Raw genomic sequence first — 98254 nt, forward strand, 5'->3', positions numbered from 1 at the left:
CATAGACAGTTCCTAGTGAAGGAGTTCTATTATGAACCACAGATGACACGGATTTTCACAGATGATGATGTATATATAGAAGGGGAAGCCATTTTTGATGGAAACGGGTTAAAGATTATCTGCATTAATTATTATAAGATTAACCGCAGATGACACAGAATTTCACAGATGATGATGTATATATAGAAGGGGAAACCATTTTTGATGGAAATGGGCTAAATACCGTTCCTACTGGATATAATGAGCCCGATATTTGTAATCTAAACCTCAGAACACGAAACCCGAAACCCGCAACGCCAACCTCGAATCCCACAACTCATAATTCATAACTTATAATCGTCTCCTCTCCTAGCCCTGATAGAAATGGTTACCCCGCAGCTTGTCTGGAAGAGCTGGTGGGTTTGAGCCAAGGAAAGCCGGGCGTGAGGAGTAGGAATGGATAGCAGGTAAAAGCTTCTAAGAAAGTATAAGGGTTTGAAGGTTTAAGAAAGCTTGAATTTTCTGTATAGAAAAAAGATGGGAATGAAATGGTGCTCTTACAAGGTATGGTTAAAAGAAACGTTTGATTAACACCTTATATATATAGTATCCTAATAGACATCCGATAGTATCTGCTACGATATCCAATGTTTCCATAGATCTACCGAGTCCCATTTCTTCCTGTAGAATTTCTGTAAGGAAGGCATAAAGAAGAATGATCTGAAAAAAGTATGAGAATTTTATTTTGGGGAAAGCCGCAATGAAAGCGAAACCTAAGGCTCCAAATATGCTTAAATGCAATACCTTGTCGATACCACTGAACATAAACCAATATTCATGGTTCTCTTCTCCGGGCTTGAGAAGCATATAAGTAAGAAATGCCCAATAAATGGGCAATATCTTACTAAATATTTTTGAAATCTTATCCAATGATAGCTTTGTAATCATCTGCAGAAAGCAATTCAGACTGATCTGCCCCATCAGCAATTTCCAATTTGATAATCCATCCGTCTCCATAAGGATCTGTATTTAACAGTTCAGGCTGAGCTTCCAATTCTGAATTGAACTCGATAACCTTTCCAGCAATAGGCAAGAATAGATCTGAAACAGTCTTCACCGCTTCTACACTTCCGAAAACATCTCCTCCATTAAGATCATCATCTACAGTATCTATGTCTACATAAACGATGTCTCCAAGTTCTCCCTGAGCGAAGTCTGTAATACCGATTGTAGCAACGTTACCTTCGATCTTGATCCATTCGTGATCTTTGGTGTACTTTAATTCTGATGGTGTGTTCATTTTTTAATTTTTATTTTGTACAAATGTATTCAAAAATATAGTAGCTTCAAATATTGGATATAAAAAAAGTCCTTCAAAACTGAAGGACTTTTAAGTTTGTATCATTTTTAGAATCCGCCTCCGGACTCTCCGAATGTAAATGTGGCAGAAATACCTGCTCTCACTGTAGACAGCGGAAATGCTGTGGAGATCTTATACTTTGAGGTCATCTGTTCATAGAATACTCTCAGATTCAGATTCTCGGAAACATTATAGTCTGCGGAAAGTTTGATATTCATCAGTCTTTGTCCTCCGGTAACCTGAGCATCATTCAACAAGATATTCATAATGGAGGTTTTACTATCTCTTAATGAAATATCTCCCCTGATGTTAAGGTCACTTCCTTTTCCTCTTGTTCCTCTACCTCTGATGTTGGCTGTTCCCAATCTGAAGTTTCTGATAATATATCCAAGTCTTACTACATATTCTGTGTTGGCATCTTCGGTAAGAGTTTGGTTGACCAATCCCAATACCATCATTCTTGTTTTATTGTACTGGATCCCAAACTGCATATTGTTTCTCATGGTAACATCTACCCCGATAAGTGGTGAGAAAGATTCTACATATCCTACCTGTGCAAATGTATATGGATTGATCTTGTCACCATCGTTTTTGATTACATTTCCTGCATCATCCACCGTCTGGTAGTATCCATTTGGGTTACCGTGATAATCCACATTGCTTTGAATACCTGTTGCTGTATATGTTGCTGTATAACCATGTAAAATATCAAATTTGGTGAACTGCCCACTGATTATAGGAATATTTTTTAATCCCGAATACGTAATTCTCCAGTTTGGTAGCGGGAATCCTGTTTTCTTAGGACTGCTCATAGGAGCCACAGATTTCCCTTCCATAGCTGCTCTAAAGGCAGGAATCAAAACATAAGCATTTCCGATACTGTAATGCTTGGCAAACCCATTATTATCCAATACCGCTCCCGGACCTCCCAACTGTTGTGAAAGTGCTCTTGCATTTTCTCTGATAGCTTGGTAAACCGCCTGCCCATCTTTAAATGATGTGCTAAGAAGTACTGCAGAGTTGGAATACGTTATCATTTCGCTGGCAAATGTAAAGTTAGGATCTGAAACTCCATTATTTGTATAATTAAATCCTGTGTGTGAAAAATTACTGTTGTAATTGTGCAACACATTAAGATCAACTCTTAAATCATTCATCGGCATCACCTGTAAGTCTGCCCTCAATTCTTTGGTAGACATTCTTACATACGGATCTGTCATATAGTTGGAACCACTCACCCATCCGTTTTCCATTACTGTTCTTCTGATGTCAGCCTGTGATCCAAAAAGGAATCCTAATGTTGGTCCTCCCAATGTCTGTCCGTATCCATAAAAGTTTGGAGCTGATATTAGACCTGGAAGTACTGTTCCATTCGTTTCGTTATAACTTACGTTCAACTGTTTGAAAGAAGTAAGGAAGAATGCTGCACTTTGAAGCGGAGTAAGTTTATTTTTAAACTTATACTTCTTGTATCTGTATCTGTTTTTCTCCCATTGCTTCGTATACACATTGTTTAGAGAATCCATCTCCTGTCTGCGTTTTTGCAGTTTTGCGTTGATGTTTTTAAAGTAATTAAACTGTCCAAAGAACTTAGGTAGATCCGCTGAAGCTGTTGCCTGGATAACATTGGTATTCTGCCCTACAGATCCCAAACTTGCAGTCTGGTTTGTATTAGGATCTACAAATCCAGTCAAAGAAGTAGATCTAGCCGCCCAATTATAGGTAAATCCGTATCCAACTTCTGCATCAATGAAATCCAGATAAGGCAGATACTGGAACGGCAGTTTATAATTCAACTGCGCTCTGTGGTTATACAATACCGGCCTTCCTGCTCTGAATACATTTCCGAAGATCGATTTATTATCCATTGAATTTACATCCAGATTATCATTAAGGGTTCTGGTTGCTGAATTGATTTCCAGTTTTAATGATTTCGTGAAATTGAATCCTAACCCGTACTGCCATCCAAAGAAGAAGTTTCTGTTTCTGATGGCATCAAAGTCACTATTCATATTTCCATTCAGGATCGCTTCCACATTTCTGAACTCAAGTTCATTGTAATTTCTGTCGATTTCAGTTCTGAAAGATATTCTTGTAGGAATCGGATTAAAATTGAATTCTTTAACCCATCTTAAATACTTCGTAGACTTCGCAGTATCACTGATCATTTTATTGAAAGGCTTGATCACCCACGGCTTAAACGTGTAGTTATAATCAACATATCCTCTCAGATACTGTCTGTAATTTCTCTTGGTATAAATATCTCTGAAGTAGTCATCGTTATAAACAGCCGTTACCGAAACATTTTCGATGTCATAAAACTTAGGCTTTTTATTCGGATTTACTCTCTCCTTATGCATATTCACAACTCCTATACTTCTCTGCTGAGTATACGTTCTCGCAACTTTTTTCAGTTGCTCCCTGTTGGGTGCTTTACTGAATTCTACGTCGGTATCCAGAGGATTGTATTTCGGATCTTCAATGGTTTGTGAGTAAGAATAATTTAAAGGAATCTTTACTCCTGTTTTTTCAGGAAGGAATTTATCTACATTGATCGCTGTATTAATACTAAATGCTGATTGAGTAGACTGAGTTCTTTCCGCAGGTTTTGAATCTATATTTCCGAAACCAACAGAGGTATAAGAAGCATTGGCATTCACTGTTGCCAAATCTCCCATATTAAAGTTTAGGCTGGCATTTCCTGCATATCCTCCATCATTCTCAATTTCAGAAAGACGGATTTCATTTACCCAAAGAACCCTTGTTATAGTGGATGCATCTCTTGGATCGGAATTCCTCACCCCAATCATAATTGTGGTAATATTTCCTAAACTAGGTCTCCCTTTGATATAAATATTCTTATAAGGTTCCTGATATGCTGGGTCAACTGTTCTATTGGTAATAACAACACCAGATTTGTCTCTTCTTATTTTAGCATCTACAAAATTCTGAACATCAAAATCTACCTCATTTTCCATTGGCCAGATCTCCATAGGAGCTGTCGCTGTAGTAGGAGTCAAGTTTAATGATGATTCATACTCGTAATAATTATCAGTAGCATCACTTCCGAAACGGATAAAGAATTTAGTTTTCTCATCCATTCCTATTACTCTGTTCAATGGATCGTGAGCGTGCACAAATAGCTTCAGCTTTTTGTATCTTCTCATATCCAAAGTCGTATTTTTGAAAACTCCTCTTGCCTCAGTTTTAAGGTCTTTTACTTTCATGTAAAGTGAAGCTTCATTCTGTCTTTGTGCCCCTGCATTTCCACTTAATACCTGTCTGTCAATTCCCGGAGGCAATACATATGGAGGCTGGTTCAATGCATTCTCTTCAATATTTACACTTCCTATTTCAAAATTAGGATCTGTCACAGTTCCCGTTCCTTCTTCTGTATTAGTAACATTTAAACTGGCAATTTTACTATTGTATTTTCTCCAGTCTGATCTTACAAGATCCATTGTTCCGAATCTTAAAGTAGAGGTCTGATCAAAACCTGCCAGCATCAATCTTGCAAATCTTACGTTATTTAATACTCCATCTTCGTGTGTTCCTTCAGCTGGATCATAATTCGCAACAGGAATTCTGAACAGGAACCATTTTACATCTGCAGTCTGCCCATTCTGGAAGCTTGCTTTTACTGTTTTTACATCTACAATATTGTTCCCTCCTAGCGCTAAACTTTGCTGATCCAGCTTGATCACATACTGATTATAGTTTTCAGTCTGATCAAGGTTGTAATCTTTATTGATATCTTCTGCATCCGGAGTTTGTGAAGCCACATTCAGAGAGTTCGCTTCTGAGTTTCCTTCCGGGTTTCTGAAATATTTATATCGCTCAACAACTGAAGCAGCCTGACTTCCTGTAAACTTATCAGAAAGATAGAATACGAAGTCATCCACAGCAGGGTCAGCAATATTGGTTACCGGGTTTACAAAAGTATTTCCGAACCTCATGGCTTCCTGATCAGAAGTAAGACCGTCATATCCGGCATCCTGTACTCTTCTGTCATCTCCTTCTGTAGAGAAAGCATAGAGAATTGGCGGTTGTTTTGGTTGTATTCCCCAGTTGGAATTCGTAGTAGAAGATGGAGTACCAGGCGTTGGAATTCCATTTTCATACTGCATTTTTCCATCCTTAAGAACATCTTCTGAAACGTTTCCTAAATGAAGTAAAAGTTTTGGATCAGTACCCAGTGTTTTACCATCTGCGTATGGATCCATCATCCAGAATTCCACATATTCAATGTTTGAAGTAACAAAGTTCGGAACGCTGATTGATCTCATGATCCCCGCCCATCTGCTTTGTGCCTGCTCTGTTACCGGGTTTACGTTGTATGGCCCTTTTTCTTTAGGAAAATAAGAGATATCGAAAGTATTGGTGAAAGTTTGTTCCCCTGCTACGAAATCTCTGTTGTTGTAAATCTCAGAATACTGTACTCTTCTGGAAGCATGGTTGGATACAGACTGCGGTGTAATTCCTGCAGGTGCTTTACCTCCAACACCCCAGAATCTAGGGTCAATATTATACCATGTTAATAGCCCTCTTCCATATCCACTTGTTATATCGTCATTTCCTGGTACTGTATTAAATGGCGGCAATTTATTTTTTTCCGGTTTTGAAGCTAAGCTCCATGCTGCCGGTTCTTTTAATGATATTTTGGAAGTTGTCTGTTCAAAATCATCAATATAAGACTGGTTATTTGTTCCTTTATTCAACCCAGGCATCAGATATGCAGCTTCCATCTTAAAGTTTAAATTGGATGGCGCTTCGGTTTTTACCATCGGAAGCTTATTGGTAAGCCTTGTCAGATAAGGAGCCTGATTGTTGTACATCAAGTTGATCCCTGCCATGGTATTGTTTACCGCTTCCTGTCCGAAGTTTACTTTCTGGGTAAGTGGAGACTCTGAATAATTGATCACAGTACCTCCCAAGACAAAGTTTTCGCTGAATCTTCTTTCTAAATTTAATCCTAAGAATCTTTTTCTTTGGGTATTAAATGTCAACTGGTTTTCAAGTGAAATATTGATAGCCTGTCCGGACTGTTTTACATTTTCGTTGATAATGGTAACGGTACCCAGCATATAATCTACGGTGTAGTCTACCCCTTCTGTAAGCTGTACTCCGTTTGCTGCAACTTTCACAGATCCCTGAGGCACGTTTACTGCACCTAACGAAATACCTTGTCCCTGAGTTCCTTTATAACGGCCTTCCATTGTATACCTTTGTGCAAGGTTACTGGAAAGAGCCTGTTGTTTTTGTTTGGTATAAAGATCCTGGAAAACGTATTGAGGATCAAATGTTCCTCCTAAAACCTTTTGCATATAGCTACCAAAAGGCTGTACTTTGGTAAAGATTATTCTTCCGGTTTCCGGTCTGATGGTAATCCCATTGACAAAGTCGAAAATACCATCTCCTTTGCTTCCGTCTTTATTATTCTGGATATCTCCGTTCATGTTAAGACGGTCCCAGTTGAATAATTTCAGTAAGTTCTGATCTTTTACAGGAGTATCCGGAAGATAGTTGACTTTACCTCCTGTTTTTGGGTCTCTGTAGTATGCGTTAAGTATAAATCCATCCTGTGCTACCTGTCCTGCATCTATCGAATAGATATTCTTCATCATCAGGTCCCACATTGGAGATTGAGTGTTTACTTTATTGTTCACTCTCAATACTTTAGTAACTAGTACAGGACTTTCTTCAGAAAATTCCCCTACTTTGTATACTTTGTTACTTCCGTTAACCGTATAAGAGTATGAAACAGCCAAAAGCTGTTGGTCATTCAATTTTTGATTTAATGAGATATATCCTAATTGCGGCTGAAATGTAAATTCGTTAGCATTCAGCTTTCTTGCTTTTGTATTGTAAATGAATTGTTCTCCATTATCATACGGAGTTGGGTCTGTACCAATTACTTGCCCCTGGAAAATAGTACCATAATTTTTTCCAGCTTCTCTGGTTCCCGCTACTGTAGACACAGCATCATATAGCCCGTTCAGAGAGTTGTCTGGTAAAGTAATTCCTCCTGCGGCTTCTCCCAAATCTCTTATCCCAATAATACTTTTCTGGTAAGCCAGATTACTGTTCCCTTGATCAAGTACCCATACTTCCATTCTGGTAATATTGATCGTTGAGTTGATCTGTGGATAATTAAGTAAGGCATCATCATATTTGTTCAGGAAATAGTGTCCTAAAAAGTAGTGCTGGTTTTCTTCATAGTCAATGGCGTTGACTTTAAAATTGTTCATAACACCACCACCCTGTACTACAATATTCCGGGCCTCACCCTGTTGTTGGGAAAGAACAACAGTTCCAAATGTTTTTCCAAGCTGGAACTCTGTTTTCACCCCAAACAGTGATTGTGAACCACGAATCAAACTGGTTGAAAGCGGCATATTTACGTTACCAAATTCAACTCTTTTAATGATTTTATCTTCTCCTCCTTCGTTGGGTTTATCAACATTTCCAAGGCCTTTGCTTTGGAGGTCTTTCCAGCTTCCTTTTGCCTGCCAAACGAGATTCATTCGGTTTTCAAAGGCAAAACCACTTTGAGTATCATAATTGGCTTTTAGCTGCAGGTTTTCTCCTACTTTCCCCAATAGTCCCAACTGAATTCTCTGATCAATATCAAAAGTAAAACTGGTCCTGTTTTGTGGCAGGATCAGTGGGTTGTCTATTTTCTGGTACAATCCGGCAAAATCCAGGGATGCATACCCTGAAGGAATGATTTCAATTTTATTACCTCCGAAAATCGTTTCGAAAAGCCTGTTATTAATCAACAATGAAGGGATAAGTCCCTTCTTCCTTGCATCTGATCTGTCCCTTCTGAAAAGAAGATTATATTTATCAGATTTCTCCTTGTAATAAGCTTTTGTCTGGGTAGCAAGCATATATTCTTTATACTCTTGCGGAGACATGGCTGTAGGAGGGCCTGTAATGGTATTTCCGATTTTAGGATATACATAGTACATCCCGGTTTTTATATCGTAATAGGCTTCGTACCTCGTAGGGTCGGCCACTTCATATTGTTTTCTTATGATCGCTGTATCTTTCTGCACCTGTGCAAAAGCACCGACAGACATACACAGGAACGACAGGAACAAAAATATGTTAAGATGCTTAATATTCGCCACCAAATGTTAAATGTTTTTTAAGATTTGTTTAACCAATTCTTCTACCGAGATGCTTGGATTTTGTTTTATAATTTTATCCGCAATCTTCTCGCTCGCTCGTTTAGGAATCCCTAAAACTTCTAATGCAGATAACGATTCTTCCTTAATTTTATTATCTACCATCACAGAAATATTCGCGTTTGGATCGCTGTATTTCTGTACTTTATCTTTAAGATCTACGATAATTCTTTCAGCAGTTTTTGCACCGATTCCTTTTGCTTTTTGAATCAGCGCACTGTTTCCGGAAAGTATTGCAGAAGCAATTTCATCAAGACTCAATGTGGACAACAGAATCAATGCTGAAACAGCACCCACTCCATTAACACTTATTAACAGATTGAACATTTCTTTTTCTGAACGTGTGTTAAATCCGAAGAGAAGATGGGCATCTTCACGGATGATCTGTTGGATAAATAAAAAAGTCTGCTGATTCAAAACCAGCGTCTGTGAGGTCATCAAACTGATTCCCACGTAGTAACCAACCCCTTGTACATTGATAACAGCGTAGGTAGGCGTAAGTTCTTGAACGTTGCCTTGTAAAGAAAATATCATTATTAATTTTTAAAACTCCCAAATATAGCAATTTAAACTAATTAATGTTTTCATTTAACGTGCGAATGATTTTTAACTTAAATTTCAAATAAGAATTCAATGAATTAACACAAAAGCAAAAGACTCCAAAATATGGAGTCTTTTATTATCTCAACACGGTTTAAAGTGTCATTTTTTAATAAGAAAATCTGATCAGAGGTTAGGATTACTAATCACGATCTTAATTTTTAGTTTGATTTCTTTTCTCTTCTCTGAGCATCAAGAACAGCAATCGTAGCAAGATTTACGATCTCATCTACACTTGAACGCATTTGAAGAACGTGTACCGGTTGTTTTAATCCCATTAGGATAGGTCCGATAACCTGTGCTACTTTCATTCCTCTTAGAATTTTGTAAGAAAGGTTGGCACTTTCCAGATTCGGGAAGATGAATGTGTTCGCGGGTGTTGTTCCTAATTTGGAGAATGGGTAATCGCTCAAATGATCTGCATTCATCGCAAAATCTGGCTGAATCTCCCCATCTACAATCATTTTAGGGTATTTCTCATGAAGGATACTTACAGCTTTAGCTACTTTCTTGGAAGTTTCAGAAATAGCAGCGAAGTTTTCAAATCCAAGCATTGCAATTCTTGGTTCTATAGCAAAAGATTTTACTGTAAATTCTGCCATTTTAGCAATATTCACCAGATCTTCTGAAGTAGGATTCTGGTTAATGGAAGTATCTGCGAAGAAAATAGGTTTCTTTTCAGACAGAATCATCATCATTGCAGCTACTTTATCTACTCCTTTATCTTTTTCAATAACTTCCAAAACAGGACGCAAAACTGAAGTATAGTTTTTAGAGAATCCTACGATAAGACCATCGGTATCACCATGTCTCAACATAAGAGGCCCGAAATAATCTCTCTGACGAACATATCTCTTCGCTTTGTACTCGTTCATCCCTTTTCTCTGACGAAGTTTCCAAAGAGTTTCTCTGTATTTTTTTCTGTTTTCTTTCTGATCATCATCACTTGGATCAATGATTGGAACATCCAGAGTAATTCCGTAACGCTCCATCTGCTCCTTGATGTATTTTTTATCTCCTAAAAGACTTGGAAAAGCAATTCCTTCCTCATAAAGGATTTGAGCTGCTTTCAATACGTTATATTCTTCAGCATTTCCAAGGGTAATTCTTTTCGGATTAGATTTAGCACGGCTCTGCATCATTCTTACCAATCTCTCATCTCGTCCCATTCTGTCTAAAAGCTGGTGCTCATATTCTTCAAAATCCGTAATGGTTTTTCTGGCAACACCACTTTCAATAGCTGCTTTTGCTACAGCGCTTGATACTTTTGTGATCAATCTGTTATCAAATGGCTTCGGAATGAAATAATCTCTTCCGAACTGCAGGTTCTGAACATTATATGCTAGAATTACAGCTTCCGGCACCGGTTCTTTTGCTAAATCAGCAATCGCGTGTACGGCAGCCAGTTTCATTTCTTCATTAATTCCTGTAGACTGTACATCTAATGCACCACGGAAGATATATGGGAAACCTAATACGTTGTTTACCTGGTTAGGATAATCACTTCTTCCTGTCGCTAAAATAACATCTTTACGAGTTTCAATAGCAAGATCGTAAGCAATTTCCGGATCAGGGTTCGCTAGAGCGAATACGATAGGATTTTCGTTCATGCTTAAAAGCATTTCCGGAGTCATTACGTTTCCTTTAGAGAGTCCAACGAAAACATCAGAGCCTTTTACAGCCTCTTCTAATGTTTCGATATCTGTCTGAGCAATGAAGTCTAATTTTTCAGGAGTAAGGTTTTCTCTTTTATGGTTGATCACCCCTTTACTGTCACACATCAGGACGTTTTCTTTTTTCAATCCCAATGAAATATAAAGCTTGGTACATGCAATAGCTGCAGCACCTGCTCCATTGACCACCATTTTCACTTTATCAATATCTTTATTGGCAATCTGCAAAGAGTTGATCAATGCTGCTGCTGAGATAATGGCTGTTCCGTGCTGATCGTCATGCATCAAAGGAATATTCAATTCCTCTTTCAGTTTTTGTTCTATATAGAAAGCTTCAGGAGCTTTAATATCTTCAAGATTGATTCCTCCAAAAGTAGGAGCAATTCCTTTTACGATTTCAATAAATTTATCCGGATCTTTTTCGTCAATCTCAATATCAAATACGTTGATATCTGCAAAGATTTTGAATAAAAGTCCTTTCCCCTCCATTACCGGTTTTGAAGCTTCAGCACCGATGTCTCCCAGTCCAAGTACGGCAGTACCGTTAGAAATTACTGCTACCAGGTTTCCTTTTCCTGTATAATCATAAACAGTTTCCGGTTTATCATGAATTTCCATACAAGGAACTGCTACTCCCGGAGAATACGCCAATGATAAGTCTCTTTGAGAAGAGTGTGGCTTTGATGGGATTACTTCAATTTTTCCCTTTGGTTCTGCTTTATGATAATCCAGCGCTGCCTGGCTAAAGTTCTTTTCGTCACGATTGTTGTTACTTGACATAAAATTTTGTTTTTTGTTAAAGTATATATTTAATGTGGTAATCTACTAAGCTTTCAATTGGTTTCTGAACAACATGTCCCACATTTAAATTAAGTTCTGTAGCTACAGAACGTAGTACGTTTTCATAATAATAAGCGATAGATCCGATAAAATTGATTTCAACGTCTTTAGCTTCTTCATAAGGGATTACCTGGTATTCAAAGAAGTTTTTCATTTCTTCAAAAACCATATCCCTGAAATAAGGATGATCTTTTCTTTCGATCACAAATTTGGTAAAGTCGGCCAAATAAGCATTTGGTCTTGTAGTATGATACATATTTTGCAATGCATCTTCTACGGTAAGCAGATAGTTTGCTTCAAATTCGGCGCGCAGGTCTGAAGGCAGTTTTTTCATGAAATATCTGCGCAGCAATTGTTTTCCTATAGCGCTGCCACTTCCTTCGTCTCCAATAATAAATCCTAATGAAGGTAATTCTATCTTTATATTTTCACCGTCGAAATAACAAGAATTTGATCCTGTGCCAAGAATGCACACGATAGCAGGTTTTCCGCTGTATGCTGCATAGGCTGCAGCCATCAGATCTTCCTTCACAATAAATTCTGCTTTTACAAAAACCTTCTTCAGCTCTTCCTCTATGGTTTCACAGTTTTTTTTCACTCCACATCCGGAACCATAAAAATAAACCTTGGTAATTGAATTTTTAAGGGACATCAGATTGCTATTTTTCTGCACCTCAGGAGCGATAAGTTCTCTGTTGATAAAATTCGGATTGAAACCGATTGTTTCTGTTTTCAGAAAAACTTTCTTAAAGTCATCAAGTATTACCCAATCCGATTTAGTAGAACCACTATCTACAATAGCAACCATATTTTAGATTTTAATTTAAGGGTGCTAAATTAGGAATTTATCTTCAATTAGCGTTTATAAACAACCTGGAAGCTGTCTAAAATCATTAATGTTTAATCTCTGTTTTTTTTTCGTTGAACTGTATTAGCCAATCTTCTATTTCATCTTCCAGATAAGAAGTCTGTAATACCATTGCATTGATAAAATCATCAGGCACTGGTTCTCCTTTGGAGTTTTCGAGATTCCATAATTCGTTTGACATATTTTCATATTCAGAATACACTCTTTTGAAGCGGGAATTTTCTTTCTCAAGAGCTTCAATATTTTTCTGTTGAAGCTGGAATTTTCTGTATTTGTTTTGACTTTTCATACAAATATTATTAATAATTGGGTCATAAAATGTTGGAGTATATGCGCTTAACCGCGCACTACAAGATAGAAAAAACCATCAACACAAGAAGTTGAAAATGAATTTATTATCAGGTCGTTATTACATCATTCTGAATATTAAAATTAGAAATAATTTTTATTAAAAAAAATATTTTAACAACTTTTTTCAGTGTTTAACATATAGTTATAAATTTGCATATTCATATTGTGAAGTTCTGACATTATTGGTATTTCAAAATGGTTATTAACAGCCGGAATACAGTAAAGTCTTTATTTTCTGAGATATAAATCATTTCAGCTCTTATACAATACGGACTTATATTTTAGTTTTATAATCATTAAATGAAAGAAATACTCATACGCCAGAAACAGGTTCTGTTCTTCATCATTGCAGGAGGACTGAGTGCCATTGTAGAAATAGGCAGCTTTAAGATTTTCAGCACCTATCTTCCGCATTTCTTTGCAAAGGAAATCAACTTCCATGGTATACATTATCCTTTAAGTAACATTTTTTCCACCAGCTGCGGGATCATTACCAATTATTTCCTGAGTATCTGGTTTGTATTTGAAAGAGGAAAACATTCGAAGAGAAAGGAGTTCGTTTATTTTATGGTGGTATCCTTCTTTTCAACATTACTCAGTCTTGGTTTTTTCCAGATATTTTATAGTTTCATATTTAAAGATAATATCAACTTATTTTTTTATACCTTGAGCCCGGAAATGATCAGCAAAATTGCAGCAATATTACTGGTTTCCATTCTGAATTATTCGGTAAAAAAGAAAGTAATTTTTAACGGTTAAACTGTGACAAAAATTTTAAATTATCTCTGGAGATTCTGGCTGCTGCTGTTAGCATTTTTTCTAACAGTTACTATTGGGATCCCTGTTTATATTTTATCTTTTAACAAAAAGCATTATAAGTACGGTTATAAACTTGTCAGGCTCTGGTGTTTCGGAATGTTTTACGGAATGGGTTTCAGGTATGATCTCATTAAACTTTCGGAGCAGGAGAAGGACAAAAACATCCCTTATGTTTTTATATCCAATCATACATCCATCATGGATATTATGCTTACCTGCATTGTGTTTCCGGATCACCCGATATGTTTTGTAGGAAAGAAAGAACTGGTAAAGATTCCTATTTTCGGAACCATTTATAAAAGGATATGTGTGATGGTAGACAGAACGAGCGCCAAAAGCCGTGCAGATGTATACCGAAGATGTGCCGAAAAGATGGAGGAAGGCAACAGTATTGCTATTTTTCCTGAAGGCGGTGTACCGGACGACACTTCTATCATCCTGGATAACTTTAAGGACGGAGCCTTCATGCTGTCCTCAAAACATAACTCTCCTATCGCTGTTTATACCTTTATCGGACTCAAGGAAATGTTCCCTTTTGAAAACTCAAAAGGCTATCCTGGAAGAGTAAAGGTGTATTTCAACGGAATCATTGAGCCTACCGATTCGCCAAAAGACTTAAAGGCAGAGGCTTACGAGAAAATAAAAAAAACCTTAATCAGCTATTCCGTTGAAAGGAAATAGTTATATTTGTTTGTGAAATCTATAATAAATATGTCAAATTATTCTAAACAAACCAATTGGGCCCAATTCATTCCATTGGTTACTGTATTCTTCTTTTGGGGATTTGTAGCAGCCAGTAATGATATTCTGATCCCCGTTTTTCAAAAAGCCTTCAATCTATCTCAAACTGAAAGTATGCTGGTACAGATATGCTTTTATGTAGCGTATACTGTAGGTTCTTTAATTTATATGATTGTATCAAAAAGCCTGAAACAGGATTTGATCAATAAAATAGGGTACAAAAACGGCCTTATTGTGGGGCTTCTTATTTCAGCAATGGGAACCCTGTTGTTTTACCCGGCTGCCAACATGCATTCTTTCCCTTTAATGATCTCAGGATTATTTATTGTAGGTTTAGGCTTCTCTCTCCAGCAGATTGTTGCCAATCCGCTTGCTATTGAGGTAGGTCCTACAGAAACAGGATCTCAGAGGTTAACAATGGCTGGTGGAATCAATAACTTAGGAACTACAATAGGACCGCTTATTGTTGCATTTGCTATTTTTGGTTCTGCAGGTGCAGGCAACACGGAAGCAAGTATAGAAAGTGTAAAAATACCTTATCTTATATTAGGAGCAGCCTTTGCTCTTGTAGCTTTAATGCTTAAATTCTCTTCCCTTCCTGCTATAACTCCAACCAATACTGAAGACACAGATGATTCAACTCCTGGAGAGCACAGAAAATCAGCATTTCAGTACCCTCAATTGGTGATGGGAATGATTGCGATCTTCGTGTATGTAGGGGTAGAAGTTTCCACGGCCAGTAACCTTCCGGCTTATATGGAAAAAAACTTAGGCTTTGAAACCAAAGATGTAGCTCCTTATATTTCTTTATACTGGGCATCATTGATGATTGGCCGTTGGACAGGTGCTGTAGAAGCATTTGATGTAAATGCAGGATTCAAAAAGATCTTAAGATTCTTAGCTCCTTATCTTGCATTCGGTGTATTTTTACTTGTGAATGCTATTGCAAAGCATGATCTGTCTCCGTTCTATGTATATGGATTTATCATTATTGCAATGATTATCTGTGATATCTTAAGTAAAGGAAACCCGGCAAGAATGCTTTTAATCTTTTCTTTAGCAGGGATTACAGCTTTACTTGTAGGTATGTTTACTACAGGAATGGTATCTGTATATGCATTTACCAGTGTAGGACTTTTCTGCTCAACTTTATGGCCATGTATTTTTGCACTTGCCATCAATGGGCTTGGAAAACACACCAATCAAGGTTCCGGATATCTTATTATGATGATTATGGGTGGAGGTATCGTAAGCTTTATACAAGGTTATATCGCAGATATTACAAATATTCATTTCAGTTATATCGTAGGGGTTATTTGTTTTGCTTATCTTGCATTCTATGCGATCCGTGTGAGTGGGATTCTAAAAGCCCAGGGCATTGATCTGGATAAAGTATCTAAAGGCAATGGTCATTAATATTACGAAAACAATATATGAAAAGAAAAGGTTTTGGGCAGGTGTATTACTTGCCCAATTTCTTTTGTTTTATATCTGCTCAAAATCCGGAGTGATGATCTCGTTTTTTGAACGTTTTTTTGAACTTCAAAAAGGAACGCATCAGGCGTTATTCAGCTGGATTCCATTTTCTATGGGAGACCTTATTTATATTGTACTGGGTACTTTCCTTTTGTATTATTTCATCATGCTATTCAGAAAGCAACGAAGACAGGATTCTATGCTCAGGATTCTGATTATCATCAATATTTTTTATTGTATTTATCAGATCTTTTGGGGAATGCTGTATTTCCAAACTCCTATTATCAAGAAACTTTCAAGCCAGAAAGAACCGGATGTGGAAAAAGCAAAAAAACTGGCTCTTGATTATCTTGAAAAATGTAAAATAACCAGGCAGTCTGTCCATGAAGACGGCAAAGGAATATTTATTATTACGAACCTTACTTCTATACAACAGGAGATCCTGCATCAACAAACAAAACTACCTTCTCAGATTTCGAATAAAAAAGCGCCTCAGATTCTGGATATTAAACCCAGTTTATTCAAAAATGTAATGAGTTTTACCGGCATTCTGGGATATTACAATCCTTTTACCGCTGAAGCTCAATATAACGCTGAATTACCTTCTACATTCATCCCTTTTACAACAGCCCATGAAAGTTCGCATCAGCTGGGTTTTGCCAGAGAACAGGAAGCTAATTTTGTGGGGTATTTAATAGGCATTCATTCCAGTAATACTGAGTTGAGATACAGCACTGAGTTTTTCACTTTAAAAAGCCTTTTAAGGTTCATTGTGGAGGAAGATCCGGAGTTCGTTAAGAATGTACTTCACCAATATTCTCCTGCTATGAAAAGAGACCGTGCCTATGAAAAGAATTTTGTAATGAGCCACCAGGGCTGGTTGGATGATTTTTTTGGATATACCAACAATCTGTTTCTGAAAAGCAACCAACAGGAAGGTTCTGTCACCTATTCTTACTTTATAGATCTACTCTTAAACTATGAAAAATAGATAAAAAAAAGAATCGTATCAGGCGATACGATTCTAAAAACACAAATGATGAAAAAAAATTTATTACCTTGACTTGTTCCCTCATTCAAGGCGATGTAAAAGTACGACATATTTTATAAATACAAAAACATTTACATCCTTTTTTAAAACTTTATGAAAACTTTATGATTTTTTAAGTTTTTTTGAGTTCAAACCACTTCCTTACAAATCGCAACCAACACTTGTATTTAATATGAAAAACACCATTTAACCCCGTATAGCCTATTAAATTACCATAGAATCAAACCATTGTTTAAATAAAAAACATTCCGTTTTTACCCTTTTTTCATCGTTTTAAAAATTGGAGTTATCCACCCTATTTTATGGTATATTTCTAACATTTGCTCTATAAAAATTTCAAGATATTTTGATCAAAAATATTAGACTTTATTATTCTATTTTGTTCGTTTTTTTTTAACAGGAATTTTTATAAAATTGTCATTATATCATTTCTCAAGTGATTTACGCTCCTTGTTTTATTCTTCTTTTCCCTAAATATTTTCTTCCTTTTCAAAATATAGAACCTTCCAGGTTATTTAATCTACTTTATTAAAACCATTCTTTTAAAAATTCGGCATTCCCAGTCAAAGCCCTTGTTTTATTGAATAATAAAAAGAACAAATTCTTCATTAAAAGGACAATAAAACCAACAAATTTTAATAGAATATCATATTCTAGGATTTACTTCGGAGCTTCAATTTTGTAAAATAAAATATTGAAAGTCAAATCTAATCTACCAATAGCCGTTTATATCTCACTAATAAAAGAAAAAAACTTTTGTATATTTAAAACATCTGTGTATTTTAGATAAAAATATTAATATGATTTTTGACAAACTAATTAACCACCTAAAACTCGATAAACAGGAATTCATTTTCCAGTTCAACTCACATCCCAATTACCCATCTGCACTAGCTTTCAGTGACACACTTAATTTTATGGGGGTAAAAAATGATGCTTATGAACTTGACAAAGAATATTGGGACGAACTTCCGGAAGAATTTATTGCCATTGTTGAAAATTCATTTTCTCTCGTAAAGAAGTCAGGAAGCAACTATTCAGTATATTCAGAAAAAGCAAAAACCCTCGGCAAAGAAGAACTTTATACCAAATCAACTGATTTTGTATTGTTGTTTGAAAAGGCTGAAAAGGCTGAAAATAAACTGGCATTCAATTTCAAGCCGGTTCTTTATTTAATTTTCGCAGCTGTTCTTGCCTATTCATTGATAAGCCAGACCATTTATGAAGCTATATTCAATCTTCTTTCTTTGGCTGGAGTATACATTTCACTGGAAATCTTCAATCAGAAATTCGGGAATACATCTACCGTAATCGGAAGTATATGTGGCGGCGGAGGTGCTGCTGCCAACCAGACAACTAACTCATGTGATAAAATTATAAAACAGGATAAAACCAGTATCTTAGGTTTAAAGTTTGCAGACTTTTCTCTAATCTATTTTGCAGGACTTGCAGTGCTGGGATTATTTTTACCCGCTACAGCCTATATTGTAAAAGGATTTACCTTCGTTTCTGTATTGGCAATAGGATATTCTCTATACATTCAAGCTTTTGTAGAAAAGACATTTTGTAGAGTATGCCTTTTGATTATTTCTATTCTTGTAGGACAAATAGTAGTAAGCAGTTTATTTTTTGAGAATCTGTCTTTCAGTGTGGGAACATTTTTATTGACGGTTATTCTATGGGCACTGGTATTTTCCGCTGTTATTTATTTCAATACTCTTCTTGAGCAAAAAGAATCTCTTCAAAAGTCGAATGCGAAAAACCTTAGATTCAAAAGAAATTATGAGCTTTTCAAAAACCAGATGGAACAGAATCAAAAAATCGAATTTCAGGATACAGAAACTTTTGCTGTTGGGAAAAGAGATGCTAAACTTCGTATTTCTATCGTTTCCAATCCATATTGTGGATTCTGTAAAGATGCTCATAAACTGGCAGAAGGTCTTTTGGAAAAATACCCTGATAATATCTCTTTACAGATGAGATTCAATTACAGTCCTGAAAGAGCTCCTGAAAAATACACACAGCTTATTTCAGATCTGACTCATATTTACCACAACAAACCTGAAAAGGAATTTTTACATGCTGTAGAAGAATGGTTTGAAACTAAGGACGAAAGCAAAATCAATATCCTTTCCGGAGGAAATGCTACATCGGAAAACCTGAACCCACTGGTAGAAATGTCTAATGAAAACAGTAACGCAGGATTAAACTTCACTCCAATCTTTATCATCAACGGATATCAGTTCCCTGATAAATACGATCGTGAAGACATTTTATTCTTTATTGATGAATTGATAGAAGATGATGAGATTTAGTAAATAAATATCATTCATTTGAAAATTTCACTATCTTAGGAAAAACAAAAACAACACCTGAAAAGGTGTGAAAGAGCAGAAAACAGTGACCAATGGAACTATTTCCGGTTTACCATTTCATTGAATTATAATTGAATTAAAGTAAAAATGTCGTCATCCGCTGACGGCATTTTATAATGAGTAGTAGTTTTGAAAAAAAAATTCCCCTTTTATAAGCAACCAGACACTAAAGACTGCGGCCCTACATGTCTTAGGATCGTAAGTAAGTACTACGGTAAAAGCATATCTCTACAGCAAATTCGTAACCTTTCCGAAACAACACGTGAAGGAAGCAGCCTTCTTGGGCTGAGTGATGCTTCAGAGAACCTGGGATTCCGGTCAATGGGAGTCCAAATCGATTTCAATACCCTCACAGAAGAAGTTTCTTTCCCGTGTATTGCACACTGGAATAAAAACCATTTTGTTGTTGTTTATAAAATTGACAAAAACAACAAAGTATATATTTCAGATCCCAGTTATGGACTGATTACCTATACCCGCGAGGAATTCATCAAATCCTGGATCGGAGAAAATGCCAACGAAAATACAGAAGAAGGAATTATTCTTATTCTTGAAACAACACCAGCATTTTTCCAGACCGAATTTGATTCTGAAGAAAGTAAAGCCAGCTTTTCTTTTCTTTCCAAATATCTCCTTAAGTATAAAACACTTGTTATCCAGCTGGCCATAGGACTTCTGGGAGGAAGTTTACTATCTCTTATATTCCCGTTTCTTACCCAGAGTATTGTAGACGTCGGCATCCAGAATCAGGATATAAATTTTATCTATGTGGTTTTGCTTGCACAGATTATGCTATTCCTTGGAAGAATGGGAATTGAAACCATACGAAGCTGGATTCTTCTTCACCTTTCTGCAAGAATTAATATTTCCATCATCTCAGATTTCTTTATCAAGCTCATGAGGCTTCCGATAAGTTTCTTTGATACGAGAATGACCGGAGATATCATGCAAAGAATAAATGACCACCACAGAATAGAGCAGCTTCTTACAAGTTCATCATTAAATACGCTGTTCTCACTGGTGAATCTTATCATATTCAGTATTGTTTTGCTGTTTTATGATTACAGATTATTCATTGTTTACCTTGTTGGAGCGATATTGTATATTGGCTGGATCAGTTTCTTCCTGAAAAAAAGAAAAGAGCTTGACTACAAAAGGTTCTCTCAGGTATCTCAGGAACAGAGTAAAGTAATTGAGCTTATCAACGGTATGCAGGAAATTAAAATGCATAACGCTGAAAAACAGAAACGATGGGATTGGGAATTTCTTCAGGTAAAACTGTTTAAAATCAGAATAAAATCGCTTTCATTAGAACAATGGCAGTCCGTTGGGGGTAACTTTATCAACCAGATGAAGGATATCCTGGTAAGTTTCCTTTCTGCAAAGCTGGTTCTAAGTGGAAACCTTACTTTAGGAATGATGCTTTCTGTACAGTATATCATTGGACAGCTAAACAGTCCTCTTCTTCAGCTTATCGACTTCATCAAGCAGACTCAGGATGCTAAGATTTCCCTTGAAAGATTAGGCGAAATTCATGATAAAGATGATGAGGAAGATAAAAATGAGCAGTATGTGACAGATGTTCCAAAGAAAGACATCGAGATCAAAGATATGTCATTCCGATATATCGGTTCCGATGTTCCGGTTTTTGAAAACTTAAGCCTTACGATCCCTTATCAGCAGACTACAGCTATTGTAGGTGCCAGCGGAAGTGGAAAAACGACTCTGTTGAAACTATTGATGAAATTTTATGATCCTGACCAGGGTGAAATCAGAATCGGGAGTACCAATATGAAAAATATTTCTCCAAGATACTGGAGAGATCATTGTGGAGTGGTAATGCAGGAAGGCTATGTATTCAACGATACTATTGCCAATAATATTGCTGTAGGTGAAGATCATATTGACAAACAAAAGCTGAGACGTGCTGTAGAAATAGCCAATATCAAAGAATTTATTGAAAGTCTTCCGTTAAGTTATAATACGAAAATCGGAAATGAAGGTGTGGGTGTCAGCGGCGGTCAGAAACAGAGACTCTTCATAGCAAGAGCTGTTTACAAATCTCCTGAATATATTTTGTTTGATGAAGCTACATCAGCATTGGATGCCAATAATGAGAAAGTGATCATGGAAAACCTGGAGCAGTTCTTCAAAGGAAAAACAGCTGTGGTTATTGCCCACAGGCTTTCCACGGTAAGACATGCGGATAAAATCATCGTACTGGATCAGGGGAAAGTAGTAGAAGAAGGCAGTCATGCTGACCTTGTAGATTTAAGAGGAGAATATTACAGACTTGTAAGAAATCAACTTGAATTAGGAAGCTAGCAAACCTATAGCGGAACCGAAAAGCTTATAGAGTAGGAAAAATAAAAACTATAATTAATCATGAAAAATCTCAAAAAACTATCGAGAAAAGATCTGACATTTGTCAGCGGAGGTGTAGTTATTCCGGACAACAACTGTTGTGGTTCTTGGTGTCTTGGCAGCTGGATGCCATGCCGTCTCCACCATATTGCATGTCCGCTGGATGCAGATACTTCACCACCATCGTGGTATGACGGGAATTGCCCATTTGGTTAAATTATATTCCCCCTGAAACATTGGGGGAAATTTTATCTTAGAAAAATGAAAGAAGACGTTTTAGACAATATTGAACTCCGCTCAGAAAGCGTACAGGATATTCTTACCCAGCCGCCTCATTGGATGATCCGCTGGGGAAATACCGTTATATTTATTATTCTCCTACTGATTCTCTTGATGAGTTACATTATAAAATATCCGGAATTTGTACCGGCTCCTATTATTGTGACTTCGCAGAATCCTCCGGAGAAAATTGAGGCAAGGACAAGTTCCAAAATTGAAAAAATATTTATAAAAGATCATCAGGAAGTTAAAAAGAATGATGTTCTGATGGTAATGCAGTCAGCAGCTAACTATAAGGATATTTTAGAGCTTAAAAAACTGATAGATTCTATTACTCCTGATAAGCTGTACGCCTTCCCTCTTGCCCAGGCTTCAAGATTTAAACTGGGTGAATTACAGGGTGAATATAACAGTTTTGCAAAGGCATTTCAGGATGAAGCCCTTTTCACAAGATTGCAGCCTTATGCTCCGGAAAACCTGGCAGCCAATCAGAGTATTTCTGAATACCGCGTAAGAATAGCTACCTTAAAACAACAGAAGAGCCTGGAATCAATAAAATATGATCTGACCAAGAAAAACTTCAACAGATCTCAGGAACTTTTTAATCAGGGAGTTATTTCGGCTATGGAACTTGAAAATGAAAAGATCAAATATCTTCAGGCCCAGCAAAATCTTGAAAATCTTAAAATTTCCATCTCACAAATGGATGAAGGTATTTCCAATCTTAATAAAACGAAAAGCGGAACTGCCATTAACACAGAAAAAGACAGAATTACCTATTCTTCACAAACTTTACAGCTTCTTGAACAACTGAGAAAATCTTTAAAACAGTGGGAACTGAATTATCTTGTTATATCATCTACAGATGGTCTCGCAAGTTTCCAGCAGTTTTTTGGTGAAAATCAGTTTGTAAAGGTTGGTGAACCCATCCTTTCTATTCTTCCTAAAAATAAAGAGCAGCTGGTAGGCAGAATGTCTGTTCCTACAATAAATTCAGGAAAAATAATTCCGGGTGAAAAAGTACTGATTAAACTTGACAACTACAGATTCCAGGAATATGGTATCATTGAAGGAAAAGTACAGAATATCTCTCTTATTCCTGATGATAAAGGAAATTATTATGTAGATGTTGTTTTGCCGAAAGGATTAAAAACAAGCTATAATAAAACGCTTACATTCGATAAAGAACTTAGGGGCAGCGCAGAGATCGTAACACAAGATCTTCGATTGATTGAAAGATTCTTCTATCAAATCAGAAAGCTTCTTGGATATCAGGTCTGATAAAGAACCCTTACAAAAAATAAAAGCCGTTTTGCACATTGTAAAACGGCTTTTTTTATAATGGTATTTTATACAGGCAGCTTATAATTCATTTTACATGAAACCTGACTAGTGTTATTCCTTTATTAAAAGCTCTATTCTGTGAAGAAAGGCTCATGATCACAAATAAACAGATCGGTCAAAAAAAGGCCATAAGAAAGCGAATTCAAGGGAAGTAATGTACATCTATCCTAATCATTTTGATAAGAGAATATAATAAGATCGAAATCGGGGTACTTCCCCTAATTTTCTACTGAAAGGTGATAATTTCTAAAAAAGAAAAGATTGAGAAGAAATGAAAAGATAAATTCACGATTATTATAAAATTAAAAACCACAATCATTAAATCAATGATTGCGGTTTTTTGTAGCGAAGACGGGAATTGAACCCGTGACCTCAGGGTTATGAATCCTGCGCTCTAACCAACTGAGCTACCTCGCCTTTTTGGTGGTGCAAATATAGAAAATATTTCTTTACCTCCAAAATTATTTTAGCTTAAAATATTCTAAAACATCTCCAACATGATCTGGTTTGTTGATAATCTTATTGTTAGCATCTAAAATAAAATACGTTGGTGTTGCATGAATATTGTACATATCCGTATAACTGCTGTTCCAGCCTCTCAATTCTGAGTCATTCACCCAAGGAAATGCAGCTATCTTTTTAGTATAAGAATTTTTATCCACATCTAAAGAGAATCCTACAACCTGAATATTCTTTGATTTCAGATCATTATATTTTTCCAAAAGTTTCGGAAGTTCACTTTCACAGTGCGAACATGTGGATGACCAGAACACAATAACTTTCTTATCAGCCTTTATATCGTATAATGACTTGGCAGTAGTATTTACAGGTGACTGAAACTTATAGTTAGGGAAAGCAGCTCCCATTTCAATATTCGCGTTCGATTTCAGTGTAGAAGCAAGTCTGTCATTAATGGTACACTTAAGATTTTTGGCAAGCGACAAATATTTGCTCTTGTACTCACTCATCTCATATACATCAAAAATATCAATCAATTCTGATAAAACAGTCTGTCCTCTTGGAGTTTCCACTTTTAATCGGTCTAACAGTTTATCAACAGAAGCAGTGACATTGGTATTTCCTCCGGAGTTCAGATAAGATACTAATACAGGTCTTAATAATGACGAGCTTTCAAGCATATCACTTGATTTGTCCAGAAAGTTGATTATTTCCTCCTGATCTACTTTTTTGGATGAATCCTGTGAAGTTGAAATAAACTTACTATAATTAGTGTTATAATAGGTAATAAAAGGATGTTGAGCCGCATCTATAGAACTGGAAGTACCGGAAAGTCTGTCAATCTCTGTTTTCAGAGCTTTTCCAAAGTCTGTGTTGTCTTTATAATATTCTTTGATCTGTGCCAAAGCCGGCAAAATAAGTTCTTTCTTTTGAGAACCTTCCTGCTGCTTACTCATCAGATTGTTCGCTTCATCCAGATAGATAACATCTTTAACTTTATTATTTTGGATATCCAGTTTAAAGTTGACGTTTTTATTTTCAGAAATAAAGCTTACGGTATTATTAGAACCCGGGAAATAGACTTTCATCATTCCCATATAGTGGCTCGGGTATTTAAAAGTCCATGTACTATTCTTACTTTGTTCTTTAGTAACAATAATATCTTTCGAACCGTTAAGTGTATATAGAATAGCGTCCTGATCTTTAAAATCTGCCGGAGTCTGAATGGTAACTGTAAACTGAGCCTGCAGAGCAAATGCGGCCAAAACCGCAGATAGCGTATAAATCTTTTTCATAAGGTAAAAATAAAAAAACTCTCTGACTAATCAGAGAGTTTAATATTATTTTAATAAAATTTTATGCTTTTACGCTCTTATACTTTTTTGTAAAGTAAACAATAAATCCAATTGCTACAATACCAAGTACATATACATACATATCAATGGGTGCAGGTGCTCCGGTACCATTCCCTCCATTTCCGCTTCCTGTTGGAGCTGGTTGTGGTGGGGCTGCATTTGCTAAAGTTATAGCAAAAAGAAAAAGAGCTAATACTAGTTTATTAATAGTTTTCATGTGGTTTATTTTAAGATTTTAGTGTTAACAGTTTCTCCCTTGTCAGAAACGATTTTTACAACGTATGAATTTTTAACTGAGCCATCAAGCTCGATTACAAAATCTCTGGATGCATCAACCGCTTTTTTAGAGATTACTAGTTTACCACTCATATCATAAACTTGAATATCTGCTTTTTTCCATTTTGGATCAAATCTTACAATGTAATTTGTAATAGATGGATCATACACTACAAGTGTTCTTGATGCAGTAGGTTTATTTTCTACTGCTAAAGTAATATTACTTGGTTCTCCATAATACAAATTAGCTTCCTCATTTGTTACCGCAACAACATCTCCTTGTTTAGCTTCTATTACATTTCCGTTTTCGGCTTTATAATAGAACCCAATTCCTGAAGATAACTGGTGTGCACCAGCCGGGATTAGTGCTGCATTTTCTCTGATCTCGAATTTATAAGATTTCACCTGATCCAGGTAATAGTTAACTAACTTAACATTTTTACCTTGGAAGTTATTCTCATTAGCTTCGTTAATATATAACCAATAGTTAGTATTATTATTGTCATACCCACCATTCAATGATTCTTCAAAAGTACCGATGATATTTTTACCAGCTGAAGACTGAACTGAAGTTGCTGCAGAAATCTGGTGTCCTGTTGTTAATCCTGGAGAAACAACGTAGTATGTTCTGGAAAGTTCTTTTCCATTAGCATCCAGACCGATTACACCAAGCTGTTTTACAGTATTGGTTGTCTTACCAGTAGACATTTTAGCTGCTGTTACATCATAGTTGATACCTGCTGTTCTTGCAGTTGATTTAAATCTTCTCAGTGTATTAAAATTTAAAGTCTGAGCTGTATTGTCTCTTAACTTTATTTTAAATGACTGCATAGGTTTGATTACAAGTAAGTCTACGTCACCAATAGCTGGAGCTACTCCGTCACCAGTTGGTAAGAAAGTAACTACCTTAGCAGCTGTAGCATAAGTAGAACCACTTGGAAGAGTAACAATGGTACCTGGATCATATTCAATTCCCCAGATATTTTTCACTGCATTTCCGTCAGATCCTGTAACACTTTCAGTATATCCAATGTTAGCTAAATCTAAATTGGTAAGGAAAGGGTTTCCGAATTGGTAGAAATTTTGACCGAATGAACCAGACCATGGGTTTGTCGTAAACTCAAAACTATCATCAAGATAAGTATTGTACTTCTCGTTGTATTGGTTCAGAGCATTACCATTCGTTCCAAATACAACATTAGAGGCACCCACATTAGATTTCCCTGCGTTCTGTAATGATACAGCACCCGCATATGGAGCATAGGGTTTCCCGTTAATATTGAATACGTTACCTGATGCAGGAGCACTTGGATTCCAGTCGTTATTTTTAACTTTTAGCATATAATAACCTGAAGCATCCCAAGTAGTCGAGGTAGGAGCTAGATTCAATGTGGTAATAGAAACAGCATTAGCATTATCCCACTTTAGAATTGGGTTATCATACCTTCCGGTATTGAAAGTTTTACCAACTTCAGTAGATAATGAATTATAAGCTTTACCAGAGAAAGGCAAAGCAACTTGTTGGAAATAATTACCAGTACCTTGGTTTGTAACTCTGTATTCTTTAGTTACAATACCAGAAATGTTGGATTGGGATAATCCATCAATGTACAGCTGACCATACGTGGAAGTAGCAAAAGAAGCAGGAGTATTAAGTCTTAAGATGATATTTCCACCGTCAGTTTTATCAGCACCGCCAGCATCAATTGTCTTAAAACCATCTGTAGCAGATCCTACAACCATAATATTTCCATGTACGTCCAAAAGACCATTACCTTTTGTCTGTACACCGCCACCACTATAAACTAGGGTGCCTTCGCTCACATACATATTAGCATTAGTGTCAACATGACATAGTATCTGCGCCTGAACAGAGTAACTAATTGCTAAAAGACCTATAGCAAATAAACTTTTTCTCATTGTATAAATTATTTGTGTGTTAATACAATCTTCACCCGCAAAGGTATTATTATTTTTCTTAAAAAAAAAATATTTTATCTATTAATCAAAACATTATCCTCCGTCAAGATGATCTCTTTGTCCTCTCCTATTGAAAACATATAGTCTTCTAGAACTTTTTCGGTAGTACCTCTCAACCCTCTTGCACCTAATCCTTTTTCAATAGTTTCCTCTACGATTCTTTCAATTGCACCATCTGTTATTACCAAATTTGTACCATCCATTTTGAAAAGTTCCACAAATTGATTCACAATTGAATTTTTGGGTTCTTTCATAATTCTTACCAGGGTCTCTTTCGTGAGTTTATCGAGGTAAGTGATGATTGGAAATCTTCCTAAAAGTTCAGGAATTAATCCGAAAGTACGAAGATCAATTGCATTAATATTTGTTAATATATATTCGTCTTCGTCTGTTTTATTGATTTTCTCAGAACTAAAACCTATCGCCTGCTTGTTCATTCTTCTTTCGATAATCTCTTTGATTCCGTCAAAAGCACCACCGGCAATAAACAAGATGTTCTGAGTATTGACCTGGATATATTTCTGATCCGGATGTTTTCTACCTCCTTGTGGCGGAACATTCACGATACTTCCTTCCAGCAGTTTCAGTAATCCCTGTTGTACTCCTTCTCCGGAAACGTCTCTTGTAATGCTTGGATTATCTGATTTTCTTGCAATCTTATCAATCTCATCAATAAAAACAATTCCTTTTTCAGCTTTTTCCACATCATAATCTGCAACCATCAGAAGTCTGGACAGGATGCTTTCTACATCTTCTCCTACATACCCTGCTTCTGTTAAAATAGTAGCATCTACGATACAGAAAGGAACGTTCAATTCTCTGGCAATCGTTTTTGCCAAAAGAGTTTTACCTGTTCCTGTCTCTCCTATCATAATGATATTTGATTTTTCAAGTTCCACTTCTCTGTTTTCGTCTTTAGCGTGGAGTAATCTCTTGTAATGATTATACACAGCAACAGAAAGCTGTTTTTTTGCCTGATCCTGACCAATCACATACTGATCAAGAAATTCTTTGATCTCTTTTGGCTTTTTAAGTTCGGCCATACTGTCGGCAGGTGAATATCCTGTTTGGGGTGCACCATCTTTTACAATAGCGTGCGCCTGCTCTATACAATTTTCACAAATAAAACCATTCTGGCCAGAAATCAGCATCTGCACTTCATTTCTTTTTCTGCCACAGAAAGAACATTGGTTTGAGTTCATATGATATAATATATATGTATATGTTAAAGAAAATCGTAAAAAATTACTTTTTTACGATTTTCTGTTTTTTAAGAATTAATAATTGAGTTTTGAATCTCTGTATATTCTTCGTTTGTTAATTTTAATCTTTCATTTCTGAAGTTCATGTCTTCCACCTTGTTTAAAGGAATCAGATGGATGTGTGCATGAGGAACTTCAAGTCCTACCACCGCTACTCCTACTCTTACACATGGAATTGCAGTTTTGATCTTCTTGGCTACCTCTTGGGTGAATCCCCAAAGGTTTTTGTATTCTTCACTTTCAAGATCAAAAATCAAATCCACTTCTTTTTTCGGAACTACTAAAGTATGTCCTTTCACCAAAGGCATTGCGTCTAAGAAAGCAATAAAGTCTTCATTTTCTGCAATCTTATAAGAGGGAATCTCACCATTGATGATCTTTGTGAATATAGTGCTCATTTTATCAGAAGTTGGGGTTAGATATTAGAAGTTTAGAAATAGAAACTGTATCAGACTATAAAGAAATGTCTAATACTTCAAAAGACAGTTTGTTTCCGTTCGGTAAAGTAATTTCAGCAGTTTCGCCAATAACTTTTCCTAACAAACCTTTTGCTATAGGAGTGTTCACAGAGATCTTCCCCGTCTTCAAGTCGCTTTCGTTATCCGGTACCAATGTAAATACCTGCTCTTGCTTGGTAGCATTATTTTTAAGTTTCACTGTTGTCAAGATGGAAACTTTTGAAGTATCTAATTGGCTTTCGTCTATAATTTTAGAAGTAGAGACAACATCTTTCAGCTTTGAAATTCTCATTTCAAGCATTCCCTGAGCCTCTTTAGCCGCATCGTATTCTGCATTTTCTGACAAATCTCCTTTGTCTCTTGCTTCTGCGATCTGCTGAGTAATTTTTGGTCTCTCCACAGTTTCCAACTGTTCCAGCTCAGCTTTCATTTTCTCTAGGCCCTCTTTAGTTACATAGCTTGCCATAATTTTCGAAATTTAGTTTTAGTATAAAAAAATAATCCGACATTTGCCGGACAATGTTTTCGTGTTGTAATCGTTTAATTTTTACAAATATATAAAAATTTAAATTGAAATGAAAAAAACTTTTTCAATCATACCCATTTTCAGTTTATTGATTTTCAGTAACTTAACTATAAACTCTTGTGGAAGCAGAGAAGATACCGTGAGCTGTTTCCCCAATAACCCTATTAATGTATCTCTTAATCTAAACCTGCCTGCCTACTATGCTTTGAACAATATTAACGGCTGGATTTATGTGAATGAGCAGCAGTCCGGAACAAGAGGACTGATCATCGTCCGAACGGCAAGCGGATTCAAGGTATATGACAGAAATGCTCCTCATATATGCCCTGATAATAATACAACCCTGGAGGTAAAGGACAATATTGCTATTATTTGCCCGCAGGACAACACAAGATGGATCTTAAGTACGGGACAGCCAGAGTCTGGAGCTAAAACTTCTCTGCCGCCCAAAACTTATCCTTACAATTATGATGCGCCAAGCAAAACTTTAAATGTTTACTATTAGAATATAAAATGAAGATCGTTATACAAAGAGTCTCTGAAGCCAGTGTGAAAGTAGACGGAAAAATTGTTGGTGAAATCGGAAAGGGATTAATGCTGCTGGCAGGTGTGGATGAAAATGATGAAAAAACAGATGCAGACTGGCTTGTACAGAAGGTTTTAAACCTAAGAATCTTTGGAGATGAAGAAGGTAAGCTTAATCTTTCTGTAAAGGATATTTCAGGAGAAATCCTTTGCATCAGCCAATTTACATTGATTGCTGATTACAAAAAAGGCAACCGACCGTCTTTCATAAAAGCAGCAAAACCTGATAAAGCAATCCCTCTTTTCGATTATTTTAAAGAAGAAATAGCTAAATCCGGGTTAAAGACAGAAAGCGGAATCTTCGGAGCGGATATGAAAGTATCCCTGATCAATGACGGACCTGTCACTATTGTAATGGACTCGGTTACTAAGGGCTAAATTACAGAAGATGAATAGCAAAAATATAGTCATTGCCTATCTGGCAGTGACTTTGATTTTCCTTTTCGGAATAGTACTAAGCCTGAACAACTATAGTTTTGCCGGATATTATATTGATAAGATAATTAACTGGCTCTGGCTGTTGATGACCATCTTTATCATCATCAGGTTTTGGAAGAAAAAAGTGATTAAAATATACTTTGGTCTTTTGATATCAGGAATCATTCTTAGTATTTTACCCTTGATGATCCCATTTTTTGGAATTATTTATTATTTTTCAACTATTGGCTGTGAGCAAAGAATTCAGCTGGATGATACTTACAGAATAGAAAGAGGTCGTCCGGGAGCACTTTACAGACCGCTTATTACGATTTACAAGAAAGAAGGAATCTTCGAAAAACAAATCTCAAGAATTCCTTATTCAGATATTACTGATAAGGTAACAGAGCCTTCTCCGGAAACATTATATGAAAAAACGCAGCCTATTCAGGATGCGAAACTTATGAGTATCAATAACGACAGCATTGGTATTGAATATCGGATCATGAATAAGCAGAAAGTAATCTACCACCAGAACAAATTAAACTGGTATGATGATTTTTAAAAATTAAAACCTATATACCTCAACAAAACCATTCAGTGATCCTGGATGGTTTTTTGTAATCATACAAAGCATATTTTCCAAACCTCACAGTCTTTTGAAACCTGTAAGGTTTATTGCAAAAATTGATGAAAGTCTTTATACATAAGGAAGGAATAAAAAAACAAAAAAATAAATTCACAAAAATGTGATTTGTTTTTATTTTATTATTATTTTTGGTGTAAATCAGTTTTGATTTACAACCATTTAACAAAATCGTATGAAAACAAAAATCAACCTTTTCGCATTGTTTGCGTTCTGCTCTTCCCTGTCTTTTGGTCAGGACAGCCAGCCCAAACTGAATCAGGATCAAAATTCCATCATCTATGTATGCTTTTCAAAAGGCATTAATTCTGAAAAAATGGCATTCAGCAGAAATACTGATCTGGAGAGATTTTCAAGAGAAAACAACATTTCATTCAAGTACGATCTGGATTTTACAGACGGTAAACTTGATGAAATGGCCAGAAGCAGTAAAGCAATCGGAAACTCCTCAGAATCTGTAGAAAAACTGAAAAGAATTTATAAGGCTGATCTGCCTCTTCAAAACGAGGAAGCCACTCAGAAAATCATTCACAGTCTTGAAAGATTTCCTGAAATAGAATATGTATCTGTAATGAGTGCTGCACCTATTGAACCTCCGTTGGTAAATGCTTTTGTAGCAACTCCTGATTTGGAAAGTCTGCAGACTTATCTGAATGACAATCCGGGAATTAATGCAAAATATGCATGGTCAAGAGGAATCACCGGACAGAATATTCGTGTAAGGGATGTTGAATATGGTTTTTATAAAACTCATGAGATGCTTACCAACCAAAACTCTATACAGCTTGAACCGGGATATACTCCGAATGCAGGGTTAGCCAATAATAACTACCGTGACCACGGAACTGCTGTGGTGAGTATTTTAGGGTCAATAAAAGATAATATCGGTCTTACAGGAGCCGCGTATAGTACTTCTGAAATAAAAGGATATATGGAATGGACCACTGTGGGATACAACAGAGCTTCTGCTGTGAGCAGATCTATCAATGCTTCGCAGGCGGGTGACATTATTCTGTATGAAATGCAGACTGGCGGAAAAGACGGCCAGTATTGTCCTGCGGAGTATGATAAAGTAATCTGGGATCTTACGAAAGCAGCTACTGATTCAGGAATTATAATCATTGCAGCGGCAGGTAACGGAAATCAGAATCTTGATGATCCGTTTTATGCCACTTATATTGCCAGAGGAAATAGCGGTGCCATTATTGTAGGAGCAGGATCTCCCAATACTACCCATTCAAAATTAAGTTTCAGTACTTATGGAAACAGAGTGGATGTTCAGGGCTGGGGAAGCAGCGTTATGGCGGCAGGTTACGGATCGTATGCTAAATATGACAATGATAACAACAGAACGTATAATTATTTCAGTGGTACAAGTTCTGCAACGCCTGTAGTATCTTCAGCAGCAATATTGATTCAGTCTTTCTATCGACAGACTACAGGCCAGTATTTAACACCAGCGGCTATGAAAAACCTTTTAATTTCTACGGGAATTCCTCAGGGAGGTACGGTAACCGGTCAGAAGATTGGCCCGCTTCCTAATGTAAAAAATGCAATCGTACAATTGGAAAGTAAATTTGCAACCCCTGTAAAAACATTATCTCCGCTGGAGGTTAAAATTTATCCTAATCCATCCAGCAGTACTATTGCCATTCAAAGCAATGAAAATAAAAAACTGGATTTTGAAATCATCAACCTTCAGGGACGTACTGTGATTAAAAGTTCTGTTTTGTCTGACGAAAAGATTGATATTTCACAACTGCCAATGGGTCAATATATCATCAACATCAATGAAGGCCAAAGAAGGGTTGTCGAAAAATTCACAAAACTTTAATAAGATTTTTATACATTTTACTTCACATCAAACCCTCTTTCAGAATACTGGAAGAGGGTTTTTATTATTAATTTTTATCCGGTTATTTCGCAGGAACGCTGCTGAAATTCAGGGCTACTTTAATGTTCATGTCTGAAGAGGTTTGATTCTTCAGTTCATAGACTGTTCTTACGGTCAATCCTGAGCTTTTTACAATTTCATCAAGAAATCCTGTATCGTTCAGGTCCAGATTTAAGCTGGAAGAGTTGGTAGATATATTGGAGCGTGATGCAATCAGTCTTTCTCCTGTTCCGTTGGATGACACATATATTTTAACGGTTTTGAATGCACTCAGATTTCCTCCTGAAGGGGATGCAACAGAAATTTTAGCATCTGAAATTCTCACGTCTTTAATCTTTGCATTGTTATTTCCTCCGAACCATGTCTGCACATTGGTAGCTGTTGCAGTGGAAGAAACTTCTTTATCTGCAGGAACACCTGTAGACACTAAAACATTCGTTGTGTAGGGAAATGTATTCTGAACCAGCGACTGTACGGTTCCGCAACTTACGAGTACAGCTGAAGCGGCCATTGCTGTTAGAACTATATTTTTCATAATTTTAAATTTTAAACTTAGAGTTTAGTTTGCAGAAATTGTACCAAATTGATTTGATCTTATTCTACCGTTATGGTAAAACTTCCTTTGGTATTTCCTGAAGCCATATTGCTTTTACCGATAATCAGCCATACTTCACCTTTCCCGGGAGTATCATAAGTAATTTCTCTTCCGAAAGGCCCGTCATAGTCTCCGTTGGGAAGTTTGATCTGATTGAAACGGATATTGAAATCTTTCTCCTTGGTTGAAATTTTTGCTTTGATATTCGGGCGGTCGTAATGCGTCAATTTTAAAACCAACTCCTGATCATCTTTTTTAAATTCTTCTCCCAAAGTAAAAGGAAGCTGGGTAGCATCGGCTGTTCTTATAATCTGTCCTTCTTTTTCAGTTCTCATTACGCCTTTACGCAAAACTTCTTTGGTAGCCGGAGCATTGTTAATGATTGAATCTCTTTTTCTCAATGCAGCAGAATCTGCTTTTACAACGGAATCCGGCATTTCTGTAACTACGGTAGAATCCTTATCCTGAACGCTAGTTACAGCAGGATCTTTCTTACATGAAATAATAATCAATGGAATCAACAATAAGCTTTTTTTCATAATAATTAAGTTTAAGAATGTACCAATATCATTCTGGTGAGCTCTATTAAATGCTAAAACTGTTCCAATCCTAATATAATGATTTATTTTTCCAGCTTCAATTCTCTATCATTATTTGTTTCAACCCATTTAAATGTGAAATACATAAAATTGAGCATAATTCCCATCAAAACAGTGACACTCCACGTCTTGGTATATTCCAGCGGATAGATAAACCGTACTACAATATCAGAGAACAGACCGAAAGGATTATTAAGTACATCCCAACTGTTCCATCTTAAAAATCTTCCCAGATACACTCCAAAACTGCTCATGAAAAGAAAGAATACAATTATTGCGTTGATACTGTTTCTTTTACCATATTCGGAAAGACTTTTTTCAATATCATTAAGGCTTATAAAACCACAGATCAATCCAGTCCAGGCATAGGAAAGAATGACAATGAGGTCATACCATATGGGCACAGAATTTCTCACTTTCAGATGAAAGAGATCTGTGAGAATATAGGGTGAATTGGGGAAGAACAAAATCCAGACGACAATAATGAAGATCAGTGAGATTTTACTTTTGATATTAAAAGCCAGAATAAGAGAACTCAATAGTAAAGGAATCCAAGCCAGAAACAGGTTCCAGTTGAGAAACAAAAACACTTTTGTATCACTAATATAGTATCTGAAGGCAGAGAGGCTGAAACAGAATACAGTCATCAATATCAGCAGCATATTGATTTTAAACCTTGAAGATGCAATGAGCTTTTTCATGACCTATTATTGAATGGTTTGATAGTAGATAATCTTTGAAAGGAATGTTTTGGAGGTTTCTTTTTTTACTTTTGCCTGCACTGTTTTTTTAAGCTTTTGGTCATTTTTTTCGTCCGCATATTTCAACAGGGCTTTTTCGCTGAAGTTGATGGAAGTTAAATGATAGTTGACCGCAAAATCTTTTCGTTTCATGTTCTGGGAGGTAATAAAGCCGCCCCAATTGAAGTAGCTGCATACTAAAATGGTTCCGTAAAAATACCAAACCATTGTATTGACAAGGAATATATTTCTTTTCTTCTGCTGAATTTTAAGATAGGTCAAAGCAAGACCCACTATTGATAAGATGAGGAAAGCAAAAACCCCTAATCTTTTATAAGTGAATGCATAATTCACGATATACTCATAATTTTTAACAGCAGCTGATATGACAAGGATAACATTGAGGAAAATCCAGATTTTGGCTAAGATTTTCAGTAATCCAGCTTTCGGATCAAAATTAAATCCTGATTTAAAGTAAAACATGATGACCAGAATAGCCATTATAATAGACATGATGACAGCATTCACTCTTTCATGGGTTTCTTCGGAAAGCTGAATGGGTGTTTTTACTGCTTCATAAAACTGTTCATAATTGTAAGTAATAATAAAGAAGATCAGCAAGATATTCAGCAAAACAAAAGAAATAACCCCACTCATTCTTTCGGCACTGAGATCAAGAAAAGAATAGGTAGCCTTTGGTATCCGGGAATCTTTTTGAAACTCATTATCCAGCACATGGTTGTTTTTGTAGATGAGTTTTTCCACAGCGTAGTTCCAGTAATTAAAAGCAATAAAAAAACCTAATACAAAGAGACAGAATACCTGCCACAGATTAATATCCAATTCATAATCTGTGAAAAGAGCGGCAAAATGGTCACTTCCAGTAGAATAAATCCCAAAGAAAACGGAAACCAACACCAGCGGAATCAAAATAAAAGCTAATGTCTTTTGCCATAATCCGGGAACATTCTTTTTAGGCAGCCATTCATCAAAACTGAAAAAACGGCAGAATGAAGTACAGCAGTTTATGATAAAAACCGGAATCAAAAATAGAATTTTCAATCTCCTGTTTTTCGACTTATAACCCAACAAAAGCAGTGAGCTTGCCACCGCAATAAAGGAAGGAAAATCTCCATACCATGCAAATGCCATACTGGATAAAATGCTTGTTGCAAAAAGAATATACAGGGTTTTGGTTTTATTTTTCTCAGGAGTTTTAAACAGGGTTAATACTGCATAAATGATTCCCAGAATTCCAAGGTTCAAGCCAATATCCTGATCGTAGAAGACAATGACAAACAGGATGGTGGTAAGAAATATATAGTGATGTGTTTTCATGAGATTTGAATATTTAAAAGATTAAAGGAATTAAATTTTGAGAACCTCAGCGATCCAGGTGAACTGTGTCATTATATAGAGGTATAAGATGGTTATCGGAATATTAACAAGCAGAAGGAGAACTGAATTGCCAGATGCCTTCTGGTCTGAAACGTCAGTAAGATAGATAATAAGCTCATGCAGAAGAATAAACATATTGATCACGGCGGTTACAAGTACATAATAAAAGCCAAGCTCAATAAAAAATTCTGTTCTTATCAACCAAAATGCAACCAACAGAAGCGTTCCCAACAGAAACGAAAGGATGAAGGACCTTTTCCCAAGCGGACTGAATTTTATTTTTCCCATCATATCCATATTTTAATGAAGAACAATAGTTTCTTTCTGCTGAATAAAATCCATTACATGTTCATACTTCTGGCTCAACAGTCCTTCAAAATCCCAATGATGGAAAGCTCTCATGTTCTGACCCTTTTTATAGGCTTTGATATAAATTTTCACATATTCAGGCAGAATAATTGTTCCTAAAACGATTGCCGCCAAAAGATGTGCATTGAGCTTACCGTTTCCTAAAAGAAGATACTGCATGGCAATTTCATCTTCGAAGTTGGTTCCACAACCGGTGATCAGATGGTGTACATCGTGGTTTTCCATTTTGGGAATCATTGAAAAACCATGTTTCCTGTAAAACTCTCCTAGTTTTCTTCCTAGGGAATCTTCCTGAAACTCCAACAGCTGTTTCTCATTAAACTGCCATTGTCTTTTTTTCTTTTTAAAGTATTTCCTGTATAATTTTTGAGTTTTATCGTATACAAAAAGTAAAAACTGAACGCGTATTTTTTTCATAATCGTATTGATTTTAATGTAGATTATTAAGTCCTATAGCTGTATAGAGAATGGCAATGGGTATATTGATCAAAAGGATACCAATAGCTTTCAGACATTCATTCAATCTTGATCTGTATACGCAACCATAGATCAACAACCCTAGTATCGCCAGTAAGTTCAAAAATGCTCCAAAAATCAGCAGCATATATCCTCCTATGGCAAATTCTTCCATCCTTGTTGTCAAATACCCAATAAGACAGATGCTCCCCAACACCAAACACACCGCAAACAGAGACTTTCCGAAGTATAGAATTTCCTGGCCTTTTACCATTCTTTGATTTATTATTTCTGAATCTTTCATCATTATTTAGATTTAGTTAGTAAGCAACGTAATTTTAGCTTCCAGCAAATGGACTTCCGGAAATCCCTACCGCAAGTTCGATCCAGATCAGTGCAAGAGCCAGCAATATGAAAATGCAGATCAAAACTTTCTGACTTTGCTTTTTGATATTGCTTCTAACCAGATTGATCAAAAAAGCTGTTGTAAAGAGTAAAGCTCCTGCTATCAGAAAATCGGAAGCTGACCAGTTTACTTCTTTAGAAATTAAATTTCCCAGCAATGGAATGCACAGTAAAGCCAATGGAAGGGCATAAATTGTGACTGTTTTTTGTTTTTGTGTTATCATTTTATTTAAGTTTTAAATTATAAAGTACTTTGTAATTCAAAGTCAATTTTCAAAAAAATATAGGACTATCGTCCCAATAGTTTTTCAAGAGCATCCAAATGTTCTGTAAACGCTTGTCGTCCATTTTGCGTAACACGGTAAGATGTCTTGGGCTTTTTTCCGACAAATTCTTTTTTCACTTCAATATATCCTGCTTTCTCCAAGGCATTGCTGTGACTGGCCAGATTTCCATCTGTAATTCCAAGCAAGCCTTTCATTTCTGAAAAATCAACCCAGTCGTTGACCATAAGAACGGACATGATGCCCAGTCTTACACGGCTTTCGAATTCTTTATTGAGTTGATTTATTTTAATCATAATTTTTAATTTTTATTGGGAAAACATTGATTTCCGATCGCTCCTCCTCCGTATTGAAAAGCTAAATATCTGTTTACCAATATATATTCACAACCGTCATTATATTTACTTCGGTCAGTATTTATTTCCTGAAAAACATTAAAAGAAAACATTCCCATGCCACTCCTTTTAAAACCTATTTTTAAAGGTTCTCCATCTTCTATAGAAATACAGTTTGCTTTATCTAATTTATTTTTTAAAACTACAATCTGTTTTTCGTTCCATCCTGCTATACCTTTAAGCTTTTCTGTAAATAAAACATTAGAATTTACATTCCAGTCTTGATAAACCACATTGGATGAATCTTTAGATGTTATTCTTAATCTTTCAAGTATTTTATCATTTTTAAATTCTATCTCTACAGAATAATTTTCAGGCTTGATTTTGTTATAATAATTTATTAAATCTTTGATTTCAGTTTCTTTTGAATAATATTCATCCTTTAATTCAGTTACCGAATAACTTTTATCAAAACTTCCAAAGGCACAACCAATCATTAAAACCGATACAATAGAACCAATCAAGAATACTCCTCCAATTACAGAAATGATTATCAGGAGATATTTGAAAAACCTATTCACTTTACTATTTATACTTCTTATGCATAATCAATCCATAGACAATATGCAAAACTCCGAAACCAATAGCCCAGAACACTAATCCCCAACCTAAAACGAATAAAGAAACAAGTCCTAAGACAATCTCAAAATATCCCAGATATTTTACATCCGGTAAGGTATATCGTTCTGCTGAAACTAGTGCGAGCCCATAAAAAATCAATGTTGCTGGAGCTATGAAAACAAAAAGATGATGATAAAGAAGTGCCAGGCAAAAAACTCCTCCCGCTATCAAAGGAACTGCAAAGGTAATCAAAAGCCGTTTTGTAATGGCATCCCAGATCTTCAACCCTTTCTTTTTACTTTTATGAGCGGTAAAAATGTAACCACTAAGAATAGCAACCACTAAAATAACTATTCCAATCACAACAAGTTCTTTAACCAAAGCCGGGCCGAGAATATTTCTATCTCCATCAAAATAACTGATTCCCTCCCTCTGAAAAACAAAATACACATATATAGCCCCAATAATTGCCGTTAATCCGGCAACAACACCGGATAATCCACTTAAAGAAATAAATCTGGAAGATCGCTCCATCATGGAACGGATATGGGATAAGTCTTCGTGATAGTTTTTTGTCTCCATAAAAAGAACTTTGAATTACAAAGTTATAATTTATTTTGAATCTGCCAATTATTTATTTTAAATTTTAATAATATTTTTTCATCTTCCATTCCAGCAATTCTTAACTTTAATAAAATATAAATTAATTGACTTTATATGTCAGACATTCAAACAGATTATCCGCAGTTACAATTGGAGGAGAATATTCCGCTAAGTGATGAGGAAATACAAAAAGTTGAAACAGATCAAAGAAAAATCACGCAGGTAGCACCTGCTATTCTTGGCGGTTGTACACTTTTTGTGATGGCTCTGTCTGCTTTCTTTATTAAAGACGATTTCAGCAAATTCAAATATTATGATTATATCCTGTTTGCAGGAGCGGGATTGGTCCTGCTTGGTTTTGCTTATTTAATGTATCTTCTAGTAACCAGATATGATCGTCGGAACTGGAAAAAAGATAAAATCAGTGGCAAGAACAAATTATCAAGCATTGTGATTGATTCAGATACAACAGAGTATGGCGAATACCTGACATTTGCAGGTCCGGCAAAAAATAAAAAGATAAGACTGCTGGTTACTCAGGAAGATTATTCCCGATATAAAACCGGAACAAAAGTCGTTGTCACGTATTTAAAGTACAGCAAATCGGTTATTTCTATCAGCGAGCTCTGATTTATTGTAACAAATAATTTCCTGTTTATGAAAAAGAAAACCCCGCTAAAAGCGAGGTTCTCAAAGATATATTAAAATTTGTTTTTTTATAACGGATTCTGAACAATCAATGGGTTGGCATTGATCTCAGTTCTTGGGATAAGGAATTCCCAACGTAAATCTGTGTTAGCAACTGTCATTACGTTATTGGTAACGACAGAAGAATGGTTAGCCCCTGTTCTGTCCAAGCCTTGGTTTAGTCTTTTCAGATCAAGGAATCTGAAACCTTCTCCCCAAAACTCTAACCTTCTGCTGTTAAGAATTTCTGTGATATAGGCAGCACCTGTTGTAGTAGCACCCGTATAAGAAGGATTTCTATTTTTCGCAAACACATCAAAAACGGTTTTTGATCCTGCTTCGTTTCCTAATCTGGCCAAAGCTTCCGCTTCAATAAGATACATTTCTGCAGATCGCATATAAGGAACATCAACCCTACTGTCACCCTGGCTTGCAGCAATGAACTTCTGGCTTGTATATGGGAATTTAGAATATGTTGAAGGTAAAGCAAGCGCTGTATGTGCTCCTGTTGGATCAAAATTCTTAGTTCTTATATCTGTAGATGGGAATGATAAAAACAATTTACTGTTAATCGCTTTAGGAGCCTGACGAATATTCGTAGAGTTAAAATTCCTTGACATATAAGCACCAAAATTTGAGAATGAATCTCCTTGATCTGCTATGATTATAGCGCCCCACATCCATTCACCATTGGCAGCTAAATTATTAAATCCAGCTGTATAAGCTGTATTATCCATTAAAGCAAATCCTGCACGGGCTGATTGAGCCGCAGCTACAGCCGCTGTATAATTACCTTGTGTTAATGCAATTCTGGCTCTCAATCCAAAAATCACCTTATCATTAAAATGTGATTTTGTAGCTCTGGCAATCCCCGCCAATCTGCTTGCAGCTTCATCAAGGTCTTTATTGATCTGGGTATATACTTCTTCTACAGTATTTCTTGCTAAAGGTATTTCATTCGCTACCAGTCTGATTGGAACTCCAAGCTGCGTATTGTTTGTACCCGGAACATATCGTTTACCATAAATTTGAACCAGCATGTAATAGCAGAAAGCTCTGAAGGCATATGCTTCACCAATTGCTGTTTTAATAGTAGCAGCATCAGCAGCAGTTGGCGCAGGAACTGAAGGACCATTAGCAATAACTAAGTTCGCATTTCTTATCAATGCATAGTAAAACTGGTAAGGATAAAAATCATTAGACCCACTTTCATTCACCTGATCCTGCCATCTTACTGTGGATACATACCAGCCATTTCCTGTGGATGGAAATACAAGATCATCAGCTAAGGCATCCATCATAATCATAATACCTCCCTGCCCATTCTGTCCCTGACTATCATTTTGTCTGTAATACATATCTCTATGCATCCCATTAACAATCGCCATAAGGTTAGAAGCACTTGAGTAAGCTGCTTCTTCAGAGGCTGCTGTAGTAGGATCCGCTTCAAGATAATCACTCTCACATGAAACCATTCCTGTAAAGACTGAAAGAACAACAGCCCATTTTATATATTGTTTTTTGATATTTTTCATTACTTAATTATTTAAAATGACACATTAAATCCTATTGTTACCACTCTTGCCGGAGTGTATCTGTTTGAGGCAGTACCATTGAATGCCTGCGCTGGTTCCAGTCCTTTTCTAGCTGTTTTGCTCCATAAATTTTCACCGGATACAAGAATTCTTAATCCTGATACTCCAAGTTGAGATAATGTTTCAGGACTAAAACTATAGCTTAGAGTAGCTTGTCTGAAAGTGATAAAATCTGAGCTCACCAGCCATCTTGATGAATTACCGGCATTTGAACTTGTATACGTTGATGAGTTCAATGCAGGAACATCCGTGATCTGTCCCGGAGTCGTCCATCTATCCAGAATATCCGTGCTCAAAGCTCCTCCCTGCGAGTAGCTGGACATTAATGCAGCATAATTGGAATCGTAGGTTTTTCCACCTAGCTGATACGTAAACATTGTAGATAATGACCATTGTTTATACGTAATTGTTGTTCCAAAGCTTCCGAATAAATCAGGAATTGCAGTGCCCGAATAATCATATTTAGCTTTATTGAAATTAGTGGTAACTTTTTCTCCATTCACAGTTCTGATATCAGCAGCTGTTGTATTGGCATAGGCATCAGCAGCCAGGAATAAAGGAGATCCATCTGCAGGATCTACCCCATACCATTGTCTTAACCAATAATCATATATTGAGTGTCCTACAGAAATTTTCTTAGTACCATTGATAATCTCCGTTATTCCATTGGAAAGTTCTGTAATCTGATTTTTAAGTGTAGATGCATTAGCATTAATATTCCATGTGAAATTTTGAGTGTTAATAACATCTGCATTAATACTGAATTCAAACCCACGGTTATACATTGTTCCCACGTTTCTACTGATTGTATTATCAGGAACTCCGGAAGAAACCGGAAGAGGCACCGGGAAGATCAAATCTTCTGTAACTCTTTTATAATATTCTACAGAACCTGTAATTCTGTTATTTAAAAATCCAAAATCAATACCTATATCAGTTTGTTTGTTAGCCTCCCATGTAATGGTAGGATCAGCCAAAAATCCAAATAAGATTCCGGGCTCCTGAGCATTATTATACCCTAAAGTATAGGTACTTTTATACATATAATAACTGTCTGTTCTGTCATTTCCAACTTCTCCGTAAGAACCTCTCAATTTCAATTCGCTGATAAGGTTAGAATTACTTAAAAATTCTTCTCCTTTCAATCTCCATCCTGCACCAACAGACCAGAATGAATCCCATCTTACATCTTTGGCAAATCTGGACGAACCATCCCAACGAATAGATCCTGAAAGTAAGTATTTTGATTTGTAATCATAATTCAATCTTGAAAACACTCCTTCTTTTCTATAATTGTCTGTACGGGAAGTAAGTGTTGCAGGTGTTACAAAGTTGATCAATTCATCATTATCATCTACAATCTGGCCTTTTTTATATCCATACAGGTATTCATACATGAATTTATAACTTTCATGCCCTAAAAGAAATTCAAAATTATGATCTCCAAATTTTCTTTTGTAATTCAGGAGCTGGTTCCAGGTAAAGGTTTGTTCAGTAAAGCTGTATTTTTCTGCTGAACCTAGCGGAGCTGCATCTCCGATAATTTTGTTACCATATGTACTCCTTCTGTTATTCCTGATATCATACCCAACGTTAGTAGATAAAGTAAGGTAAGGATCTACTTTGATTTCAGCATACGCTCTGGAAATAATATAATAATTTTTAGAAAGATCTTTATTTAAAAGGGTTTCCTGAATTACGTTTCTTCCTGCTGCTGCGTCTGCACCTCTGGCACTTCCTGCATCATAAATCACATTTCCTGCATTATCATAAAGGGTTGCAAATGTATTAGGATCATGAGCATACGGGCTGTAAATAGGCGCCATTGTTCTTGTCCATCTATATGGGTTGATATAAGCTGAATTGTTATCTACACCTTCTACTGAATTGTTTCCGTTAGAAGATACCCCACTGATACTTGTTCCTAATTTCAACCAGCTTTTAACCTGTGAATCTACTTTTAATCTTGCTGTAAATCTTTCAAAATCTGACTTGATAAGATATCCTGTTTCATTGGTATACCCTACAGAAGAAAAATAAGTTGTCGTATTGCTTCCTCCACTGTAATTCAATTCATAATTTTGTCTGAACCCCGTATTCATCAAAGGTTTTTGCCAGTCTAAATCTGTATATTTAAGTTTAGCATCCGGATTTAATACACCATTGACAACTAACTGATTATCGGGGACATTAAAAACATTGGTTTTCAAAACACCAGAAATCAATTGTGCTGTAGCATAAGCATTTGCATCAGCTATAGTTGTACCAGGTACTGAGGTCATTCTGCCATTTCTTATTGACTCCCAGATAAGGGGATAATACTGATGAACATTTACCCTGTCATACTCAGGAATTGATCTTCCTACCGCTCCGGTACTCATACTAAAGTTGAACGCATCTTTTCCTTTTCTACCGGATTTTGTAGTGATCAAAATAACACCATTGGCTGCAGCAGAACCATACAAAGAAGTGGAAGCAGCATCTTTCAGGATGTTGTATGACGCAATATCATTGGGATTAATAGCAGCAAGAGAACCGGTATATATAGTCCCATCTACTACGTATAAAGGATTTGTTGTAATACCATAAGAACCTATCCCACGGATCTGAATACTTGGTGAACTTCCCGGCTGTCCTGTTCCGGTACTTACTTTTACCCCAGCACTCGCTCCGTCTAAAGCCTGCCCGATACTCGTTATCGGTCGGTCTGCAAATTGTTTTGCTTTAACTTCTGTATTGGAGCCTACCATAGTCTCCCTTTTCTGACTTCCATAAGCCACTACAACGATTTCATCAATCTTAGTATCTTGTGGTATTGTGTCACGTTTTGTCTTTTGAGCTTCTACCATATGTCCTCCTACAAAGAACAGCACAGCAGTACTTAATATTAGCTTCATTTTCATATTTAACATATTTTAACAGTATGAATGCAAATATATGCAACAAAAAATGATAAAAACACAATAAAAAAGATATTTAATTAAATTAAATGCAATTAATTAATATTTTTAATCAATTATTCAATATTAATTAAAGAATTAAATCAAAATGATGTTAAATTAGTTTTAAAAAAATCAAACAATTATTTAAAATTTGTTAAAATAATATAAATACACAATCAAAACAATCATTTGATTGCCAGAAACAAACAATAACACGAAATAAAATAAAAATAACACAATTCTATATTGAAAAAAACTTTAAGGCATAAAAAAATCCGGCGAAACAAATGTTTCGCCGGATCATATATAGATTAAAATTCTATTGCTTTTTAAGAAGTGACGAAGAAAATTATTTTGCTCTCAACTTTTCTTTAATAGACTCAATATTTTTCTTTGCTGAGTCTTCCAGGATAAGACTTGCACTCATATGAATTCTTGCGGGCATCAATTCATTAAAGTGATCCGTACCTTCCCATGAAACTTTTTTAATTAACGCTAAAGCATCACTGCTTCTGGACGCCAAAGTCTGTAAAAACTTATCCAGTTTCTCATCCATCTCCTGAATAGAATCTGATACAGAATGGTAGACATTATGCTGCTCAGCCCATTCAGCAGATCTGAAGTCTGCATCAATTGCCATAGCAGAGAATTGTGACTTTCCTATTTTTCTTTCCACATAAGGTCCTATTACAAAAGGTCCTATTCCAAGATTGATTTCAGTAAGTGCCAAAGCTGAATCTTTTGTTGCAAAACAATAATCTGCTCCACAAGCAATTCCAACTCCTCCACCAGTTGTTTTTCCCTGAACTCTTACCACTACAATTTTCCCACAGTTTCTCATAGCATTCAAAACTTTTGCAAAACCACCAAAAAATTGTGTGGAAGCTGCCAGTTCTTCAATAGCTAAGAGCTCATCAAAACTAGCTCCCGCGCAGAAGGCTTTCTCACCTGCACTTTTAACTAAAATAGCCTTCACCTCATCTTTCGCCCCCTCTTCAAGGATGGTTTCTGCCAGCTTTTCTAAAATTGCTCCCGGAAGAGAGTTACTTTTGGGTGTTCCGAAACTGATCTCAGCAATATTATTTTTAATTTCTGATGCTACAAATTCGCTCATTTTTATTTTTATTGGGTTCTTACAAAAGTACGAAATACAGCTCTTTCAGAGAAACTTAAAGATAATAATTTCCATTAAGACGTCCTTTTATAAGATTTCCTTTACGTAGAAATACGCAATCTTCAATTTGGTATTTTCTACTCTAGTACTCCCTGCGTATTAGTTGTTCCTTTGGCTTAGAAATAATAACCAAAGGCGGAATCTGAAAAGCCCATAAAAAGAGTAAGAGAATTTAAAACTAAAAAATCATTACCATGGAAGAGTACATTGGAATTGTAAAATTATTTGCAGGAAATTTCGCACCTAGAGGTTGGATGTTTTGCGACGGAAGTTTAATAGCTATTTCAAGAAATTCAGCTTTATTCTCTATTTTAGGAACAACTTATGGTGGAGACGGTATTACTACCTTTGCTTTACCTAATTTAAAAGGGCGTATGGCTTTGGGAGCTGGAAATGTAAATACTAACCAGTTTTATCCTTTGGGAGTGGTATCCGGTACTACACAGAATACCCTTTTAACTTCAAATCTTCCAAGCATTGGAGGCGGGTTTCAACTGAAAGTAGCTAATAAAAATGCCAACTCATCAACTCCTACTGCTGCATCGTCTATTGCTATCTCAGGAACACAGGTAGGAAGAGATTTCAATGTGGTATCCAGCTTTGTAAATGATTCTAATCCTGATACCGTGATTAACGGGCAAAGTATTTCTTTTATAGGACAAAATTTACCAGTGAATAATATGCCTCCTTATCTGGGTTTAAATTATATCATCTGCGTTGAAGGTATTTATCCTCCTAGGGATTAATATTCACAATAACCTAATATTTAAAACAAAAAAACATCATGAAAAGCACTACTTTTTTAACAATTTGTAGTCTGCTCATTTCAATTATCTCATTCGGGCAGACCAGTACAGAACAATTTGAAACGGAATCGAACGGAAGTACAAGCTTCACTGACAATGGAGTTATTTTCAACATCATTTCACATGTAAGTGTTTTTGACATTCAGGGAAATTACCCGGGAACAGGCTGGAGCGGAACAGGAAATGATAACAGATATATTGATAATTCCAATGACACTCAGACTCCGCCATCATTCAGCATTAAAACTACTTCAAATTTATTTAAAGTAAACAGATTCTGGATGTATCTTTCAGCATTGAACCTCGATCTTAATGTATCAGGAACTCTGACTGTAACCGGAAAACTAAGTGGAGTAACAAAATTTACCCAAACAAAAACTACAGGCTTTGCAACAAGCTTAGGGACTACAAACGGATATACTCTGATTGATCTTACCAACTTAAACGGTCAAAATTATTCCAACATCGTGATTGACGAACTGCAGATCACTGCGAGCGGAGCGTTCCGATATGTAGGCTTAGATGCCTTCACCTGGGTAAAAGACAGTAACATTGTATTGGGTACTTCAGAAGCCAAAAGCACTCAAAAAAACCTGACTGTTTATCCTAACCCAACCAATGGACCTCTTTCTATTACTACAGAAAAAGCCACGGAAGCTAAAATCTACAGTGTAGATGGTAAAATGCTGAAAACTGTACAAACTCAAAGAGGAAATAATGAAATCAATATTTCAGAGCTTCCAAAAGGAGTTTATATTATCAGAACAGCAACAGAATCAACCAAGGTTATTAAAGATTAATTTCAGGAAATTTCGCATAAGTTCCACATTCTCATAAAGATTCTAATTCATGAATGACAAATCCCTTGATTATTTATCAAGGGATATGTTTTTTCAATGACAGAATGTATTTGTCTATATAAAGCTGCTTCTCTTTTGATTTGTACTGCTGAATATATCTGGGATGTTCCAGAACAGTCATCACATCAAACAGTTTTGCTTCTTTGTTTAGTTTTGAAATAAAGTCAGCATTTTTTTTACCCAGGACAAATACCTCCGAGATATCCAGATTGAGACTGATATGTTTCTTGAGAGATTCAATCATAAAGTTTTTTACAGCTTCGAACAGTTCTTTATCATCATAATAATTGGCGTTGAGCCATCCGTTTTTTGTTTTTCTTACGATAGCCAACGGAAACGGGGAGTTGATATAAACATCTTTATAGAAAAGATCAGCACCGCCGTATTCCTCGATCATATCATACATAAAAACGGAAGAAACTTCATGAGTACGGGCAGATTCCATTTTTATTCCACAAATACTTTCGAGTCTTTTAGTATCGGTAAACGGAACGCCTGTGACACCTGCCCCGTGGCGGCTTGGGTTAATTCCAATCATGAATTTTCTCTGAGAAGAATCATTATAATATTTATGATAAAACTTCTGCATAACTATCAATGTTTCGGGATTATCCAAATAGGGGTTCAGAACTTCAAAGCCATCGGGAAGATTTCCTGTATAGCTAAGATTTTTATTGAACTCAATGACATGGTCTGCAAAAGTTGTATTCATATTTAGTTTTTAAGGAAAACAAAATTTTCAGGTTGATCGTCATCACCATCCTCGTCTTCATCCTCATCTTCGTCACTTAAAGCCAATTCAATATCGATAAATTGAATGTACAAACCACAAATTTCTTCGTTAGCATCATACGCAAAGTAAACAGGATAAGTACCATCACCAAAACCACTTGCAAACATTGGAATCTGATAACTGGTACCAGGAATCGTCCAATTGATCCAGTCTCCTGCTTCTCTCTGATTGTTGGGGTGAGCTTTGTAGCTTTGTGAGAAAAGGTCAGCGAAATAATCATCATAAACATTGTCAACATCTATTTCACCTACAAATTTATCCACAAAAGGAAGTACTTCTTTATCAGTAATACATCCCAAACCTGCATCTACGGCGAAACCAAAATAATCATCTTCAGCTACGCCCTCCAATTCTTCAATTCCCACCAAAGCTTCTCTGTAAATAACCGGTTTTTCTTGGGTAAATTCAACTTTTACAACAGCGTATCTGTCTCCCCAATCTTCAGATTTCACTACGGCAATAGTCACAGGAAAATTTCCTTTTGGAGCCTGAATAAAATAAGGTGATTGGTTCGCATTCAGGGAAACCAGCGGATCTCTTACCACTACTTTTCCAGAAGGAAGAGAAACACTTCCGATTTCCATCGTCTCCATTTTCTGTCCCAGAATTTCATCCGAAGTAAAATAGGTCTCCAGATCCGTAGGGCAAACCATAATATTTTTCACTTCTTCCCATTTTTGCATCCAGCTTTGGTTCATAGTATTCTATTTTTTGAATTAATTTTAAGTTTGAAAATAATAAATAAATCCAAGGACATCAAACAGGACAGGGTTTTTAACAAAAGATTATAAAAATAAAGCCACAAATCACAGTGAATTGCAGCTTTATATATTGTTTTAAATTTAAAAAATTAATTATAAAATCTAAGAATCAGCACATATATAACATGCTCTTGCAATATCAGGCCATCTTCCAGGAAGACAACAGCTTCCGGGAGGACAAGGATTAAGGACACAAGACCAGTTTGGCCCGGCTCCTTTAAGAGATCTCAACTCGTGTCTTGAAAGTTTTTTTAAGTTTTTCATTGTAATCAGTTTTGATATTCTCTCCTACTCTATATGCTTTTCGGATTTCGCCTATTAAAGTTAATCATTTTTAAGCAAAAAGAATATAACTAACTGAAATAATGAGCATTCCAATTTATATAAAATTAACCTATTAATATTCTAAAGGTTTGTAATTTCTAAAAGTCTTATAAAAGTCTTCATCATTTCCTTTGAATAGTTTTTCTTCAATAATTTTAAACTTACCTGTAGAATCTTTTTCTTCCACCACTATTTTATCAGAAACATCTACTCTTGCAAATTCATATAAAGAATCTTTTTTAATTTTTAGAAATGCCGTTGTGGTAGAACCTGTTAAAATCAATGAATTGATACAGTTTAATTTTGAATTAAAACTTAGGTTTGGGTAATTATCTGAATTTTTGATGTGAATAAAATCTTTATTCTTTGGATTATATACAAACAAAGTCATCACTATATTTCCTCCTCTTCCAGCTACTCCGCTTTGATACGTCACATCATTGAAGCCATCATTATTGAAATCACTTATCTGAACATCCAAACCGGTTATTCCATCTTTATCAAATTTAAAACTATTTGTAAGAAACCAGAGATCAACATCTGTTTCCTGACCTTTCACCCATTTCTTTTTTGATTTATAAAAATTAATTGAAACAAATACATCTCCATTGCCTGTGTGTCTATACTTTTCAAATTCTACTTTGGTTTTTCCTTTTGTTCCAGCATTTAAACTATCAACAAATTTTTCTTCAGAAAAATAGCCTTCTTTGTCTGGTTTAGGATTTCCCGAGCAGGAAAAAAAGAGTAAAATTGAAAAAGTCCAAAGGACAATGGTAATGAAGATTTTTAAAGATTTCATGATTAAAAAAATATTTCTGAATTTATATATTTCCGGTTATATTTAAAATAAAAATCCCTTCCAATTTAAAACTGAAAGGGAAATTTTTATCATTATTTTGAATTAAATCAATCCAAACTGCTGGAAGTGATGAGTAAAATGCTTTTTGTGCATCAGTTCCCACATTTCTTTATTCAGTTTTCCGAATACATAATTCATATGTTCTGCCTGTGGATTTTCTTTGTAATAGATTACAAACTTCTTCAGGTTATCCATAAACGATTGTTTTGCAGCTTCCAGATTTCTGTGTGTTGGTTCTGGAAGTGAGCCATCCTGTGGAAGGAACGGAGCCGTAAATTCTTTCGGCATTGCTCTGTGATTGTAAAGAGAATCCTGCCATTTTTCAAGATGTTCTTCAGGAGTAAAACATTTCTCTGCTTCTGGTTCTCCAAAACTCACCAAGACCGCCTTTTCTAAATGTTCAATCATTTGTTGTGGAGACATTTTCCCCCAAAGTGCAGGTGTACTTTCCGTTAATCCATTCAACATTTTCTGAACATTTTTCACATTCAGATCGATAAAAGGAGATTGTTTTGCCACCAATGTCAGGATCGTTGCCACGCAAACTACCTCATCTCTTTGGTTTACAACTTCAACCAGCCATTTTACAACCCCTGAAGGAATGTTTCTTCCTTTTACTCCTCTGTTGATTTTTTCTTTTGCAGTTAAATAAACAGTGATGGTATCTCCGGCATATACCGGTTTGAAGAAGCTACAGTCTTCCAATCCATAATTGGCAATAACAGGTCCTTTTTTCCCGGAAACAAATAATCCTGCTGCTGCTGAAAGGATGAAATATCCGTGAGCTACCGTTTTATCAAAGATTGTTCCTGATAAACTTGTGGCATCAGTGTGGGCATAGAAATGATCCCATGAAACATTGGAGAAATTAACGATATCTGCATCCGTAACTGTTCTTCCTGCTGTTTCAAGAGAATCTCCAACTTCAACTTCCTCAAAATATTTCTGGAAAGGATGTTTGTCAGAGAATTTTTTCTCTGCGCCCTGCTGATAGATTTTAGTAATTGCTTTCAGTACATCTGGTGATCCCTGAATAGCTGTTTTCTGTAAGAAGAAATGAAGACCGCTCAGACCTCCCATTTCCTCACCACCACCTGCTCTACCAGGACCTCCGTGCATTAATGTAGGAAGTGGAGAACCGTGACCTGTGCTTTCTTTGGCATTATCTCTGTTCAGTACAAAGATTCTACCATGTTGAGAAGCCATTTTCCATGATGTTTCAGCGATAAAGTTTTCGTCATGAGAAATGATAGATCCTACTAAACTTCCTTTTCCTCTTTTTGCCAAAGCCGCTGCTTCTTCAGCATCTTTATATGGCATTAATGTAGATACCGGCCCGAAAGCTTCTACATCGTGAGAGATATTTTTTTCGAAAGGCTTGTCGTTCAGGAATAATTTCGGGCTCATAAATGCACCATTCTCATAGTTGGCATCTACCAGTTCGTGTTTTCCGTCATAGACAAGTTCTGTTTCTGATTTTAATAGGTTTACTTTTCTCAGAACTTCTTCATATTGCTGTCTTCCCACCAAAGATCCCATTTTGGTTTCTCTGCTTAATGGGTTTCCGATTTTAGTCTGATCTAAAGCTTTAGACAAAGCATTCTGAACGTCACCTATTAAATGTTCAGGAACAATAATTCTTCTGATCGCTGTACATTTCTGTCCTGCTTTCGTGGTCATTTCGTTACGAACTTCTTTGATAAATAGGTCAAATTCTGGAGTTCCCGGTTTTGCTTCCAATCCAAGGATAGAACAGTTCAATGAATCTGCTTCCATGTTGAAACGAACTGCATTTCCAGCGATAGAAGGCATTGATTTCAATTTTCTACCTGTGTGGGCAGATCCTGTGAATAATACAGAGTCTCCGTCTTGTATATAATCCAGAATATTTCCCGGTTCACCGCACACTAACTGCACGGCACCTTCAGGCAGTACTCCACTTTCAATCATATCCTGAAATACAGCATTCGTAAGATAAGATCCGAAAGGAGATGGCTTCACAATGGAAGGTACTCCTGCCAATAAGGAAGTTGAAAGTTTTTCCAACATTCCCCACACCGGAAAGTTATAGGCATTGATCTGTACAGAAACTCCTTCACTAGGCGTTAAAATATGAGTTCCTAAGAAAGTTCCGTTAGCTGAAATTTTCTGAGTATCTCCGTCTACCCAAAATGAAGTATTAGGAAGCATTCTTTTTGCCAATCCGGAGTAAGTAAAGAAAGTTCCGAAACCTCCTTCAATATCCACCCATGAATCAACGTGTGTAGCTCCGGTTTTATATGATAAGTCGTAATATTTTTTCTTTCTTTCTAACAGGTAAAGAGCCACTTTTTTCAACATTTCTCCACGGTCGTAGAAAGTCATTGAAGAAAGGTTTTTGTATCCTACCGTTCTTCCGTAGTCAAGAGCCTGCTCAAAATTAAGCCCTTCAGTATCAGAAACAGCTACCTGCTCTCCTGTAACGGCATTGTATAAAGGAACTCCGCTTCCGGTACCTTCTACCCATTCTCCGTAGATATAGTTTTTTAACTTTTCCATATAGTTTTTTACTTTTTGCTTAGATTAATCTTTTTAATAAAGTTTCTAATAATCAAATAAGGGATAAAAAGCGCCAGCCAACCATCTAAAATGATGACAATTTCAACAAATAATGTATAGAAATAATCTTTACGCTTTAGTTTAGCAATTACCTCATCTGATTCAACATGTTCCAAAGCATCTGAAATTCCTATTGACTCTTTTACCAGATAGAACCCTACAGCATTCATAATGATTATAAAAATCAATATTCCGATCCAATATTTTTTCAGAATGTTCATCAAATGAAACTGATTTATTTAGGTTCCTGATAGGGAAACATCTTCACCAATCCTTCATATAAACTTCTGTGAAGAATGGTTGCATGATTATCTGTTTCCATCATTTTATATTCCAATGTCCAGTTTTTCTTTCCTGCTTTTTTCAAAACATCATAGAAAGCTTCGGCATCTTTTACCATCACCGGATGTTCTCCTTTTCCTACAGAAACATAAACGAATTTTTTAGTATCCGGAGATTTTGCAAGTAATTGAGGAGCCTGTTTTAAAAGGCTTTCATCATCCCACCATAAGCTTGGGCTGATGATAAAGTAGTTATTGAACATTTCTGGTTTCTTTAAAAGGATCTCTGTTGCCAAAAGTCCTCCCAAAGATTGTCCGAAAAGGTATTTATCGGTTGTTTTAAACTGACTTTCAACATAAGGTTTTAATTCTTTTTCAAGGAAAGCAATGAACTTATCAGAATGTCCTGTTGTAGGATAGTCTTTCTGCAAGTCTTTTAAATCCGTATGAAAGGTAAAATCCCTTTTCCTGTCTACATTAGCAATTCCCACAACAATAGCTTCCGGCATGGAATACATCTGATTAAAGAATTGTACTAATCCTGTCACGTGAATAAAATCTTCATTCATACTTCCATCTAACAGATAGATCACCGGGTATGATTTTGTTTTATCAAATCCTTGTGGAAGATAAATATTCAACGTTCTGTCTTCATTTAAGGTTTTGGACTTAATGGTCCTCACTTCTCCTATTGTAAGCGGTTTTGTCGTAACAGTCTGTGCTGACACTACACTATTCATCGCCAACACCATGCTGCATATAAGTGCAATTTTTTTAATCATATTTAATTTTAAATGGTCATTATTTTATATCATCCCAGATGCTGTAATCAACAATTTTCGTTGGGATCTGCTTAATATATTCTGTAAAAGGCTCACAAGGCAGAATGGCTTCTTTTCCTTCTCTTGCCAGTTCCTGATATAGTTTTGTTCCTTCTGTTTTCCAGTGAATCATTTCGTCAGATACATCACGGATCACTTTCGCTGGGCTTCCAACGATCAGTTTTCTGGGTTCACATCTGAAATTGGCAGGTACAAAGGCCAATGCTCCAACGATACTTTCGTCACCGATATACGCTTTGTCCATTACCACAGAATTCATTCCGATTAAGCAGTTTTTACCAATATGCCCGGAATGAATGATCGCTCCATGCCCGATGTGTGCGGATTCTTCAAGTATGGTTTCTATATTCGGGAAGACATGAAGAGTACAGTTTTCCTGCACATTGGCTCCGTCTTTGATGATAATTTTCCCCCAGTCCCCACGGATTACCGCATTGGGACCAATATATACTTCCTCACCTATTTCTACATTCCCGATAATGACTGCCTGCGGATGAATGTAAGCAGAGGGTTTTATAATGGGACGAATCCCGTGGTATGAGTAGATGTTCATATTTTTAGATTTCAGATAGCAGATGTAAGATGTCAGACATTTTTCTGACTCTAATATCTTTATCCTTTCAAATTAATTATAATTTTTCAATCACCATTGCATATCCTTGTCCTACACCGATACAAAGAGCACACAATGCATATTTTTTATCCTGTTTTTGAAGTTCCATTGCTGCAGAACCAATAATTCTGGCTCCGGAAACTCCCAGTGGGTGACCAATTGCAATTGCTCCTCCATTTGGATTTATTCTTGAGTCATCATCGTTTAATCCCAGACTTCTTGTTACTGCAAGTGCCTGAGCTGCGAATGCTTCGTTTAGTTCAATAATGTCCATATCTTCCAGAGAAAGATTCAGTCTCTTCAATAGTTTCTGAGTAGCTTCTACCGGGCCGATTCCCATAATTCTTGGCTCTACTCCGGCTACGGATGATCCTAAAATTCTAGCTTTTGGTTTTAATCCATATTTTTTCACGGCTTCTTCACTTGCTAAAATCAAAGCTGCTGCACCATCATTCATTCCTGAAGCGTTTCCAGCAGTTACTGTTCCCTCTTTTCTGAAAGCAGGACGAAGTTTTGCAAGACCTTCCATAGAAGACGTTGGCTTAATGAATTCATCTTTTTCGAAAATAATAGGATCTCCTTTTCTCTGAGGAATTTCAACTTTTACAATTTCTTCTGCCAGTCTTCCGCTTTCCTGAGCTTTTGTAGCTTTCTGCTGAGACCAAAGGGCAAATTTATCCTGATCTTCTCTGTTGATCTGGTGGATATCTGCCAAATTTTCAGCGGTTTCTCCCATTCCCTCAACACCATACATTTCCTTCATTTTAGGATTGATAAAACGCCATCCGAAAGTGGTATCAAACATCTGGCTGTCTCTTCCGAAAGCAGCCCCAGGTTTTGACATCACATAAGGAGAACGCGTCATATGCTCTACTCCTCCTGCAATATAAATTTCTCCTTCTCCGGCGGCAATGGAACGGAATGCATTCGCTACTGCAGACATTCCCGAAGCACAAAGTCTATTTACCGTCTCTCCTCCAATTTTATAAGGAAGTCCAGCCAATAAAAGTCCCATTCTTGCTACGTTTCTATTATCTTCTCCCGCCTGATTGGCACATCCGAAAATAACATCCTCAATTTCCTCTACAGGAACTTCAGGATTTCTTGCCACGACTTCTTTAATAACAATAGCTGCCAAATCATCTGCTCTTACTTCTGATAATCCTCCCTGCAGTTTTGAGATGGGAGTTCTGACATAGTCTATGATGTATACGTTGTTCATAATTTTAATTTGAAAATAGGATAATGCAATAATTTAAAATTATCAAATTCCTCTTTTCTATTTATTTGTTTTTATTTCTTAGTTCTAAAGCCTGCTTTAAAGTATAGGGTTCATATTTGAAGTCTGGCCCATATATTCTTTTGACATTTTCTTCAAAAGTAGAATCGAAACCTGCTTCTTTTCTTCTTTTATTAACATTTTGAAGATCTTTTACAGGCCAAATAAAATTGACAAAGATTTGTTTTCCGTCCTTATCTTTGGTCATTTCACCTTTTCCCTGTGTACCGTAGATCTGCTCTCTATTTTCATTCATCAGATATCGGTCTTCCATCATGGCAACCAAGGTAAACGGAATTTCCTTCTTTTCCCCGGCTTCCTTAATGAGAGGCAAATATTTTCCTATTTTGACTGAATGCTGAATTACGTACCACGCAGCATGGTTTGTAGGTTCTCCCACAAGTGTTTTTCCTGGATAGCCATGTTGAGCAATAATACGTTCGATTGTCTTCATATTCAAACTATCATGTTCTGCCACCATTTCCCATCCTCTCTTCTCAAATTCTTTTTGATCAATATTTAAATCTTTCAGGATCTCATTTCGTTTCTCAGGTGTTGTATCAGAAGTATAAAGCATTCTGAAGCCCTGATCCTCCTTCATGATTTCATCCAGCTCTTTTTTCAAAGCTTCATTTACTTTCTGCTGGGCATTCATCAGAAAAGCTGAAATCCCGAAAAGCAGTAGAAATATCTTTCTCATTTTGTTTAATCTGGTGTATGGTTTTAGTTTTTTACAAGTCGGTTACTTTTTTTCCGATTTTATAGACTGTTCCTACAAATTTTGCAATCAGCTCCTGATTTTGATTGGTAATCTGAATGTCATAAACCGCAGTTTTTCTGGTATCATTCACCAAAATACTTTCGGCTCTGAAAACATCGCCTTCTTTCCCAGCTTTGGTAAAATTGATGATACAGTTCAATGCTACTGCAGCATCACCTGTATTGTTGGAAGAAAATGCCAGCGCTGAGTCTGCAAAAGCAAAGGTAACTCCACCGTGAACTGTTTTAAGCCCATTAATCATATCTTTCTTGATAGGCATTTCTATTAAACAGTAATTTTCTTTTACTTCAATCATTTTGATATTCATCCACTGGGAAAAATAATCCTGATTGAACATATAATCTGCTACTTGTCTTGGATTCATTTCTATTATATGTTTGTTATTTCTTCATACAGCTCATCAGATAACCTGTCGTACACACTCATTGTTTTACCCAGAATGATTTGTTCGTATGAAAGATTTTCTGAGTCTGATGAATTTTCAGAAGGGAAGGATGCATTTAAATCAATTCCGTTTTCATTGGCTAATCTTTTGATCAGCTCTTTATATTTTTCATTAAACTTTCCTAGCAGCTCGAGTCTTTCCCCAGCATTGACAGAGGAAGCTTCCTGAGTTAAGTATTGTTTCTCAATTAAAAGTCTGGTTTCCAGCTCGGCTCTGAATTCATCTATATTCATGAAGTTTTTTTGATATAATAATCTACTTGAGAGATGCTTCGACTTTGCTCAGCATGACAATTCACTAGCAGATTTAACTATTTTTATAGTTTTCTCAGTAAAGGGCTTTGTCTGTATCTTTCTTCCTGATACTCTTCATAAAGATTTTGTAAGGTTTCGGAGATTTTTGCGTATCCGATTTCTTTACCCCAGCTTAATAATCCTTTTGGATAATTTACTCCTTTCTGCATAGCAAGTTCAATATCTTCGTCATTCGCAACGCCCAATCTTTTGGCTTCAACCGCTTCATTGATCAACATTGAAATGATTCTTAAAAAGATCTGCTGATACAAAGCATCGTCTTTTTGAGCAACAGGTTTTTCTGCTCCTTCACTGTAATCGTAGAAACCTTTTCCTGTTTTTCTTCCGTGAAGTTTTGCTTCAGACATTCTTTGCTGTAATAGAGACGGTTTGTATTTCGGGTCATAGAAATAATCTTTGTAAACCGTTGTTGTTACTGCAAAATTCACGTCAACTCCAATGAGATCCATCAGTTCGAAAGGTCCCATTTTGAAGTTCCCAAGGGTTTTCATTGCATCATCCACCTGTTCCGGTGTAGCAATGTTTTCTTCAACAATCCTCAGCCCTTCCCCATAGTAAGGTCTGGCAATTCTGTTGACGATAAATCCAGGGATATCTTTAGCAATAACAGGCATTTTCCCCCATTTTTTCATGAGGTTGTATATTTTTTCTGCTAAAGTTTTTTCTGTTAATAAGGATGGAATAACTTCCACTAAAGGCATCAGTGGAGCCGGATTGAAAAAGTGAATTCCGATGAAACGCTCCGGTTTCTTTAGTTCTGCACCCAGAGAGGTGATAGAAATAGATGAGGTATTGGAACTGATGATACAGTTTTCTGAAACATACGTTTCAAGTTCTGTAAACACTTTGGTTTTAATGTCTTTGTTTTCAATAATCGCTTCGATCACCAGATCAGAATCTTTTAAATCCTGTAATGCTTCACCTTTCACGATATTGTTTGTAATCTCTGCTGCTTTTTCCTGAGAGATTTTACCCTTCTCAGTCAGCTTTTGAAGAGTCTTTTCTAAACCTGAAAGCGCTTTATCAATTTGCGGAGCATTAGCGTCGAATAAAACGACTTTGCATCCTGCTGTTGCAGCTACCTGAGCAATTCCTACGCCCATGGTTCCCGCCCCAATAATTCCAATATTCATTTTTATTTGTACAATGTATTAATGTAAAATGTATTCATGTAAATCGTTTTAAAAAATCATTAATACATTTTACATGAATACATTAATACGAAATTTATTTTCCTTTATAATTAGGTTTTCTTTTCTGTAAAAAGGCATTTACTCCTTCAAAGAAGTCCTCTGTTCCTGCAGCTTCCTGCTGAAGATCTCCTTCCAGCTCAAGCTGTTCTTTCAATGTATTGGTATAAGAACTTGCAAAAGCTTTTTTCGTAAGCTTAAGCGCTGCTGTCGGCATGTTTGCCATTCTTTCAAGAATTTCCATAGATTTTGGAACGAACTCTTCCTCAGTGAAAACCTCAGCAACAAGACCATGAGTTTTAGATTCTTCTGCAGATAATTTTTTACCTGTAAATGCTAAATAATTGGCCAATTGTCTACCTAAAAGCTTCGGTAAGAAGTAAGTTCCTCCTGTATCAGGAATCAAACCGATATTTGAAAATGCCTGAGCAAAATACGCTTTCTCGTTCGCTAAAACGAAGTCGGAGATTAAAGCCAACATCGCTCCGGCTCCTACTGCAGGACCGTTTACTAAAGCAATAACCGGTTTTTTGCAACGGGTAACTTCCAACACTAAAGGGTTATAATAATCTACCACAATTTTTCTGATGATGTCATGATCATGGTGTTCTTTGCCTGCCACAAATGCTTCATCCAGATTCTGACCTGAGCAAAACGCTCTTCCTCTTCCAGAAATGGCAACACATCTTACTGTTTCGTCCTCGCTGCATTCTTTAACAAAATCTCTAAGATCTGATAAAGCTGGCTTTGTAAGGGCATTCATTGTTTCCGGTTGATTCAGATATGCGATTTTAAGCTTCCCGTCAAAATGCGTTTCGATATCGAGTTGTGTATACATAGTTTTTATTAATTTATTATTTAACAACGCACTAATTTAACAATATAAATTCATGTAACAACCTAAGATTTTAACAATCTAACAACAGCATCGTTATGCTCTGCATATCCGTCAGTTTTATTGATAAATTGTACATTAATCTATTGTTACACTTAATGACATTTAAAATAATCAAAAGGCTCCAGGCAGTCTAAACATTGATAAGAAGCCTTACACAAGGTAGACCCAAATCTGCTGATCTGCTTGGTATGTTCAGAACCACAGCGAGGACATTTTTTCGGTTTCCCGATATGATGTTCGTCTGCTCCTTTTTCGGGAGGAGTGATTCCGTAAACACGGAGTTTTTCTCTTGCTTCATCAGTAATCCAGTCCGTTGTCCAGATCGGAAACATCTTGGTTACTACTTTTGCTTCCCATCCGTTTTCCTTCATCATTTTGATAATGTCCTCTTCAATGGTAAACATTGCAGGACAGGCAGAATAAGTAGGCGTAATCGTCACTTCACAAGTGTGTTCACCTGTAATCTGTGCATCTCTTACGATTCCCAATTCCACGATATCAATGACCGGAATTTCCGGATCGGGGATTGTTTTTAATAAATCTAAAAGCTGATTCATATTTTATTTTTTATCAGAATCAAGAATTACTTTCATTGCATTCTGATAATCCAAATTATCTGTTATTCCGTTGTGATACTGATCTTTTAATACAATCAGGCTATCATCCTTTTTAAAGTTATTTTTAAGTTTTAAAGATGCTTTATAATGAATAACCTCATCTTTATCACCATGAAAAATAACAACTGGTGACTTAACGGTTTTTAAATATTCACCAGTTTCAAAATTATATTTCAGTAAAAACTTAGGCAGAAATGAAAATTTTTGACTCATTTCATCTTCCATACTATAATACGGAGCCTGTAAAATCAATAATCTTGCGTTCTGCATTGATGCTAATTTTGCAGCTAAGCCCGTTCCTACAGAATATCCTAAAATAATAATTTTGTTCTCCGGATATCTTTTCAAAAGTTCTTTGTAAGCACTCTCAACATCCGAAAAAAGCTGCTCTTTATTCTTAATTTTATCTTCACTTTTTCCGTACCCTCTGTAATCTAATATGAAAGTATCATAGTTCATATTGGTATACAGTTCAGCTACTCCGCCCCATTCTTTTAATGACCCTGCGTTCCCATGAAGGTAAAAAATTACTCCTTTAGGGTTTTGAGCTTTAAATAAAACAGAGTTTAAATGTTTTTTATCTTGTGTCATTACCGTTATTTCTTCAAAATCACCAGTAAAATTAAATTTATAATTTTCCGGTAATTTTTCAGGATAAAAAATAATTTTCTCCTGATAGAAATAGATTCCTACACATAACATCACATATGCGATAAGAAAAAAAGCAAATATTCCAAGCAGCATTTTCCTCATGCCTTGTTACCAAGTACAACCCGGATACGCTCTCTGCATATACTGAAGTTCACAAAGAATAAATCCGAAATATTCTGTATGATATCCTGTTCTTGATTTTGGCTGCATGAAAGGATTTTCTGGATATTCCAACCCAAAATCTGCAAAATCTTTCTTTGTAATGGCAATAAATTCTTCGTAAAGAGCATCTGCATTCGGAACGATGTTCAAAGCAACAAGATCATCTTCACCTTCTGTTTTAGCAAAAAGGCCTTTTGTATATTCCCAGATATCTTCAATTGCCTTTAGCACGCGGGATTTACTTTCTTCTGTACCCTGGGCAAAAATTTTCATCCATGATGCAGTATGAGTATAATGATATCTTACTTCTTTTAATGATTTTTGAGCAATAGCCGAAAGTTCTTCGTCTGCAGAATTTGACAATGCTTCATACATCAGTTTCTGATACACGGCAAAAACGTAGACTTTCAGAATGGTCTGGGCATAGTCTTCATTTGGAAGTTCTGTCCAGTGTGCATTTACATATTCGTGTTCGTATCTTAGAAAGGCTAAATCGTCTTCACTTTTACCGTTGTCGATTACTCTTGACGCGTAAACATAAAAGTTGTTAGCTTGTCCCAGCTCATCCAACGCAATGTTCGTCAATGCAATATCTTCCTCTAAATAAGGACCTTCACCGCACCACGCAGACAAACGCTGTCCCATAATGAAACTGTCGTCTGCTAGTTTTAATAAATAATTATATAATGGGTTCATTGTTTAGTAGATTTCAGATTTCAGACACTAGATTTCAGATTGACAAAAGTCTGGCATCTGATATCTCACATCTTAAAATCTTTATTGATTACATATTTTTTACATCGTTTGGAATATCGTAGAAAGTCGGGTGACGGTATAGTTTGTCATCAGCCGGATCAAAGAAAGCTTCTTTGTCGATTCCTTCTGAGGTTACAATATATTTACTTGGAACCACCCAAACAGAAGTTCCTTCTTTTCTTCTTGTATAAACGTCTCTTGCGTTCTGCAAAGCCATTTCTGCTGTTGGTGCCTGTACAATTCCAACGTGTTTGTGAGATAATCCCGGTTTAGTTTGAATAAACACTTCCCACATATCTAAATTTGCCATAGTCAAATTTTAATTTTAAATTTTGAATTTTAATTCCTGAACCATTAAGTCCAATTAAGCTGTTAAGAATGTTAAGTTTAGCTTCGCTTTAATTTTAAAATCAAAATGATTTTCTTAATTAGCTTAATTCCTAAATAAAATCTTAATGGTTTAAATCAAATATTATAGTACTTCTTTTTGTTGTTTCTCTGCAAAAGCTATCGCGGCTTCTTTCACCCAAGAATTTTCTCTTTGAGCCTTTCTCTTCGTTTCGATACGCTTTTTATTACAAGGTCCGTTTCCTTTTAAGATTTCCATGAATTCACCCCAAGGAAGTTCTCCGAAATCATAATGTTGTCTTTCTTCATTCCACTTCAGGTCTTTATCCGGAACAGTTAATCCTAAGAATTCTGCCTGAGAAACAGTAACGTCGATAAATCTCTGACGAAGGCTGTCGTTACTTTCTCTTTTTACTCTGTAATTCATAGAGATTTTAGAGTTTGGCGAGCTGTCGTCATTGGGTCCGAACATCATCAAAGCCGGCCACCAGAAACGGTTTAACGAAGCCTGAGCCATTTCTTTCTGTTGTTTGGTACCACGGCAAAGTGCCATTAAAATCTCATACCCTTGTCTTTGGTGGAAAGATTCTTCTTTACAGATTTTCACCATTGCTCTGGAATAAGGACCGTAAGAATTCCCCATCAGCATTACCTGGTTCATAATGGCTGCACCATCTACCAACCAGCCGATTGCTCCTATATCTGCCCAGCTTAAAGTAGGATAGTTGAAAATACTTGAATATTTTGCTTTTCCTTCCAGCATATCATCGTAAGTTGCATCTCTGTCAGCTCTGATGGTTCCGTTTCCTAATGTTTCTGTTGCTGAATAAAGGTATAACCCGTGGCCTGCTTCATCCTGAACTTTAGCCAAAAGAGCCATTTTTCTTCTCAATGAAGGTGCTCTGGAAATCCAGTTCGCTTCCGGGAGCATTCCTACAATCTCGGAATGGGCATGCTGTGAAATCTGACGAACCAATAGTTTTCTGTAATCATCGGGCATTACATCTTTTGGTTCTACTTTATTTTCGTCATGTACGTATTGTACAAATTTTTCTAAGTCCATAATTTTTGAATTTGAAATTAATAATTTGAGAATTAGGTAATTTGAAAATTAATCTGCAATAGTCACATTTTCAAATTAGCACATTGACTCATTTTCAAATTGAATTAAACATCATAATTAAGCATCACCACATTTGTTGTCGGGTGACATTGACAGGTAAGAACGAAGCCTCTGGCCACTTCTTCTTCGGTAAGTGCGTAGTTTTTCTCCATGAAAACTTCTCCTTCCAAAACTTCCGCTTTACACGTACAGCAAACTCCTCCTTTACATGCAAAAGGCACAGGAAGATTGTCTTTCAATGCTTTATCTAAGATACTCTCTTTTTTAGAATTAAGGTGGAATGAATATTCATCATCATCGATAATTACCGTTACCATACTTTCGATATTAGCAATTGCCTTGAATTCATCACTCATTTCCTCCGTATTTTCTTCATCCGGAGCAGTAAAATATTCAAATAAAACCTGGATAGCAGGTACTTTTTTATCTTTCTTCAGGTAATCTGCAATTCCCTTGATCATTTCTGAAGGTCCGCAGATGAAATAAGTAGCTTCTTTTACATCAATATCTGTGTATCTTTCAAATAGCTGCTCCAGTTTTTCAGAAGAAATTCTTCCTTCAAAAACGGGATCTTCATGTTTTTCACGGCTTACCAGATAAATCACCTTTAATCGGCCATTGAAATGTTCTACCAGTTTATCAATTTCAGCTTTTCTTAAAATATGATTCATACTTCTGTTACTATAGAACAGGTAAGCATTACTGTTAGGTTCCTGGTAAAGGCTTTCTTTAATATTGGATAAAACAGGCGTAATTCCGCTTCCTGCTGCCAAACCAACGTACGTTTTTACGTTTGTAGGATGATAAGAAGTATTAAAACCACCCATCGGAGGCATTACTTCCAGAACTTCATCCATGTGAAGATGCTCATTGAAATAGCCTGATACTTTTCCACCCTCAAGCAATTTCACCAATACTTCCAACGTATTGCTTTTTTCACTTGGAGCATTGCAGATAGAGTAAGAACGTCTTTCTTCATTTCCGTTGATCATCATTCGGAAATTCAGATACTGCCCTTGTTTGAATCTGAACTTATCTTTCAGTTCTTCAGGAATTTCCACCGCTACACTTACTGCTTCGGAAGTATCTTTCTGAACTTTAACTGTTTTAAGTTTATAAAATGAATTCATTATTTTTTAAGTATTCTATTAATTTTTCCACCTTCGCACTTCGGCAGGCTGTCCTGAGCATGAACTTTCACTTTCGTGGTGATTCCTACCCGTTTTTTTATTTCGTTTTCTATGTTTTTTCCAAAGTTCCCGACAAAATTAAAATAATCATCGGTATTGGCACCTATTTTTTGCTCCTTTACCAGCTCATCATCTATTTCAACATCAATATCCAAAGCAATACACATGTGTTCTTTTTCGATAGGCGTCAGATAGTAATTTGGCACCACTCCTTCTACATAGGAGAAAGCATCTTCAATCTGGCTCGGATAGACATTTACCCCTCTTACAATCAGCATATCATCTGCTCTTCCAACAATGGGTTTCATTTTCACCATCGTTCTTTTTGCATTTTCATCATAGTAAAGGCTTGTAATATCATTGGTCCAGTAACGCAGAAGCGGCATTGCTTTTTTCGTTAATGTTGTAATCACCAATACACCGTCTTCTCCGAAAGGAACCGGCTGTTTGGTAACCGGATCTAAAATTTCAGGGTAAAAATGATCTTCCCAGATATATGACCCTCCTTTTTCTTCAAAATCTTCCATTGAAACTCCAGGACCGATAATTTCACTCAACCCATAGATATTGGTTGCATGAACACCTAATCTTTCTTCAATGTGGCCTCTGATAATTTCCGTCCATGGCTCTGAACCCAGTACAGCATATTTAAGACTGATTTGATCTGCAGAAATTCCTCTCTTGGCAAATTCATCCGCAATAGTCAACGCATAGGATGGAGAACAGCAAATCACTTCCGGTTTAAAATCTACAATCAGATCTACCTGTCTCGCCGTCATTCCTCCTGAAATAGGAAGAACACTCATTCCCAGTTTTTCTGCTCCGTAATGAAGTCCTAATCCTCCTGTAAAAATCCCATAACCATAAGCATTATGCAGCTGCATTCCCGGTTTCGCTCCTGCAGCATTTAAGGATCTTGCTACCACTTCACTGAAAAGCTCTACATCTTCTTTTGTATATCCTACCACCGTTGGTTTTCCTGTAGTTCCGCTTGAGCAATGAATACGCTGAAGTTCATATTTAGGAACGGTAAATAAACCAAATGGATAATTATCTCTTAAATCCTGTTTGTAAGTAATAGGAAGTTTCCTGATATCTTCAATCGACCTTATATCCTGTGGAGATATTTGTAATTCATCAAATTTCTTTTTATAAAATTCCGATTTCTCCCCCAAATAGTTGATCAAACTCATCAACCGGTCGGATTGAAGCTGTCTCAACTGACCCAGCTCCAGATATTCAACTGCAAAATCCATAAAACTAACTAACATTTGTTAGGTGTAAATTTAAAAAGATTTTATAAGCTGGCAAAATTTTTATGACTTTCGTCATATTTTGAACGATTCTAAATAAGAAAAGTAAATTAAAACTGGATACTATGTCATTCTGAACGAACCAAAGTGTAGTAAAGAATCTTTTATTAAATGCTCGAAAGAGACCCTTTCTTCGTCAGAAAGACAAAAACTGTTTAACTCTTCTGATTTCCCAATAGGCCAAAAAGAATCTTTTCCCTTATTTCATCAGTTATTTTATCCGTGGAATTGCTGCTTCTTTTGAACCAGAAATAAGAATTATTTAAAGTATGAAGGATAAATCTTGTCGTAAATGATGGTGATTTCAGCTCCCAATTTTCTGCATTGTAGATCTCGGAAATGAGTTGCTCAACTTCCTGCTGATAATTTTTTCTTAGCTCTACAAATTCGGGAAGTTTTTCTTCCAGATGCCGCCATTCATTAGAATAAATGTGAGTAACATCGCGGTTTTTAAGAACAACGGATAAGTGCTTATCCAGTAACAGATTCAGTTTTTCTCTTGGAGCGATATCCGTATTTTTTACTTCCTGAAGTTCATCGAAAAACTCCTGAGCAATGCCAAAACATATCCATTCCAGAATTTCTTCCTTTGAACGAATGTGTGCATACAGCGATGCTGCCTTGATATTGAGTTTCGTAGCCAGGTCTCTTACAGAACTCCCCATATACCCTTTCTCTTTGAAAAGCTCTACTGCTACGTCTAATATTTTTCTCTGTTTTTCTTTTAGTTCCATCTGGTAAAATGCAAAAGTAATTATTCTAAAATAAAAAGCTGAATTTTAACACTTCCATCAAGCAAATTCACCCATTTTCAGATTCACACAATGGAAGTTCTCTCTCATGATGTGACGATTTGTTCATGGATTTCAAATAAAATATTACGAAATCGGAAATTCTGTCCAGTTAATATTGCGTTAAAAATACAATATCCGGAAAATTTGTCCTACTTTTTTATAAATTTAATAATTGAACAGTTTTTGCGGTATAGCCTTCGATTAAATGATTAAATAATTGATAGCATTAAGAAACTGAGCCTTAAAATTTGGTTTCTTGATGTTTTTTTAAAACTAAACTTTGAACAAATCATAACCAAAAATAGATAAGATATGAACTTGAACCAATATACAGTAAAATCACAGGAAGCCATCCAGGCAGCACAGCAGATTGCTATGGAATTGGGCAACCAAAGTATCGAACCTCAACATCTTCTTGAAGGAATCTTTCAGGTAGATGAAAATATATCGCCTTTCCTGCTTAAAAAATCTGAAGCAGATGCCAATTTGGTAAGGGAGCGCAACCGTGAAAATTTAGAAAAACTTCCAAAAGTACAGGGAGGAAACATTTACCTTTCACAATCTGCCAACAAAGTATTGCTTGATGCACCCAATATCGCGAAAAAGATGGGTGATGAATATGTAACAATTGAGCATTTATGGTTATCTCTTTTGGAAACCAGCTCTGAAGCATCCAAAATGCTGAAAGATATGGGTGTAACCAAAAATCTGTTGGAAGGCGCTATAAAAGAATTAAGAAAAGGAAGTAAAGCAACTTCTGCCAGCTCAGAAGAAACCTACCAATCTTTAAATAAATATGCTAAAAACTTCAATGAATTAGCAGCAGAAGGTAAACTGGATCCCGTAATCGGGCGTGATGAAGAAATCAGAAGGGTTTTACAGATCCTTTCCAGAAGAACAAAAAACAACCCAATCCTTATCGGGGAACCAGGTGTGGGTAAAACAGCTATTGCCGAAGGAATTGCCCACAGAATTATCAATGGTGACGTCCCTGAAAACCTGATGGATAAAACGTTGTTCTCATTAGATATGGGTGCTTTGATCGCCGGAGCCAAATACAAAGGTGAATTTGAAGAGCGTCTGAAATCTGTTGTGAATGAAGTTACCAAATCTGACGGACAGATTATACTTTTCATTGACGAAATCCACACGTTAGTGGGTGCTGGTGGCGGCGAAGGAGCAATGGATGCTGCCAACATCTTAAAACCTGCTTTGGCAAGAGGTGAATTAAGAGCGATTGGAGCAACGACGCTGAATGAGTACCAAAAGTATTTTGAAAAAGACAAAGCGTTGGAAAGACGTTTCCAGAAGGTAATGGTAGAAGAACCGGATACTGAATCTGCTATTTCAATCCTTCGTGGTATTAAAGATAAATATGAAGCTCACCACAAGGTAAGAATCAAAGATGAAGCAATTATTGCTGCTGTAGAAATGTCTCAGAGATATATTTCAGACCGTTTTTTACCGGACAAAGCCATTGACCTTATTGATGAAGCTTCTGCTAAGCTAAGAATGGAAATCAATTCCAAGCCGGAAGAACTGGACGTTCTGGATAGAAAACTAATGCAGTTGGAAATTGAACTGGCAGCTATTTCGAGAGAAGGCAACCAGACCAAAATAGATCATCTGAAAGAGGATATTGCGAAAATTTCTGAGCAGAGAAATGAGATCAATGCCAAATGGCTGAAAGAAAAACAGAAAAGTGAAGATCTTACCCAGATCAAAAAAGATATTGAATCTCTGAAACACGAAGCAGAAAGAGCTTCCAGAGCCGGAGATTATGCAAAAGTAGCGGAGATCCAGTATGGAAAACTTCGTGAAAAAGAGGAAGAGCTTACCAAGATGGAGTTGGAAATGCAGAACCATCAGAATGAGCTGATCAAAGAAGAAGTTACCGCTGAAAACATCTCTGAAGTGATTGGTAAATGGACAGGGATTCCCGTAACCAAATTATTACAGTCTGAAAGAGACAAGTTATTGAATCTGGAATCTGAACTGCACCACAGAGTCGTAGGACAGGATGAAGCGATTCAGGCTGTTGCCGATGCCATCAGAAGAAACAGAGCGGGATTAAGCGATGATAAAAAACCTATCGGATCTTTCTTATTCCTGGGAACAACAGGAGTTGGTAAAACCGAGCTGGCAAAAGCATTGGCAGAGTTCTTATTTGATGACGAAAACAATATGACCAGAATTGATATGAGTGAATATCAGGAACGTCACAGTGTTTCGAGACTGGTAGGAGCCCCTCCTGGATATGTAGGATATGATGAAGGCGGACAACTGACTGAAGCGGTAAGAAGAAGACCATATTCTGTGGTACTATTGGATGAGATTGAAAAGGCTCACCCGGATGTTTTCAACACTTTACTACAGGTTTTGGATGATGGACGTCTCACTGATAATAAAGGACGCCTTGTCAACTTCAAAAACTCTATTATCATTATGACCTCGAATTTAGGTTCACACCTTATTCAGGAAAATTTTGAGAATCTTACGGAGGAAAACCAGGATGAAATTGTGGATAAAACAAAAGTAGAAGTTTTTGATCTACTGAAACAGACTCTACGTCCGGAATTCCTGAACAGGATAGATGAAATTGTACTGTTCCAGCCTTTAAGAAAAAAAGAGATTGGAAAAATCGTCCAGTTTCAATTGAGAGGATTCAATGAGATGTTATCGAAACGAAACATCATTATGACCTTCACTCAGGATGCTGTAGATTATCTGATGAATAAAGGCTATGATCCTGCTTTCGGGGCAAGACCTTTAAAAAGAGTGATCCAGCAGGAGGTATTGAACAAATTATCTAAAGAGATTCTTTCTGGAAAAGTAAATGACGGAGATAGAATCACGCTTGATTATTTTATAGAAACCGGTTTGGTTTTCAGACCTACTGAACAATAAAATAGTTTTTTTCATATACATTATTTTTGTGGATAAGTGCTGTAGAGAAATCTATGGCACTTATTTTTTTTCATTACATTTAAAAATTAATTTTTTGTTGATGTATGAAAAACTAATCGCCTTTTCATTTTTATTGATCTCGCTTCTGGTCAACGCTCAGAATAAACTAACGTCTCCATTCTCACTCACTGATTATAAGAATATGTGTAAAGAATATCTTGACACAGTAAAGGATAACCCTGATATTGTTCATGAAGGCAACTTCTATTATTCAAAAAAGAAAACTGGATAGTGTAAATACCATAAAGCATGATATCATAAGACAGGAATGGATCAAAAAAGGAGTTTCTCCATCAGCAATCACCAAGGAAGCACTTCAGAATGCAGAAAGTAACAGACAATATTATCTGCAATATGCATACTTTACCATGAACAGAAAAGGATATAGTTTTTACTATTCCGATGATCAAAAAATGATTCTTTCCGAGAATAAAGATTTAGTAATAGAATATTCATTTACAAAAGATACATACAGCGAATATCTTCATAATAAAAAAATAGCCACAGCCAATCAATACTTCAGCAGCAATGGGCAACTGAAAAGAACAGATTCTTTCATTCTTCCATTACAGGAAGGAGCTGAACAGGAGATAACAGGAATTTCAAAAGAGTATAATGTTATTGGAAAACTGTTGTTTGAAGCTGACTGGGAAAAAGAATTCAAACACAACAAAGCCCAGGTAATTGCTGCCAGTGATCAATTAATACTACAATATATCCCGAATATGATAAAAAGGAATAGTGACCGGATAAATGATATTCAGGCCAAAGAAATGACAGCGAATTATTTAAAATATGCCCAGAAAACCGCTCAAAAATTTAAAAATGATGATAAGATTCCGATGTGGATTGTAACCTATTGGGTGGTAAGCTCAGGAATAGAAATGAAAATCAATGACAAAACGCTACAACTGATTAACATCCGTGACTTTAAAATGCAAGAATAATCAACACTTTGTTATAAAAAGTATCTGAAATTCTTTCTAATAAAATTTTTCAGTTAACAATTCAATATGCTTTTTCATTATTTAGTGAAATATTATTATATTTACTACACAAATTAACTAATAACTAAAACTAAATCAGTATGAAAAAGTTAAAAAGAAGTGAATTAAAGAAAATCGATGGCGGATTCGAACCATACCCTGTTATGTGTGGTGATGACTGGAGCTGTCCTACCGGTCTTTGCTGTACTGCAGGACTTGTCTGCAGGGATTGGAAAAAATATGCCTGCATTTAAAGAAGAAGCGGAGAAATATACTTTCTCCGCTTTTTTATATTACAAATCCACGTTTGCGTGATCCTAAATTATTATACTTTACATACAATCCGTAAAAACACGGTAAAAATAATAGTATAATTCCCTATTAACGAATACATTTTCTACCATATTTTTTCCGAGATTTGCGTATTAATTGAGTTTCATCCGTAAAACGTTAAGCTATGAATACAGAATCAAACAATCCGCTGCAACCTGGAACAATGTCAAATAGTCTTATCCAGGCTCTGATCGATAATTACCGTCAAAACCATTTAAGTGCAATTAATACTGCTTTAGGTATTCAGGACGCCCATTCTATTTGGTTTGATCTTCCGAAATTAAAAAGCTTTATTGCAAAAATTGAAGAAGAGGCAGCCAAAGTAAACCCTGCAACTTCTGAAGAAGATCTGGGAATCAGATTTTATTATGCTACGTATCCGAAGGAAGAAAACTGGTCTATCATGGACTCTCACCCTGTTCCGGTAGCCTATGCCAGAAAACATACATTGGTTATGATCCCTACTTTGAAAAAAGCCAGTGAGACGGGAGAGATTGTTGATTTTGATTTTAATCCTTTTCAGGCAAATGGAGATAATTCAAATTTAGCACTAAATGCACGTAATTTCACTCCAGCTGGCAATGGTAATGATGACGGAGGACCATTGGGTGATGATACAGGCCTTGGAGAAAATAGTGGAACACTTATTCCACCAGCACCACCTATGGGTACTTCTTATTAATTACCATTCTTAAACACAGTATGACTGAGATTCAAAAAATTTTTTCGTCATTTATGTATTGGGGAGAAGCCTTTGCCGCTTTAATCTCCATAATTTATTATAACCGTGTAAAAAAACAACACTGGAAATATCTGGCAATTTATCTCATTCTTATTTTTCTGTGTGAATCAGCTGTAAAATGGGGAGAAAAACCACTTAAAATAGACAGAATAAATTTTTACAATTACTTCGTGATTCCATTACAGTTTATATTTTTTTATTGGCTGTATGCAAAAGAATCTTTAAAGAAAGTAAAACTGTTCTATATTTTGACAGGCATATATATTTTATCTTATATTCTCAGGGCACTTTTCTTCCCGGAAAAGAAAGTAGTCTTTTCTTTCAACTACAATATAGGCTGTTTGCTTTTGATGGGTCTCGTCATTATGGAGTTTTACAAACAGGTTAACTCATCTGAGATTCTCAATTTCAGTAAAAACAGAATGTTTTATATTAATCTGGGAATAACGCTTTTTTACATTGCCAATCAGCCATTTATGACATTCAACTCTCTTCTGTGGAAATATATAGATATCTGGGATATTTACTTTATCTATTTCCAGGTTTCAGGAGCAGTGATGTATATTTTATTTGCAAGTTCATTCATATGGGGAAAACAGAGCTCTTAATAACGATTATTTCATTCAACATCTTTTTTTTAATGTTTGTAATAGCTGTATTTATTTACATCCGGAATTACAGACAGCGAAAGAAAGAATATCTGCTTGAAATTGAGATGAAAAACGAACTTCATCAGAGAGAGCTTCTGGCTACCCAATTGGAAATTCAGCAGGCTACCATGCAGCAGATCGGGCGCGAGCTTCATGATAATATCGGCCAGAAACTAACCCTTGTGAGTTTGTATGTACAACAAATGCTTTATGAGAATAAAGCTCCGGAAGCCAGTGAAAGGATTGATCAGGTTTCTCAGATTATCAATCAGTCTCTGCAGGATCTCAGAAGTTTGTCTAAAACTCTGACAGACGACAATATCAACCAAAAGGAAATTGTAACTTTGATACAGGAAGAAGTAGACAATACCAATTCTTTTAAAAAGTGCCATGTAAGCTTTGAACATAATTTTAAGCAGCTGGATCTAGGTTTTGTTCATAAAAATATGCTGCTCAGAATTACTCAGGAATTCATTCAGAACAGCATCAAACATTCTGGTTGTAAAAACATTTTCATCGGCCTGAATACTTCCGAAGATATCCTTTGGGAACTTGATATCCGCGATGACGGAACAGGGTTTGACACCACCCAGATCAAATCCAACGGAATAGGCCTCACAAACATGAAAAACAGAGCCGAAATCATAGGCGCTAGTTTTCGCATGGAAAGTCAGGAAAACATGGGAACCCATCTCAATATTATTTTTAAAAAACAGTCATGAAAAAATCAATTGTAATTGTTGACGACCACATACTTATCGCAAAAGCCCTGGAAGGCATTATTGGTAATTTCAACGAGTTTGAAGTCATCTATGTGTGCGAAAACGGAAAAGACCTCATTCAAAAAATTGAAGAGGGAAATACCATTCCGGACATCATTCTTTTAGATATCAGTATGCCGATTATGGACGGTTTCGAAACCGCTGCCTGGCTTACTAAAAACCATCCTGCCATTAAAATTATGGCACTTAGTATGCAGGGTGATGACAACAGTGTGATCAAAATGATCAAAAGCGGGGCAAAAGGCTACCTTTTAAAGAACACCCACCCAAGAGATCTGGAAACAGCACTTACCCGATTGAATAGTGACGGATTCTTTTATCCGGACTGGGCTTCTAAAATTATTTTCTCTAACCTTAATAAAGAAACAGAAGTTGAAATTGCTATAAGAATTTCCGACAGAGAAAAAGAATTTCTTAAGTACACAGTAACAGAACTCAGCTATAAAGAAATAGCAGACAGAATGTGCTGCAGCCCAAGAACCGTGGAAAGTTATCGCGATCAGCTTTGTGAAAAACTGGATTTGAAAACCCGCGTCGGGCTGGCTGTATTTGCTATTAAAAATGGCTTTGCAAATTAAAATTCATTATGAAAAAATTCTTTTAAAAATAAATTTAAACGAAAAGTATTCATGCAAAATAATCAAAAACAGAAAACACAATAATACATTTTTTAAAATTGATTAAAATTTAAAACAATCACTAAAACATTAAATTAAAATCAATAAAAACATAAAAAAATTACAAACAATACAATAAATTAAGAAAAACATTTGGATATTAAATTCAGATAATATAAATTCACATTCTCAAACAAAAAGATTTTGATATGAAAAAACTATTATTTGGAGCTATTATGCTCAGCTTAATGGCTGCATGTAACAATGACAGCATCACCAATCAAAATGAAAACCCGGCTGATGAACCAACAGCACCTGCCGGCTTAGCTCAAAGAGGGTGTGCTTCTGAAGAAATCAGACAGGAGGCATTGAAAAAAAGCCCCGAACTTCAACAAAGATTTTCTGCACTGGAAACCAATACAGAAAAATTCGCGAATGATCTGAAAGTTGGAAAAGTTCTTGCCGATGGTACAGTAGAAATCCCTGTCATTGTAAATGTAGTATACAAAACTACAGCAGAGAATGTTTCTGATGCAAGAATCGCTGAACAGATTGCAGTACTAAATGCTGACTATTCTGGCACCAACAGCGATGCCAGCAAAATACCCACCGAATTTCAATCTGTAAGTTCTGGTGATACAAAAGTAAAATTCAGACTGGTAAATACCATTAGAAAATCCACTACAAAAACCAGCTGGGCTACTAATGATGATATGAAAAAAGCTTCCAAGGGAGGAATTGATGCTACTAATCCTACTAATTATCTAAACATTTGGATCGTAGGGAAAATGACAAGCCAGGGCCGTACTATTCTTGGATATGCTACCTTCCCGGAATCTTCAGGATTATGGAATGACGGTGTTGTAATTGGTGCTCCTTATTTTGGAAAAACCGGCGCATCTTCACCTTTCAATCTGGGAAGAACCGCAACACATGAAGTAGGCCACTATTTAAACTTAAGACACATCTGGGGTGATGCTAATTGCGGAAACGACCTCGTGAGCGATACTCCTACACAGACTACGGCGAATTACGGAAAACCTTCTTATCCTCTATACAATACTTGCAGCGGTGTACAAAGATCTGTAATGTTTATGAACTATATGGATTATGTAGATGATGCAGCTATGTTTATGTTCTCTTCAGGACAAAAAACAAGAATGCAGTCTGTGGTAGCATCTTCTGGTGCAAGATCCGGATTGAGAGTGTATTAATACAAATTTTAAATTATATTGTAAAGTCTATCCCAGCTTTGAGATAGACTTTTTTATACCCTTTTTTAGATTAAAATTCAGAAATACCATTCTATTATTAGCTCAGTAATTTATTCAGCAAAAAGCCAAGAATAACCAATATTATTTTTATTTAAAAACATATAATTCAGTAAAAAAACTTAAAATGAGAATGATGCATGAAACACATCATTTTAAGTATGATTTTAAGACACTTCCATTAATTAGTTTTTCATGAAAAATATCCTACAAATCATATAGAGTATAAAATTATTTACACTTAAAAACACACTTATGCGTGAAATATAAAACAAATATAATGAATTGATTTAAATTTAATAAATGCTAATATAAACTGAGATAAACACAATCAAAACACCCATTAAATGAACATTCGTTAAATATTTTGTAAATTTATTTGCATATCAATTTTAAATAATATAATTTCACATCCTCAACCAAATTATATTATAACGATATGAAAAAATTCTTATTCGGAGCCCTGGTTCTGGGCCTTATGTCGGCATGTAACACCGACAACTTAAGTAATCAAAATGAAATGCCACTGGATCAGGAAGCTTCTGCTCCAAGCGCTCTTAAAAGAAGCTGTCCTTCGGAAGGAATAAGACAGGCAATGCTTCTGAAAAATCCTGCACTTAAACAAAAAATGGCCGATATTGAATTCGGAACTGAAAAATTTACTGAAAATCTTAAATTGGGGAAAGTTCTTGCAGATGGAACCGTTGAGATTCCTGTAGTCTTTAATGTAATTTACAACACTTCCGCTCAAAATGTTTCCGATGCAAGAATCGCAGAACAAATTGCAGTACTGAATGCTGATTATGGTGCTACCAATTCTGACATTAATAAAATTCCCTCTGCATTTCAGCCATCAGCAGCAGGAGATGTAAAAATACGTTTTAAACTAGTTGCTACGAACCGCAAACAAAGTACAAAAACAGGCTGGAGATCTGATCTTGAGCAAATGAAAAAAGCGAGCACAGGGGGTATTGATGCTACTGATGTGACTAAAAATATGAATATTTGGGTTGTCAATTCAATCCTTGACGAAAATAACCAGCCTGGAACTTTAGGCTATGCTTATTACCCGGAAAATGCAGGAGAATGGTATGATGGTCTTGTTATAGGATATCAATACATAGGAAAAACAGGGGCTTCTGCTCCGTTCAACCTAGGAAGAACAGTAACGCATGAAGTAGGTCACTATCTAAACTTACCACACCTTTGGGGATCATCTGATACAGGATGCCAAACAGATTACTCTAATGACACACCAGTGTCTCCTGGCCCTAACTACGGGAATCCTACTTATCCATTAAACAGAGTTTGTGGAGGGGTAAGCCGTTCTCAAATGTTCATGAACTATATGGATTATGTAGATGATAAATCTATGGTGATGTTCTCTGCTAATCAAAAAACAAGAATGCAGGCTGTAGTAGCAGCATCCGGTCCAAGATCTGGCTTAAGATAATTAACAACATCAGTTGAAATATTATAAAAACATTAAAATAGTCTATCTCAATATTTGGGATAGATTTTTTTTATATTTTTACGCGATTTTAATTTCACCACCACTACGATGAAAAAACTAGCATTAGCATCAGGAATACTATTGCAACTATACTGTATTAAAGCACAGGACACTATCCAAATTAAAACACAGGATTCGATCCAATCCAGAAATCTTAAGGACGATCTGGCATTAATTAATTCCGACTATAGCATTCAAGAAAAGACTCCTTTTTTCAAAAAAGAATGGGTGAAAAAATCAGTTGCTCCTGCCATACTTTTCACGGCTGCCGCTGCTACATGGGGAGAAAAGGAGAATATTCGGGAGGTAAGAAACCGATACCTTCCCAACTTCAAAGTCAAATTTGATGATTATCTTCAGTATGCTCCGGCTGCAACGGTTTATGGATTAAAACTAGCAGGTGTAAAAGGCCGAAATAATATTGGAAGAGCAACCTTGTCTTATGGTACAAGTTTAGTCATCATGGCTATTTTAGTCAATTCTATTAAATATACGGCAAAAGTTGAACGCCCGGACGGATCCAAAAACAATTCATTCCCATCAGGACATGCTGCAATGGCTTTTACCAATGCAAGTTTTCTTCACAAAGAATATGGTATGGTAAACCCAGCCTACAGTATTGCAGGATATGGTTCTGCCGCTATTACGGGACTTGGCCGAAATTTAAATAACAGACACTGGGTTCCTGACATTCTTGCCGGAGCCGGTATTGGAATTATATCAACAGAACTTGGGTATTTTTTTATTGATAAAATTTATAAGAATAAAGGGGATAATTTAAGTATCTTATCCAGAATACAAGGAAATGATTATCCGTCTTTCCTTTCACTGAAAATGGGTACCGCATTGGGTACAACCAATTTCCTGAAGGAATCTGAACTGGATGACAAAAAACAAATAGGTTTTGAAGGTGGATTGGAAGGGGCTTATTTCTTTTCAAAAAAATGGGGTGTGGGTGCAGATGTAACCTTCAGCAGCTTCCCAATTAAATCTCAAAGAATAACTTTTGATGACGAGCAGGATTTTGGCAACCATGAAATCAAAACACAGTCTATGGGCTTCCTGGCTGCAGGCATTGGACCTTACTTTTCTCATGATTTCTCAGATAAATGGCAGCTTACTTTAAAGCTAACCGGAGGATATGCAGCAACTGCCAGTGGAAAGGTATTCGTAAAAGGAGATGATATAGACGCTCCTAATCATGAACTTCAGATTGCCCGATACAAGCCTAAACCTGCTTTCCGCTGGAATACAGGAGCAGCGATGACCTACAAGTTCAATCCGGGGCTGGGTCTTACATTTTATACTGATTACAATCAGATCAACTCTACAATCCGGTATTACTTCAGTGATGAGATCAAGGAAAGTGCTGAGCTGGATCAGGAACTTAATAACCTGATTGCTAAAGAAAAAATCAATTATATTACATTAGGCTTAAGATTAACTGCCTATTTCTAAAAATACAAAAGCCTTCAGAATCTGAAGGCTTTTACTTTATAAGTTTTTCTGGTTATTTTCCGGAGTATAATCCATAAACAGATCTCCATCCAGCTGTACAGATTTCACTTTCTTTTTAATAGGAATCACAAGATCAGTAAGTTTCTGATCTTTTTCCCAAATAGAAGGAGAGAAATGCAGTTTTTCCGTAGTCCCGTCTTCATATGCTAATAAGGCATCAAAGGGAATTGCAAACCCACCTACATTTGCTACATTTACTGTAAGCATATCATTAATCTGGGATGCACCTGTTACTTTTAAATCAATATAATTATTGCTATAAAACCAATTTTGGAAGAACCAGTTCAGATTTTTTCCTGACCCGGTATTCATAGAGTTGAAATAATCCCATGGAACCGGATGCTTTCCATTCCAGTTATCCATATAATGATGTAATGCTTTTTTGAAGAGTTCATCTCCTAAATAATCTTTCAGAGCCAGATAAGACAAAGAGGCTTTCACATAAGAATTATTTCCATATCCTGAACCGCTCACCTGCGTACTCATCGTAATCACTGGCTGATCCTGCTCTGCAGAAGGGTCATTGATCCATTTTTTAACACGGAAGTTTTTATAAAATTCTTTAGCTGCCTCTTCTCCGTTTTCATCAATTCCTATAAGATATTCCAGAGTAGTAGCCCAGCCTTCATCCATAAATGCATATCTCGTCTCGTTGATTCCCATATAAAAAGGGAAATACGTGTGGGCAATTTCATGATCTGCCGTCAGTCTTGCATCCTGAAGATCATCAGGAATACTGGTATCATTGATCATCATTGGATATTCCATATCAGCAAATCCTTGAATAGCAGTCATTACATTATAAGGATATTCTACTCCCGGCCAGTTTTTAGAGAACCAATCAAGGTTATAACGCATCCAGTCTACATAATGCTCGAAATCTTTTGCTCCATTTTTATATCCTGCCTGAACGCTTGCTCTTTTTGATTTCAACTGAACACTTGCTGCATCCCACACATAATGGTTACTCATTGCAAAACAGAAATCTGTGATGTGACTGGCTTTAAACTTCCAGACATTCCATTTATTGGGTTTGGTTACTTTCCCAGACTTCATTTCCTGCTCTGTCGCAATCTGCATTACTTTATCACTTTTCAATGAAGCTTTATATCTTTTTAAATATTCCGGCTGAAGTACTGCTTCCGGGTTCAGGAAATCTCCGGTTGCCCATACCACAAAATTCTTGGGTGCGGTGATGGCAAAGCTGTAGTCATTGAAATCGTTATAAAACTCTTGTCTATCTGAATGGGGAAGCATATCCCATCCGTTGTAATCATCATACACGGAAATTCTTGGAAAGGAATAAGCGACATAGAACGTTTCCGGATCTATCTGCCCTTCTCTTCCACTTTGTACTGAAAGTGGATATTCCCATTCAATTTTTACTTCAGCTTTTGATTTAGATTTTAAAGCTGTTTTTAATTTTACTTTTTCAACCGTGCTCCAATCGTCACTGTTGATATCATATTTTTCACCGTTTACAATGAATGATTTTATCTTAAGTCCTGAGGATAGAAAATCCTTAGACACAAATCCGGATCTTGGCGACTGCGGTTTATGAAGGTTATTCACAAATCGTATAGCCAGTTCATTCAGACTATCCGGACTGTTGTTTGTATAGACAATTGTTTCTTTTCCGGAAACCATTTTTGTATTGGCATCCACTTTCACATCCACATTATACGCTCCTTTATTCTGCCAATAGTTTTTACCTGGCGCTCCGGAGATATCACGGGTCCCTTTTTCATACGCTTTTTTGATATTCCTCGGCATATAGAGTTCCTGTGCAGACAATTGCAGCAAAGAAACGACCATCAGCATTCCGGAAAAAATTTTCTTCATAATGACCTTTTTAAAGATAGGTATCAAAAATAACGAAAATGTGACATCAAGGAATCATTTCTTTTGTAATAATATTTTATTGCAAGTGGTTTTATAGTAAATTATTCTATAATCGATCTTGCTCCGAAGCCTTCTTAATTGTTTTCGCATTTTTTACAGACTGATTTCCAAAATTGAATTTCAATGAAAACGAGACACCCTGAGTATCTGAATAATCAAGAAAATAATTATCCTGATTCGCGTATTTTGTGCTGACTTTCTGACCTGTAGTTCTGAAAATATCAGTGAATATAAGACTGGCTTCCAGTTTTTTATTAAAGAACTTTCTGTTCATTACAAAATAGGCTGACCAGGTCGCAGAAATCCTGAAAGTCCCCTGTATTCCCGGAGAATAGTAACGGTGTCCCATTTCCATTTTCCAATCGCTGTTTTTATCAAGGGTAAAACTTGTTGAGATATTTGAAACCCAGTTCCAGACCTTATTTTTATACAGTATTCCGTCTATTCCTTTGAAATAATTTTCGTTGTGTTCAAGATTTTCAGACATGATGATGTTCCACCATGGTTTCACCTGAAAGTTTTTGTACAGGCTCAATCCGAAAGCTTCTCCTTTTTCAATATTGGTAAAATAATAAATGAGGCTGTTGGTGCTAGGTTCCTGATATGAAATTTCCATTGACGGATATATTTCTTTTCTATAATACAGATCCAGATTCCATTCTTTCCAGGAGTAGGTAAGATTGAGATTATGAGTGATGGTTGCTTTCAACTTCGGGTCTCCCTGATAATATGAAAAGAGGTTATAATAAGATTTCGCAGGATTCAACCATGAATAGGAAGGTCTGCTGATCCTTTTCCCATAGGAGAAACCGAATTCCTGTTTATTTTCTGTAGTATACTGTGCGTAAAAAGTGGGGAAAAATTTCCAGTAATCGCTTTTATTCAATTCATAAGGTTCAGAAACTATGCCCTCCAGATCTGTCATCTCTGCACGAAGTCCTCCTTTGAAATTCCATTTACCAATATTATAGGCAAGTGAGGAATACAGGGCAAAATTATGTTCTTTATAATCAAAGATACTGCTCTTTTCCGGACGGTATTGCAGTTCTCCATTTTCATTATCAGAGAAATCAAGTTTGCTGCTGGTCTTTACAAAACTATATTTTGCTCCGGATTCCAGCTCCAATTTATCATTTTTCCATTGGTAATCGAATTGAGTGGAATACAGCTGAACATCGGCTTTGTTCTTAGTAAGAAAATTATCTTCTTTTGGAGGTTGCCCTGCAAAATTTAGATTGGTAATGACATTCTGATATTTATCGGCGTTGTTTCCGGTAAAATAGCTGATCCATGAAAGACTGCTTTTTTTATTCAGTTTCCGGTCTATCTGAAAACTTACAGAATTATTAATGGATCGTGAGCGGTGATCATTGATCGTGGTATAATTAGATTCTACAATATCCTGGTTATTATAAATCAGTGTAGGAACATTGTAGGTTCCGAAGGATTTTGGAGAAAAATACCCTGAGTAGTTGAGGCTTGCATTGGTCAAACTGTCCAATTCATATTCCACATTAAAATTCAGGGTATTCTGGTTATAGTTTTTATCCTTCCTGTTCATCGTACTGACCCATCGGGTTTGGCTTTCCGGGTAGTTCACATAGTCTGTCCCTTCCCGGTAGTACGTCCCCAGCCCTCTATAATAGCTTCCCATAATGGAAAGTTTATCTTTTTTATAATATTGGGAAAGACCAAAAACTCCTTTCGCATATTGTGTCTGTACATATTTGGATGAAAGAATCCCGCGGTAGCCTTCAATTTTATTCTTTTTCAGAACAATATTCAGGACTGCACTTCCTGAAGCTTCGTATTTTGCAGGCGGATTGGTAATCACTTCCACTGATTTCACATCATCTCCCTGCGTATTTTCCAGAAGATTTTTCAGTTCATCACCCGTCAGCATTATCTTTTTATCATTAATGGTCACCAAAATTGCAGTACTTCCTTTTACCCCAAGTACATCATTATTTACGGTGACACTTGGTGTATTTTTTAAAATCTCCCAGGCATTGAGTGATGAAATATTGCTGTTTTCAACATTAAATTCCAGACGGTCTACTTTTCTTTTCACCAAAGGTTTGCGTTTCGTCATCACCACGCCTTCTATTTCCTGCGATTCTTTTTTAAGAATAATATTCAGAGGTTCAGCTTCTTTCAGATCAAATTTTTTCTCAAATAAAGAGTATCCCTGGTTTTTAATTACCAGTTTGACATCCTGTTCTGTTATATCCTCCAGGACAAATTTTCCGTTTCCATCCGTCTTTAATTCTTTGATCAATGCATTTTGAGAATTATACAGTTCCACTTTTACTGATGAAAGTTTTTCATTTTCAGTGTTCGTAACTGTTCCCCCAAGTTTTTGTTTCTGGGCAAGAATCAAGACTGGAAAACACAGAAGAAAAAGAATTTTATACATGGTAATTTTTTTATCCTAACAAAAACACGGTTCTGTTCTACGGGTACAAAATTCTGTATTGAAAGGGAGAAATTCGGTTAACGATGGGTTAATGATAGGTTAATGTCTTTTCTTTAAAATAATAAACCTGAATTCGTAAATTCAGGTTTTAAAATCAATAGAGTATATTTTTCTATGGATAAGGAATGGCTTTATCCAGTTCTATTGGATTATAATATTTTTTGATGTCTCGTTGCGTTTGTTTAGTCAAACCCGCAAATTCTTCTTTACTTTTGATTTGCTGCCCATTAATGCGGACATTCCAGTCCGGTTGAAATTCGGTTCTCATTCTGGCATAAGGATCATTATAAAACTCCAGATTCAGTTTCACCCACTTCTTAACATCAATGGGAATAGAATCCAGTGAATAATGTTTTTCGAGAAAGCCTTTTGTATCGTATGTTTTTGGCAGGTTACTATTTCGGGAGAAAGAATATATAAAGTCTTTCTTATCATCTTCCACATACAGAACCAATCCCGGCAATCCTCTGAATTTATAGGGTCCTTCAGGAATGTTGATATCCGGAGTAAACCAGGCGGTCCAGTTTCTTCCCCCAAATACAGCAGTTGCTTTTTGTAAATTATAGTTATTGATCTTTTTAGTATCAGCTTCTATTTTCCACTGAATATTATCTTCTGTTTCAAAAACATAATAATAGGGCATCATCATGATCTGCACAAAGTTTTTATTTTTATTGGAGTTTCTTTTTCGGATAATGGATTGTCCTGACTGGCTGGTATGCTGGGAAGACATTCCCCCGTGAAGAATATTCAGAGAATCGCTTGCTAAAAATTCAAATTCATAAAACTTTACTTCCTCCGGATTGATATCCAGCACCATTTCTTCTTTATCATAACTTGCCCCGTTAGGTTCAGGCCTGTATTGAAGTTCATATACAAAACGATGGGTTTGAGCATTGATGATCATCCCAAGCAATAGAACAAGAAGAATGAATATCTTTTTCATTAAATAATCTTTTAATTTTATAAAATTACCAAAAAACATACTAATCATCAGGTTAATAAAAGGTTAATGATAAAAATACTATTTCAGTAAAATGGTAAAGCTTTATCTTTGTTTCAATGATAGCCAAGAGTAAAATTCTTATCTCTGTTTTTGCGGCCCTGTTCCTACTTTTACTGGGAATACAGGTTTACTTTATGTATAAAACCTATCAGGTGAAAGAAAGGGATATCTACAGATCCGTGAATGACGGGCTTACAAACTACATTGACAATCTGGAAGACATCCACGAAGCCAAAGAGCGCAATGATGACACCCTTCAGCGAATCATCATCAGATATCATAATAAAGAGATCAATAAAAAAGATTTCCTGAATTATTTCATAGAAAACAGAAAATCAGCCAGAGAAAGACTGATTCATTATATCGACAGCCGCTATGAGAAAGACGGCTATGAAATTTCTGCAAGAATCCGTTATCTCTCTATTGTTCACCTTCCGGACAGCTCTAAAGTGATCACCGAACCTATTGTGATTTTTGAAACAAAAGATAAGCTAAGAAATCCCCGTATTGCCAGTAATGGAAGCTGGGAAACCTCAACAACCAAAAGAGACGATGCAGACAATAACCAGGTTGAAAAAAGAAATACGTTCCTGGTTAAAACCCAGACCGATTTTGAGATCAAAAATATAAAAAGTGTGGTCTTCAAAGGGCTTACTTTATTAATCATATGTTGTATTCTTCTTCTTTCGGGAGTACTTCTTCTTTATATTTTCACAATCAGAAATCTGATCCAACAGCAGAAACAGGTAGAAGTTCTCCACACCATTGTGGATAACATTTCACATGAGTTTAAAACACCGATTGCTACTTTAAAAATAGCTTCAAAAGCATTAAAAAAAGAATGGAATCCTGAAACACTCCCTCTTATTGACCGTCAGATTTCCCGGCTTGAAAGTCTTATGGTTCAGCTTCATAAGGATGAAATACAGGATGAAATGGTTGAAATACAACCTGAAGACTGGAATTTTTTCATTCAGGATCTTGCGGTGACTTATCCGAACATTGATTTTAGCCTTGAAAACGCCATTTCACAAAAGCTTCCTTTTGATAAAAACCTGATGGAAACAGTGATCAAAAATCTTTGCGAAAACAGTGTGAAATACGGTGCATCTTCTGTTAAAATAAACACCAGCAACCGCTCTCAACATCTGGAAATTGAAGTTTCAGACAACGGGCAAGGTATGGAAGCGAAAGAATTGAATCATATTTTCGAAAAATTCTACAGAATACAGAATAACAATATCCATAACAGTAAAGGGCTTGGACTCGGGCTTTATTTCGTCAAAAAGATCATTACAAGATATGGGGGCAAAATAGATGTTTCCAGCCGGCCTCAAGCAGGAAGTACCTTTAAAATATCAATTCCTTATGAAAACTAAAATCCTTCTGGCAGAAGATGATCCGGATTTCGGAATGATTCTGAAGCAGTATCTTGAACTGGAAGATTTTGAAGTCAGCTGGTTTCAGAATCCTGAAGATGTTGTGCCGCTACTTCATGATGATTTTCCTTTTCAAATAGGAATTCTGGATGTTATGATGCCCAATCTTGACGGTTTTTCCCTGGCTAAAATAATCATCAAGGAAAAACACAATTTCCCCTTGTTATTTTTAACGGCTAAAAATCAAAAAATAGACCGTTTGACCGGGTTGAAAATAGGCGCTGACGATTATATTGCCAAGCCCTGCGATCCTGAAGAACTCGTTTTACGAATTAAAAACATCCTGAAAAGAACACTTCCGGTTCCTACAGAATCCCATATAAAAATTGGAGAATTTTCACTGGACACTGCCAAACTTCTATTGTCACATCCTAACGGGAACAATCGCCTCACCATACGGGAACAGGAACTGCTGTTGTATCTTCTGAAACACAATCATACGATTATCACAAGAGATAATATTCTGGATAATCTTTGGGAAACGAATGATTATTTTACCGGGAGAAGCCTTGATGTATTCATCAGCAGACTGCGTAAGTATTTCAATAATGATCCTCAAATAAAAATCCAATCCCTGAGAGGAATTGGATTTGAAATTGATTTTCCAACCAATTGATTTTTTATAGGGAAAGATTCACAATCACCGGGAAATGGTCTGATGGATACAAAAGATTTTCTCTTCTGTCATTGATGTGTCTGTGGGATTTTATCTTAAAGCCTTTTGTAAAAATATAATCAATTCTGTCTTTCGGGACTTCATTGACATTGAAGCCTGTGAAAGTTCCTACCGGTCCATAATGCTTTGTTTCGGAATGGTAAAACGTATCTTTCATATTCTGGGAAAGGATTTTAATTGGTTCAGAGTCATCTGTCAGGTTAAAATCTCCGCTCAGGGCCACCGGAAGGTTCTTTGGATTCAATTCTTTGATCTTTTTCAGGATCAGTTCGGAAGATTTTACTCTTGCTACATTTCCTACGTGATCGAAATGAAGGTTCATCGCCAGAAATTCCTTTTTTGATTTTTTATCTTTAAATACGGCATAGGTACAGATTCTGTTCAATGCAGCGTCCCATCCTTTGGAAGGTTTCTCAGGAGTTTCCGACAACCAGAACGTCCCTGATTTTACGATTTCAAGTTTATTAGTATCATAAAAAATAGCAGAAAACTCGCCTTTTTCTTTACCATCATCTCTTCCTACTCCTATGTAGTCATAGTTCTTTAAACCTGTTTTAATATCCTTCATCTGTTCCGGAAGCGCTTCCTGTACTCCGAAATAATCGGGGTGATAATAGGTCAGCAAATCTGCAACATCCTGTTTTCTATTCGGCCATGCATTGTCTTTATCGGATTCAACATTCAGTCTGATATTGAAACTCATTACGGTAAGGTCCTGTGAAAATCCTAATACAAAAAACATCAGGAACACCATTGAAAATCTTAAATTCATATGTTATTTTATCAGTAAGAGACAAAAATAAAGCTTCTCTGTGACAGAAAAGCTTTATTGATATGATTATATTGTTAAATTATCTTTTTCTTCTTCTATAGATATAAAATAGTCCTGAAATTCGGCTTCTGAAACAGGTATACTGCTTTCAAGTTTTACCACCCCAATGGTTGTATAATGAGCAGCCAGCCTGATCTTTTTATTTTTGAGAAGAGCTTCAAGCTTTTTAAAATTTATATCTTTCTTTAAAACAGCGAGATAAGTAATCATAGGTATACCTGTATTAATCCGTTTCCTATATCTCTGTATTTTATGCCTTCAATAGGCCTTGCTTTGTTTTCTATAAGCTCCCAGATTTCTTTTGCTGATTTATCGGGAAATTGTTCTATATACAAAGCTGCAAGTCCGGAAACATGTGGTGCGGCCATACTGGTACCGCTCATTGTATAGTAAAAGTTCTTTTTGTTCTTTGCGTTTTTAGGATAGGCGCTGATAATATCTACACCGGGTGCACAGACATTAATATTTCCTCCTGTAGACGGATTAATTCCTGCATTTGAAAACCGGGCAATCTTCATTTGTCCGTCAATAGCTCCTACAGCCATGATTGATTTTGAATTGGCCGGCATTGAAACAGGCTGTGGAATCTGCGGTCTGTTGCTGTCATTTCCTGCAGCCGCTATAATAAGGCAGTTATTTTCCAGCGCTCTTTCTCCAATCGTTTCAAAAAGTACGGAAGGCTGGTCATCAAGTTTTATCGGGGAAGCCAACGATAGCGATAATATTCTGAATTTCTTCGTAATCGCCCAGTCTATGGCATCAATCACGCTGCTGGTAGTTCCTCTACCGTTATCTGCGAGTACTTTTGCAATTTTCAGATTGCAGTCTCTGGCAATTCCGTAACGTCTTCCGGTATCGGATCTCGTATTTCCTGTGGCAACTCCGGCGCAGTGTGTACCATGACCGTTGGGATCTCTGTTCCAGTCTTCACCATTGATGAATGATTTTCCTTCAATTTCTTCAGAAGAAAAATCAGGATGGGAAGTTTCAAGTCCTGTATCAAGAATGCAGACATCAATACCTTTTCCTGTATAGTGAGTGTTTTCCAGCCCAATCGCTTTTAATCCCCATTCCATTTCAACGAATGATTTTTGAGGTAAAGGTTTGCTGGTTATGTATTTTTCAAGTTCTGAAATTTTTTCTGTGAGTCCGGCAGACTGTTTTTTAAGCTCATTAATCAGCTGTAGTTCATCCGCAGGAAAAAACTCCCGTTCTTTTTCGTAATAAACGATAGAATTCGATTCGTTTTTCACGGCACTTCTCAATTGATCTTCATCCATATTATCCACCACAAGAATGCCCAGATTTTTGTAAAGCACACCGTTATCCTGATCAATAATTTCATAGGAACGATTTTCTTTGGAAAGAAGCTCTGAGGAAGTAATGCTCACCTCCAGTTCTTTCTCTATTTTTTTGAGTGCGGTCTTCTGCTGATCTTTCAGCAAAACGATATATCTTCCGGTTTCCATAATGATCTTTTTTTAAATTAATTTCAGAAATACTTTTTCCAGAATGATGAAAATATCTTCCGGAATGATCGTCAGTCTTAGCTTTTTATTAATTCCCGATATGGCCGTATTCTGTTCGACCAGTGAATTCCAGAAGCTTTCAATTTTGGGAACGGTATTCATTTCTTTCAGTTTTTCATCATCTAAAATTCCATTCTGGTATAAGGAAACAATGATTCCTGAAATAAGTTCTTCTGCATCATCCAGTTTTTTATTTTCCTTCGCATAGATTTCCATCAGAATATCATACATACTTTCCATCCCGTTGAATGAAAATCCTCCGAGAATCTCTCGTCTTCCGTTAATTATTTTCTCCATTTTTATAGGATTAAAACCTCTTTTAACGGTTGAAATCATATTCATAATCTTCAAAACCTCAGATTCGTGGCTAGTATTTCCTTTTGTACGAAAATATTCCAGAGCCTCGTTGAGAAATACATCAAACCGGGCATCAAAGTCAAATGATTTTGCCAGGTATAAACCCTGAACTTCATTGAAATGCTCCAGAAGTTCTTTGATTTTCTGTACGGTGTAGTGAATAAGTTCCTGCATTACTCAAAAGTTATCTGTTCTATTTCATTACCGTCTTTATCTTTATAGGATACAATCCTGATTCCCTCTTCCTCCATTTCTACATGAAGATTGATAAACAGCTTATCTTTATCTTCCGCTGCGCTTGTATTGGGATCTATGTAAATATTGTTCAGTTTTGCATTTACCAATGTATATTTATTCAGTAAAACCTTTGAGAAAATCTCTTTCAACTCATCAGTTTCTTCTTCAGTAGTCCCTTCCTGAGGTCTGAAGATTCCCGAATTAAGAATTTTGATTTTGTTTCGGAGATCCAGTTTCAGCACTTCATTGGCCGGAAGTTTACCGAATTTTTGATCACTTTTTTCCAGTTTACTGAACAAAGTCTTGAATTCTTCAGTCTGGATCTGTCTTTTAGTAATTTCAGAAATATTAAGCTTTTTCTCTTTATTCACCAGACGGATTCTCTCGTTCATTTCTGTAACAAACTGATCCTGATTTAGTTTAAAATTATATTTAGGAGCTGAATCTATATCCGTAATTTTGATCGGAATATCCATCTTTACACTGGGCAGTGCATATCTCGGAACCTTAAAGTATTTAAGGTATTCATGACGGGCATATTCTTTTGCAATAAGAACCGCATTTTCGTCTGCTTTTTTACGAGCCTGAATTATCTCGTTGTTGAGATAATCCAGGTAGTCTGATAATTTTATCATCTTTCGTAAAATAGATTATTGTGAAAGAAGTCCAAGTACCTTTTCAAGTCCGGCAGGCATTTCGTCATTGGTTGCACGTACTTTTACTCCAAGAGAGTATTCTTTTTCCACTTTGATTCCTGTGCTGGATGTTCTTTTATAAGACACATCCACTTTGAATTTTACAGGTCCCCATCCTCCGGATACTCCTGCATTGATTCCAAATTCGTCACTTACGTCTTTAGTGTATGTTGAATTAAGCTTAACATTGAAATCTACTTCACAGGTTTCAATTCTGAAACTTGGAACATTCAGCAATGCTATGAAAGGAACGGTAAGTTCTACCGGATCAGGAATTGTTTTAGGATTGGTATTATCTACCGGCTTATCTGGATCAAAATCCGGGTTGGGAATATTTTTGGTGTATTTGAATTCTGCCATTCTCAGTTTTTTCGCGCTATTCGGGTTGTTGGGATCCGTAAGCTCAAAACCGACTTCATTGATGAAATTAACGGTGGCAATAGAAGCGTTAGACTGCGCTTTTACACAGGCATCCAAAGGTCCGCCAATAATAGTAGCAAAGTCAATACTTCCCAATTCTGCAGCGAAATCTGCACTGGCAGCATCTGAAGTTTTGAAGATTTCTTCATCGGCAGCCATTTTACCGGCAATCAATTTCATAATTTCTAAAGATGCACCGGAAAAAGATTTTTCCCACTTCTCATCATAATTCTTTTTGAAGTCTTCTACGATACCTAATAGTTCTTTGTTCGTTAATGCACTCAATTCTGAAGTCTCAATTCCTGATACTTTTTCATAGACTGCAGGGGTAAGAACTTTTTCTACTCCTGATAAAAGGTCGATTAACTCATTTTTTGTTTTTTTGGCGTGGCTTGCTTCAAGCACCGATTTTAATGTTTCCATGTTGTTTTGTTTTTGATTAATATGGTGAGACAAAAGTAGATCACTGATGCCCAAAAGATTGTAGGGAAACACCTTTACTTGCCCCGGAAAAACACCCTAAAAATAAAAAGCCTGAACTTACGATTGTAAGCTCAGGCCTTTGTAACAGGTATATTTTACAGATATATGCAGCAGAATTTCTATTCTGGCTTTTTGCTGTTGTTTTCCGGATTAATATCAGGAACTACAGAATTTGGATCAAGTTTCACCTCATCAATTTCCTTATTAGAATCTACCTTAAATGTCCATTCTGAATTTCTTTTCCAAACCTCAACAGGAATTTTCACGGTTTGTGCCGTTCCATCTTTGAATTTCAATTGTACAGTGGTAGGCATTGGCAGCTGGCCAAGGTTTTCAACAGTAATCTGAACTCCGTTTTTAAAATCATCGTTGATATATTTTACATTTTTAACGGCCTGATCAATTTTCCATTTATTCAGGAACCATCCTCTCCAGAACCAGTTCAGCTCTTCCCCGGAAACGTTTTCCATCGTGTGGAAGAAATCCCATGGTGTAGGATGTTTAAAGGCCCATCGATCTATATAAGTTCTGAATGCTTTGTCAAATTTTTCAGGTCCGAGGATCGTTTCTCTTAAAACCGCTAATCCTGTTCCCGGTTTATAGTACGCCAAAGCACCGATACTTCTTTCTTTCATATTATCCGGTCCTACCATCACAGGTTCCAGATTGTCAGTCATCAGATACATCCCTGTTCTTGCAAGATTGGGTTTGCTATAATATTCTCCTTTATTGAAAGCTTCGGTGGAAAGACCATTAATGAACGTATTGAATCCTTCATCCATCCATGCGAACAGTCTTTCATTAGATCCCACAATCATAGGAAACCAGTTGTGTCCGAACTCGTGATCTGTAACTCCCCAAAGGTCTTCTCCCTTGGAATCCATATGGCAGAACACAATTCCCGGATACTCCATTCCACCTTCATTTCCTGCCACATTGGTAGCTGCGGGATAAGTATATTCATACCATTTTTTTGAATAATGTTCTATGGCTGCTTTTGTATATTCTGTAGATCTTCCCCATGCTTTTTCCCCAGCACTCTCTGCAGGATACGCTGAAATAGCTAAAGATTTCTTTCCACTAGGCAAATCAATTTTTGCTGCATCTAAAATAAATCCGGCAGATGATGCCCAAGCAAAATCTCTTGTCTGCTTAATTTTAAATTTCCAGGTTTTCGTACCTGAAGTTTTATTTTTACCAATTTCAGACTCAGGGTGGATCATTACTGTTTTATCACTGTTTCTTGCCTGGCTCCATCTGTTGATTTCCTCTTTACTGTAGACTTCCTTTTCATTCAGAAGCTCTCCGGATGCTACCACATAATGATTAGCAGGAACGGTAATATTAGCTGTAATATCCCCGTATTCTAAATAAAACTCCGAAGCTCCTAGGTATGGAAGGGTATTCCATCCCAAAACATCATCATACACACACATTCTCGGATACCATTGTGCCATGGTAAAGATTTTACCATTTTTAGTGTCCTGTATTCCCATCCGGTCTGAACCATACTCAGGAGAAACAAAAGAATATTCAATTTCTATTTTTGCAACTCCTCCATTGGCTTTCAGTTCCTTTGGAAGATCAATCTGCATTCTTGTATCTGTAATGGTATATTTTACTTCTCTTTTCCCATCAAGCTTGATGGATTTAATTTTGTATCCGCCATTAAACTCTTCACCATGAGCTCCGTTTCTACTTCCTGAAAGCGGAACTACCCCGTTTCCTCTGGAATCTTTCGCAAAAAGGTTCTGATCAAGCTGCAGCCAAAGAAAACCTAGCTTATCCGGACTGTTATTGGTATAGGTAATCTCCGCAGTACCGGTAATTTCTTTTTTATCTTCATTCAGGCTGACATTCAAATGATAATCTGCTGAATTCTGCCAATACGCATGTCCCGGCTGTCCACTTGCAGAACGGGTTGCTGTACCTGTCTGCGGATAGAAAAACGGTTTGAATGCTTCTACATAATCATATTTCGGTTTTTCCTGTGCGTATACAGATCCTGAAAACAGCAACACTGCAACGGTGGAAACAAGGGTTGGAAGTTTAAAATTCATTTGAAAAATTATTACTTAGTACATAGGTAAAAAAACTCCCGGAATTGTTACACATCCGGGAGCCTTTTTTTATTTAAGTTTAATTAATTTGATTTTTTTGATTTAATCATTGCTTCCAAAGCATCCCACATTTCACTTGGGATTGCTTCAAGCATATTAAATTCTCCGGCACCCTGAAGCCATTCCCCTCCATCAATGGTTACTACTTCCCCATTCATATATGCTGAATAATCAGAAACCAGGTAAGCGGCAAGATTGGCAAGCTCCTGATGCTCTCCTACTCTTCTCAACGGAACTTTTTTCTTCATATCAAATTTTTCCTGAAGGTCTCCCGGAAGAAGTCTGTCCCAAGCTCCTTTTGTAGGGAAAGGTCCCGGAGCAATGGCATTGAAACGGATTCCATATTTTGCCCATTCTACAGCCAGAGATCTTGTCATTGCCAAAACGCCTGCCTTTGCACAAGCTGACGGAACTACATAGGCAGAACCTGTCCATGCATAGGTTGTAACGATATTCAGAACCGTTCCTGGAGTTTTAGAATCTATCCAGTGTTTTCCTACAGAAAGTGTACAGTTTTTTGTTCCTTTTAAAACGATATCCAAAATAGAGTCAAAAGCGGAGTGAGTCAGTTTTTCTGTTGGAGAGATAAAGTTTCCGGCAGCATTGTTCAATAAAATATCAATCTTACCGAATTCTTTTAAGGCTGCATATTTCATCGCTTCTACCTCATCCCAGTTTCTTACATCGCAAGCCACACAAAGAACTTTACCACCTGTTTCATCTTCCAGTTCCTTAGCTGTTGTTTGTAATTTTTCCAGATTTCTGGAAGTAATCACTACCTTGGCACCCAGTTCAAGAAAGTATTTAGTCATCGCTTTTCCAAGTCCGCTTCCGCCTCCTGTTACAATTGCTACTTTATCTTTTAGTGCACCTTCGCGCAGCATAGGTTGTGTATATAGATTCATAAAATATTTTTTCTTAAAAATAATAAATATTGAATTGCTATCCTTGAAAATAGGTCGATAAATAATGCTATAAATAATTATTCTCTATAGAGAAGCTGTCCAAACTTTTATATAGATGGTTTTTAGGCACTAAAGTTTTAAACATTTAAGTTTACGTAGAGCCAAGCTTTGCATAAAAGTACTCCTAAGTTTGTAAAGTTTAGACAACCTTATCATTAAAAATCAACTATTTGAAAAGAAAATAGCCTGATAACAATTACCAGGCTATTTTTTATTTGTTAAAACGATATATTAAGAAGCAACTACTCCTTTGAATGAAAGCGTTTTAGGAGTTTTACTATCACTTGTTGTAACGTTTACAGTCTTCATAAACGGACCTGTTGCTGCTGCGTTATAGCTAGCTTCTACAAATCCTTTTTTCCCTGGCTGGATAGGTGTTTTTGTATAATCAGCTGTAGTACACCCACATGAAGGAGCTACATTTTGAATAATGATTGGTTGTGAACTTGTATTCGTAAATTCAAATCTGATCAATTTTGGTTTTCCCTGAGGGATATTTCCTACATCTATAGATTCTGATTTCCATTTAAGAGCATCTGCAACCATTTTTACAATGGAAGGAGCATCTGCAGTAATTACATTTGCATAAAACGGAGAGAATGCCAAAACGGCTAAAAGAGCTGTGATTTTTAATTTTTTCATGAGTATAAATTTTAATAGTTAGAAACTAATTATCTTTTTCGATATAACAAATGTAAAACAGACAATGATTACAACTTGTTAACTGCTGTCAAACATTTGTTAACGAGTTGTTAATAATAAAAGATAAATAGATATTTTTGGATAATATTGTTCAGGAAATGAAAATAAAAAAACTCAATATTATAATAACGCTGGGATTCGTAGCTATTATCGGAATTTTAATAGCTCAGCTGATGTGGACCCGCCAGGCTTATAATCTTGAAGATAAAAAGTTCAACCAAAAGGTAAATATTGCCTTAATGGAGGTTGCAGAGAAATTATCCGGAGGTAAAAATTCTTATATCGAAAGTCCTGTTCAGAATATTGCCAATGACTATTATGTGGTTAATATTAACAATGAATTTCATCCCGTAGTTCTTGAATATTATCTGAAAACAGAATTTACCCGGCTTCAGATCAACACAGATTACGTATATGCATTATATAACTGCCACAGTGATAAAATGGTGTACGGAAAGTATATGACTTCGCATCAGGAAAGCCCCAGTAACAAGATGATCAATTTTCCGAAGCACAAAAACCTCATCTATTACTTTTCTATCCGTTTTCCGGATAAAACCACTTACCTGATCAGTTCTTTAAGGTTCTGGTATGTTCTTACGTTTGCTCTTATTATCATTCTTCTGGTGTATGTTTATTCTATTTATACCATTATTCAACAGAAGAAATTTTCAGAACTGCAGCGTGATTTCATCAACAATATGACCCATGAGTTTAAAACGCCATTGTCTTCAATACTTTTGGCCTCAGAAGCACTCAATAAGCAGGATCTGGTGCAGGATAATTCCAAACTGCAGACGTATACTTCCATTATCATCAATCAAAGTCATAAGCTCAATAATCACATTGAGAAAATACTCAATATTGCTAAAAATGATGCCGCAGGGTTGTCATTAAAGCCTCAAAAAATTCTTTTACTTCCTTTTATTCAAGAAATTGCAGACAGTACACAGCATAAAAATAAAGACCTTAGCATCGAAATTGATATTGAAAACAGTACTTCAGTAATGGCTGATGAATTTCACTTTACAAATATCATTTACAACCTTTTAGATAATTCCATTAAGTATTGTGAAACAATGCCTGTTATTACAATTTCATCTTATAAAGATTCAAAAGGCTTATATTTAAAGTTTAAAGACAACGGAATGGGTATTCCTGTTAAAAATATTCCTCATATTTTTGAAAAATTTTACAGGGTACACACTAAACGAAGTGAAGAAGTGAATGGTTTTGGCCTGGGATTATTTTATGTAAAAAAAGTAGTTCAGCAGCATCACTGGAAAATTTCTGTGGAGAATAATGAAGAGAAAGGAATTACCACAACCCTCTTTTGTCCGTTTTCAAATTAATTATTTGTAAGTATGGAGAAATCTAAAATTTTATATGCCGAAGATGACAAAACAATAGCTTTCCTGGTTGAGGACAGTCTGGAAAGTTATTATGATATCAGCTGTTATTCTGATGGAGAATCTGCATTGGAAGCATTTAACAGTCAGGATTTCGATATATGTCTGCTGGATATTATGATGCCCGGCATAAACGGTTTTGAAGTAGCTGAACATATCCGCAGTAAAAATTCTGAGATCCCCATTATTTTTATTTCTGCCAAAGCCTTAAAAGAAGACAGAATCAAAGGGCTTAAAATAGGAGCTGATGATTATCTGGTAAAGCCATTCAGCATCGAAGAATTGATGTTGAAAATTGAAGTCTTCCTGAAACGCACCAAGAAAACAGATACTGCACCTCTAAAATATAAAGTGGGGAAATATAATTTTGATCCTAAAAACTATACGCTGCAAGGGATAGAAAACAGTATAACTCTTACACAAAGAGAATCTGACCTGCTTTTCTATTTCATTCGTCACAAAAACCTTGTAGTTAAAAGACAGGATATTCTGAAGGCCATCTGGGGTGATGATGATTATTTTATGGGCCGAAGTCTTGATGTATTTATTTCCAGATTACGAAAAGTACTGGCTGAGGAGCATCACATTTTAATAGAAAACCTCCATGGAATAGGATTCCGTTTTTCTGAAAAAGAATAAATAGTATTCAAACTTATCTAAAACACAACAGCAAATGATGATTTTAATTAATTTTAAACTTTGAAAAATTGTCATTAATGAAAAATTACAGACCCATTGTCTTTCTTTCTCTAGTATTTGTAAGCGCCAGCTTTAATGCCCAAAAATTTGAAAAATTAATACAATACGTCAATCCACTGATTGGAACTGAAAAGATGGGCCATACTTATCCTGGAGCTACAGTTCCTTTTGGTGCTGTACAGCTAAGTCCTGAAACAGATACTATTTCTTATGAACTTAACGGAAAATACAATGGTGAGGTTTATAAATACTGCGCCGGCTACCGCTATGAAGATAAAACCATTGTTGGTTTCAGCTCTACTCATTTCAGTGGAACAGGACATTCTGATCTCGGAGATTTCCTGATAATGCCTACTGTAGGAAAACTACAACTGAATCCCGGAACAGCAACAAATCCTAAAAACGGTTACAGAAGCAAGTTCTCTCATCAAAATGAAACTGCAGAGGCCGGATACTACAAAGTGAAACTGGATGATCACAATATTCTGGCAGAATTAACAGCAACGCCAAGAGTAGGAATTCACCGCTATACTTTTCCAAAATCTGACCAGTCTCGCATTATTCTGGATCTGATGGCTGGCATTTACAACTATGATGGAAAAAATGTATGGACATACGTTCGGGTAGAAAACGGAAATACCATCACTGGATATCGCCAGACTAATGGCTGGGCAAGAACAAGAACAGTCTACTTTGCTATGAAATTTTCAAAACCATTTAAATCTTATGGACAAAAAAACTATGATGAAAAGCAAGTCTACAAAGGATTTTGGAGAAAATTTGACCAGAACCAGAACTTTCCGGAAATCGCAGGGAAGAACCTGAAAATGTTTTTTGATTTTGATACTAATGAAAATGAAGCGATTGAAGTTAAGCTGGCCATTTCACCAGTAAGTCAGACCAACGCTTTGGAAAACCTTGAAAAAGAGGCCGGAAATCTGTCTTTTGATCAGGCTAAAACTCAAGCACAGAACAACTGGAATAAAGAATTAAATAAAATTGTCATCAAAGGTTCTGATACGGAAAAAACGAACTTCTATACAGCAATGTATCATACCTTTATCAATCCTACCACTTACATGGATGTCAATGGAGAATATAAAGGATTAGACCAAAATATTCATAAGGCAGAAGGCTTCACCAATTATACTACGTTCTCTTTATGGGACACTTACCGAACTCTTCATCCATTCTTTAATATTATCCAGCCCAAACGGAATGGTGATATGGTAAAATCAATGATGGCTCATTATAATCAGTTTTCTATGAAAATGCTGCCTATCTGGTCACATTATGCCAACGACAACTGGTGTATGAGCGGCTATCACAGTGTAAGCGTTGTTGCGGATGCCATTATTAAAGGAAATTATAAAGGAGATCCAGAAGAAGCCTTAAAAGCATGTATAGAAACGGCCAACAAAAGAAATTACGAAGGCATCGGACAGTATATTGATCTTGGTTACATTCCGGCTGAGAAAAGCGGAACTTCTGTTTCCAATACGCTAGAGTATGCCTATGATGATTGGGCTATTGCTCAACTGGCAAAACATTTGAACAAAACAGAAATCTACAATCAGTTTATCAAGAGATCTGAAAACTGGAAAAATAATTTTGATAAAACCATCGGATTTATGCGTCCGCGTTTGGCAGATGGAAGCTTTAAAAAAGATTTTGATGTGCTTAGCACCCATGGGCAAGGTTTTATTGAAGGAAATTCATGGAACTACAGTTTCTTTGTTCCGCAAAATCCTGATGAACTGATCAACCTAATGGGTGGAAAGAAAAAATTTGCATCAAAATTGGATGAACTGTTCACCATGCATTTGCCTGATGAATTCTTCGCCGATACTGAAGATATTACACGGGAAGGAATTATTGGTGGATATGTTCACGGAAATGAACCGGCTCACCATGTTGTTTATTTTTATAACTGGGCAGGGCAGCCATGGAAAGCACAGGCACAAATCCGCCGGATTCTGGAAATGCAGTATAAAGCAACACCAGATGGATTGGGAGGAAATGATGATGCGGGACAAATGAGTGCCTGGTATATCTTAAGCACATTAGGGTTTTATCCTGTAGCTCCCGGATCGGAAGATTATTCTATTGGAAGTCCTGCGATTGATAATGCCGTACTGAATCTGGAAAACGGAAAAACTTTTGAAATTGAAGCTATCAACCAAAGTCCGAAAAACGTGTATGTTCAAAAGGTTCTTTTGAATGGAAAAGAAATAAAAAACTTCACATTGAAGCATTCTGAGATTATGAATGGTGGGAAGCTTACATTTTATATGGGGAATAAGGCAAAAAAATAAATAATATATTCTCACAGATTGTTCTTATTTAGTAGATGCTGAAT

93 protein-coding genes and 1 tRNA gene are annotated in these 98254 nt (G+C 36.2%); 32 read left to right on the forward strand and 62 right to left on the reverse strand.

What is annotated here, in order from left to right; translation table 11 throughout:
* The first annotated feature begins 149 nt into the window (after positions 1-149).
* Positions 150-329: a hypothetical protein gene (locus GFU89_RS22060; RefSeq protein WP_318849176.1), complete on the forward strand. Its 180-nt coding sequence runs from the start codon at positions 150-152 to the stop codon at positions 327-329.
* Positions 330-549: 220 nt separating this feature from the next.
* On the opposite strand, the gene GFU89_RS22065 is transcribed toward GFU89_RS22060, so the two are convergent.
* The 7 genes from GFU89_RS22065 to GFU89_RS22095 form a co-directional block, all read right to left on the reverse strand.
* Positions 550-927, reverse strand: a complete 378-nt coding sequence (locus GFU89_RS22065) for a VanZ family protein (protein WP_318849177.1) — start codon at positions 925-927, stop codon at positions 550-552.
* Positions 902-1279: a glycine cleavage system protein GcvH gene (gene gcvH / locus GFU89_RS22070; RefSeq protein ID WP_047373847.1), complete on the reverse strand. Its 378-nt coding sequence runs from the start codon at positions 1277-1279 to the stop codon at positions 902-904. The genes GFU89_RS22065 and gcvH overlap by 26 nt, the downstream gene beginning before the upstream one ends.
* A gap of 107 nt (positions 1280-1386) precedes the next feature.
* Positions 1387-8421 carry a cell surface protein SprA gene (gene sprA / locus GFU89_RS22075; protein ID WP_318849261.1) on the reverse strand — a complete coding sequence of 2345 codons (7035 nt, stop codon included), beginning with the start codon at positions 8419-8421 and terminating at the stop codon, positions 1387-1389.
* A gap of 57 nt (positions 8422-8478) precedes the next feature.
* Positions 8479-9063: a Holliday junction branch migration protein RuvA gene (gene ruvA / locus GFU89_RS22080; protein WP_318849178.1), complete on the reverse strand. Its 585-nt coding sequence runs from the start codon at positions 9061-9063 to the stop codon at positions 8479-8481.
* A gap of 227 nt (positions 9064-9290) precedes the next feature.
* Entirely contained in the window at positions 9291-11582 is a 2292-nt protein-coding gene (locus tag GFU89_RS22085) for an NADP-dependent malic enzyme (RefSeq protein WP_318849179.1), read from the reverse strand.
* Between the two features lie 16 nt (positions 11583-11598).
* A complete protein-coding gene (locus tag GFU89_RS22090) occupies positions 11599-12450 on the reverse strand; it encodes a BadF/BadG/BcrA/BcrD ATPase family protein (protein ID WP_318849180.1) in 852 nt (283 codons plus the stop codon).
* 85 nt (positions 12451-12535) lie between these two features.
* Complete coding sequence (locus GFU89_RS22095) at positions 12536-12799, reverse strand: hypothetical protein (RefSeq protein WP_318849181.1); 264 nt, start codon at positions 12797-12799, stop codon at positions 12536-12538.
* Positions 12800-13161: 362 nt separating this feature from the next.
* On the opposite strand from GFU89_RS22095, the gene GFU89_RS22100 reads away from it, so the two are divergent.
* From GFU89_RS22100 to GFU89_RS22135, 8 genes are all read left to right on the forward strand, one after another.
* Positions 13162-13620: a GtrA family protein gene (locus GFU89_RS22100; RefSeq protein WP_318849182.1), complete on the forward strand. Its 459-nt coding sequence runs from the start codon at positions 13162-13164 to the stop codon at positions 13618-13620.
* Positions 13621-13623: 3 nt separating this feature from the next.
* Complete coding sequence (locus GFU89_RS22105) at positions 13624-14361, forward strand: lysophospholipid acyltransferase family protein (protein ID WP_318849183.1); 738 nt, start codon at positions 13624-13626, stop codon at positions 14359-14361.
* 30 nt (positions 14362-14391) lie between these two features.
* Positions 14392-15837 (forward strand): MFS transporter, encoded by a 1446-nt coding sequence (locus tag GFU89_RS22110; RefSeq protein WP_318849184.1) that lies wholly within the window; start codon positions 14392-14394, stop codon positions 15835-15837.
* A complete protein-coding gene (locus GFU89_RS22115) occupies positions 15827-16888 on the forward strand; it encodes a DUF3810 domain-containing protein (RefSeq protein WP_318849185.1) in 1062 nt (353 codons plus the stop codon). The genes GFU89_RS22110 and GFU89_RS22115 overlap by 11 nt, the downstream gene beginning before the upstream one ends.
* Before the next feature lie 860 nt (positions 16889-17748).
* A complete protein-coding gene (locus tag GFU89_RS22120; protein WP_318849186.1) occupies positions 17749-19263 on the forward strand; it encodes a thioredoxin domain-containing protein in 1515 nt (504 codons plus the stop codon).
* Between the two features lie 189 nt (positions 19264-19452).
* The gene (locus GFU89_RS22125) at positions 19453-21648 is read left to right on the forward strand and encodes a peptidase domain-containing ABC transporter (protein WP_318849187.1); all 2196 of its coding nucleotides are present in this window, start codon (positions 19453-19455) and stop codon (positions 21646-21648) included.
* 60 nt (positions 21649-21708) lie between these two features.
* A complete protein-coding gene (locus GFU89_RS22130; protein WP_318849188.1) occupies positions 21709-21903 on the forward strand; it encodes a hypothetical protein in 195 nt (64 codons plus the stop codon).
* A gap of 45 nt (positions 21904-21948) precedes the next feature.
* The gene (locus GFU89_RS22135; RefSeq protein WP_318849189.1) at positions 21949-23247 is read left to right on the forward strand and encodes an HlyD family secretion protein; all 1299 of its coding nucleotides are present in this window, start codon (positions 21949-21951) and stop codon (positions 23245-23247) included.
* Between the two features lie 406 nt (positions 23248-23653).
* On the opposite strand, the gene GFU89_RS22140 is transcribed toward GFU89_RS22135, so the two are convergent.
* The 7 genes from GFU89_RS22140 to greA form a co-directional block, all read right to left on the reverse strand.
* A tRNA-Met gene (locus GFU89_RS22140) sits at positions 23654-23727 on the reverse strand.
* Positions 23728-23771: 44 nt separating this feature from the next.
* Positions 23772-25064: a TlpA disulfide reductase family protein gene (locus tag GFU89_RS22145; RefSeq protein WP_318849190.1), complete on the reverse strand. Its 1293-nt coding sequence runs from the start codon at positions 25062-25064 to the stop codon at positions 23772-23774.
* 61 nt (positions 25065-25125) lie between these two features.
* Entirely contained in the window at positions 25126-25341 is a 216-nt protein-coding gene (locus GFU89_RS22150; protein WP_318849191.1) for a signal peptidase, read from the reverse strand.
* Between the two features lie 5 nt (positions 25342-25346).
* Entirely contained in the window at positions 25347-27320 is a 1974-nt protein-coding gene (locus tag GFU89_RS22155) for a T9SS type A sorting domain-containing protein (protein ID WP_318849192.1), read from the reverse strand.
* Between the two features lie 74 nt (positions 27321-27394).
* Complete coding sequence (gene clpX, locus GFU89_RS22160; RefSeq protein ID WP_318849193.1) at positions 27395-28582, reverse strand: ATP-dependent Clp protease ATP-binding subunit ClpX; 1188 nt, start codon at positions 28580-28582, stop codon at positions 27395-27397.
* Between the two features lie 68 nt (positions 28583-28650).
* Complete coding sequence (locus GFU89_RS22165) at positions 28651-29040, reverse strand: HIT family protein (protein ID WP_318849194.1); 390 nt, start codon at positions 29038-29040, stop codon at positions 28651-28653.
* Between the two features lie 55 nt (positions 29041-29095).
* On the reverse strand, positions 29096-29566 hold the full coding sequence (gene greA / locus GFU89_RS22170) for a transcription elongation factor GreA (RefSeq protein ID WP_318849195.1): 471 nt from the start codon (positions 29564-29566) through the stop codon (positions 29096-29098).
* A gap of 109 nt (positions 29567-29675) precedes the next feature.
* On the opposite strand from greA, the gene GFU89_RS22175 reads away from it, so the two are divergent.
* The 4 genes from GFU89_RS22175 to GFU89_RS22190 all read left to right on the forward strand — a co-directional run bounded on the left by GFU89_RS22175 (position 29676) and on the right by GFU89_RS22190 (position 33108).
* Complete coding sequence (locus GFU89_RS22175; protein ID WP_318849196.1) at positions 29676-30131, forward strand: hypothetical protein; 456 nt, start codon at positions 29676-29678, stop codon at positions 30129-30131.
* 8 nt (positions 30132-30139) lie between these two features.
* Positions 30140-30589, forward strand: a complete 450-nt coding sequence (dtd, locus tag GFU89_RS22180) for a D-aminoacyl-tRNA deacylase (protein ID WP_318849197.1) — start codon at positions 30140-30142, stop codon at positions 30587-30589.
* Positions 30590-30599: 10 nt separating this feature from the next.
* Positions 30600-31193, forward strand: a complete 594-nt coding sequence (locus GFU89_RS22185; RefSeq protein WP_318849198.1) for a hypothetical protein — start codon at positions 30600-30602, stop codon at positions 31191-31193.
* 256 nt (positions 31194-31449) lie between these two features.
* On the forward strand, positions 31450-33108 hold the full coding sequence (locus tag GFU89_RS22190) for a S8 family peptidase (protein ID WP_318849199.1): 1659 nt from the start codon (positions 31450-31452) through the stop codon (positions 33106-33108).
* Between the two features lie 82 nt (positions 33109-33190).
* Here the strand turns inward: GFU89_RS22190 and GFU89_RS22195 are convergent, their stop codons facing one another.
* The 11 genes from GFU89_RS22195 to GFU89_RS22245 all read right to left on the reverse strand — a co-directional run bounded on the left by GFU89_RS22195 (position 33191) and on the right by GFU89_RS22245 (position 39552).
* Entirely contained in the window at positions 33191-33703 is a 513-nt protein-coding gene (locus GFU89_RS22195) for a hypothetical protein (protein ID WP_047383035.1), read from the reverse strand.
* Between the two features lie 59 nt (positions 33704-33762).
* Complete coding sequence (locus tag GFU89_RS22200) at positions 33763-34302, reverse strand: hypothetical protein (protein WP_318849200.1); 540 nt, start codon at positions 34300-34302, stop codon at positions 33763-33765.
* Between the two features lie 83 nt (positions 34303-34385).
* Positions 34386-35063 (reverse strand): DUF1361 domain-containing protein, encoded by a 678-nt coding sequence (locus tag GFU89_RS22205; RefSeq protein ID WP_318849201.1) that lies wholly within the window; start codon positions 35061-35063, stop codon positions 34386-34388.
* Positions 35064-35069: 6 nt separating this feature from the next.
* Positions 35070-36440: a DUF4173 domain-containing protein gene (locus GFU89_RS22210; RefSeq protein ID WP_318849202.1), complete on the reverse strand. Its 1371-nt coding sequence runs from the start codon at positions 36438-36440 to the stop codon at positions 35070-35072.
* A 30-nt stretch (positions 36441-36470) separates the two neighbouring features.
* Positions 36471-36791 (reverse strand): hypothetical protein, encoded by a 321-nt coding sequence (locus GFU89_RS22215; protein WP_318849203.1) that lies wholly within the window; start codon positions 36789-36791, stop codon positions 36471-36473.
* A 9-nt stretch (positions 36792-36800) separates the two neighbouring features.
* A complete protein-coding gene (locus tag GFU89_RS22220) occupies positions 36801-37286 on the reverse strand; it encodes a Coq4 family protein (protein ID WP_318849204.1) in 486 nt (161 codons plus the stop codon).
* A gap of 13 nt (positions 37287-37299) precedes the next feature.
* Complete coding sequence (locus tag GFU89_RS22225) at positions 37300-37632, reverse strand: hypothetical protein (RefSeq protein ID WP_318849205.1); 333 nt, start codon at positions 37630-37632, stop codon at positions 37300-37302.
* Positions 37633-37663: 31 nt separating this feature from the next.
* A complete protein-coding gene (locus GFU89_RS22230) occupies positions 37664-37954 on the reverse strand; it encodes a hypothetical protein (RefSeq protein ID WP_318849206.1) in 291 nt (96 codons plus the stop codon).
* 65 nt (positions 37955-38019) lie between these two features.
* Positions 38020-38310 (reverse strand): winged helix-turn-helix domain-containing protein, encoded by a 291-nt coding sequence (locus GFU89_RS22235; protein ID WP_047420173.1) that lies wholly within the window; start codon positions 38308-38310, stop codon positions 38020-38022.
* A 5-nt stretch (positions 38311-38315) separates the two neighbouring features.
* Entirely contained in the window at positions 38316-38930 is a 615-nt protein-coding gene (locus GFU89_RS22240) for a hypothetical protein (protein ID WP_318849207.1), read from the reverse strand.
* 4 nt (positions 38931-38934) lie between these two features.
* Positions 38935-39552, reverse strand: a complete 618-nt coding sequence (locus tag GFU89_RS22245; RefSeq protein WP_318849208.1) for a hypothetical protein — start codon at positions 39550-39552, stop codon at positions 38935-38937.
* A gap of 135 nt (positions 39553-39687) precedes the next feature.
* Here GFU89_RS22245 and GFU89_RS22250 point away from each other — a divergent pair, with 135 nt between their 5' ends.
* Positions 39688-40203: a hypothetical protein gene (locus tag GFU89_RS22250; protein ID WP_318849209.1), complete on the forward strand. Its 516-nt coding sequence runs from the start codon at positions 39688-39690 to the stop codon at positions 40201-40203.
* Between the two features lie 86 nt (positions 40204-40289).
* Here the strand turns inward: GFU89_RS22250 and GFU89_RS22255 are convergent, their stop codons facing one another.
* The 3 genes from GFU89_RS22255 to GFU89_RS22265 all read right to left on the reverse strand — a co-directional run bounded on the left by GFU89_RS22255 (position 40290) and on the right by GFU89_RS22265 (position 45911).
* Positions 40290-41795 carry a RagB/SusD family nutrient uptake outer membrane protein gene (locus tag GFU89_RS22255; protein ID WP_318849210.1) on the reverse strand — a complete coding sequence of 502 codons (1506 nt, stop codon included), beginning with the start codon at positions 41793-41795 and terminating at the stop codon, positions 40290-40292.
* A gap of 11 nt (positions 41796-41806) precedes the next feature.
* Entirely contained in the window at positions 41807-44752 is a 2946-nt protein-coding gene (locus GFU89_RS22260) for a SusC/RagA family TonB-linked outer membrane protein (protein WP_318849211.1), read from the reverse strand.
* Positions 44753-45146: 394 nt separating this feature from the next.
* Positions 45147-45911, reverse strand: coding sequence for an enoyl-CoA hydratase/isomerase family protein (locus GFU89_RS22265; protein WP_318849212.1), 765 nt, complete (start codon positions 45909-45911; stop codon positions 45147-45149).
* A gap of 254 nt (positions 45912-46165) precedes the next feature.
* Between GFU89_RS22265 and GFU89_RS22270 the strand changes: the two genes are divergently transcribed.
* Together GFU89_RS22270 and GFU89_RS22275 are read left to right on the forward strand one after the other, a co-directional pair.
* Positions 46166-46717, forward strand: a complete 552-nt coding sequence (locus GFU89_RS22270; RefSeq protein ID WP_318849213.1) for a phage tail protein — start codon at positions 46166-46168, stop codon at positions 46715-46717.
* A 38-nt stretch (positions 46718-46755) separates the two neighbouring features.
* Positions 46756-47577 carry a T9SS type A sorting domain-containing protein gene (locus GFU89_RS22275; protein WP_318849214.1) on the forward strand — a complete coding sequence of 274 codons (822 nt, stop codon included), beginning with the start codon at positions 46756-46758 and terminating at the stop codon, positions 47575-47577.
* A 76-nt stretch (positions 47578-47653) separates the two neighbouring features.
* On the opposite strand, the gene GFU89_RS22280 is transcribed toward GFU89_RS22275, so the two are convergent.
* The 22 genes from GFU89_RS22280 to GFU89_RS22385 form a co-directional block, all read right to left on the reverse strand.
* Positions 47654-48349, reverse strand: a complete 696-nt coding sequence (locus GFU89_RS22280; protein ID WP_318849215.1) for an SMUG2 DNA glycosylase family protein — start codon at positions 48347-48349, stop codon at positions 47654-47656.
* Positions 48350-48351: 2 nt separating this feature from the next.
* Positions 48352-49128 carry a DUF4241 domain-containing protein gene (locus GFU89_RS22285; protein ID WP_318849216.1) on the reverse strand — a complete coding sequence of 259 codons (777 nt, stop codon included), beginning with the start codon at positions 49126-49128 and terminating at the stop codon, positions 48352-48354.
* Between the two features lie 165 nt (positions 49129-49293).
* The gene (locus GFU89_RS22290; protein WP_167497914.1) at positions 49294-49455 is read right to left on the reverse strand and encodes a bacteriocin-like protein; all 162 of its coding nucleotides are present in this window, start codon (positions 49453-49455) and stop codon (positions 49294-49296) included.
* A 133-nt stretch (positions 49456-49588) separates the two neighbouring features.
* The gene (locus tag GFU89_RS22295) at positions 49589-50314 is read right to left on the reverse strand and encodes an XAC2610-related protein (RefSeq protein WP_318849217.1); all 726 of its coding nucleotides are present in this window, start codon (positions 50312-50314) and stop codon (positions 49589-49591) included.
* A 102-nt stretch (positions 50315-50416) separates the two neighbouring features.
* Positions 50417-52912 carry a phenylacetic acid degradation bifunctional protein PaaZ gene (gene paaZ / locus GFU89_RS22300; protein WP_318849218.1) on the reverse strand — a complete coding sequence of 832 codons (2496 nt, stop codon included), beginning with the start codon at positions 52910-52912 and terminating at the stop codon, positions 50417-50419.
* 8 nt (positions 52913-52920) lie between these two features.
* Positions 52921-53193, reverse strand: a complete 273-nt coding sequence (locus GFU89_RS22305; RefSeq protein ID WP_318849219.1) for a hypothetical protein — start codon at positions 53191-53193, stop codon at positions 52921-52923.
* 14 nt (positions 53194-53207) lie between these two features.
* Positions 53208-54035 (reverse strand): alpha/beta hydrolase, encoded by an 828-nt coding sequence (locus GFU89_RS22310; RefSeq protein WP_318849220.1) that lies wholly within the window; start codon positions 54033-54035, stop codon positions 53208-53210.
* Positions 54036-54054: 19 nt separating this feature from the next.
* Positions 54055-54648, reverse strand: coding sequence for a transferase hexapeptide repeat family protein (locus GFU89_RS22315; protein WP_318849221.1), 594 nt, complete (start codon positions 54646-54648; stop codon positions 54055-54057).
* A 76-nt stretch (positions 54649-54724) separates the two neighbouring features.
* Positions 54725-55930 (reverse strand): 3-oxoadipyl-CoA thiolase, encoded by a 1206-nt coding sequence (gene pcaF / locus GFU89_RS22320; RefSeq protein WP_318849222.1) that lies wholly within the window; start codon positions 55928-55930, stop codon positions 54725-54727.
* Between the two features lie 61 nt (positions 55931-55991).
* Entirely contained in the window at positions 55992-56687 is a 696-nt protein-coding gene (locus tag GFU89_RS22325; protein ID WP_318849223.1) for a DUF6624 domain-containing protein, read from the reverse strand.
* Between the two features lie 31 nt (positions 56688-56718).
* Positions 56719-57132, reverse strand: coding sequence for a PaaI family thioesterase (locus GFU89_RS22330; protein WP_236851732.1), 414 nt, complete (start codon positions 57130-57132; stop codon positions 56719-56721).
* Between the two features lie 5 nt (positions 57133-57137).
* Positions 57138-57446, reverse strand: a complete 309-nt coding sequence (locus tag GFU89_RS22335; RefSeq protein WP_318849224.1) for a hypothetical protein — start codon at positions 57444-57446, stop codon at positions 57138-57140.
* 83 nt (positions 57447-57529) lie between these two features.
* Entirely contained in the window at positions 57530-58660 is a 1131-nt protein-coding gene (locus tag GFU89_RS22340; RefSeq protein WP_318849225.1) for a 3-hydroxyacyl-CoA dehydrogenase NAD-binding domain-containing protein, read from the reverse strand.
* 94 nt (positions 58661-58754) lie between these two features.
* Positions 58755-59555: an enoyl-CoA hydratase/isomerase family protein gene (locus GFU89_RS22345; RefSeq protein ID WP_109739263.1), complete on the reverse strand. Its 801-nt coding sequence runs from the start codon at positions 59553-59555 to the stop codon at positions 58755-58757.
* Positions 59556-59707: 152 nt separating this feature from the next.
* The gene (gene paaD, locus GFU89_RS22350) at positions 59708-60172 is read right to left on the reverse strand and encodes a 1,2-phenylacetyl-CoA epoxidase subunit PaaD (protein WP_318849226.1); all 465 of its coding nucleotides are present in this window, start codon (positions 60170-60172) and stop codon (positions 59708-59710) included.
* A gap of 3 nt (positions 60173-60175) precedes the next feature.
* Positions 60176-60976 carry an alpha/beta hydrolase gene (locus GFU89_RS22355; protein WP_318849227.1) on the reverse strand — a complete coding sequence of 267 codons (801 nt, stop codon included), beginning with the start codon at positions 60974-60976 and terminating at the stop codon, positions 60176-60178.
* A 15-nt stretch (positions 60977-60991) separates the two neighbouring features.
* Positions 60992-61741 carry a 1,2-phenylacetyl-CoA epoxidase subunit PaaC gene (paaC, locus tag GFU89_RS22360; protein ID WP_318849228.1) on the reverse strand — a complete coding sequence of 250 codons (750 nt, stop codon included), beginning with the start codon at positions 61739-61741 and terminating at the stop codon, positions 60992-60994.
* An 88-nt stretch (positions 61742-61829) separates the two neighbouring features.
* Positions 61830-62111 carry a 1,2-phenylacetyl-CoA epoxidase subunit PaaB gene (gene paaB / locus GFU89_RS22365; RefSeq protein WP_034679196.1) on the reverse strand — a complete coding sequence of 94 codons (282 nt, stop codon included), beginning with the start codon at positions 62109-62111 and terminating at the stop codon, positions 61830-61832.
* A gap of 162 nt (positions 62112-62273) precedes the next feature.
* Positions 62274-63212: a 1,2-phenylacetyl-CoA epoxidase subunit PaaA gene (gene paaA, locus GFU89_RS22370; protein ID WP_318849229.1), complete on the reverse strand. Its 939-nt coding sequence runs from the start codon at positions 63210-63212 to the stop codon at positions 62274-62276.
* 104 nt (positions 63213-63316) lie between these two features.
* A complete protein-coding gene (locus GFU89_RS22375) occupies positions 63317-64402 on the reverse strand; it encodes a 2Fe-2S iron-sulfur cluster-binding protein (RefSeq protein WP_318849230.1) in 1086 nt (361 codons plus the stop codon).
* Entirely contained in the window at positions 64402-65718 is a 1317-nt protein-coding gene (locus GFU89_RS22380; RefSeq protein WP_318849231.1) for a phenylacetate--CoA ligase, read from the reverse strand. Before GFU89_RS22380 ends, GFU89_RS22375 begins: the two co-directional genes overlap by 1 nt.
* Positions 65719-65930: 212 nt before the next feature.
* Entirely contained in the window at positions 65931-66509 is a 579-nt protein-coding gene (locus tag GFU89_RS22385; protein ID WP_318849232.1) for a TetR/AcrR family transcriptional regulator, read from the reverse strand.
* A 372-nt stretch (positions 66510-66881) separates the two neighbouring features.
* Here GFU89_RS22385 and clpB point away from each other — a divergent pair, with 372 nt between their 5' ends.
* The 11 genes from clpB (at position 66882) to GFU89_RS22440 (ending at position 77888) form a co-directional block, all read left to right on the forward strand.
* Positions 66882-69476: an ATP-dependent chaperone ClpB gene (gene clpB, locus GFU89_RS22390; protein ID WP_318849233.1), complete on the forward strand. Its 2595-nt coding sequence runs from the start codon at positions 66882-66884 to the stop codon at positions 69474-69476.
* A 100-nt stretch (positions 69477-69576) separates the two neighbouring features.
* Positions 69577-69768 carry a hypothetical protein gene (locus GFU89_RS22395; RefSeq protein ID WP_318849234.1) on the forward strand — a complete coding sequence of 64 codons (192 nt, stop codon included), beginning with the start codon at positions 69577-69579 and terminating at the stop codon, positions 69766-69768.
* The gene (locus GFU89_RS22400; protein WP_318849235.1) at positions 69728-70483 is read left to right on the forward strand and encodes a hypothetical protein; all 756 of its coding nucleotides are present in this window, start codon (positions 69728-69730) and stop codon (positions 70481-70483) included. Before GFU89_RS22395 ends, GFU89_RS22400 begins: the two co-directional genes overlap by 41 nt.
* Positions 70484-70623: 140 nt before the next feature.
* Positions 70624-70776: a hypothetical protein gene (locus GFU89_RS22405; RefSeq protein ID WP_318849236.1), complete on the forward strand. Its 153-nt coding sequence runs from the start codon at positions 70624-70626 to the stop codon at positions 70774-70776.
* Between the two features lie 203 nt (positions 70777-70979).
* The gene (locus GFU89_RS22410; RefSeq protein WP_318849237.1) at positions 70980-71537 is read left to right on the forward strand and encodes a hypothetical protein; all 558 of its coding nucleotides are present in this window, start codon (positions 70980-70982) and stop codon (positions 71535-71537) included.
* Between the two features lie 20 nt (positions 71538-71557).
* Positions 71558-72205 carry a hypothetical protein gene (locus GFU89_RS22415; protein WP_318849238.1) on the forward strand — a complete coding sequence of 216 codons (648 nt, stop codon included), beginning with the start codon at positions 71558-71560 and terminating at the stop codon, positions 72203-72205.
* Between the two features lie 32 nt (positions 72206-72237).
* On the forward strand, positions 72238-72969 hold the full coding sequence (locus GFU89_RS22420; RefSeq protein ID WP_318849239.1) for a sensor histidine kinase: 732 nt from the start codon (positions 72238-72240) through the stop codon (positions 72967-72969).
* On the forward strand, positions 72966-73607 hold the full coding sequence (locus GFU89_RS22425) for a response regulator transcription factor (protein WP_318849240.1): 642 nt from the start codon (positions 72966-72968) through the stop codon (positions 73605-73607). Before GFU89_RS22420 ends, GFU89_RS22425 begins: the two co-directional genes overlap by 4 nt.
* A 248-nt stretch (positions 73608-73855) precedes the next feature.
* Complete coding sequence (locus GFU89_RS22430) at positions 73856-74860, forward strand: zinc metalloprotease (RefSeq protein WP_318849241.1); 1005 nt, start codon at positions 73856-73858, stop codon at positions 74858-74860.
* 496 nt (positions 74861-75356) lie between these two features.
* Entirely contained in the window at positions 75357-76370 is a 1014-nt protein-coding gene (locus tag GFU89_RS22435) for a zinc metalloprotease (protein WP_318849242.1), read from the forward strand.
* 108 nt (positions 76371-76478) lie between these two features.
* Positions 76479-77888, forward strand: coding sequence for a phosphatase PAP2 family protein (locus GFU89_RS22440; RefSeq protein WP_318849243.1), 1410 nt, complete (start codon positions 76479-76481; stop codon positions 77886-77888).
* A gap of 36 nt (positions 77889-77924) precedes the next feature.
* On the opposite strand, the gene GFU89_RS22445 is transcribed toward GFU89_RS22440, so the two are convergent.
* The 3 genes from GFU89_RS22445 to GFU89_RS22455 all read right to left on the reverse strand — a co-directional run bounded on the left by GFU89_RS22445 (position 77925) and on the right by GFU89_RS22455 (position 83272).
* The gene (locus GFU89_RS22445) at positions 77925-79790 is read right to left on the reverse strand and encodes a M1 family metallopeptidase (protein WP_318849244.1); all 1866 of its coding nucleotides are present in this window, start codon (positions 79788-79790) and stop codon (positions 77925-77927) included.
* A gap of 106 nt (positions 79791-79896) precedes the next feature.
* The gene (locus tag GFU89_RS22450; protein ID WP_318849245.1) at positions 79897-82266 is read right to left on the reverse strand and encodes an outer membrane beta-barrel family protein; all 2370 of its coding nucleotides are present in this window, start codon (positions 82264-82266) and stop codon (positions 79897-79899) included.
* Between the two features lie 172 nt (positions 82267-82438).
* Entirely contained in the window at positions 82439-83272 is an 834-nt protein-coding gene (locus tag GFU89_RS22455) for a GLPGLI family protein (protein WP_318849246.1), read from the reverse strand.
* A gap of 116 nt (positions 83273-83388) precedes the next feature.
* On the opposite strand from GFU89_RS22455, the gene GFU89_RS22460 reads away from it, so the two are divergent.
* Positions 83389-84711 carry a HAMP domain-containing sensor histidine kinase gene (locus GFU89_RS22460; RefSeq protein WP_318849247.1) on the forward strand — a complete coding sequence of 441 codons (1323 nt, stop codon included), beginning with the start codon at positions 83389-83391 and terminating at the stop codon, positions 84709-84711.
* Entirely contained in the window at positions 84701-85387 is a 687-nt protein-coding gene (locus GFU89_RS22465) for a response regulator transcription factor (protein ID WP_318849248.1), read from the forward strand. Before GFU89_RS22460 ends, GFU89_RS22465 begins: the two co-directional genes overlap by 11 nt.
* Before the next feature lie 4 nt (positions 85388-85391).
* Here the strand turns inward: GFU89_RS22465 and GFU89_RS22470 are convergent, their stop codons facing one another.
* The 9 genes from GFU89_RS22470 to GFU89_RS22510 form a co-directional block, all read right to left on the reverse strand.
* A complete protein-coding gene (locus GFU89_RS22470; RefSeq protein ID WP_318849249.1) occupies positions 85392-86219 on the reverse strand; it encodes an endonuclease/exonuclease/phosphatase family protein in 828 nt (275 codons plus the stop codon).
* 66 nt (positions 86220-86285) lie between these two features.
* Positions 86286-86489 (reverse strand): hypothetical protein, encoded by a 204-nt coding sequence (locus GFU89_RS22475; RefSeq protein WP_318849250.1) that lies wholly within the window; start codon positions 86487-86489, stop codon positions 86286-86288.
* Complete coding sequence (locus tag GFU89_RS22480) at positions 86486-87748, reverse strand: S8 family peptidase (RefSeq protein WP_318849251.1); 1263 nt, start codon at positions 87746-87748, stop codon at positions 86486-86488. Before GFU89_RS22480 ends, GFU89_RS22475 begins: the two co-directional genes overlap by 4 nt.
* 12 nt (positions 87749-87760) lie before the next feature.
* Positions 87761-88339, reverse strand: coding sequence for a hypothetical protein (locus GFU89_RS22485; RefSeq protein ID WP_318849252.1), 579 nt, complete (start codon positions 88337-88339; stop codon positions 87761-87763).
* Positions 88339-89037, reverse strand: coding sequence for a hypothetical protein (locus GFU89_RS22490; RefSeq protein WP_318849253.1), 699 nt, complete (start codon positions 89035-89037; stop codon positions 88339-88341). Before GFU89_RS22490 ends, GFU89_RS22485 begins: the two co-directional genes overlap by 1 nt.
* 15 nt (positions 89038-89052) lie before the next feature.
* Positions 89053-89940 carry a DUF2589 domain-containing protein gene (locus GFU89_RS22495; RefSeq protein WP_318849254.1) on the reverse strand — a complete coding sequence of 296 codons (888 nt, stop codon included), beginning with the start codon at positions 89938-89940 and terminating at the stop codon, positions 89053-89055.
* A 179-nt stretch (positions 89941-90119) separates the two neighbouring features.
* On the reverse strand, positions 90120-92060 hold the full coding sequence (locus tag GFU89_RS22500; RefSeq protein WP_318849255.1) for a M1 family metallopeptidase: 1941 nt from the start codon (positions 92058-92060) through the stop codon (positions 90120-90122).
* A gap of 83 nt (positions 92061-92143) precedes the next feature.
* Positions 92144-93025 carry an SDR family oxidoreductase gene (locus GFU89_RS22505; protein ID WP_318849256.1) on the reverse strand — a complete coding sequence of 294 codons (882 nt, stop codon included), beginning with the start codon at positions 93023-93025 and terminating at the stop codon, positions 92144-92146.
* Between the two features lie 291 nt (positions 93026-93316).
* Positions 93317-93727, reverse strand: coding sequence for a DUF1573 domain-containing protein (locus GFU89_RS22510; protein WP_318849257.1), 411 nt, complete (start codon positions 93725-93727; stop codon positions 93317-93319).
* A gap of 137 nt (positions 93728-93864) precedes the next feature.
* Here GFU89_RS22510 and GFU89_RS22515 point away from each other — a divergent pair, with 137 nt between their 5' ends.
* The 3 genes from GFU89_RS22515 to GFU89_RS22525 all read left to right on the forward strand — a co-directional run bounded on the left by GFU89_RS22515 (position 93865) and on the right by GFU89_RS22525 (position 98210).
* On the forward strand, positions 93865-95139 hold the full coding sequence (locus tag GFU89_RS22515) for a HAMP domain-containing sensor histidine kinase (protein WP_318849258.1): 1275 nt from the start codon (positions 93865-93867) through the stop codon (positions 95137-95139).
* A 12-nt stretch (positions 95140-95151) separates the two neighbouring features.
* A complete protein-coding gene (locus GFU89_RS22520; RefSeq protein ID WP_318849259.1) occupies positions 95152-95835 on the forward strand; it encodes a response regulator transcription factor in 684 nt (227 codons plus the stop codon).
* A gap of 77 nt (positions 95836-95912) precedes the next feature.
* Complete coding sequence (locus tag GFU89_RS22525; RefSeq protein WP_318849260.1) at positions 95913-98210, forward strand: GH92 family glycosyl hydrolase; 2298 nt, start codon at positions 95913-95915, stop codon at positions 98208-98210.
* Positions 98211-98254 lie beyond the last annotated feature (44 nt).

It is taken from the genome of Chryseobacterium sp. JV558 (assembly GCF_033712365.1).
In the GTDB taxonomy this organism is placed as follows: domain Bacteria; phylum Bacteroidota; class Bacteroidia; order Flavobacteriales; family Weeksellaceae; genus Chryseobacterium.

Coding starts and splice junctions, on each gene's coding strand:
- GFU89_RS22060 (WP_318849176.1), top strand. CDS start 150: ATGACACAGAATTTCACAGATGATGATGTATATATAGAAGGGGAAACC.
- GFU89_RS22065 (WP_318849177.1), bottom strand. CDS start 927: ATGATTACAAAGCTATCATTGGATAAGATTTCAAAAATATTTAGTAAG.
- gcvH (WP_047373847.1), bottom strand. CDS start 1,279: ATGAACACACCATCAGAATTAAAGTACACCAAAGATCACGAATGGATC.
- sprA (WP_318849261.1), bottom strand. CDS start 8,421: ATGTCTGTCGGTGCTTTTGCACAGGTGCAGAAAGATACAGCGATCATA.
- ruvA (WP_318849178.1), bottom strand. CDS start 9,063: ATGATATTTTCTTTACAAGGCAACGTTCAAGAACTTACGCCTACCTAC.
- GFU89_RS22085 (WP_318849179.1), bottom strand. CDS start 11,582: ATGTCAAGTAACAACAATCGTGACGAAAAGAACTTTAGCCAGGCAGCG.
- GFU89_RS22090 (WP_318849180.1), bottom strand. CDS start 12,450: ATGGTTGCTATTGTAGATAGTGGTTCTACTAAATCGGATTGGGTAATA.
- GFU89_RS22095 (WP_318849181.1), bottom strand. CDS start 12,799: ATGAAAAGTCAAAACAAATACAGAAAATTCCAGCTTCAACAGAAAAAT.
- GFU89_RS22100 (WP_318849182.1), top strand. CDS start 13,162: ATGAAAGAAATACTCATACGCCAGAAACAGGTTCTGTTCTTCATCATT.
- GFU89_RS22110 (WP_318849184.1), top strand. CDS start 14,392: ATGTCAAATTATTCTAAACAAACCAATTGGGCCCAATTCATTCCATTG.
- GFU89_RS22115 (WP_318849185.1), top strand. CDS start 15,827: ATGGTCATTAATATTACGAAAACAATATATGAAAAGAAAAGGTTTTGG.
- GFU89_RS22120 (WP_318849186.1), top strand. CDS start 17,749: ATGATTTTTGACAAACTAATTAACCACCTAAAACTCGATAAACAGGAA.
- GFU89_RS22130 (WP_318849188.1), top strand. CDS start 21,709: ATGAAAAATCTCAAAAAACTATCGAGAAAAGATCTGACATTTGTCAGC.
- GFU89_RS22135 (WP_318849189.1), top strand. CDS start 21,949: ATGAAAGAAGACGTTTTAGACAATATTGAACTCCGCTCAGAAAGCGTA.
- GFU89_RS22145 (WP_318849190.1), bottom strand. CDS start 25,064: ATGAAAAAGATTTATACGCTATCTGCGGTTTTGGCCGCATTTGCTCTG.
- GFU89_RS22150 (WP_318849191.1), bottom strand. CDS start 25,341: ATGAAAACTATTAATAAACTAGTATTAGCTCTTTTTCTTTTTGCTATA.
- GFU89_RS22155 (WP_318849192.1), bottom strand. CDS start 27,320: ATGAGAAAAAGTTTATTTGCTATAGGTCTTTTAGCAATTAGTTACTCT.
- clpX (WP_318849193.1), bottom strand. CDS start 28,582: ATGAACTCAAACCAATGTTCTTTCTGTGGCAGAAAAAGAAATGAAGTG.
- GFU89_RS22165 (WP_318849194.1), bottom strand. CDS start 29,040: ATGAGCACTATATTCACAAAGATCATCAATGGTGAGATTCCCTCTTAT.
- greA (WP_318849195.1), bottom strand. CDS start 29,566: ATGGCAAGCTATGTAACTAAAGAGGGCCTAGAGAAAATGAAAGCTGAG.
- GFU89_RS22175 (WP_318849196.1), top strand. CDS start 29,676: ATGAAAAAAACTTTTTCAATCATACCCATTTTCAGTTTATTGATTTTC.
- dtd (WP_318849197.1), top strand. CDS start 30,140: ATGAAGATCGTTATACAAAGAGTCTCTGAAGCCAGTGTGAAAGTAGAC.
- GFU89_RS22185 (WP_318849198.1), top strand. CDS start 30,600: ATGAATAGCAAAAATATAGTCATTGCCTATCTGGCAGTGACTTTGATT.
- GFU89_RS22190 (WP_318849199.1), top strand. CDS start 31,450: ATGAAAACAAAAATCAACCTTTTCGCATTGTTTGCGTTCTGCTCTTCC.
- GFU89_RS22195 (WP_047383035.1), bottom strand. CDS start 33,703: ATGAAAAATATAGTTCTAACAGCAATGGCCGCTTCAGCTGTACTCGTA.
- GFU89_RS22200 (WP_318849200.1), bottom strand. CDS start 34,302: ATGAAAAAAAGCTTATTGTTGATTCCATTGATTATTATTTCATGTAAG.
- GFU89_RS22205 (WP_318849201.1), bottom strand. CDS start 35,063: ATGAAAAAGCTCATTGCATCTTCAAGGTTTAAAATCAATATGCTGCTG.
- GFU89_RS22210 (WP_318849202.1), bottom strand. CDS start 36,440: ATGAAAACACATCACTATATATTTCTTACCACCATCCTGTTTGTCATT.
- GFU89_RS22215 (WP_318849203.1), bottom strand. CDS start 36,791: ATGATGGGAAAAATAAAATTCAGTCCGCTTGGGAAAAGGTCCTTCATC.
- GFU89_RS22220 (WP_318849204.1), bottom strand. CDS start 37,286: ATGAAAAAAATACGCGTTCAGTTTTTACTTTTTGTATACGATAAAACT.
- GFU89_RS22225 (WP_318849205.1), bottom strand. CDS start 37,632: ATGATGAAAGATTCAGAAATAATAAATCAAAGAATGGTAAAAGGCCAG.
- GFU89_RS22230 (WP_318849206.1), bottom strand. CDS start 37,954: ATGATAACACAAAAACAAAAAACAGTCACAATTTATGCCCTTCCATTG.
- GFU89_RS22235 (WP_047420173.1), bottom strand. CDS start 38,310: ATGATTAAAATAAATCAACTCAATAAAGAATTCGAAAGCCGTGTAAGA.
- GFU89_RS22245 (WP_318849208.1), bottom strand. CDS start 39,552: ATGGAGACAAAAAACTATCACGAAGACTTATCCCATATCCGTTCCATG.
- GFU89_RS22250 (WP_318849209.1), top strand. CDS start 39,688: ATGTCAGACATTCAAACAGATTATCCGCAGTTACAATTGGAGGAGAAT.
- GFU89_RS22255 (WP_318849210.1), bottom strand. CDS start 41,795: ATGAAAAATATCAAAAAACAATATATAAAATGGGCTGTTGTTCTTTCA.
- GFU89_RS22260 (WP_318849211.1), bottom strand. CDS start 44,752: ATGAAGCTAATATTAAGTACTGCTGTGCTGTTCTTTGTAGGAGGACAT.
- GFU89_RS22265 (WP_318849212.1), bottom strand. CDS start 45,911: ATGAGCGAATTTGTAGCATCAGAAATTAAAAATAATATTGCTGAGATC.
- GFU89_RS22270 (WP_318849213.1), top strand. CDS start 46,166: ATGGAAGAGTACATTGGAATTGTAAAATTATTTGCAGGAAATTTCGCA.
- GFU89_RS22275 (WP_318849214.1), top strand. CDS start 46,756: ATGAAAAGCACTACTTTTTTAACAATTTGTAGTCTGCTCATTTCAATT.
- GFU89_RS22280 (WP_318849215.1), bottom strand. CDS start 48,349: ATGAATACAACTTTTGCAGACCATGTCATTGAGTTCAATAAAAATCTT.
- GFU89_RS22285 (WP_318849216.1), bottom strand. CDS start 49,128: ATGAACCAAAGCTGGATGCAAAAATGGGAAGAAGTGAAAAATATTATG.
- GFU89_RS22290 (WP_167497914.1), bottom strand. CDS start 49,455: ATGAAAAACTTAAAAAAACTTTCAAGACACGAGTTGAGATCTCTTAAA.
- GFU89_RS22295 (WP_318849217.1), bottom strand. CDS start 50,314: ATGAAATCTTTAAAAATCTTCATTACCATTGTCCTTTGGACTTTTTCA.
- paaZ (WP_318849218.1), bottom strand. CDS start 52,912: ATGGAAAAGTTAAAAAACTATATCTACGGAGAATGGGTAGAAGGTACC.
- GFU89_RS22305 (WP_318849219.1), bottom strand. CDS start 53,193: ATGAACATTCTGAAAAAATATTGGATCGGAATATTGATTTTTATAATC.
- GFU89_RS22310 (WP_318849220.1), bottom strand. CDS start 54,035: ATGATTAAAAAAATTGCACTTATATGCAGCATGGTGTTGGCGATGAAT.
- GFU89_RS22315 (WP_318849221.1), bottom strand. CDS start 54,648: ATGAACATCTACTCATACCACGGGATTCGTCCCATTATAAAACCCTCT.
- pcaF (WP_318849222.1), bottom strand. CDS start 55,930: ATGAACAACGTATACATCATAGACTATGTCAGAACTCCCATCTCAAAA.
- GFU89_RS22325 (WP_318849223.1), bottom strand. CDS start 56,687: ATGAGAAAGATATTTCTACTGCTTTTCGGGATTTCAGCTTTTCTGATG.
- GFU89_RS22330 (WP_236851732.1), bottom strand. CDS start 57,132: ATGAATCCAAGACAAGTAGCAGATTATATGTTCAATCAGGATTATTTT.
- GFU89_RS22335 (WP_318849224.1), bottom strand. CDS start 57,446: ATGAATATAGATGAATTCAGAGCCGAGCTGGAAACCAGACTTTTAATT.
- GFU89_RS22340 (WP_318849225.1), bottom strand. CDS start 58,660: ATGAATATTGGAATTATTGGGGCGGGAACCATGGGCGTAGGAATTGCT.
- GFU89_RS22345 (WP_109739263.1), bottom strand. CDS start 59,555: ATGTATACACAACTCGATATCGAAACGCATTTTGACGGGAAGCTTAAA.
- paaD (WP_318849226.1), bottom strand. CDS start 60,172: ATGAATCAGCTTTTAGATTTATTAAAAACAATCCCCGATCCGGAAATT.
- GFU89_RS22355 (WP_318849227.1), bottom strand. CDS start 60,976: ATGCTGCTTGGAATATTTGCTTTTTTTCTTATCGCATATGTGATGTTA.
- paaC (WP_318849228.1), bottom strand. CDS start 61,741: ATGAACCCATTATATAATTATTTATTAAAACTAGCAGACGACAGTTTC.
- paaB (WP_034679196.1), bottom strand. CDS start 62,111: ATGGCAAATTTAGATATGTGGGAAGTGTTTATTCAAACTAAACCGGGA.
- paaA (WP_318849229.1), bottom strand. CDS start 63,212: ATGGACTTAGAAAAATTTGTACAATACGTACATGACGAAAATAAAGTA.
- GFU89_RS22375 (WP_318849230.1), bottom strand. CDS start 64,402: ATGAATTCATTTTATAAACTTAAAACAGTTAAAGTTCAGAAAGATACT.
- GFU89_RS22380 (WP_318849231.1), bottom strand. CDS start 65,718: ATGGATTTTGCAGTTGAATATCTGGAGCTGGGTCAGTTGAGACAGCTT.
- GFU89_RS22385 (WP_318849232.1), bottom strand. CDS start 66,509: ATGGAACTAAAAGAAAAACAGAGAAAAATATTAGACGTAGCAGTAGAG.
- clpB (WP_318849233.1), top strand. CDS start 66,882: ATGAACTTGAACCAATATACAGTAAAATCACAGGAAGCCATCCAGGCA.
- GFU89_RS22395 (WP_318849234.1), top strand. CDS start 69,577: ATGTATGAAAAACTAATCGCCTTTTCATTTTTATTGATCTCGCTTCTG.
- GFU89_RS22400 (WP_318849235.1), top strand. CDS start 69,728: ATGAAGGCAACTTCTATTATTCAAAAAAGAAAACTGGATAGTGTAAAT.
- GFU89_RS22405 (WP_318849236.1), top strand. CDS start 70,624: ATGAAAAAGTTAAAAAGAAGTGAATTAAAGAAAATCGATGGCGGATTC.
- GFU89_RS22410 (WP_318849237.1), top strand. CDS start 70,980: ATGAATACAGAATCAAACAATCCGCTGCAACCTGGAACAATGTCAAAT.
- GFU89_RS22415 (WP_318849238.1), top strand. CDS start 71,558: ATGACTGAGATTCAAAAAATTTTTTCGTCATTTATGTATTGGGGAGAA.
- GFU89_RS22420 (WP_318849239.1), top strand. CDS start 72,238: ATGTTTGTAATAGCTGTATTTATTTACATCCGGAATTACAGACAGCGA.
- GFU89_RS22425 (WP_318849240.1), top strand. CDS start 72,966: ATGAAAAAATCAATTGTAATTGTTGACGACCACATACTTATCGCAAAA.
- GFU89_RS22430 (WP_318849241.1), top strand. CDS start 73,856: ATGAAAAAACTATTATTTGGAGCTATTATGCTCAGCTTAATGGCTGCA.
- GFU89_RS22435 (WP_318849242.1), top strand. CDS start 75,357: ATGAAAAAATTCTTATTCGGAGCCCTGGTTCTGGGCCTTATGTCGGCA.
- GFU89_RS22440 (WP_318849243.1), top strand. CDS start 76,479: ATGAAAAAACTAGCATTAGCATCAGGAATACTATTGCAACTATACTGT.
- GFU89_RS22445 (WP_318849244.1), bottom strand. CDS start 79,790: ATGAAGAAAATTTTTTCCGGAATGCTGATGGTCGTTTCTTTGCTGCAA.
- GFU89_RS22450 (WP_318849245.1), bottom strand. CDS start 82,266: ATGTATAAAATTCTTTTTCTTCTGTGTTTTCCAGTCTTGATTCTTGCC.
- GFU89_RS22455 (WP_318849246.1), bottom strand. CDS start 83,272: ATGAAAAAGATATTCATTCTTCTTGTTCTATTGCTTGGGATGATCATC.
- GFU89_RS22460 (WP_318849247.1), top strand. CDS start 83,389: ATGATAGCCAAGAGTAAAATTCTTATCTCTGTTTTTGCGGCCCTGTTC.
- GFU89_RS22465 (WP_318849248.1), top strand. CDS start 84,701: ATGAAAACTAAAATCCTTCTGGCAGAAGATGATCCGGATTTCGGAATG.
- GFU89_RS22470 (WP_318849249.1), bottom strand. CDS start 86,219: ATGAATTTAAGATTTTCAATGGTGTTCCTGATGTTTTTTGTATTAGGA.
- GFU89_RS22475 (WP_318849250.1), bottom strand. CDS start 86,489: ATGATTACTTATCTCGCTGTTTTAAAGAAAGATATAAATTTTAAAAAG.
- GFU89_RS22480 (WP_318849251.1), bottom strand. CDS start 87,748: ATGGAAACCGGAAGATATATCGTTTTGCTGAAAGATCAGCAGAAGACC.
- GFU89_RS22485 (WP_318849252.1), bottom strand. CDS start 88,339: ATGCAGGAACTTATTCACTACACCGTACAGAAAATCAAAGAACTTCTG.
- GFU89_RS22490 (WP_318849253.1), bottom strand. CDS start 89,037: ATGATAAAATTATCAGACTACCTGGATTATCTCAACAACGAGATAATT.
- GFU89_RS22495 (WP_318849254.1), bottom strand. CDS start 89,940: ATGGAAACATTAAAATCGGTGCTTGAAGCAAGCCACGCCAAAAAAACA.
- GFU89_RS22500 (WP_318849255.1), bottom strand. CDS start 92,060: ATGAATTTTAAACTTCCAACCCTTGTTTCCACCGTTGCAGTGTTGCTG.
- GFU89_RS22505 (WP_318849256.1), bottom strand. CDS start 93,025: ATGAATCTATATACACAACCTATGCTGCGCGAAGGTGCACTAAAAGAT.
- GFU89_RS22510 (WP_318849257.1), bottom strand. CDS start 93,727: ATGAAAAAATTAAAAATCACAGCTCTTTTAGCCGTTTTGGCATTCTCT.
- GFU89_RS22520 (WP_318849259.1), top strand. CDS start 95,152: ATGGAGAAATCTAAAATTTTATATGCCGAAGATGACAAAACAATAGCT.
- GFU89_RS22525 (WP_318849260.1), top strand. CDS start 95,913: ATGAAAAATTACAGACCCATTGTCTTTCTTTCTCTAGTATTTGTAAGC.